Origin of the sequence: Mesorhizobium sp. M0514 (assembly GCF_040321145.1) — a bacterium.
GTDB lineage: Bacteria > Pseudomonadota > Alphaproteobacteria > Rhizobiales > Rhizobiaceae > Mesorhizobium.
In genome coordinates this window covers 54,674-166,936 of the sequence record NZ_JAMYQZ010000002.1, presented here as the reverse complement: position 1 = coordinate 166,936, position 112,263 = coordinate 54,674, and the positions used below count along the sequence as shown (strand labels likewise).

Sequence of the window (112,263 nt, the reverse complement as noted above, 5' to 3'; positions counted from 1 at the left end):
CTCGGCGCGAACCTCGATGCCGAGCTGTTTGCCGATCGCGGCAGCCGTGCGCTTGTTGTCGCCGGTCAGCATGACGGTCTTGATGCCGGAATCCGTCAGCGCCTTGAGACCAGCCAAGGCGTCCGGGCGCGGTTCATCACGCATCGCAATGGCGCCGGCCGCCTTGTTGTCGACGAGGACGACCGAGACGGTTTTGCCCTCGTCATTGAGCGCTGCGATTTGAGATTTTTGATCCTCAGTGAGCTTCGCCGTATCCTCGGCAGCCTGTGGCGATGCAAGGAAAACTTCGGTGCCTTCCACGTTCGCCTTGACCCCCTTGCCACCTAGAGCCTGCGCTTTGGACGCGGCCGGAGCCTGAACCTTGTCTGCAGACGCCTTTGCGAGGATGGCGATGGCAAGCGGATGGCTTGAGCCGGTCTCTAAGGCGGCAGCAAGACGCAGCACTTCGGCCTCCGATTTTCCGAAAGAAACCACGTCGGTGACCTGGGGCTTGCCGAGCGTGAGCGTGCCGGTCTTGTCAAGCGCCACGGCGGTGACCTTGCCGAGAGCCTCGAGGACCGCCCCGCCCTTCATCAGCAGGCCGCGCTTGGCGCCAGCCGAGAGCGACGCGGCGATTGCCGCCGGGACCGAGATGACCAGGGCACAGGGGCAGCCGATGAGCAACAGGGCGAGGCCTTTGTAGATCCATTCGTTCCAGTTGCAGCCGAAAACGAGAGGTGGAACCACGGCCACCATCGCGGCCACGCCGACCACAGCAGGCGTGTACCAGCGCGAGAAGCGGTCGACGAACCGCTCAGTTGGCGCCTTGCTCTCCTGGGCTTCCTCGACCAGCTTGACGACGCGCGCGATGGTGTTATCGGAGGCAACGGCGGTGACCTTGATGCGCAAAACAGCGTCGCCATTGATGGTGCCGGCGAAAACCTTGTCGCCGACGCATTTGCGCACCGGCACGCTCTCGCCTGACACCGGGGATTCGTCGATCGCGCTCTCACCCTCGGTGATCTCGCCATCGGCGGGAATCCGGTCACCCGGCCGCACCATGATCATGGCGCCGACTTCAAGGCTTTCGGCCGGCACCTCGCGCGTCTTGCCGCCCTTTTCAATGAAGGCCGTTTTCGGGACCAGCGTGGTCAGCGCTTGAATGCTCGAGCGCGCCTTTCCGGCGGCAACGCCCTCGAGAAGCTCACCGACAAGGAACAGGAAGACCACAGTGGCAGCTTCCTGGCCGGCGCCGATAATGACCGCACCGACGGCCGCTATGGTCATGAGCATTTCGATGGTGAAGGGAATGCCTGCGACGGCGGCCATGACGGCCCGTTTGGCGATAGGCACCAGGCCAACCAGCATGGCCGCGATAAAGACCCACACCCCGGACGCCGGCCACACATAGTGAATGGCAAACGCAAGGACCAGCGCCGCGCCGCTGGCGATCGTCAGGCGACCCTTGGGACTCTTCCACCACGGCCCCGAGGTTGGCGCGCGGTCGTGCCCGTGAAGGCCCTCTATTCCCTCCTCGCGGTCATCTTGACTTTCGCTGACCTGATCGTGGCTGGCGTGAGCATGGCCCGCATGGTAGTCGCCCGCATCGTCGTGGTCATTGTGATGGTGCTCTGCCCCGTCCAGCCCGACCTTTCCCTTTACCTTGAGTTCGGCAACCGTGTAGCCGAGGCCAGTCACCTTCTTTTCAAGTTCGGCGAGGTCACTCTCGGGCGTGTGCCTGACCGTCATGGTGCCGGCGGTGACGGACACGCTGACATCTTCGACGCCAGGGATGCGACGTACCGCTTTATCGATTTTGGTGGCGCAACCGGCACAGTCCATGCCTTCGACGCGATAACGTGTTTGTGCCTGGGACGCGGTCATAACATTCCTCTTGTATGGTTTGACAGCGACGCTACATCCTCTAGTGACTAGAGGAGCAAGCGAAAAATGTTAGACGGCGTGACCATTGGCGAAGCGGCCCGGCAAAGCGGCGTCAAAGTACCGACCATCCGCTATTATGAGCAGATCGGACTTCTGCCTGCCCCATCCCGGAGCGAGGCCAATCGCCGCCACTATGAGGCTGCGGACCTGCGTCGGTTGACGTTCATTCGTCATGCCAGAGAGCTGGGCTTTGAAATCGACGCTATTCGGGCGCTTCTGACGCTGCAGGACGACCCAGGCCAGCCCTGCGCCACGGCCGACGCCATCGCCCGGATTCGACTAGGCGAGGTCAAACAGCGAATTCAGAGCCTGAACGCGCTCAAAGCCGAACTGGAACTGATGGTCGAAGGCTGCCGTCATGGTAAAGTCGGCGAATGCCGGGTGATCGAGGTTCTGGCCGACTATGATCAATGCCGAAACGATCACTGATGTCTTCGTATTTACGGCCACGTTCTAGGCAGCCGGTATGAGCGCAATTTTTCCTGCGACATCGATGCCAGATCGGGACTGGTGGACCGTATTGTGGCCGGATCCAGCAGGCCTCCTGCTGTCTTTGGGCGTGGCACCGGGTATGACAGTGCTCGATCTGTGCTGCGGCGATGGATATTTCACAGCTCCCCTAGCAAAGATCGTCGATGGCCGCGTTTACGCGCTCGATCTCGACCCTGCAATGATCGAGATGGCTCGTGCGGAAGCAGAGCAGGAGGGCGTTTCGGTTCTAAAATGGATCATAGCCGACGCCGGCGAGATCTCGCGATTGATCCCGGAAAAGCTGGATCTCGTTTTGATCGCAAATACACTCCATGGTGTTCCCGACCAGCCTGGCCTTGTCCAGGCCGTTGCCAAAACGCTCAGGCCTGGCGGCGTGTTCGCTGTCGTCAACTGGCACCCGGTGCCGCGCGAACAGACGACGGTACTCGGTCACCCGCGCGGGCCAAAGACGGACATGCGGATGCCTCCCGAGGCGGTGAGAGCCGTCGTCGAGCCGGCCGGCTTTCACCTGATAACGCTGATCGATCTGCCGCCCTATCACTACGGCATGACTTTTGAGCGCGCGTGACGGCAGCTCGGGACGATCGTCTATCTACTACTCTAGGCGCCGGCGCACGCATGTAGCCACCTAGGTCTCCATTTCCAACGATGGGCGGACAGGTTTGCCATCTTCCGAGATTGCGACTGGCGCAATCTCAGGAATTCCGCCGTTGAGTAGGCTGCCAGCAAGGTTTCTGCCTGGTCCGCTATTTGACCTGAGCGCCCACAAGCCTTTCGGGTTAAGGTTCCTCTCGGAATTAGGGGGCAGGCCCATACGGAATTTGCCAATTCTGTTTCAAACAGTAACTTCTGCTTTGTGCCGCTTTTGGGAGGCGTCTAGGTGTTCATTGACATTTTACTGGTTGCCCCGACCGATCTCCATCGGGTCCGGGACCTAGCCCTGGTCATCTGGCAGGCCCACTATACACCCCTGATCGGCGCAGACCTGGCGGCGGGCATCGTAGCCGATATCTATTCCATGCCCAGTCTCTACGCGGACATGCACGAGCGACGGCAAAGCTATTGGATCATTACGACAGACGGGAAGGACGCAGGTTATGCCTCCGCGTATGTCCAAGGCGGAACCCTGTGGATCAAGAAGCTGTATCTGCTGCCCGAAACCCGAGGGCTGGGATTGGGCAAACTCCTGATCGAGACAGTTCGCAACTACTTCGGCGTAGGGTATCCGCAAGCGCTCTTTGTCGCTGAAAAAAACCAATCCGCGATCGATTTCTACCGTTCCCAGGGGTTTTCGATCGAGCGTCTGGAGCCTGTAATGATGGGTCCACACCAATTCCATGACTACTTGATGACCAGAGCGGGTTCACCGGACGCAGCAGGAAAATAATGGCGCGTGACCCGGCTGGCGGCTATCGGCTCATTAATCCAATATATCTGTGGGCAGGCTCGTGTCCTCCCCTGCCTTGTCCCAAGCCTGCGCCGCAATCTTCCAGTTGCCCTGATCCTTCACCAAAAGCATCATTCAACCACTCGCTCCAAGTTGATGTCGTTTTCGACATTCTCACAGGCTATAACTGCCACTGCTACATTGCCAAACACCTGTATCTTGCTGCCGAGAACCCTTTCATCAAGCGACAACAGGTCGCTTTCTGCGAGAGAACTCATTCGCTTGATGAACGCGGGGACGGATTGGGGCCGGGCCGGCCGCGATGAAGGAAACATTTGCGCATCCGGGAAAAAATCGGATCGGAATTTCTTCCAGTCGGGCTCGCCCGCCGCCTTCCAACTCATGCTTGCAAACTGGCGCGAGATCAGAGCCCGTATGGCGTTACAGTCGCTCTCAACGGTTGTGTCCATTGCAGAAACCTCCTCAGATCATACTCAGGGGTTAGCAGAGGATTCCCGGGCCGATTGGAACGCTGTACCCTTTGCGATAGCTGCTCCAAAACCTGGTCCAATAATGTGCTTTCCGCAACATCATTGGCATGCCATCCGAAACAGAACCGCTTCCTCCTGTTCTAGAACAAAGGTTGCATTACAACTGATGCCGGTGGGGACAAACGCATCCGTGATTGGATCCCCGCAGGAGGGCAGCTTCGATCTGCCGCCAGCTAACAGTGGACGTTCAGCTCTCGGCCCAAAACCGACATCTTGACTGAATGTCTGAAAAAAATCGTTTCAGACCTACCTCGAATATCAACGTCGCTTCAGGACCCTTTTCCCCGTCCAGTGAGACTGTCTCTTCAGGCCGCCTCCGGCTCGGCCACGGCAAATCCGTGCGCCTTGAGCTCTGCACCGATCCACTTGCGAGCCGTACTCATGCTCTGGCGATAGTCATCGGCTGCAAGGGACAGGGACTCTGGAGAGGTTGCCCGATCGAGATCTTCGAGCGACCAACCCTCGACCAAGCGTTTGCTGATCGCGTAGCAGGTGGCTTTACCCACGCGGAACGCCATAGACCGCTGTGCCGCCCTTAAGATGATACTACGAAGCGCCTCTCCCTCCGCCTGCCCTGCGAAATGCAACTCGAGTTCCGCAGTCATCCTGTCGACCGCGGAGTAGAGGCCATTGATGAAAAGCGTTTGCGCGTCCTTGTAGAAACGACCCGCACGCCCTTTCATTTGTTTCTCATCGATCTCCACGGGATCGTCCAATATCTCGATCGTCGGAGCGCGCTCAAGTGACTGCGCCTCCTTGGAGAGCTTTGCACCCTCTGGCGCTTTGCGGCTCTTCTTGTCCGTCGCCCGCAATCCGGAGTTCCGTTCACCACGAAGGAAGCGATCTTCTTCGTCGTCGATTCCATCGACATCGGCCGAGCGAGCTTCGTCAAGACCGACATCACTATCCTGCGTGCGCTCTGGCCGCTCAAGCGATTTCACATAGGTTGAGGTTGGCAGGCGAAACTCGTCGAGGACCTTTTGCAAGTCTTTCTGCAAATCGTCCAGGTTTTCATCCCTTGGGGGATGCGCGTCTCTGATCACGACTTTCACCCACTCGGGCATCAGCTCACGGACCTTCGAAGCGTAGTCATCAGTCGTAATCGGATTGCGCTCGTCGACGGTCGTGAGGGCGTCGCGATATTGGTTCGGAAGACCTGCGCTGTCCGGGATGTATATCTCGACTGTGAGGACGGTGGAACCGAAAGGTATCCCGTAGTTTGGGGCGACTGCGGACCATTTCTTCCCGGTGCGGAAGTCGTATCGCTCGCCCTTGTGGACCAGTGCACAGAACGATGTCGACGATGTCGCAGGGTTGCTAAGCGCGCTGATGGAGTGACTGTAGTTGGCGTGCTTCGGGTCGTGCACGTATTGGATCTGCACGCCCGTCTCGGGGCAGGTGACGGTCTCAGCGTTCGGCAGTTGCGAGATTACGTCTTGCAGCGTTTTTAGCGTGCGAGTCCTTCCGGTCTCATCGCGTCCTCCGCCTTTTGTCAGGGAGACATCCAAGATTACTTTGACGCCCGTACGAAATTCGGCGAAACGCCGAAAGATCTGTGTTGCGACATAGCTACGGTCGACGCGAATTCCCCTGCCGATCGGCTCCGACACCGTGTCATGAAAGTCGTCCTCGCCCATGAGAACGACCTCCGTCCAGTCGTGGGAAAGATCGGCCGTCTTTCGCACCGATTCGGTGACATCGAATACCGAGTCCTGCCGTCCTCCAACCTCGTAGGCGAAGCGCACAAACGTGTCCGCTTCATCGTCGAATCCAATCGTTACTTCGTGGACCAATCCGTCCTTGCAAGAACGATAGCGAATGCCCGCGGGCGAGACGGTCAGCCCGGATACTTTGGCGCCGATACCGAAGTTTCCGTTGAGCGACATTTCCTTGTTGATAGAGGCAGAGATGTTAGTCGCAGTCCGAAGGTCCCACGAACCCATTCCCGGCCCCGTGTTCCAGAACGTCAACTTCCGGACGCCTTCAATCAGCGTGGGGTAGATGTGCACGGTTCGATAGCCTTCAGGTGCCAGTTCCGCACTTTCCTGCGCATTCATGAAGAACTCACGGACAAGTGTGTGTCGCGGGGCCTGTCCGATAAGGCGATTGATTAGAAACCGGTCGTCCTGGATTGTCAGGCGTTCAAAACTCATCGCACAGATCCTAAAGTTTGAAGACGTCCTTGTCGGCTGAGGCCGTGGATCCGAACTTCCGTTCGAGATCTGACACTGCATCACGCAGCGCCTTGCTGATTTTCTTCACGTCCCCCTCATCAAATTCGTAAGCTCTGCGGTTCGAAAGATTGCCAATTTTTCGGATAGCCTCCAAAGCGGCCTGCGTCCTTCCTTCGGCAAGCTTGACGAATTTCTCCCTCTTTGCAGACATAAACTCTCTCTCAATCTCCGAAAATTTATAAAACCTTAATGCACGAGCGATGTCAAATATATGCGCAAAAATGCCACGAAATTCGCTGTGAAATTCGGAGCCATTCGGTGAAGATGCGACAGCTGCCGTTACAGACAAGGGGTCGCCCCGATAGCCGGGGGCCGACACTGGACACAAGCAACCGCAGGCGCCGGCGTAGGTTGAGTTTGGCTCAACGCAACTCAACATTCGATATGGCTGCTGGATCAGTTCGCAGCCCGCGTCGCTCCATCTTTAGCGCCGCAATCAATGGCCCACGTTGCCCCTGACAAATGGGATCGGCGCCGCTTTAGCCGGTGCCGTCGCGGCGGCTCGACCTGATCTCACCGAGATCTTTAAGTAGACGGATCAGGCGCAGAGCGTCCACGCTCGTGCGATCCCAAAGCGCTATCACTTCCGTCGCCAGCATGCGCTCGTAGGCAACACCGTGCGCATCTCCTTCCATTGGTATCACATCCAGGGCGCTGCAAATTTGCAGTACATTACTGGAGAGGGAACGAAAACGCCCTTCACAGATTTTTTGGGCCTGGCTTTGTTCCACGCGAGACCTACGGGCCAATTCCGCGTAGCTCCAACCCTTCTGTCGGCGGGCGGTCTGCATTTCTGCAGACAGTCCTTGGACCATTTCAGGATTGAGTTTCATGCAAATTTGCATATTATTCTGAAACGAAGAAATCAAGGAGCTGATTTGCCATGACAGTCGTTGCCGAGATCAGGTTCTACCGCGCGAGCGAGAAACCATATGGTATCTTCAGCAACTTGTTCCGGCGGCCGATTGAATTTGAAGGCGATGTTTTCCCAACATCGGAGCACGCCTACCAGGCCGGCAAGGCGAGGAAGCCGGAGGTTCGGAAATGGCTGATGCAAGCTCCGTCACCAGCTCTGCTCGCGATGGCCGCCCACGGTCTTTACTATTGGGACGTTGCACCCGGATGGTCTAAGACAAAATTCGACCGCATGCGCCGGGTACTGGAAGCCAAGTTTACTCAGCACCCAGACTTGCGTGATCGACTGCTTTCCACCGGCGACTTGCGTCTTGTCGAGGCTGCTACCGTTGATAACGAGGTTAATCGGCTGTGGGGCGAAGTTAACGGCGTGGGCCAAAACATGCTTGGGACGTTGTTAATGGAGTTGCGGGCGAAACTTCGGAGCCGATCCGGTCGCAACTGGCTTGCTATGGAAGCCGCGGAGTAGCCGTCTTGGTATCTACTCCGCTTCGACCAAGGCACGCCGTGCAGCAGCAGGGCCGAGGTTCCTGAAAATTCCTCGGGCGCCAACGAACGAACAATTGGCGGAGGCTAAGCGCTGACCAGCTCTTGCACCCACCACGACGTCATCGAAATCGAGATCGTTCGCGCGGAATCCGCACGTAAGAAGTCGGTTGATGAGGCCGACGCTGACCATATCGCCTGACCCGCATGTGTCGAGCACGAGATCAACTGGAATGGCCTCGCAGCGAACGCGACGTTCTCCGTAACAGACGTCGAGTCCGGCAGCGCCGCCTGTCACTATCGCGAAAATCCCACGGTTGACGACTTCCGGGATCAACTCTTCGCCCAACCTGTCGCTCGCGAATTTCAAGATCGACGTGACATCCAGAGCTCGCGCAAAAAGGCTGAGGTCGCCAATGGCTGAAGGCTCGAAGAAAACAATCCCGCCGGCATTCGCGGTGGCTTCCATCGCCTCCACAATCGCTTCCGTTATTCGATCGGCATAGAATACAGCGCAGGACTGCACTACCGTCAGTGCCTCGTCAACGTCTCGTCTCTCGATGGGGCTGTAATGCGGGAAACGCTCGCTGGTATCAGGGCAAAACGAGCTGAATGAATGGTCACCGGTCGCGGTGTCGAGATGCTGCGCAAGGACCGGCGAAAGTCGGCCAGATCGGCGGGCGATGTAGCGGGTTTCCGCGCCAGCCGCACGAAACTCTTCGACAAGATTCTCACCGATTACATCTGCTCCAAGCGTCAAGATCGGTACGACGTGACGGTCGAGCATCGCAAGCGACCACAGGACGTTCGCACATGATCCCCCTAGGCCTTCGTCGGTCATTGTGCCTGACTGATAAACCCGGTCAAGGACAGCGAAGCCGGTCCCAGCGACATCGACAGCTCCTTCCCAGCTCATCTTCCGCTCTCCAGCCTGATACGGAATCATTGGCGAATTGGACCCGTCAATTGGGCGATGTCCAAGCGAAAAGTTCCGTTGGACACCACTCTTATTGCTTGCAATATCTTAAATAACGCCTTGGGTCCCCTCAAGCCCGCCCCGAATAGCGACCAACACACATTCGCCCGGTGACATACCTGATCCACACTCAATCCATACTGCTGGCCTAACAGCTCGAAATCATTACCCACTGCATGGCCGCTATCGCCGACGCAAAGCGGCTCTACATCTTTTTCGCCGAGAAGGTGGGCAATGTGACTTATTACATTCCGCTTGTTGTTGCTTCGGAGGCCTATATCAATCGAATGCTTCGACTGGACGAGCCGAATTTCGCCGGATTGCACCAATGGTGCACGGCGTAAATTGGCTAGGAACTGGCCGGGATCAACTAGGCTGTCCAGGTCGATTGACAACTGAACATTATTGACGCGAGCGCTAGCGGGAACCCCACAACTTTCCTCGAGCCATGCCCGCATGGTGACCATCGTCGGCGACGTCGGCGCTGGATAGTCGCGAATGTCAACATTGAGCGGTTGAACGTAGCCACCGTTGTAGTAACCCATGATGACCATTGGCTGATGCTCCGAAGGGATTGCTTGTCGAAGCATTTCTGCAGCTGAGCCACCTCGGCCGCTTGCAATCCCGACCGGGACGCCAGCGGCAAGCAATCTCACAAGTTCTTCGGTGATCTTGGGTGCCGGCGGAGCGAACCGATTTTCGGTCGCAACAATAGTTCCGTCATAGTCCAGGACGAGGGCACGAAAATCGGCGGCCCTCATGCGGGCTAGCATTCTGCCGTAGGCTTCCATAAAATCTTCATCGGCTGCGCGTTCAAGGTTTCTTCGTCGCCTTGCATCCAACTTATGTCTCACTGATGGATTGAGACGCGCACTCAAGTCTGCCAGAGCTCGTCCCTCGTAAATGGGTTTCGCGAACGCCCCAGGTCCGGGTTTACCAGGATCGATGTCCCTCACTGCGCCGATCGCCTCCACGATCAAAAGCGCATCCATGATCGCCAGCGCAGCCTCTCGGCGACCGCCTGCGCTATAGTCGAAGGAGGCCACGCGGATGTCGCCAGGAATGAATGACCCAATCTCCGTCCAGATGTCGAAGGAAAGCTCCGCTGTCATCGCCAGTATGAACGTCTGCGGCCCACGCTGGGAAAGCCAGACATGCCGCCCGTGCGCGAAATTACGGAAGTCAGTACGCTGGAGGGTACACAAAGCGGCCTCCCATACTGAAGTCTCGATCGTCACGGCGGCCGCGGCCAAGGTCGGATCTGCAAGAAGGATGATGGTGTCATTGCCTTTTATATCTTGGAACCTGCGCGCGAACTCCAAACGGGAAGATTTTTCGAGGCGTCGCCTGAGATCCGAAGACAGTGCGGCTCCTCGTTCGGCAAGGTCATCGGCCTCCACCGCCGCGTCAGTGGCAAGAAGCAAGCAGGTTACCGCCGCAACGAGCGAATGCGTCGACAAGAACCCATCCTTCTCGTCGGCTACCGGGAGCACGTATCCTTTAGTGTGGGGAAGCGACGAAATCTCGGTCAAAACGGGTGATGCAAGGTTGCTGGTTACAACCCGTACCTCCCGGGCGTTGCGGGCCTTCGCTGCCCCCAATGCCGCAAGTATGTCGGCGTTTTCTCCCCGACCGGTGAAGAGCCACACTTCGGTGTCGGCAAGATCCTCGTGCCCAAGCACGAATTCCATCGGCGTGAAGATCGTTGTTGGTCGCGACGAAACGTCCCGCCGGCAGGTAGCAAAATAGGATGCTGCTGCGAGCGATCCACCCGACCCGATCGCCATCGCAGCAAGCGCGGCGCCCGCGACCATCGCAGCCGCCACGTCTCGGATTACCGCGTCGTCCCGAATCTCGATCGTCCGTGGCAGTCCATCAAGCTTCTGGGAAAAAATATCAGTCACGTGCCTTGGATCTCAACGGTGTCTTCTGGGGCCGAGACTACTTGCGAGCCATAGCTATCATAAATCGGTCCGTCCAGCCAAACATGAACCAGATGCATCGGCGTCTCTCCGCGGTCCGCGGCCGGATCAATATCGTACCTGAGCGCCTCGACATAGTGCACAGGCAGATCGTGGCGGATAGCGGCCATCATCGCGCCAGCTGCCATCACCTTACTACCAATCGGTGACAAAATGAGCTGGGGCTCGAATACCCCCAAAACTGTCTTGTCATAGCGGAGCTTCAATGTGTCAATCGTGCGGTAGGAGTCGAGCGGATTTCTTTCCGAGACATACATGTAGTCTCGATCATCTACGGCCCAATCGCCGCGAATTTCCTCCCCGTACTCTTCGATCAAGGCATCGGCGCGGCGAGGATCTCCCGCTGGGAAGGGCAGAATCGGACATACCTTGTAGAGATCGTCGAGCGTGACCTTGATTTTTTCAAGCGCTGCTCTGCGACCGGGGGCAAGATGCGGCAGCCATATCTTGGCTCGCCGAAGATCGCGCTCGCCGGCTACCGGTCCGCTAAAGCCGCGAACGGCCTGCGAGCGTGCCGCGGGCTCTCCTACAATGCGAGCGTCCAACTCGGGATTAGATGTCACCATGAGGTGGAAACTCATGTCCAACTGGTTCTTTGACCGACCTAGGAGGATGCGTGCGGTGGGAAAGGCGACGCCAAGCGACAGCGCACTCATGTCAAGCACGATGTCGGTTACGTTTTCCGCGATGATCATGTGATTAAGCCGATCGCTGACCCGATTGCCACCCACCGGAGCATTGTCATCACTGTGAAAAATCTCGATCGGCCAAACCTCGGAATTTGGCACAAGCTCCCGCAAAGCGGTCATATTTTCGTCCGCTGCGTCGCGCAGGCTTGCAGCCGCTTGACCGCGCTCCTCGCGAATGAAAACGGCACGCAGTCTGTCACCCATCGCGGTGCTCAAAGCTCGGGCGACAGTCCGTGATCGCGGATCGAATCCAGCACCCGCGACAAGCAGGCAAACGCGGCCGGGGTCGGCGAAGTAATCGGCGATGAAGGTCTCAACCTTTTCGTCAAAATGGGTGACGCTGTTCCCCCAATGCTCGTACATCACTCGACCTCCAAGATGATGTCAGCGAGATCGGAAACCTTTCGCTCGAGGAAGTTCCCGCGGCTGAGGTCGAGGCCATACTTGATACAGAGTGGACCGCCCAGTTCCAGCAAGCACCACTCCTTGCCTCCTTGACCATAGTCGCGAACAGCCGACACCGCGCCATAAGCAATGGCGTACTTCAACACCATCGGGAGCTCGCCCTCACTCCTCAAAAGATCCTGCATCTCTGTTTCCAAGATGCCGATGGAGTTCGCTCCGCCGCCGAGCGGAGCGTTCGGGAGCATTGCGTTCTCGACACACTGTTTGGCCAGCGCGTCGGTGAGCGCCAGAACCTTTCGCGCATACGGAAAGGACCAGCGTTCGATAATCTCGGTCGCGCGGTTTTCCAGGACTTCCTGCTGCTGGGGCGGAGCCAACGTGGCGTCCTGACCGCGAATTACCTTAGTCTCCATCCTACTAACGAGTGAACCGGCAAGCTGGAGAAACAGTTCGGCGTTATCACCGGAGGCGTCACACAGGTCATCCAATCCAAAATGCAAGGGACGGTCGAAGAGGTGATGTAGATGGATGCGCGCGGCGTCGACGATCTGGGCCTTGGCTTTCACCGGCGCCGCCGGTTCAGGGTCATCAAATAACGACATGGTTTGCCCCTGCACACGGCCTGCATAGCGGTGCATTAGGACCCTAGTCATGGCGAGTTCAATATCGTCGTTCCAGTCGACGGACCTCGTCCCCTTGGCATACCGAGCAACTATTTCTCCGAGGCGATCTCTGCGGTTCGATGAGATGCTCAGCTTGCGCTGGTCACGGTCAAGGAGTTGAACCAATTCGGCGTGCCTGCCCTTCGGTAGGCTAGGTGGCTGCGTGCTCAGCAAACCTCGGAAGTTTTGGTGCCCCCTCTCCCTCAAGGGATCGACTAATTGAAGATAACGGTTGGCCATGTCGGTAGCCATCTTCCTGAACTGGCGTCGATCGCCTCCGCGGTTGGCCGAGCTCTCCATTACGATATCTATATAGTCCCGGTCATGCTTCAGGCCTGGTAGAGCGTCTTCATCGACAGACCGGAACACCGCGCTAGGACTAAGTGCGTCCATACGCATCATCATCCACCGACCAATTCGTATTTCGCGTCGAGCCAAGGCCCTAAGTAGCGCCGCATACTGATCAGGATGGAGGCTGTGGGCATCGTCAAGGATTACCAAGGGCCGAAGCCGAAGACGCTCGCCCTTCCAGTCGATTTCAAGTTCGCGGATGGCTTCAAATGGTTGATAGGGAGCCTGAACCTCTGCGGGGATTTCCGATAGCGGAGGTGGGACGAGGCTGGCTCCAATCGCATATACTAACTGCTCAACTTGCCTCGCGCGATCGCGCATCGCGGTACTATCCCGTCCACCAATTTGTACGACTTGGGCTTCTGCCTCCTGTCGCGTCAGCACGGTGATATCTTCCAGGTCTCGATAGCGATTGGCAGTTAGCGTTCGAAACAGACCAAGCACCGCCCGCGCCTGTATCAACGCAAGCATGAGTTTGGTCTTGACTGCTGGATCGTACGGTAACTCCCAGAACTCCCGGTACTCCGATTCCATGGGAATTCGAATTGCAGCCACCTTAGGTCGGTCGCCATCGGCAAACTGGGCGTTTGTCAAGGCGGCGGCCAATGCTCGGTTGCCGGAGGTCGTCTGGTCCATAAGAATTGCTTCGACCAAGCGGAACTCGACAAGCGAAGCCATCATGGTCTTGCCGGTACCGGGGCTGCCTATGATGCGCACCGGCACATCCAGCAGATCGTGGACTCGCTTGTGGCCAGCGATGAAGGAGTTGAGGGGTTCCGGACTTGTAATCTGCAGAAACGAGGCGGTGTCCCGGAGGTATTCCGTGGCGCGGCGAAGGAAAGGGTTCATCAACGATTATCCATGGCGATCGCGGCGGCGAAAGAGCGGCTCCATCGGGTGCGAACCCGATCCCCCGGGCGTCTCAGCCCATAGAAGTGGTATGCTGTTGTTGGGCGTATTATGATCAAGAATGAGAGGCAAGGCACAGGCAGCAAAGCCGTACTTCACCGAATCGATGCCCGACTGCGTAAGATGCTTTTCGAGCCGCTTGTCCAACCCAGGGTCGTGGTACTTGTCGCAGAGGTTCAAGATGCCATCATCCCGCGGTCGCGTAAGCTTGAGACTCGCGGGCAGCTTCAATCCCTCGGTGACATATACCGACCCGAAGCTCCGTTCGGTCCAGCCTCGCTGGGCGTCCGCAAGTAGGTTGTCGAGGTTGTCCCTCGCCTGATGGCTCGAAATGTAATGGTGGATATGGAGCGAGTAGCCCTCGGCGAGCGGGAACTTCTCTTTGAGAGTCTTTCGCGCGTCCTGGACCCGGTGTTCGAACTTCGCGAGTTTACCTTTCCACTCCCCTGCGACTCGTCTAATGAAGGTGGTCCCGGACGCGGTAAAATCTTCCACAAGATAGACACGTTCGAATTTTGCGTCAGGACCCTCGGCCTTCCCCAACTCTTCTCCTAAATCTTCCCACTTGTCATCATCGATAATCAGCGTGGCTACGACCTGTTCAGTGGAGATTCGGCCCGAATTGGCCCTTCGCAGAATATCGGTGCGGCTGCCGTCGCTCATGCCCACGAACAGCGTACGACGAAGCTCACTCTTGAACCGATCCGCTCCTTGCTTGGTTCGCCAAACTTCATAGGGTCGAATGGCTATAGCCTTCGCCACTGCCTCTCGAAGACCCGGGGTGACGACCTCAGGGAAGAACAGGTCGATCAGGCACTGCAGTTCGGCAGGAGATATGTAAACGAGACGGCGCTTGAAAAATTCGTAGGCAATCGCTCTGTCTTCGAATTCGAACTGCTTCAACCAAACCGCCAAACTCTCTATAAAGCGAACGCCAGCTCTAAAGTCGGCGTAGCCATCGTATTTGATTGACGACATCATCCGAAGCCATGCGTATTCAGCAGTCGCCGGGCTTCCGCGTTCCTCATCCCAACCCATCACTTCTGCGATGAGATCAAGCGCCATATTTCCGGCCAAGGGTATTCCTCGATTCGCGTGGTTTATTAACGGTTGTTGGCAGGCTGCAGTCATTTGAGAGTAATATCAATGCTCATGCAGGGACCTAGATCGTTCTTCCCAAGTCAATTTCAAAAATAACCGCAGCGTCACCGTCACCTAGGCATGAGGCGTCCAATCTCGACACCGTCGAGGTGATATTCTGGTGGACTTCAACCGCAAAGGAAGCATGGTATAGGCGGCCACGACGCCATCCCTAGCTTTCAACCGAAGCAGTTTTCCAGCCCGCATTGCGGGCTCATGTCAGTACAGACGCCGAATTTGTCGGCCTCTGCAAACTGATGGAGACAACGATGGCAAATCTAATCACCAGCCCAGACACGGAAGCTGACCAGGGTGGCAATGGCACAGTCCTTGTACCTTCTGGAATCAACCGGGAGGATACCCCGCGAGCCAAGACGAGAGGGAAAACGCTAAAGAGCCCCGACGCGCGACGACATGCCGTCCCTGCGCCAGCCTCGGTTTCTGATACCTTTACCGGCAAGGCTGGTGTATCCTCTCGCTCCACTAGCACCACTCCGAACAAGAGCGAGCAGGTGTTGAAGCGACTTCGCTCGGCGAAGGGCGCCACTATCTCCATGCTGATGGAAGCAACCGGCTGGCAGGCCCACTCGGTACGCGGCTTCCTGTCAGGAACAGTGAAGAAGAAGCTCGGGTTGAGCCTGACCAGCGAAGTCAGCAAGGACGGCGCACGGCGGTATCGCGTCGCCGACGCCAAAGTTGGCGAGTGACCCGATGCGGCAACGATCTGATCTGGAAACGGAGATCGCCGCCATCGGCGATCTCACCCGTGATGAGCTTGCTGTCGCCTGGACAAGGGCCTTTGGCTGCGCGCCACCCAAGGGCATCAAGCGCGGACTGCTTGAACGTTCCGCTGCCTGGCATCTTCAAGCAAGGCGACTGGGAGGATTGCCCTTGGCAGTGAGAAAGACGCTGCGGACAGGCAATACTCGTCGCCTCTCAAAAGCCAGTGCCAACGATACGGGTCCGGAGGCACTATCTAATGGCGCGGGATCAACGGCTGTGACGACACGACCCGTCCAATCAGCAAAGGCACTGGCGATAGCAAACCCGCCAAGACCCGGTTCTCGTCTTATGCGTGAATGGAATGGCCGCATGCACATTGTTGAGGTGATCGATGGCGGCTTCTCGCTCGACGGCAAGACGTACCGATCGCTATCGGCAGTCGCTCGCCGCATTACCGGCGCCCAATGGTCTGGCCCGAGGTTCTTTGGGCTATGACGGAGACGCCTCGCCTCAACTGTGCGATCTACACGCGCAAGTCGACCGAAGAAGGATTGGAACAAGAATTCAACTCGCTCGATGCCCAACGCGAAGCCTGTGCAGCCTTCATCGCATCGCAGGTAGGTCTAGGGTGGAAGTTGGTGCCGAACCACTATGACGATGGTGGCATCTCGGGCGGCACGATGGAACGCCCTGCCCTGCAGCGTCTCCTGCAAGACATCCGGGACAAAAAAATCGATGTGGTGGTGGTCTATAAGATCGATCGCCTCACCCGATCGCTGATGGACTTTTCCAAGATCGTCGAGATCTTCGATGCCAGCTCCGTGTCCTTTGTTTCGGTCACTCAGCAGTTCAACACCACGACCTCAATGGGCAGGCTCACCCTCAACGTGCTTTTGTCCTTCGCCCAGTTCGAGCGGGAGGTCACGGCTGAGCGTATCCGTGACAAGATCGCCGCGTCGAAGAAGAAAGGCATGTGGATGGGCGGCGTGGTGCCCCTGGGCTATCGCGTCGAGTACCGCAAGCTGGTGATTGACGAAACCGAGGCACAAACAGTCAGACACCTGTTCGCCCGCTATCTCACCCTGAAGTCGGTCCGGGATCTTGTCGAAGAGGCTGCGAGTGTCGGGCTTTCAACGCGGTCGCGGCAATGCAAAGACGGATCAGTTGCAGTTACTATGCCGTTTGGTCGCGGCAACCTTTATCACCTTCTTTCGAACCCGATCTACATCGGCAAGATCAGGCACAAGGATCAGGTCTACGATGGAGAGCACGAGCCGATCGTCACGTCCGCCACGTTCGAGGAGGCCCGGGCACTTCTCGCCTCGCAGGCACCGCGGCGACGAAGCCAGTCGAATGTCACGCAAGCGCATTTGCTCACCGGTTTGCTCTTCGATGAAGCCGGCGAGAAACTGCGATCGGTTCATGCCAACAAGCAAGGTGTTCGCTACCGCTACTATGTCTCGAAGCAGTTCGTTGATGAGCGCCGAAACGGGTCCGATGGCTGGCGTCTTCCAGCGCCAGCACTTGAATCAGTTGTGCATCATCGCCTGAATCGGATTCTCAGTGATCAAGCTCAACTGTCTGATTGGATTCGGCAATGGGCCGAGGCTGGCGAAATCCACTCGGCAATGCGGCGAGCGGAAGAGATGCAACGGTGCTGGGCATCAGCTGCGGCGGACGCGAAGCGATCTCTGCTCCAAAAGATCGTTCGCAGGATCACCCTCAAGCCCGGATCATTGACCATTGAACTGGATTGCCGCTCGCTATCGGAATTGCTTCTCGATCGGAGTCTGCCACCCAACGATGGCGCGCAAGTAGCGTCCATCGAGTGTCCCATCGGTATGAAGCGGCGCGGCGTCGAAACGCGGATCGTGCTTACAGACGGATCCATCAGCAACCGAGAGCCCGATAGCGCTTTGATCGACCTTCTGCGTCGAGCCCACTTGTACCTAGCCCAACTTACGGACGGAGCCAACCGCAGCCTCACCGAGGTTGCCATGCTCAACGGCACCGATACCTCTGAGGTAAGCCGCCTCCTGCCCTTCGCTTTCCTCGCCCCCAAAATCACCTCCAGCATCGTTGCAGGTGATCAACCAGTCGAACTAACGACGCACCGACTCTCACGGGTCTCGGAGCTGCCGCACACCTGGGGTAGCCAGGTCACTCTTCTCGGCTTCTGACAGCATCAACAGTGCATCTAACCCGCATCACCGACCATCGCTTTGCCAAACACTTGGCTACGAAATTCACTCGACAGAGACGGACGCCCAAAAGTCAGGTGTTTTCGGCGCTCCCTGCGGTGTCTCAGCCAAGTGTTGCCAACTACTCGGCGCTAACCCACGGAAATGTCGGCGCTATTCTGAGACGGTCGAAAAACCCGGAAATCGGGCGGACTGGATGGTGGGCCCGGAGGGACTCGAACCCCCAACCAAGCGGTTATGAGCCGCCGGCTCTAACCATTGAGCTACAGGCCCCACGCGCGCTGGATTAGTGTTTTTCCTTGCGCGGCACAAGGCTTTCCGGACGGGCTGGCCGAGATCGCCCAAATCAGCCCATATTCGCGCCCTAGTCGACAGGCGCGACTGGATCGCACACCGAGGAGATTTTCATGACCAGACATATTTTGCCGCTCGCACTTGCCGCCGCGATCGCTTTTCCGGCGATGGCAAGCGCTGCCGATTCGCTGCCCCCGCCCCGCATCATCGTGTCGGGTGAAGGCCAGTCGACCGTGGCGCCTGACCTGGCGCTGCTGACGCTCAGCGTCATGCGTGAGGCCAAGACCGCACGCGCGGCACTCGACGCCAACAACGACGCCATGGCCGCCGTGATCGCGGCAATGAAGTCGGCAGGGATCAAGGACCGCGACCTGCAGACCGCCGGCATCCAGATTAACCCGCGTTACAACTACACCAACAAGCCCGACGGCAGCCAGGAAGCCGAGCTTGTCGCCTACCAGGTGACCAACACACTCTCGGTGCGCATCCGCGACATCGACAAAACAGGTGAGATTCTCGACAAGGCTGTGTCGCTGGGCGTCAACCAGGGCGGCGGCATTTCGTTCTCCAACGAGGATCCGAAAGCTGCCGTCACCGAAGCCCGCAAGAAGGCGGTCGCCGATGCCATGGCCAAGGCCAAGACGCTGGCTGTAGCCGCCGGCGTCAGCATTGGCCGGGTGCTGGAAATCACCGACCAGAACGTTGCGCCGGCGCCGATGCCGATCAATGCCAAGGCCTTCGATGCGGCAGGCGCCGCGGTTCCCGTGCAGGCCGGCGAGAATGCCTACGCCGTGCAGGTAACAGTGACATTCGAGCTTAAGTAGCAGGCCGCCGGGCCGGGCGCGGTTCTGCTGAACCCGTCGGCCGGAACCGCAGATTTCCGACATGAAAAACCCCGAAGGACTGGCCTCCGGGGTTTTTTCGAGCCGCACCTTTCCGCGGAGGGAAAGGGGCTCCTGGCTAACCCTAGAAGGGTCATGCCGCTACTCCAGGCTGATCCTGGCAGAGGAACATGCCTCCGGATCGACCTTCGCAGAAGGTCGTATCCCAGACTGATCTTCGCAGAAGATCAGTCTGGTTCTCTTAGCGATAGATAACCGGGCAGCCGCGCTCATTGGCGAACACGACCACTACGCGATCGCCATACTGGCGGCCGGCGACCTTCACCACGCGGCGATTGAGATCGACGATGCGGACGCGGTGCAGGCCCATGCGCTCGGCCTTGTCGAGGGCGCGATCCGGCGAGCAGCGGCGCCAATTGCGGTCACGGCGAAAGCCGTCCTCATCGTCGCCGGTGTAGACGCCGACGCGGCGGTCATGGTTGTTGCCGAAGCCGAGATAGATCGAGTCCGCCTGGGCGGGCACTGCGGCAAGGGTGCCGAGAGCTACGAGACCCGAAAGGGCTGCCGTCTTGAACGAGTTGAACATTGTCTTCTCTCCTTGTTGAGGGCTTGCGCCCGTCTTGGTCGAACCGATGGGGGGAGAATGCTCCTTGCAATCTGAACTCTTCGCGAACCGGCCGTTCATTTTCGGTTAATCTGCCCGACAGGTTGAAAGCAACCGCCCCTTCCACCGCTGCAAACGATCCTCACCGTCAAAAACGTCCAATGGCGCAGAACGCCCTATGGCAGCGTCCGTTCCAGAATGCTCAGGGCTCGTCATCGAGCATATAGTCGAAATAGTCGTCCGGCTCGGCCAGATCGGTCTCACTGGCGCGGACGCGGCCGCGCATGGAGATGCCGGCATCATGAACGGTCTCGGCACTTCCCGACACCAGCCTGTGCCACCAATAGAGGTCGTGCCCCTCGGCAACCAGCCGGTAGGCACAGGTTTTCGGCAGCCACGTGATGGTGCGCACATTCTGCGGCGTCAACCCGACACAGTCCGGCACGCGCGCCAGCCGGTTGGCATAGTCCGAACAGCGGCAGCTTTGCCCATCGAACAGCCGGCAGCCGACTGATGTCCAGTAGATCTCGCCGGTATCCTCGTCCTCGAGTTTAGACAGGCAGCATTTTCCGCAGCCGTCGCACAGCGATTCCCACTCGGTGGGCGTCATCGCTTCCAGCGTCTTGGTCTTCCAGAACGGCGTTTCCATTATGGGTCGAGATGTGGCCTCCGCATGCGGCAAGGTCAAGCTGTTGTGTGACTTCAAGTTCCGGCCGCACCATAGGAAAAACATGAAGTTGCCTTCAAAACGCCGGTCAATCGTCCTTGGGTGCGGGTAATGCCTGCAAACCGGAACCAATCCGGTCAAGGACAGTTTGGGCAGGGATGGGACCCCACAAGGAGAATTTAAGATGAAACGCCAACCACGGGTACTGGCAGGTACGGCACTTGGCCTGCTTATGGCATCCGCGCCGTTGGGCGCATCCCCGTTGCAGGGCAACGCCGTTTTCGGCCCCTTGCAGCACACGGCCGCGCCACTGATCCTGGTCCAGGACGACCCTGCTGCAGATGGTCAGCAGACCGACCAGGAACTGCCGCGCAAAAAGAAACGCCAGCAGGCCGAACAGGCAGCGCCGGCCGCCGAGCAGCCTGCACCGGCTGCAGAGCAACCCGCCCCTGCCGCCGAGGAACAACAGCCGCGCAGGAAGAAGCGGGATCAGCAGCAGACCGAGCAGGCCCCGGCCGAACAGGCCGCACCTGCCGCCGAGGAACAGCAGCCGCGCAAAAAGAAGCGCAATCAACAGCAGCAGATCGAGGCGGCGCCTGCGGATGAGGGCGGCGCCCAGGCAGCGCCGGCGACCGATGAGCAGCCGCTCAAGCCACGCAAGAAGAAGCGTGACCAGCAGCAGATCGAGGCAGCACCGGCTGAACAACCGGCCGAACAGGTAGCTCCGGCAAATGAAGAACAGCCGCTAAAGCCACGCAAGAAGAAGCGCGACCAACAGCAGATCGAACCGGCGCCCGCTGAACAGCCGGCCCAGCAGCCTGCCGAGCAGGCAGCGCCCACCGAACAGGTGGCGCCGGCAAACGACAACAAGTCGGGCAAGAAAAAGCGCAAGCAGGATCAGCAGATTGAGGCCGCGCCTGCCGACAAAGCGCCAGACGTCAAAGTTGCGCCTGCCGGAGAGCCCGCGCCGCAGGCCGAGCCGATTCAGCCCCCGGCCGATCAGCAAGCGGCTCCCGCCGAAGGTGAACAGCCGAAGGATCAGGCGAAAAAGCACGGCAAAAAAACTGTCGGCGAACAGCCAGTGACGGGCGAACAGCAGCCTGCGACCGGTGAACCACAGCCTGCGGAGCAACCGGCCAATGCCGAGCAGCCCGCGCAACGTGAGACGCCGGCGCAAGGCGAAGCCACGGCCAACCCCGACGAAGCACCCATCCTGGACAGCCAGAAGGATGCCAGGCGCAAGCACCGCAAGGACCAGGGCGGCAACAGCCAGAATGGCGACGGCCAAAATGGGAACGGCCAAAATGGGAACGGCCAGAATGCTGGCGGCCAGACGGGCGAGCAGCCCGCGCAGGGCGGCACCGAGGCGCAAGCCCCGAAGCCGGCTCCGGTCGACCAGGGACCGCCGCCCACCGACGACAAGTCGGCTCAGCAGGCAATTCAGCCAGAAAAGATCGCCCCGGTGACGGAGGAAAAAGGCAAACGCGTCGAGCGTGCACCCGATGAGAACGTCCGCGACCGCCGGCGTCCGAAAGGCGTCGACGTCGTCAAGGAACTCGGCGACCGCGTCATCCTGCAGTTCAACAACCAGACGATTGTGGAAAGCAATGACGCTCCGCGCATGCACCGCGGCGCCAGGAATGTTTACTATGAGGAACTGTCGGGCGATCGCTCTCGGGAAATCGTCGAGCGCGACAATGGCATCCAGATCGTCACCATCCGCAACCGCAATGGCGACGTCATCAGGCGATCGCGCATCACGCCGGATGGGCACGAATATGTGCTGAGCTATGTCGACGAGCGCAGCTATGACGACGACAATGACTGGCGCGATCCCGGTGACGACCTGCCGCCGATGCGGCTCACCATCCCGCGCCGCGAGTACATCCTCGATTCGGAAGATGTCCAAAGCCCGGACGACTATTACGAGTTCCTCGAACAACCGCCGGTGGAGAAGGTCCAGCGCCTCTATTCCATCGACGAAGTGAAGCGTTCGGCGCGCGTGCGCGACATTGCCCGTCGCGTCGACCTCGACACATTGAACTTCGAGTTCGGCTCGGCCTCGATATCCGACACCGAAGTGCAGAAACTGGAAGGCGTCGCCACGGCCATGGAGAAACTGTTGAAGAAGAACCCGGCCGAAACCTTCCTGATCGAAGGCCACACCGATGCGGTTGGCACGCCGGAGGCAAACCTTGCTCTGTCCGACCGGCGCGCTGAGTCTGTCGCCGAAGCGCTGACCAATGCCTTCGGGATCCCGCCGGAAAACCTGACCACTCAGGGCTATGGCGAGGAATACCTGAAGGTCAACACCACGGCGCCCAACCGCGAGAACCGCCGTGTCGGCATCCGTCGCATCACCTCGCTGGTGGCACCGGTGGCGAGTAACAATTGATCTGCTTTCTAATGGCTTGAGCAGCTTTCTGGAATCAGATCGACAACAAGGACCCATCCCGGCAGATCGGGATGGGTCGAGCTGCGGACAGCAACCCCGGTTCAGCAAGAATTGTACTGGTATTAGAACCGGCTCATTGAATAGAGCGACCGCCCTCCCCAGATTCAAGGCTGGGCGTTCCCTGCCCCGTCCCGACTCCAGCGGGATGCATTGGACCCCGCCGGCCCTCCCGGCGGGGTTTTTTTGCGTCGCAATTTGCCTTGCAAACCGCGGCAAGCTGACCGAAATACCCCATCGACCTCAGAAAGCTGACCGGAACCGCTGCATGAAACGTCTCGAACTCGCCATCGAATCGATCATCCTCGCCTCACGCTGGCTGCTGGTGGTTTTCTACATCGGGCTCGCCCTGGCGCTCGCCGTCTATGCGCTGTCCTTCGGCAAAAAACTCTACGAGTTCGTCATGGTCGCCTTCACACTCGACGACACCGACACCATCCTGAAGATGCTCGGCCTCATCGACGCCGCGCTTGTCGCCTCGCTGGTGGTGATGGTGATCATCTCCGGCTACGAGAATTTCGTCAGCCGCTTCGACGACCAGGATGGCGGCGTGCACTGGCTGGGTACGATCGATGTCGGTTCGCTGAAGGTCAAGGTCGCCTCGACCATTGTCGCTATTTCCTCGATCCACCTGCTGCAGGTGTTCCTGAATTCGTCTTCCTATACGATCGACCAGCTGACGTGGCTGACCATCATCCACCTCGCATTCGTCGTCTCGGCGCTGATGCTGGCCTATATCGACCGGCTGATGGGACTGAGCAAAGGCAAGAAGGGCGAGGAGGGATGAGCCCCTTTCTCCCCTTGCTGGGGAGGTGAGGCTGGTCCGCACAGCGGAGAAAAGCCAATTGCTTGGTTTTTCGAACGACCAACGCCGCCGGGCGGATGAGGGGCAGCGCCGGCGGCCCGTGATTTCCGTCAGTAGATGCTTTTAACGTTCGTCGGCGAATTGGCGAACACCTCGTCCGGCACGAAAAAGTCGCCGGCCAGCGGACCGGTCGCGCCGGGCGCGTAGGCCGCGAAATCGGTCACGCCCTCGGCCCGCAGCACCTCTTCATCGATGTAGAAATTGCCTGATGTCTCGCGCGATGGCCGCAGGAAGATGGCGTGTGCGGCATCGGCCATGATGTCGGGCAAGCGGCTCATCGCCGCGACCGTCGCGCCACCGAGCAGATTGCGCACCGCCGCCGTGTCGATGGTCGAGATCGGCCACAGCGAATTGACCGCGATGCCGTCCTTGGCAAACTCGGCGCTCATCCCCAGCGTGCACATCGACATGCCGAACTTGGCCATGGTGTAGGCGACGTGGTTCTTGAACCATTTGGCCTTCATATCGAGCGGCGGTGCCAGATTCAGAATGTGAGGATTCTCAGCCAACTTCAGGTGGGGAATGCACATTTTCGACACCAGGAAAGTGCCGCGCGTGTTGATCTGGTGCATCAGATCGTAGCGCTTCATGTCGGTCTCCAGCGTGCCGGTGAGCTGGATGGCGCTGGCATTGTTGACGCAGATATCGATGCCGCCGAACTTTTCGACGGTCTTGGCAACCGCCTCAGCCACCTGCGCCTCCTCGCGGATGTCGCACAAAACAGGCAGCGCCTTGCCGCCGGCCTGCTCGATCTCCTCAGCTGCCGAGTAGATCGTGCCCGGCAGCTTCGGATGCGGCTCGGCGGTCTTGGCCGCGATCGTCACATTGGCGCCGTCGCGCGCAGCTCGCAGCGCGATCGAAAGACCGATGCCGCGCGACCCGCCGGAGATGAACAGCGTCTTTCCCTTGAGCGACATGTCTTGGCACCTCCCTTGCTACATCACTGACGCGAACCATTGCGCGGCGGCAATGCACTGCGCAAGGCCTCGGCAGCCTGCAACGGGTTACGCAACGTTGGCTCAAATGGATAAGGGGATTAGACCAGCACCAGGCCCTGCCGCATCGCGATCGCGATGGCATCCGTGCGGTTCGCAGCACCCAGCTTGATCAGGATCGCGGCGACGTGGAACTTTGCCGTGTGCACGGAGATGTTCAGCCGCCGCGCGATCACCTTGTTGGGCGCGCCTTCGGCCAGCAGCGCCAGCACTTCGGCCTCGCGCGGCGACAGCGCCGGACGGGCGGTAGCGCCATCGTCCAACGGCTCCTCGCCGAACAGCCCGCTATGGCTTCCGCCGTTGGCGGCGCCATCGAAATCGTCGTGGCGAGCGGGCGTCGAACGCCCATCCCTGGACACCCGGTAGCCGGCCGCCGCCAGTCTGACGGCAGCCGCGATCAGATTCGCATCCGACGCCAAAGGCAGCACGGCAAGCACCCGGTTTTCCGGCCGGCCAGCGCTCGCGGATAGCAGCACCCGTGGGATTGCGCTGTTGCCACCATCGGCCCGATCGAGCCAGGCCGCACTGTTCGCAACAGCGTCATCGACGACAGCGACGTCGGCAATCCCGCTGCCGGCCACGACCGGAAGCAGATCGTCCGCCATGGCAAGCGAAGCTGACAGGCGCTCGGCACGCGCGGCATCGTGCAGCGCGATCAGCACCACGAGCCGGCGTCCGCCGCCCGCCACCTCCGGCCCACCCACCTCCGGCCCACCCGCCTCCGGCCTTGTCAGCGTGTCGCTTTCCATCGGCCCTCTCAGCTCAGCGGTTTTTCACCGACGGTCAGCGCGACGTCGCGCTGCTCGCCGCCGCGCACCACGCCGAGCGTCACCGCGGCGCCCGCGCTATCCGGCCCAAGCTTTCGGATCAGTTCGCGCGGGCCGTGCACGGCCTCGCCATTCCACGCCACGATGATGTCGCCCAGCGCAAGGCCGGCGGCCTTGGCCGGACCATTGTCGTCGAGGCTCATGACCATGGCGCCGCGCGCCGCGCCGTCACGGATCGGGTGCAGGCCGGCGCCGAGATAGCCGCGCGCGACATGGCCCTTTTCACGCAGCGTCGCCACGGCCCGCTCGATCGTCTCATAAGGCATGACCAGCGCACGACCACGTGGCCCAAACAGCAGCATGCCGATCAGCGCGCCCTTGGCGTCAAGCACCGGCCCGCCCTCGAAACGGCTGCCGGCATTGACGGCGAGATTGATGCGCCGATCGATGGTGCCGCCGCGCATCGAGCGCCAGGCGGGGCCGACCTCGCCGACCGAGCCCGAGACAGCCAGCGCCGAGCCCTGACTGCTGCCGACAGCGATGGGGACGTTGCCCGGCCGCACCCCATCCGCCTTGGCGAGCGCAGACGCCGCGGCCGCGCCGGCCGGCTTCAGAAGCGCTACGCCGGTCGACGGATCGCGACCGACCAGTTCGGCCTTCACCGCTTCGCCCGAAGCCAATGTCAATTCGATCTCCTCACCGGCCTCGACAGCTTCCTCGGCGGTGACGAAATAGCCGTCACGCCAGTGGAAGGCGCTGGCGGTGCGATGGTGATGGGTGGTGAAACTTGCCGTTACCGGCGCAGCCTTGGCGGCGAGATCGGCGATGGCCTCGGAAACTGCATTAAGGTTGAAGTCACTCATGATGATCTCCTGGGTTTTCTCATGCCCCAGATATCGCTCGGCAGTGCGCCCGGAGGTACTCGTCTGACGGCTAGTACTGGTGTGACTGGCCATCTGGTCAGGTCGCGGCAGTTCGAGCCGCTCCGCACATATAGTCATCATCGCGCCTGAAAACACGGAGCCCCGCCAATGGCCCTCGCCGCCCACAAATTCGAAACCGACGACACACTGCTCGACGCCTATTCGACGACAGTCGCCGACGCCGTCGACCGCATCGGCCCAGCCGTCTGCCGCATCGAGCGCGTCGGTGGCCAAGGTGGCCATGGCTCCGGCTTCGTCATCGCGCCGGACGGGCTGGTCGTTACCAATTTCCATGTCGTTGGCGATGCCAAAACGGTGCGCGTCTCTATGCCCGACGGCGCCTCCAGCGAAGGCCGCGTGCTAGGCCGCGACCCTGACACCGACATCGCGCTGGTGCGCGCCGATGGCAGCTTCACCGAAGTCGCGCCGCTCGGCGATTCCAAGCGGCTGCGGCGCGGCCAGATCGCCATTGCCATCGGCAATCCGCTCGGCTTCGAATGGACCGTAACGTCAGGCGTGGTCTCCGCACTTGGCCGTTCGATGCGCGCCTCGACCGGGCGGCTGATCGACGATGTCGTCCAGACCGATGCCGCGCTCAATCCCGGCAATTCCGGCGGACCGCTGGTGTCGTCGGCAGGCGAAGTCATCGGCGTCAACACCGCCATGATCCACGGCGCGCAAGGCATCGCCTTCGCGGTCGCTTCCAACACCGCCAACTTCGTCATTTCGGAGATCATCCGCTTCGGCCGCGTGCGGCGCGCCTTCATCGGCATCTCGGCCGACACCACCAGTTTGCCGCGCCGCGCAGCGCTCCTGTCGCAGGTGACCACCAGTACTGCGGTGCGGCTGCGCAGCGTCGAGAAAGACGGACCCGCGGCGAAGGCCGGCCTCAGGGAAGGCGACATCATCGCGGCGATAGACGGTCGCCCGGTCACCGGCGTCGACGACCTCGTGCGCATGCTCGACGCCGAACGCATCGGCCGCGAGACGCTTTGCACAGTGGTGCGCCGCACCGGCGTCAGCCAGGTGAGGGTGACGCCGGTAGCAAGGGCGAGCTGAGCCCTTATCGAGGCTTGAGCACCCGCCCGAGCAGCGACACCAGCAGTCGCGCAAGGTCACCGGTCGGGTCGAGGTCGGGATCGTAGATCGTCATGTCCAAGCCGGTGCAGCGCTGGTCCGCTGCCAGCGCTGACAGAATGGCAACGAGTTCATCGGGGTCGATGCCGGGGCTGCCGGGCGAATCCACCGCCGGCATCACCGTCTGGTCGAGCACATCGACATCGAGATGCAGCCAGTAGGGACAGCCGGCGCGCGCCAGCGTCGCTCTTGTCTTTTGCAACACTCCAGCCGCGCCGAGTTCCTGCGCGGCAAAGACGTCGATGCGCGTCACGGCGGTCGCATTGATGTCGGGCCAGGCAAAATCGGCATCGCGGCTCTCGCGTTCGCCGATCTGAACCACCGCCTCGTCGGCGACGAGCGGACCGACAACACCTGGCCATTGCGCCAGCAAAGCCTCGCCGCGTCCGGTGGCAAGTGCCAGATCCATGCCGGCAACCGAGCCGAGTGAGGCATTGACATCGTAGTTGCCGGGATGGCGGAAATCGCTGTGGCCATCGACATGGACCAGGGCGACTGCGCCCGAGCGCCGCGCGGCGACCAGTGCGCCAAGCAGGATCGAGCAGTCGCCGCCGATGATCAGCGGGAACTCGCCTTGCCCAAGCGCACGGGTGACGATCTCGGCAAGATCGAGGTTGAAGCGGCGGATCGCCGGACCATTACGCAGCCTAGTGCCCGGTTGCGGTTCGGTACTGTAGGCGGGTCTGTCGAGATCGACCACCCGCCCCGGCGCCAGCGACTCGATCAAACCAGCTTGGCTCAGCGCCTGCGGCGCACGCCAGGTGCCGGGCACATGGCCCGGCTCCAAGGGCCGAAGGCCGAGATTGGATGGCGCCCGAACAAGGCAGATGTCACGCATGCGGCAGGCCCAGCTTCAACGTCACCAACATAGACCGCATGGTGCGGATCCGGCCACAGCGGCCGGAGCCGCTGCCGACATTTGCTGCCATTGTTCAGGCGCCCGCCGCGCCCGCCGCGAATTGCGCCTGAAATTCCGGGCTGAGCGGGATCGGCTTGATGACGTCGATCAGCACGCCATTGGGATCCCTGGTGATGAAATGGCGCTGGCCGAAGGGTTCGTCGCGCAGCGGGCACAGGATCGGCAGGCCGGCCGCAACGATCCGTTCATAGACAGCATCAGGATCCCTCACCTCGAAATTGATCAGCAGCCCCGATGTGCGGCCGCGCCCCCCTCGGGGATCGTCTCGTGGTCGCCCTGGACGATACCGAGATTGACCCGGCGATCCTCGGCAGACTGCAGATGCACATACCAGTCGCTCGCAAACAGCGGCTTGAAGCGGAAGTGATTGATATAGAAGGCTTTTGTGCCGGCTACGTCGCCCGTCATCAGCACCGGATAATAGCTCGTCGTCTTCATCTTTCTTTCTCCCGTCAGCCAACATACAGTTTGCATGTAATTCGAAATAACATACAGGCTGCATGTATGCAACGAGAAACCCCGCGCCGCTCCAACCGCGACCGCACCGAAGCGACGCGCGCCGACCTGATCGCTGCGGCGCGCAAACTGTTCATCGAAAAGTCCTATGCCGAGACCGGCACGCCGGAGATCGTTGCGGCCGCCGGCGTCACCCGCGGCGCGCTCTATCACCACTTTGCCGACAAGCAGGCGCTGTTTGCCGCCGTGGTCGAGCAGGAGGCGGCGGCGGTGGCGCAAGAGATCGAGCGCGCCTCGCCGCCTTCTTTGTTTGCCCGCAATGCGCTGATTGCCGGCTCGGACGCCTATCTCGCCGCCATGCGCGCGCCCGGCCGCACGCGGCTTTTGCTGCTCGACGGGCCGGCCGTGCTTGGCCGCGCCGCCATGGATGCGATCGACAATCGCCACGGCAACCGGTCGCTGCGCGAAGGCCTGGTTGCGGCAATGCGCGAACAGTCGATGACCAGACTGCCGGCCGATGCGCTGACCGCTTTGCTCGCCGCTGCCTTCGACCGCGCAGCACTTGCCGTCGAGGCCGGCGCCTCGGCCGAAGACTATCGCGCCGTGCTCATGGCTCTGATCGATGGGCTGTCTCCGGCTCATCTTCAGGCAGGTCGTCCGGGTCGAACTCGTTGAAGCAGCCGAGCTGGCGTTTGAACTGGTCGATCAGCCAGGCCGCCGCCGGTTTCGGGCTACGGTCGGCGCGGTGCATGGCATAGAGCGATGAGCGCACCTCGCTAAAAGGTTCAAGGTCGAGTTCGACCAGCCTGCCGCTGGCCAAATCGTCCGCGATCAGCCAGCGCGGCAACCCGCCCCAGCCCAGCCCCTCGCGCATCAACGTATGCTTGATACGCACATCTGTCAGCCGCCATGTACGATAGGCAAAGACGCCGAAGTCGCGTCCCTTGGTGCGTTCCGACTGGTCACTGACAACCAGCTGGGTGTGCTCTCGCGCATCCTCGAGCGCCACCGGTTTCGGCAGCAGTGCCAGAGGGTGGGTGGGGGCGGCAGCCAGCACGATCGACATGAAGCCGATGCGCACGAGATGCACGTCGACCTCGCCCAGCAAGCCACCGATGCCAAGATCCGACTGTCCGCTGACGACATGGTCGGGGATCAGACCGAGCGTGCCGATATGCAGTCGCATCATCACGGTCGGGAACTGCGCCTCGAACGCCTTCAGCACCCGCACCAGCACCGGCGAGGGCAGCGCCGCGTCAACCGATAGCGCAACTTCAGCCTCCAGCCCCTGATGGTGACCGTCGGCACGCGAACGGATGCGCTGCAGCACGCCGACCATGCGCCGGGCGTCCTCCAGCATCGCCCGGCCGATTTCGGTCAGCTGCGGCTCGCGCGTGCCCTCGCGCTCGAACAGTTTCAGGCCAAGCTGCGCTTCAAGATTGGCGATGCCGTAGCTGATGACGGACTGCGCGCGGTTAAGCTTGCGGCCGGCGGCTGAGAAGCTGCCGGTGTCGGCGACCGCAACCAGGATCTGCAATTGGTCGAGCGTCGGATTGGGCTGCACGGCATACCTACTTTATGGATGGATCGTATAGAAAATATACCAGTTTTTTGAATGGGTCGGTAGGCCCATATCAGGCGGGAGAAATCAATTCCCACTGGAGAGAACCGCTATGTCTATCCTGCTTGTAACCTCGAGCCCGCGCGGCGCTGCCTCGCACTCGACCCGTATCGCTACCGAATTCGCTGAAAAGCTCGTCGCCGCCGACCCGTCGAATACGCTCGTCGTACGCGACCTCGTGGCCAACCCGCTGCCGCATATCGACACCGATTATGCGACCGGCATCTACACCCCCGTTGAAGCCCGCACGCCGCGCCAGGCCGAAGTCGTCGGCGTCTCCGACATCGTGCTTGACGAACTGTTCGCAGCCGACACCGTGATCCTGGCCACCGGCTTCATCAACTTCAACATCTCCTCGACCCTGAAGTCCTGGGTCGATCACATCTCCCGCTCCGGCAAGAGCTTCTCTTATGGCGAGGGTGGTCCCAAGGGCCTCGTCACCGGCAAGAAGGTCTATATCGTACTCGCCTCGGGCGGCATCTATTCCGAAGGTGCGGCCGTGCAGTTCGATCACGCCATCCCCTATCTGCGCGGCGTGCTCGGCTTTCTCGGCATGACCGACGTCGACGTCATCCGCATCGAAGGCGTCGGCATGGGCCCTGATGCCGTCACCGCCGCACTTGCCAATGCGACGGCCAAGGTCGATGCCGTGGTGGCTGCGAGCCAGCAGGTTGCTGCAGCGGCGTAAGCGCAGGCCCTTCCCACCTGCATTAAAAAAGGCAGGCGCTCCGCGCCTGCCTCTTTTGTTGTTGCACGAATGTCGACCGGAACGGAGTGGCGCATGTAGTGAAACGCGCCGCGAGATCGCCACGTAACCGTGTACGCGTTGTCGGGTGAATTTTCTTCACACGGGTTTTATCATTCAGATAAGTTCCATTTTGAGTTTTATGCCAAGTACAGTATGCGCAAGTCACATACGTCTTAATGACAAGCCACCTCGAAACCGCTCATGGAGACTTGTTTGTCTGAGTTCCCAATTCTCGGCATTGACCTTGGCACGACCAATTCGTTGGTAGCTCATTTTACCGAAGAAGGCCCCATATTGATCCCCAATGCTATCGGCGCTTTTCTGACGCCTTCTGCCGTGGGGCTTAGCGACAATGGTGACTTGCTGGTCGGCCAGGCAGCCAAGGACAGGCTCGTGTCCAATCCCGATATAAGCACGGCACGATTCAAGCGTTATATGGGCACGGATCACATGGTTCGTCTCGGCCGCAAGGCATTTCGACCGGAAGAGTTGTCCGCGTTCATTCTGCGCTCCTTGAAAGCGGACGCCGAGGCGCATTTCCAGCACCCTATTGACGATGCGGTTATTTCCGTGCCGGCCTACTTCAACGATGTGCAACGCAAGGCAACGATAGCTGCCGCACAACTCGCGGGTCTTAAGGTAAGCCGGCTGCTCAATGAACCGACCGCGGCTGCCTTGGCTTATGGCCTGCATCGCAAGGACGATGAAAGCACCTTTCTTGTCGTGGATCTTGGCGGCGGCACATTCGACGTTTCAATTCTGGAGATGTTTTCTGGCGTCATGGAGGTGCGAGCGTCGGCCGGGGACGCATTTCTGGGCGGAGAAGACTTCACGGATATCCTTGTGGCGTTGTTGGGCAAGGATCTTGGCCGTGAAGATTTGGGAAAGGGAGATCTGTCACGGCTGCGTGCGCTGGCTGACGAAGCAAAGCACAAGCTTTCAACCAGCAAAGACGCCGATATCCGATATGTCCTGGACAGCGAACAGAAGCATCTTCCCGTCTCTGCAGATCGTTTTGAGGAGGCAACGACGCAGTTAGTCAACCGGATGAAGGCCCCTTTACAGCGCGCGATGCGCGACGCAAACCTAAGCAACGACCAGATCGACCGGATCATTCTCGTTGGCGGTGCAACGAGAATGCCAATCATCAAGTCTACAATAACCAAGCTTTTCAAGGGTTTTCCGGAACATGATCTCGACCCTGATCATGTCGTGGCCTTGGGCGCGGCGGTACAGGCCGGGCTTGCTTCCCGGCATCAGGCGCTCGACGACATCGTCATGACCGATGTTTCACCCTTCACCTTGGGTATCGAGACAAATCATCAAGTCGGACCGAATAGCCAAACCCTGCCCGGATATTTTGCTCCAATCATCGAGCGCAACACGGTTATTCCAGCGAGCCGGGTTGAGCGTTTCAATACTGTAGTTCCTGGTCAGCAGAAAGTGGAACTCAATGTCTTTCAGGGCGAGGCGCCGCTGGTACGCGACAATGTGAAGATAGGTACATTGAGCGTTCCTGTTCCCGTCAACCGCAACGCAAATGAAGCGGTCGATGTTCGCTTTACCTACGATACGTCCGGAGTGCTTGAAGTCATCGCAACGGTCGTCACCAATGGCAAGGCTCATCGACTTGTCATAGAAGGCAATCCGGGCGCTCTTTCGCAAAAAGACATTCTGCAACGCCTGGCAGAACTTGAACGGATCAAAATCCATCCACGCGAAGAAGCGGTTAACGCGGCGCTCGTCGCGCGCATCACGAAAGCTTTTGAAAATGCCTTGGGGCCGCAACGCAAGATGTTGTCGGCATGGCTTGGGGAATTCGAGGCAATCCTTGCCCGGCAACATCCCAAGGAAATCGCCGCAGTGCGATCCCAAATCACGGGAAAACTCGAAGCGTTAGAGAAGTACGATGTTTATTGATGCGTTTTCCATGCTCGGAATATCCGACCGGGAAGACGTCACCGAACGCGAGATCAAGCGCGCCTACGCTACAAAGCTCAAACTAATCAACGTCGATGAGGATCGCGACAGCTTCATTGCATTGCGTCACGCATTCGAGCAGGCGCGCGATCAGGTCAACCGGCGGGAGTATTTCAAGAAAATTACTTCCCCTGACGAGACACAAATTGCCGAAGACACCGACACGCCCGCGTTGAAGAACGTGCCACTGTCCAACGAGAGTCCGCTTCCCGCTATCCTCGAAGCACGCGCTTTGCGGGCCATGGAAGATGATATCGAGACGCTCCTTATCGAAAATATCGAACCAGATCCACCGAAAGAAGCGGCTCCAGCCCGCACGGCTTCAATTGCCATCGAAGCGCCTGCCCTTCGCGCCATGAAAGCTGTCGAGTCGCTTATCACCGAACCAAGAAAATGGCAGAGAATAGACAGCTGGCTGGCAATTCTGGATGGCGAGCTCCTACAGACGATTGATGACATTCAAGAGTTTGAAACCCGCATGCGGACCTATGTTTGCGAACAATCAGGCTTCGGCGAGCGGCAGCGTCCGTCGGCCAAGCCCTGGATGATGCAGCGCTTGCTTGACTTGCTTGACGAACGCTTTGGCTGGACACGCAATCGCGGATCAAACTATTGGGAGCGTCAACAGCTTGACTGGTTGCACGCGCTAATCGATCCTGAGACGGCACCCCAATATCGTATGGCGTCCGCGCCGCAACAGGACCCTGAGCCCGAAACGATCGCACCATCGAGCAAAACCACCGGTTCGGCGCGTCAATCACCTATTTCCGGGTGGGTATGGGTTATGATCATCTTTGTGCTTGTTAAACTTGCTGCCGCGCTTTCTGGCTCAAATGAGCCCGCGAAAACATTCTCACGGCCCGATGCCACACAACAAGTGCCCGCAGGCGTTCTTCGCGACGTCTGTCGTAATCTGTCGTTTGACGAATGTTTCAAAAAGATGAGTGGGATGCCGGAGCCATAGGCCGAAAAATTATCGAGCGGAAATCGGGGGAAAAGATAAACAACCGGTGCAAATGTTGGCCACCGCAGGCCCTACCCAAAGATCCTCTCGCCTTGCTCGTCGACCAACTGCATGCCCTTCTTGATCGAGATGTCGACGGCGTCGTCCAGTCCGGCAAAGCGATCGGCGCGGATGAATTTGTGTTCCTTCATCACGCCGTCGACTTCCTTCGAAACCACGCCGCAAGTTTGGTACTGGCCGCCCTCCGCCTTGTAGGGCGTGGCGCTGATCAAAAATCCCTTGTGCTCAACCTGCTTTGCCGGTGCTGCGCTCTTGGGCTCGCCCCCCTCACCGCCACCACCGAAAAGACGCTTCAGAAAAGACATGGGGCTTCCTCCAACGGCAATCATCCTGCACCACATCTCGCGGTACAGGATGATTTTCAGTACCGTTCCTAAGTAGAACGGGCAAGCGTTCTCGCCAGGGGTCAACCGCGCGATAGCGCTTCCAGGGCTTCAGCGGCGGCTTCCAGGACTGCAATCGCCTCGGCCTGCTTTTCAGCCGGCGCGTCGACGAGATCGCCGAGCGCGGCACGCAGCCGGTGGCGCACGGCGCGGAACTCGTCGCGGGCTTCCGAGCGACCACCACGCCGTCCGCCTTCCTCGCCGTCGTCGTTCCAGCCGAACCAGTCCCGCGCTTTCGCCATCTTGCGGCCGAAGCGCTCAAGATGCTCGAGCACGCCGTCGATCATCTCGCGGTTCTCGGCGAGATGCGCCTGGCCCGCCTCGGTGATCGAAAACACCTTCTTGTTGCCGTCGGCGGCTGAAGCCGCATAGCCGGCCTCTTCCAGGAAGGTCAGCGTCGGATAGACGACGCCCGGGCTCGGGCTGTAGATGCCGCTGGTGCGCTCTTCCAGCGCCTTGATGATATCGTAGCCGTGGCGAGGCGCCTCGGCCAGCAGCGACAGCGTGATCAGCTTGAGATCGCCGTCGGCCAGCATGCGCCCGGCGCGAAACATGTCGCCCGGGCCGCCGCGTCCACCGCCACGTCCGCCGTGGCCGAACGGACCAAAGCCGCCGCCCCCTCTTCCACCAAATTTGCCTGCCATGTGCAGGAATGCGCGCTCGGCGCGCTCGCCAAAGGGATGATGTCTGTGCATGAATTGCTCCTTGAGTTATATCTTACGATACATGTTAATTAGGCTTACCCCGCCGACGAATCAAGATATATCTTACGATGTATCTAAAGGCGGCGCCAGAAGGTTGATTTCGCCGCCGCCGGCAGCTAGAAAGCGCGTGAGGGCCAAAACCTCTCCGTAAGCGTCTGACGTCAAGCAACGCATCCACCCCGGTCTTTCGGGGCAGTTCCGCCGGAAACCCGGCGCAATGGATGCCAAATGCGACGGACCGGATGTTTCAGGAAAATCCAAAAATGACCACGACCCGTAAGCGCGGCAAGCTGCCGGCGCGCTATGCCGCAATCGTCAGCCCGCTGGTGCTGTCGCTGCTGATGACCTTCATCGTCTCGTTCATATCGACGCTGAAAAGCCTTGGACTGCAACCTGATTTGCCGGCTGTCTGGCTCACTGCCTGGGGCCTGTCCTGGCTGGTAGCGTTCCCAACGTTGCTCATGGTGCTGCCGGCGGTGCGCCGCATTGTCGGCTGGCTTTGCGAGCCGGCGTCCCGGTAACGCCCATGACGGTAAGGCCCGCAGATATCTTCGGGCCTTGCCTCGCTACCAGCGGCCCTTGCGCCGGTTCCTGGCATAGAGAAGATCGGCGAAACGATCATAGCCCAAGCGCGTCAGCGGCAGCGCGACCGGATTACCGAAGAGCGTCGCCAGCCAGCCCTCGCCCGGCGTCGCCCGCCAGACGGCAACCGCGACATCGGCGCCGACCAGCAGCCTGCCTTCGGCATCGGTGGCATGCAGCCGGCGGCGTATGTCCTCCAGCGAGGCGCTGTAGCAAGAGAGCGCCGCCGGTTCGAGGTTGATGTCGCGGAATTCGATCCGCCCGGCCTTGATCGCCTCGATCAGCCGCCGTTTCTGCCGGGTGATGCCGCCATCGCAAACCGGGCAGCGTGTGTTGTACCAGACGGTCAGCGCAGGCTTGGACATGGCGCGACTATCACCCTGACGGCACGGCCCCGCAACATGACGCCGAGCCGCACGGACCCGCGCCCAGCGCTATCCAAGCGAAGTGACGATCTCGCGATAGGCAAATTCCGGGAAAGCCTTGAGCGTTCGCGTCTTGACGCTGCCACCCGTTGCCAGCATCAGGGCGAAACGAGCAAGCACAGCATCGTCGGGCGCCTCGATAATCGCCACCATGTCATATTCGCCCATAGTCAGGTAAAACGCCTTGAACGAGCCGCCCATGTCGGCCAGTTGCTTCTTGGCGGCATCGAGCCGCTTCGGCGACTCTCGGATATTTCTGGCGCCCTGTTCCGTCCAGTTCATCAGCAGGATGTAGGTTGTCATCACACACCTCCCTCCGGCGCCACGGAGCACGGCTGAGGACATCAGCCGGGGCGGACATCCGGTTTTTCGCCCAGAACATGCATCCGACCAGGCAAGTATCCTCCCGACGGAGATGGGCGCCAAGAGCCTTCACCCGGCAACAAAAAGGGCGCCATCGGCGCCCTTTTCGAATGCTGGTCTGTTGCCGGTATCAGCTGTCGAGGAAGCTCCTCAGCTTGCGGCTCCGGCTCGGGTGCTTGAGCTTGCGCAGCGCCTTGGCTTCGATCTGGCGGATACGCTCGCGCGTCACCGAGAACTGCTGGCCGACTTCTTCCAGCGTGTGGTCGGTGTTCATGCCGATGCCGAAGCGCATGCGCAGCACCCGCTCCTCGCGCGGCGTCAGCGAGGCGAGCACCCGCGTGGTGGTCTCGCGCAGATTGGCTTGGATCGCCGCATCGATCGGCAGGATCGCCATCTTGTCCTCGATGAAATCGCCCAGATGCGAATCCTCTTCGTCACCCACAGGGGTTTCGAGCGAGATCGGCTCCTTGGCGATCTTCAAGACCTTGCGCACTTTTTCGAGCGGCATTGCGAGCTTTTCTGCCAGTTCCTCCGGCGTCGGCTCGCGGCCGATTTCATGCAGCATCTGGCGCGACGTGCGCACGATCTTGTTGATCGTTTCGATCATGTGCACCGGGATGCGGATGGTGCGCGCCTGGTCTGCGATCGAACGCGTGATCGCCTGCCGGATCCACCATGTCGCATAGGTCGAGAACTTGTAGCCGCGGCGGTATTCGAATTTGTCGACCGCCTTCATCAAGCCGATATTGCCTTCCTGGATCAGGTCGAGGAACTGCAGGCCGCGATTGGTATACTTCTTGGCGATGGAGATGACGAGGCGCAGATTGGCCTCGACCATTTCCTTCTTGGCGATCGCGGCTTCCCGCTCGCCCTTCTGCACCTGGTTGACGATCTTGCGGAATTCCAGGATCGAGATCGCCGTCTCGGTGGCGAGGTTCTGGATTTCCGAACGCAGATCCTTGATCGCGTCCTTCTCGTTCTTGGTGAATTCCTTCCAGCCGCGCGAGGTCAGGTTGCCGATCGAGCGCGTCCAGTTCGGGTCGAGCTCGGAGCCCTGATATTCCTTGAGGAACTCCTCGCGGCGCACGCCATAGCTTTCGGCCAGGCGCAGCAGCTTGCCTTCGTTCTGCACCAGGCGCTTGTTGATGTCGTAAAGCTGCTCGACCAGCGCCTCGATGCGCGCCGTGTTGAGCGACAGCGACTTCACCGCCTTGATCAGCTGGTCCTTCAGCTCCTTCAGGCGGCGGTCCTGGCTTGGCGACAGCGTGCCGGTCGCGGCCAGACGGTTCTCGACCTGCTGGTCCTGCAGCTTGCGCAGCTTCTTGTAGGTGTCGGCGATGACGTCGAGCGTCTCCATCACCTGCGGGCGCAGTTCCGCTTCCATCGCGGCCAGCGACAGGCTCGCCTCGTCCTCGTCTTCCTCGTCGTCATCGACCAGGCCGCGCGTGTCGGCGCCGACATTGGTGATGTCGTCTTCCTCGTCGCGTCCACGCCTCGGCTTGTCCTCGGCCTTGGGCGCCTCCTCGATGCGCTCGACCACCGGCGCCTGCTTGGCTTCGGGGCCGGCATAGGTGGCTTCGAGGTCGATGATCTCGCGCAGCAGTATCTTGGATTCGTTGAGCTCGTCACGCCAGATGATGATGGCCTGGAAGGTCAGCGGGCTTTCGCAGAGGCCCGCAATCATCGTCTCGCGGCCGGCCTCGATGCGCTTGGCGATCGCGATTTCGCCCTCGCGCGACAGGAGCTCGACCGAGCCCATCTCGCGCAGATACATGCGCACCGGGTCGTCGGTGCGGTCGGTCGGCTCTTTCTTGGTGGTCGTGGCGGCGACGGCGGTGCCGGTCTGCTCGGCCAGCTCGTTGGCGTCTTCCTCGGCGTCGGCATTGCTGTCGGCGGCCTCGGGCTCCTCGCTCTGATCGTCGTCCTCGACCACGTTGATGCCCATGTCGGACAGCATCGCATTGATGTCTTCGATGCGATCCGGATCGGTCTCTTCCGACGGCAGCACCGCGTTCAGTTCGTCGAGAGTCACATAGCCGCGCTTCTTGGCGGCCTTGATCATCTTCTTGACAGCATCATCGGAAAGGTCGAGCAGAGGCCCATCGGTGGCGCCTTCACGTTCGGTCTCGACCTCTTCCTTTTCCTTTGTCGCCATAGTCTTTATCTTCTCCTAGCGGCCGAGCATCGAAGCCGCGTAGCTGCCGCACCGGTCAAACTACATGCGCTGGTGGCGCTTAACCGGGCCGGTAACCGAATCAACTCTTTTGTTTGTTCATATCGTGCCCCCAAAACCGGTTTTCACTTTTGGGCGATATGCATTAAGTCCAGATTAACCCTGATATCTGTGGCAGGCTGACAGCCTGTCCAGTGATCAGCACCTCGCGTCAGTGCATTTCCATCGACGCCGGCGCGGGTTAAAGTTTCGAATCGTCCTGATTCCGTCATTCTGCCAGAAGGTCAAGCGCCTCTCGCATGATTCGCATCAAAAAAGCGAATCAATTACCCGACTTAGAGGCGTCGATTCGACGCGCAGCACGTACAACATTCATTCTTGCGCAGGTTTCGACCTAGACGCGCCCACCCCTGCCTGAGGATACACCGAACCCTTCGATCAGCGCTTCCGTTGCTTGTACATCACGGAATTGCGCCTGAATGTCGATGAGGTGCCGGTAGTTTTCGTCAGTGGGATCGCTGGCGAGCGCTGCTTCCGCCTGTTTCAGCTCCTTATGTAAGGTGCGCGCGCTGCGCTGCAAGTGCAGCGCCTGGTTGAAGGCGTCGCGGGCATCGTCAAGCGCTGCGGTTTCCAGCGCGGGCCATTGCCTGGCCCGTTGGATGAGCGCCACGGCGCGCCCCCAGATATCGCTGCAGCCGGCACGTTCGATGGTGGCGATCACCGCGCTACGGTCATTGGCCATGTCGTGCGCCATCGCATCGAGGATGGCGGCGTGCAGCCGCTGCAGATCGGTGTTGGCGAGATCGAGGAACTCGACATGGGCGAAGTTCTCGTCGATCAGCGCCGGATGGTTGACGAGAGCTACGATGATCGTCGCCTCGCGCACCGACATCATCTCGCCACCGCGCTTGACCATGGCGGAGCGGCCGAGGCTTTCTGTGATCGCGGCGCGCGCGCCTGCCCCGCTGCCTTTGGCGAACTGTCCGCCGGGTGCGGGCGTTTTGCCCTGCCCCGGTTTCCAGTCCTGGCGACCTTGCCGCACTTCGCGCTGGGCGCTGAAGAAGGTCAGCTCCCGCTCGCGCATCCACTGCTGGTAGTGGTAGCGCTGGCTCTCATCGCGGATGCGGCTGGTCAGTTCGCGCAGCGTCTTTGTCAGCCCCGCCCGCCGCTCCGGCGTGTCGAAGACGCCACCGGATGTCTCACGCATCCACAACAAATCAGCGAGAGGCCGCGCTTCCGCCAGCACGGCACGAAACGCGTCCGGCCCTTCTGCCTTGACCAGATCGTCGGGATCCTTGCCCTCCGGCAACAGCGCAAAGCGCACCGACCGCCCGGCCTGCACCGACGGCAGCGCGAGATCCGCGGCCCGCCACGCCGCCTTCAGCCCGGCCTGGTCGCCGTCGAAGCACAGCATCGGCTCAGGCGCCATGCGCCACAGAAGTTCGAGCTGGTTTTCGGTGAGCGCGGTGCCGAGCGGCGCCACGGCATTCTCGAAGCCGGCCTGCGCCAGCGCGATCACGTCCATATAGCCTTCGACGGCAATCACCGTGCCGCCTTTCGCCAGCGCTTTGCGGGCGCGGGCGAAATTGTAGAGCACGTTGCCCTTGTGGAAGAGCTCTGTGTCGGGCGAATTCATGTATTTGGCCAGCGCATCGGGTGCCAGTGCGCGGCCGCCGAAGGCGATGATCTTGCCGCGAGAATCCGGGATCGGGAACATGATGCGATCGCGGAACCAGTCATAGGAGACCGGGATGTCGTCGCCATGACGCACCAGCCCGCAGGCCTCGATGTCGGCCTTGGGCACACCCTTGGCGGCAAGATGTTCCTTCAGCGCATTGCGGCTGTCGGGCGCAAAGCCCAGCCGGAACGATTGCTGCGTCGCCGGCGTCAGCCCGCGATCCCTGAGATAGGCGCGGGCTTTTGCACCCTCCGGTCCTTGCAGCCGCTCCTGGAAGAAGGCAGTCGCCATCTCCATGACGTCGGTCAGACTGGCGCGTTCCTTCTCACGCTGTTCTTCCCGCTCGTCGCGCACCGGCATCGGCACGCCGGCCATGTCGGCGATCTTCTCGACCGCTTCGGGAAAGCTTAATCCGTCGAGCTCGGTCAGGAACTTGAAATGATCGCCCGACACCGAACAGCCGAAACAGTGATAGCGGCCCTTCTTGTCCTCGCAGTGGAAGGAGGGGCTCTTTTCGCCATGGAACGGACAACAGGCCCAATAGTCGCCGCGCGAGGCGTTGGTCTTCTTCCTGTCCCATGCGACGCGCTGGCCGATGACCGATGAAATCGGCACACGGTCGCGTATCTCATCGAGAAAGGCGGGCGGAAAGCGCATGGGGGAACTCGTTTGTCCCTCATATAATCATGCTCGCGGAATCCGACGACCCTTATTGCGGACCATACCCGGTTTCCACAGCCAAAAAGCCCGATTTCTACAGCCAAAAGAAAGGCGGCCGTTTCGGGCCGCCTCCTTTCAAGTCTCTGCATTGCGCCGGCGAGGCCGGGCTTAATGCGCGGCAATGGCGCCGAAGATGATGCCGGACAGGACGCTGACCAGCACATAGTCGTTGCCGACGCGGATCCATTCCTGGCCGCGGCCGGGGCGATGCAGGCCATAGCGGCCATAATCGCGGATCGGCTGGTGCCGCTTCCAGCTGGAATATTTCTGGCCATTGCGCCAATGGCTGCGCTTGACGACCACCGTCTTCTTCACGACGCGCTTCCTGATATCGACATGCTTGCCGGGCCTCTGCCAGTCGACCTGCGTGTAATTCGACTACGGTGCGACCGGTGCGTTCACCGGTGCGGCCTGGCCGGTAAGCGAAGTGGCGGCCAGCATCGAGAAAGCGAGGGCGGAAAGAACAATACGTTTCATAGCGGGGCTCCTTGGTTGTCGATGCCTAGGGAATAGCGCCCGAAGGATGAACCGAAACTGAACACTAGCATTACATTTACGTAATGAAATCCTGTGCTTATTCTGGATATTTGAACATCATCGCAAAGGCGATTGCCGGGAGTCCGGCAAACCGGGACGATCCGCTGCCATCACCAGGGATCCGGCATGCAACCATTTGCGCATCCGTCCATTTTTCGACACGCCCTGTCGCGCCGCGACGGCTCTTGAAATCGACAAGATTTTATTACCCGGCTAAAATATTCCGGATATTGTTCAAGACTGTCATGACCATGATTCGCTGCCCCGTTTTCCTCCCTGCACTGCGCGCCCTCCGCGTCGCGGTCCTTGTCTGCGTGCGGGTTTCGAAATGAGCGGCTCCGTCGTCCTGCTGCATCTGGCGGGCGCGGTGGCGCTGATGCTATTTGCCACCCGCATGGTCAAGACAGGCGTCGAGCGCGCCTATGGCGACGTGCTGCGTCACCGGTTGCGCTCCACCATGCGCAATCCGATCATGGCGGTGCTGGCTGGCTGCGGCCTGTCGATCGCACTGCAGAGCTCAACCGCCGTCACGCTTCTCGTCGGCTCCTTCGCCGGCGCCGGCATCGTCTCGGGCATGTCGGGCCAATTGGCGGTGCGCGGCGCCGAGATCGGCTCGGCGCTGGTGGTCAAGCTCTTGACCTTCGATCTGACGCTGCTGGTGCCGATCTGCCTCGTCGCCGGCACGGTCATGTTCATGGCCACTGAGCGGCGCGACTGGCGCCAGTTCGGCCGCATCCTGGTCGGCATCGGCCTTCTGGTACTGTCGCTGGAGATGATCGGCCAGGCCTCGGAGCCGCTGCGGCAGAGCACGCTGATGCCGCTCATCATCGAATATTTCTCCAGCGACTACGTCACCGCCTATCTGCTCGCCGCGCTCGTTACCTGGCTCTTCCACTCCTCGATCGCCGCCGTGCTTTTGATGGTGACGCTGGCCGGCCGCGGCTTCATCCCGCCCGAACTCGGCGTCGTGCTTGTGCTCGGCGTCAATCTCGGCTCGTCGATCATTGCGCCGCTGCTCACCCGAAGTGCTGAACCTGGCGTGCGCGTCGTGCCGATCGGCAATCTGTTGATGCGCGGCATGGGCTCGCTGGTGATGCTGATCCTGTTCATGACGCTGAAGCCGCCGGTCGCCTTCCTCGGCGCCACCGTGCCCGACCAGATCGTCAACGCCCACATACTGTTCAATGTGCTGATCCTGCTCGCCGGCCTGCCGCTTGCCAGCCTGATCTATCGTGCCTCTGAGAAGATCGTCGCAATGGGCACCAAGCCGGCGCTGGCTACAGAGCTCGATGTGGTCGAACTGTCCGCCCTCAACGACGGCGCGCTCGACGTTCCGAGCCAGGCGCTGGCCAACGCCACCCGCGAGGTGGTGCGCGTCTGCGAGACGGTCGAGATCATGCTCAAGCGCATCATCGAGCTGTATGAAAGCGCCGACGGCGACAAGATCCAGGCGCTGGCCGCCCTTGACGACCGCGTCGACAGGAAGCACGCGGCGATCAAGCTCTATCTGGCCAAATTGACCAGGAACTCGCTCACAGAGGGCGAGGCGCTGCGCTGCCAGGAGCTGATAGGCGCCTGCGTCAAGCTCGAGCAGGTCGGCGACATCATCGTGCGCAACATGCTGGTGCATGTGAAGAAGAAGTTCGAGCGCGGGCTGGAGTTCACGCCCGAGGGCTGGAGCGAGCTGCTCGCCTTTCACACCTCGGTGCTGGCCAATGCCAGGCTTGCTTTCAACGTGCTGGTGTCGCGCGACCCTGAGACCGCCCGCCAGTTGGTGCTGGAAAAGGACCGGCTGCGCGACCGCGAAAAGGAAACCAGCGCCAGCCATTTCGTGCGCCTGCGCGACGGCACCGCCAAGAGCGTCGAGACAAGTTCCATCCACCTCGACACCATCCGCGACCTGAAGCAGATCAACTCGCTGCTCGCGTCGATGGCCTACCCGGTGCTGGAAGAGCGCGGCCTGCTCGGCGGCTCCAGGTTGAAGGCGAGCTGAGCCCGAACAAGCGCCTGCTGCGGCAAAATTAGCCTTTGCGCCTTCAGCCTTCCGTCAGCTAAGCATCGGCCAGGCCACCGGGAGGAAAATCGATGGACACTCATTCGCGCAGCTTCGCCAAGGCGCTTTCTTGGCGCGCCACAGGCACCATCGACACGATGATCATCTCGCTCGTCATCACCGGCAGCATCAAGCTTGCCGCCGCCATCGGCGCCACGGAGGTCGTCACCAAATCTTTGCTGTATTACGTTCATGAGCGGGCGTGGCTGAAAATCCCCTACGGCAGAAAGAACACCGCGTACGCGCAGCGGCTGCCCGGTCGGAATGAACCCTCTCAAGAAAAGCTAAAGCGGCGTCGACAATTTCTGCATTGCCGGCAAGCGCCATCCATGATTTGAGGCCAACTCATCCAAGGATCGCTTCCGCGCCATGCTTCCGCTCATTGCCCTGTTCATTGCCGCCTTCGCTTTCGGCACCACCGAATTCGTCATCGCCGGTGTATTGCCGCAGGTGGCCGACGGCCTCGGCGTCTCGATCCCGACCTCCGGCTATCTCGTCTCCGGCTATGCCGGCGGCATTGCCGTCGGCGGGCCATTGCTGGCGCTCGCCACCAAGGGCATTTCCCGAAAAACCCTGCTGCTTGGCCTAACCGTCGCCTTCACCATCGGCCAGGCAGCCTGCGCGCTGGCGCCCGATTTCACTTCAATGCTGCTTCTGCGCATCGCTGTGGCCATTGCCCATGGCGCCTATTTCGGCGTCGCCATGGTGGTTGCCGTCGGCCTTGTGCCCGAGGACAAGCGCGGCATGGCTGTCGCAGTCATTCTCTCCGGCCTCACCGTCTCCAATGTCATCGGCGTGCCGGCGGGTACCGCGATCGGCAATCTCTGGGGCTGGCGCGCCACCTTCTGGGTGATGTGCGCGCTTGGCGTGGTGGCTTTTGCCGCCATGGCCGCCCTCCTGCCGCGCAAAACGGGCGCATCGAGCCCGCCAGCTAACCTTGGCCATGAGGTGCGCGTGCTGGCGCGCCAGCAGGTCTGGACCTCGCTCATCCTGATGCTGATGCTGATGATCGGCCAGTTCGGCCTGTTCACCTACATCACCCCGACACTGCTTGAGGTGACCCACCTCGATGAGAGCCTGATCCCCTGGGTGCTGCTGCTCAACGGCGTCGGCGCCACGATCGGCGTCTTCCTCGGCGGCAAGCTCTCCGACTGGAAGCTGATGCCGTCGCTGATCACCATGCTTGCCCTGCAGGCAGCGATGCTCGGCGTGATCTATGTAGTCAGCCCCTACCCGCTACCGATGGTCGTTGCGATTTTCCTCTGGGGCGGCCTCAACTTCGCCATCGGCACGCCGATCCAGACCCGTATCCTGGCCTGGACGGCCGACGCCTCCAACCTCGCCTCCTCACTCATCCCGTCCGGCTTCAATGTCGGCATCGCGCTCGCCGCATCGCTGGGCGCTGCCATGCTCAATGCCGGCTATGGCTATCGCAGCCTGCCGGTTGTGGGCGCTGCCGCCATGCTGGTCGCGGTGGTGGTGGCAATTGCGTCCTATGTCTGGGAGGGGCGCAGCCGTGCAGCGCCGCCGCTGCCGGCGGCAGCGGAATAGCGTCAGTCTAAAGATCGATCCGGAACAGCAAGCTCTCGGCGCCGCCATACGCGGCGTCCTTGATGAACGGACCGACCACACGGCCGCCATTGGCCAGCACCACCTTCTGCGAGGCCGGATTGTCGAGGTCGGTGGTGAGCTCGACATAGGGCAAGCCGACCGCCCTCGCCTCATCCAGCATCAGCCGCAGCGCTTCCGTCGCATAGCCGCGTCGCCGCTTCCAGGGCACCACCGCATAACCGATATGGCCGAGCACATGCGACGGCAGCGCCGACGTTCCGGGCTGCCAGCGAAAGCCGATCGAGCCGGCGGCCTCGCCGTCCCAGATCCAGCGCCGGAAGCCGGGCAGGCGCGGCACTGTCGTGCCGTCCGGCAAAGTGATCGGCGGCCCCTTGCCTTCGGGATCGTCGAGGCCGGCGAGAAACCCCGCCGGATCTTCCTCGATCGCCGCAAGCTGCTCGCGCGTTGCCTCTTCAAGCCGCACATTGTCCGGCGACCAGCCACGCTCGAGCGCAGCCTTGTAGGACGGCAGATGTTCAAGCGCGGGTTTGACGATTTCGATCATGACGACAGACGACTTGGTGTCCGGCCCGCCAGCCGGAGGTAGCGACGGACAGCCCTACTGCAGCAGGCCCTACTGCAACAGTCCCTTGACGATGCCGCTCGCCTTGCCGAAATCCATCTGGCCGGCATATTTCTGCTTCAGCACAGCGATCACCTTGCCCATGTCCTTCTGGCTGGTCGCACCGGTCGCGGCGATCGCTTCACGCGCCGCCGCAGTCACCGCCGCCTCGTCCAGCTGCGTCGGCAGGAAGCCGCGGATGATCTCCATCTCGCCGCGCTCCTGCGCGGCCAGTTCCGGCCGCTTGCCATCTTCGAAGGCCTTGGCCGATTCCTCGCGCTGCTTCACCATCTTGGCCAGGATCTGCAGGATTTCCTCATCGCTGGCGGGTTCCTTGGCCGAACCGCGATTGGCAATGTCGCGGTCGTGGATGGCGGCCTGGATCAGCCTGAGCGTCGGCAGCCGGTGCTTGTCCTGCGCCTTCATCGCGCTTTTCAGGGATTCGGCGATTTTTGCGCGCATGATGCTTTCTCCTTCGAACGGCGCGGACAATAACCGCGGCCCATCCGCAAAGCAAACGCGCCAAAGCCCTGATATCGTTCGACGAAACAAATGCTCGCCGTTTTGGCACGGCATCATTGACCGCTCTGGCGCCTTCCCCTATGTACTCGGCCTTGCATAAGACAAAGAATTGATGCGCGCAGGCTCGAGAGATCGGCCGCGCCGTTTGCTGCGCAGATGGCCCGCCATCGAAGCGCGCAGCGTGACAGGAGCGTCGCCATGGCCGAGATGACCCCCGAACTGACCCCGCCTTGGGCAACCGAAAAGCCGACCGCCGTCCTGGTGCTGGCCGACGGCACCGTCATCGAGGGTCGCGGCCTCGGCGCCACCGGTTCCGCCGTTGCCGAAGTCTGCTTCAACACCGCGCTCACCGGCTACCAGGAAATTCTCACCGACCCGTCCTATGCCGGCCAGATCGTCACCTTCACCTTCCCGCATATCGGCAACATCGGCACCAATGACGAGGACATCGAGGACTTGAACCCGGTCGCCCGTGCAGGCGCCGTTGGCGCGGTGTTCAAGGCCGATGTCACCAACCCGTCCAACTACCGCGCCGACACCGGGCTGGACCAGTGGCTCAAGAAGCGCGGCATCGTCTCGCTGTCGGGCATCGACACCCGGGCGCTGACCGCGCTGATCCGCGAAAAGGGCATGCCCAATGCCGTCATTGCGCACGCGCCCGACGGCATCTTCGACATCGACGATTTGAAGCGGCGCGCCGCCGCCTGGTCGGGCCTGATCGGGCTTGACCTCGCCAAGGAAGTCACCTCGGGCCAGTCCTCGGTCTGGCGTGAAACGCCCTGGGTATGGAACGAAGGCTTTGGCGAACAGGCCGAGCCGTCGATGCACGTCGTCGCCATCGACTACGGCGTCAAGCGTAACATCCTTCGCCTGCTTTCCGGCCTCGGCGCCAAGGTTACCGTGGTTCCGGCCGGCACCGGCTCGGAAGAGATCCTGGCCATGCAGCCCGACGGCATCTTCCTCTCCAACGGCCCCGGCGACCCGGAAGCCACCGGCGACTACGCCGTGCCGGTCATCCAGGACCTGCTCAAGACCGACATCCCGGTATTCGGCATCTGCCTCGGCCACCAGATGCTGGCCCTGGCGCTCGGCGGCAAGACCGCCAAGATGCACCAGGGCCATCACGGCGCCAACCACCCGGTCAAGGATCATACCACCGGCAAGGTCGAGATCGTCTCGATGAACCACGGCTTTGCCGTCGATGCCGACTCGTTGCCCGAGGGCGTCGAGGAAACCCATGTCTCGCTGTTCGATGGCTCCAACTGCGGTATTGCGCTCACGGGCCGTCCGGTGTTCTCGGTCCAGCATCACCCCGAGGCCTCGCCCGGTCCGCAGGACTCGCACTATCTGTTCCGTCGTTTCGTCAATCTGATCCGCGAAAAGCGCGGCGAGGAACTGCTGGCCGAACGGGTTTGATTTTACAGGTCTTCGCCTAGCCGTTGCCCAGATCGTGATGCTCCGAATAGCCGGAGTTACAAACGCGGCGCGATTGCCCTTGTCTTGGGTCAATGGAATAAACCGGTCAACCGGTCTGTTTGTGACGGCGCGAAGCGACGAAGGCTTCGAGAGCGCCGACGGCATCCCCTGAGCCCAAGCCCCCCTCATCGCTTCGCTTGCGCGCCGCATTAACGGACGAAGCACACACCTATGGCGGGTTCGAAGTTCGCGCCTGGGTAACCTTATGCCACCGGCCGGCCTTCGCTGGCCTCCAGTATGGCGAACCATTGCTGGCGGTCGAGGTCGATCTCCAGCGCCTTGACCATGGGGGCCAGCCGCTCGGGCTTCATTGTGCCCAGCACCGGCGCCAGCCGCGCCGGATGACGCAGCAGCCAGGCGATCGCGACGGCGGCGAGATCGCCGGCGCCGATCTCGGCAGCCACCGCCGCGATTGCCGCCCTGACCCGCGCCTCGCGCCCTTCCTTGCCGGTGAACAGCAAGCCGCCGCCGAGCGGCGACCAGATCATCGGCGCATAGCCGAGGCGTTGCGCGTGATCGAGGCTGCCATCCACCAGCGCATTGGTTTTCAGCACCGACATCTCGATCTGGTTGGTGGCCAAGGCAAACGGCAGCCGCGAAGCCAGAAGGTCGAACTGCGACGGCGTGAAATTGGAGACCCCGACCGCTCTCACCTCGCCCGACTTGACCAGCCCGGCAAGGGCCGCCGCCGTCTCGTCGGCATCCATCAGCGGATCCGGCCGGTGCAGCAGCAACAGGTCGAGATAGTCGGTGCCGAGATTGGCGAGCGAACGGTCGACCGAGGCCGCAATATGGGCGGCACTGGTGTCGTAATGCTTCAGCCGGTTCTGAGGCCGGTTGGCCGATGCCAGCATGATGTCGCATTTCGAGATCAGCTCGATGCTGTCGCGCTTGCCCTTCCAGCGCGACAAGCCGGCGCCAAAGGCAGCTTCCACCTGGTAATGCCCGTAAATGTCGGCATGGTCGAAGCTGGTCAGGCCGAGATCGACCGCGGTGCCGATCAGCCGCGCGACCTGATCGGCGTCCGGGCGCGCGGCGTTGTCGAGCAGGCGCCAGGCGCCGAACACCAGCCGCGACAGCGACACTCCGTCCTTGGTCAGCTCTATGCGGCTGTCATGGCTCATATCTGGGCTCCATCTTCCGCAGCGCTGTTGGCAACGCTTTTCACCGCCGTCGGCCTCGCAACTTTCGTTACAAAGACAATGACGGCAAGCGTCAGGAAGCACGCGCCAACCAGATAGGGCGCGCCGCCAAACACCACGGGCGCATTAGGCCCGGTGAACCAGGAAAAGATCGCGGTGTACAGCAGCGGCGTGATGATCGAGGTGATCGAGAAGATCGACGTCATCGCGCCCTGCAATTCGCCTTGCGCCGATGGCGGCACCTTGGCGGCGGCGAGGCTTCTCAGCGGCGGATCGGCCAGTGCTTCCAGGCAGCCGACGACGATCACCGCATAGATCATCCAGCCTTGCGAGGCGAAGGCGTAGCCGAAGGCGCTGGCCGCCGTAAATGTCAGGCCGATCACCGCCGTCTTCCACTCGCCAAGTTTGGGGATCACGCGCGGCAGCACCGTCGCCATGACGATCGCCCCACACAGGCCGAAGGCGCCGAGCGAGAAGCCGATCTGCTGCTCGCTCCAGCCATAACGATAATTGGACACGAACGACCACACCGCCGGATACATCATGTGGCCGAGCGTCATCAGGAAGAAGGCGAGCCCGATCCAGCCGATGCCCTGATATTGGCGCATCTGCAGCAGCGTGCCGACCGGGTTGGCGCGTTTCCACTCGAAGCGGCGGCGGTGCTTTTCATCGAGCGTTTCAGGCAGGAAGAACATGGCGATGAGGAAGTTCACGAAGGCAAGCCCGGCGGCAAAGTAAAACGGCACTCGCGGCCCGAACGTGCCGAGCAGCCCGCCCAGCACCGGCCCAATGACGAAGCCGACGCCGAAGGCGATGCCGAGCAGACCGAAATTCTTCGCCCGGTTGTCGTCGTTCGAGATGTCGGCAATGAAGGCCGACGTCGTCGAGTAGCTGGCGCCCGAAATGCCGGCCAGCACGCGGCCGATGAACAGCATCGGATAGGACCAGGCGATGGCGCAGATCAGATTGTCGATCGAGAATGTAAGCACCGAGGCAAGCAGGATCGGCCGCCGCCCGAAGCGGTCGCTCAACCCGCCCATGATCGGCGCAAAGAAGAACTGCATCGCGGCATAGACGAAGAACAGCCAGCCGCCCTCGATTGCCGCTTCGCTGATGCCGACGCCGGAAAGCTCCCTGAGAAAGGCCGGCAACACCGGCATGATCATGCCGAAGCCGATAATGTCGAGCAGCAGCGTGGTGAAGACGAGCGCAAGGCCCCGCCTGGCGGTTTTGGGGTCGATCATGATGGCGTCTGCTCCCTCGGACCGCCCTTGGGCGGGCGCCCGTTATAGGCGAGGCGTCACTTTGGAACAATAGGAGAACGCCTCAGGCGTTCTCCTCCTGACATCTGTTGCCGGTGGTGAATCGGCCCGCCGACGGATGCGCTTTGAACCGCGGTCGGCTGGAACTTGCGAGCGCCTCAAACCGGACCGGTCAGCGTGTTGCAATCCGACAGCTTGCCGCTCTTGTAGCCGCGCGCCAGCCAGGTCTGCCTTTGCTGCGACGTCCCGTGGTTGAAGCTTTCCGGAACGACATAGCCCTGCATCTTCTTCTGCAGCGTATCGTCGCCGATCTGCTTGGCGGCGTTGAGCGCCTCTTCGATGTCGCCCTGTTCCAGAATGCCCTTCTGCGCGGTGAAATGCGCCCAAACGCCGGCGAAGCAGTCGGCCTGCAGCTCGATGCGCACCGACATCTGGTTGGCTTCCGCCTCACCCATCGACTGCCGCATCTGGTTGAACTTGGGCAGGATGCCGGTGAGGTTCTGCACATGGTGACCGACTTCATGGGCGATCACATATGCCTGGGCGAAATCCCCCGAGGCGCCGAACTGCTGGTCGAGCTGCTGGAAGAAGGTGGTGTCGAGGTAGACCTTGTGGTCGCCGGGACAATAGAACGGTCCGGCTGCCGTCGAGGCGGAGCCGCAGGCCGAGCGGATCTGGCCGCTGAACAGCACAAGCTTCGGGTCCTCGTATTTCAGGCCCTGCGACTGGAAGATGCCGGTCCAGGTCTCTTCGGTCTCGGCCAGCACGGTCGCCACGAACTGCTTCATCTCGTCGGAAGCAGGCGTGCCGGCGCCGTCGTCCTGGCCGCCGCTGTTGTCGGTAATCTGGCCACCGCCACCCGGCAGCACGCCGCCGCCGTCGCCGCTGCCCAGGATCTGCGACGGGTCGAAGCCGAAATACCATCCGGCCAGCACCACGAGGACGACCAGCAGGATGCTGCCGCCGCCGCCGGTGCGGCCGCCGATCGGGATGCGGAACTGGCCAGGGCTGCCGCCGCCGAAACCACCACCGCCGCCGCTGTCGCTGCGCTCGTCCTCGACATTGTCACTCTGACGGCGGCCCTTCCAGAGCATGGCAACTCCCCGTATGCAAATTTTCGGCTGGCCTGGCCGATTGTCGTGGCCCAGTCCGACCCAACAGACAATTATCGCAATGGTTGCGCCAAGTCACAGTATTTTTCGTGGCGGCGGCATCGCGTTCGCACTCTGGTCGAGGCGGCATGCGCGCTGTAGCATCCGGTTCGAACGGGGTGTCGGGGACTTGCGGACGATCGGTCGATTTCTGCTGCTGGCCGTGGTGCTATGCCTCGGCCCGTCGCCGGCGCGCGCCGTGACGCTCGATTCCAGCGTCGCCGTGACCGACCCCGAGACATTGCAAGCGCTTGAGCGTGGCGGCCTGTCGATCAGCCGCCTGCTCGGCCCGGCGCTGGGTCTCACGCGCGAGGTCGACAATCGCGGCCTGTTTTCGGTGCGCGCGCTGACCCCTGTGCGCAACGCCGTCAAGCAGGAGATCGCCGACGAGCCTGCCAATAGCCCCGATCCTTACGTCGCGGCCATGGCCAAGTCGAAGGACACCAGCCAGAAATTCAACCCGAAATACATCGACGATGACGGCTCGACGCTCGACCTGACCGGCGTCGTCAACCGCATGGACCGCGGCTATCTCGGCCACACCGAATGCGGCGAGATCAGGCTGATCTACCGCTTCCACTATTCGGTGGCGGAGAAGCCCACGAAGGGAAAGACAGCGCAACGCATCTCGTCGCGGCTGCCGCTGACCATGAGTCTGGTCTTCAACGCCAGGCCCGGCGAGGCTCGCCCCCGCGCTTCGAGAGACCGTCCAAGCGCCACCGCCGTTTCCTGTGCCGAAATCGCCAAGCGCTGGCTCGCCGCCGGCCAGAAGAACCTTGCGCCCGAGCAACTGGCAGCCTGGCTGCGCTCCGACGAAGGGCCGCTCTCCAACGCCATGCTGAATTCGTCGCAGATCATGCGGCTTGAGCTGAACATGCAGGTTCTCCGGCTGTCGGCCTCGAGCCGCCGCGACTTCGGTGGCCACGCCGAATATCTCCTCAAGATTTTCAAATGGGACCCAACGACGTCCACCTTCCAGGAATCGAAGATGGAGAACCAGATCGACCGGAAAGTGGTTCTGGCCGACCGGCCGGCCTTCGCCAAATGGCTGCTCACCGACCGCAACATCTACGATCTCGACCGCGGCCGGCTGGTCATCGACGACAAATTCCTGGCGACCAGCGCCGTCTCGGTCGCACCCGGCGGCATGGCCAGATCGCAAAACAACATCGCCTATGGGCTGCTCGATGATGCTGACATCGACAGGGCGTTGCAGGATTATGTCGCCAGGGGCAACACGCTGCGCAGCGTGAAATCGGTGGCCGGGTTCAATCTGCGTCTCAACGAAATGACCTGCACCGGCTGCCACCAGACGCACGGCATTGCCGGCTTCCACTATACAGGCGCCGATCCGGCCAACGAGCCGCGCCGCAACGCCGTCTTCGTCCCCGGCTCGGCGGTGTTCTTCGCCGACCTGCCGCGCCGCCGCGCGATCGTCGAGGACTTCGCCACAGGCGGCCATCCGGATTTCTCCCGCGGCTTCGCCGCCCGTCCGGACGCCAAACTCGCCGAAGCGCTGAAAAGCACCGATCTCTACAATGGCTGGGGCTCGATCTGCTACAGCGGCGAGGATGCCAGCTTCAAGGACTGGAGCTGCGGCGAAAGCCTGCGCTGCGCCGGCGTCCATGAAAGCGACATCCATCCGGGCTTCGGCACCTGCGTCAGCGAGGCGGCCACCGCAGTCGGCGACCCCGTCGAGTTCGGCGAGATCAAGATGTCGAGCTGGGGCAGCGACAAATATTGCCGCCTGTCGCCGGCCACCGCAAAAGCCTGCGCCATCGATCCGGCGCGCGACAAGAAACCGGTAATCAAGCTCGCCGGCTATGGCGCGGCGCGCCAACGCTACGACAACCCCGAGCAGAAGACCGGTGGCTTTCCCGGGGGCATGCTGCGCAAGGCAAGCTGCGACAAGCTTCCCGACGAGGCGACTTGCGGCCGCCTCGCCAAGACCGGTTTCAACGACTGCATCGCGTCGGGCAAGGACCACAAATTCTGCACCAAGGAATTCACCAAGACCGCCGGCCTGCGCGCCTGCGACAAGGCGCATCCCTGCCGCGAGGACTATATCTGCACCGCCGGCTACGACGATCTGGCCGCAGCCAAGCCTGGCAAGGGCTCCTGCATTCCGCCCTATTTCATCTTCCAGTTCCGCGTGGACGGCCATCCGCGCAGCTGGGTGCAGGACACCGAGGAATGAGCGGCAGGTTGCCGCTTGCGAACAGAACTCAGATCTTCTGCTTGGTGCCGGCGCTTTTGCCGTCCGAGCTTTTGGAGCGTTCCTCGAAACGCGCGGCGCCCTTTTTCAGCGCATGGCCGGTTTCGACCTCGGTCTTGCGTTCGTCCTTTGCCGCTGCCTGCCTCAAACCCTCGGCCGCCTGCTTGCCCTTCGCGGTCGGTGCCTGTTCGACGCCCATGTTTTCCTCCTTGGCGCGCAACAATCACGCGCAACGTCAGGAGCAACGAGCCTGACGTGCGGAGGTTCCAGTGGTGCGGCCCCGGCACCCCTCAGCCCGGCGCGATCATCGCCTTGCGAAAGGCTTCCAGCGTCTCGGCGCTGACATGATGCTCGATGCCCTCGGCATCGATGCGCGCCGTCTCGGCGCTGACACCGAGCGAACGCAAAAACGCTTCTACCGTCTGGTGGCGGATGCGGCTCTCTTCCGCCACCTTGCGCCCGGCGTCGGTCAGGAACACACCGCGATAGGGTTTTCTGGAAACGAGCCCGTCGGCGCACAGCCTGGTCAGCATCTTGGCCACCGTCGGCTGGGCGACACCCAGCCGCGCAGCAATATCGACCTGACGCGCCTCATTGCCGTCCTCGATCAGGTCGGCGATCAGCTCGACATAATCCTCGACCAGCGCGCCGCTTCGCGCTGCTGCCGGAACCCTTTCGAATGAATCTCGGCGTCAGGCAGCGGCTCCTCGCGTCCAACCGGTCTGTGCTTCAGCGCCAACACGCGCTCCTTCCTATCTTTTGACAAGAATCGGCTTTGGGCAAAGCAATCGCCCTTTGCCATTCATAGCACGGGCTTAACTGTTCCAGCCGTTTATTTCCATTCCATGGCAGGCGCAACCGGCGTTTGCGATCCCCTGCCGGCCTGCCGGTCGGCGCAACAGGAAGCACATACAATGAAATATAGCCTATTGCATAATGTTGAGCCCTGGCATAGATAGGATGACGTCAACCGATCCACCCAGTGGAAAGCCCTCCATGTCCGAAGCTGACGCTACCTTGGGATCATCCTGGCGATTTGACAGGCCGGAGGACAATCCTCCCAGCCTGCGCGAGGTGAACTCCACGATCGCGGTGCCGCAGTCCGGCGTCTGGTTCCGTCGCCTGTTCGCCTTCATGGGACCGGGCTACATGGTCTCGGTCGGCTATATGGATCCGGGCAACTGGGCCACCGACCTCGCCGGCGGCGCCCAGTTCGGCTACACGCTATTGTTCATCATCATGCTGTCCAACCTGATGGCGATCCTGCTGCAGGCGCTTGCCGCCCGGCTTGGCATCGCCACCGGCCGCGACCTCGCCCAGGCCTGCCGCGCCTATTATCCGCGTCCCGTCAGTTTCGTGCTGTGGATCGCCTGCGAACTCGCCATCATCGCCTGCGACCTCGCCGAGGTGATCGGCACGGCGATCGCGCTGCAGCTTCTGTTCGGCATTCCGCTGATCGGCGGCGCGTTGCTGACGGCGCTCGACGCCTTCATCGTGCTGCTCTTGATGAACAAGGGTTTCCGCTATCTCGAAGCCTTCGTCATCGCGCTTCTGATCATCATCTTCGGCTGTTTCGCCATCCAGATCTTTGCCGCTGCCCCTCCGGTCGGCTCGATCCTGCATTCGATGTTCGTGCCGTCGACGGAGATCGTCACCAATCCGGCGATGCTCTACATCGCCATCGGCATCATCGGCGCCACGGTGATGCCGCACAATCTCTACCTGCACTCCTCGATCGTACAGACACGCGCCTATGAACGGACCGAAAAAGGCAAGCGCGACGCCATTAAATGGGCGACGACGGACTCGACCATCGCGCTCGTCCTGGCGCTGTTCGTCAACGCCTCGATCCTGATCGTCTCGGCGGTGGCCTTCCATGGCACCGGCCATCAGGATGTCGCCGAGATCGGCCAGGCCTTCGAGCTCTTGTCACCGCTGCTTGGCCTCGGCATCGCCTCGATCCTGTTTGCGGTGGCGCTGCTGGCCTCCGGCCTCAACTCGACGGTTACGGCAACGCTTGCCGGCCAGATCGTCATGGAAGGCTTTTTGCGCCTGCGCATTCCGCAATGGGCGCGCCGGCTGCTGACGCGCGGCATCGCCATCGTCCCGGTGGTGGTCGTCACCGCGCTCTATGGCGAAAAGGGCACCGGCCAGTTGCTGGTCTTCAGCCAGGTGGTACTGTCGATGCAGCTGCCCTTCGCAGTCATCCCGCTGGTGCAGTTCGTCTCCGACAAGAAGAAGATGGGCAACCTTGCCATTCCCCGCGGCGTGGCGGTCCTCGCCTGGGTCGTCGCGGCGGTCATCCTGGTGCTCAACTTCAAGCTGCTCTACGACACCGTCTTCGGCGTCGGCTGAGTTTCTTCTTGAACTGCTCTATCTCTTGTTTGACGCAATTCCGGGCGGAAAGCCGCCTCACACTTTTCCTGGAATTGCTCAAGACGGCGACAAACCGGCGGCTTGCGCTATCTTACCGGCCATCATGACAAGTGTCGAAGACGCCAGGAAATTTTACGCGCAGCTGATGGCGGCCAATGCCGGCTCGGCCGATCCGCGCCTCGAAGAGGCGTTCGCCACCGTTCCGCGCGAGGCCTTTCTCGGTCCCGGACCCTGGGCGGTAGTCGCCGGCAGGGCGCTCACCACCGGCAACGGCAAGATCATGACGCCGAGCGCCGATCCTGTTCACATCTATCAGGACGTGCTGGTGGCGCTCGATGCCGACAAGGGCATCAACAATGGCGAACCCTCCTTGCACGCGATGTGGATCGGCAGGATCGCCCCCAGACCGGACGAGGCCGTCACCCATATCGGCGCCGGCACAGGCTACTACACCGCCTTGCTGGCGCGGCTGGTTGCGCCCGGCCCGGTGACCGCCTTCGAAATAGAGGCAGATCTTGCTGCCAGAGCAACAAAGAATCTCGAAACCTACGGCAATGTAAGCGTCGTCCACGGCGATGCCGTCACCGGCGATCTGCCGCCGTCCGACATCATCTATGTCAATGCCGGTGTCGTCGCACCGCCGGCTCCTTGGCTTCGGGCGCTGAAAGCGGGCGGCCGCATGATCTTTCCCTGGCGTCCGTCCCAGGGCGTCGGCCTGGCCGTGATGGTAACCCGCAACGACAAGGGCTTTGCCTGCGACCCCTTCATGCGCTCGTGGTTCATCCCCTGCGTCGGCGCCTCGGCGGCCGGTTCGGCGGCCAAAATCCCCGACCTCCAGAAGGCGGCGCGCAGCCGTTCGATCTGGCTGACGTCAGACAGGGCGCCGGACCGGACCGCCACCGCCATCATCGGCGACGTCTGGTTTTCGTCGCAGGCGCTTGGCGGCGGGCGACGGCGGTAGGTACCCTTGTCGGCCGGCAGCGTTTTTTTGCCAACGCCTGTCGGGCGGCCGCCGGCCTGTCCGTCCTTAGTTTAGATCGAAATCCGGCCCTGACGGCGCGGATCCTGGAAAAGGAAAATCCAATGCGAAAGATCATCGCTTCCACCTTCGTCAGCCTCGACGGCGTCATGCAGGCGCCAGGCGGCCCGGAAGAAGACCCGGTTGGCGGCTTCGAGTTCGGCGGCTGGACGTTCCACTACTTCGACGAGGTGGCGGGGGTGGCCATGGAGGAATTGTTCTCCAAACCCTTCGCCCTGCTGCTCGGCCGCAGAACCTACGACATCTTCGCCGCTTACTGGCCGTATCAGAAAGATGCCATCGGAGATGCCTTCAACCCTGCGACTAAATATGTGGCGACGCATCGGCCGGATTCGCTCACCTGGGAAAATACGCAATGGCTTGGAGAAGATATCGTCGCGGCGTTGCGCCGCCTCAAGAAGGAAGATGGGCCTGACCTGCTCATCCAGGGTTCGAGCGAGCTGATCCAGACTTTGCTCGCCAACGGGCTGATCGACGAGATCCGGTTGATGATCTTCCCGCTGCTGCTGGGCAAGGGCAAGCGGCTGTTCGATGGTGGTGCGATGCCCGCCGCTTTCAAGCTGGTCAAGTCGCAGGCCACTACCACAGGCGTCATCATGGCGACCTACGAACGCGGGGGTGAGGTCAAGGTCGGGTCGTTCGCTACGCAGAAGCCGTCAGAGGCCGAGCTCGAGCGGCGTAAGAACTGGAAGTAACAGGGACAGGCTTGGCACCTTTCCTCTCCCCCGATCGACGGGGGAGAGGAAATGCAAGTTCTGTCAAGCCGCCACAGCCCGCCGTGCCAACCCACCCCGGATATACCGCGCGAACTCCTGCGCTGCCGGCGCCGTGCCGTACTTCGGCAAATGCAGATTGATGGAAAAATTCGGCAGCGGCGGCAGCCCGGCATCAAAAGCCAGGATGTCAAGATCGGCAGGCACGGTGGAGGCCAGCCAGGCGGTGACGGCAAGGTCGGAGCGCACTGTCGCGGTCGTCGCGTCGATGTTGCCGTTCTCGAACACGGTGCGCCATTCCAGCCCGTGCTCGTTCAGCGCCGACAGCACCACCGGTCGGAAGGCGCAGGTGTCGGCGACGATCGACACCGGCAGCGGCCGCTTGGCACGGGCGACTCCGCCCTTGGCCCCGACCCAGACCAGCCGGTCAATGGCCAGGCATTCGCCGGCGGACGGGCCGACCCGTTCCTCGATGACGGCAAGATCGATAGTGCCGGCCGTAAGAGCCGCGGCAAGGTCCGGCGAAGCGGCGCAGAGTAGGGATATCTCGACCTGCGGATAGGTCTCGGCATAGGCCTTCAGCACCGGCGCCAGCAAGGTGCCGACAAGGTCATAGGGAACACCGAGCCGTACCTGGCCGGCGACCTCGGTGCCCGCCATCTCGGCCCAGATCTCGTCATTGAGGCCAAGCAACCGTTTGCCCTTGCCGAACAGCCGCTCGCCGGGCCGCGTCAGCCGCAAGCCACGCCGGTCGCGCTCGAACAGGCTGCAGCCCAGCGCCTCCTCCAGCCTTTTGATCTGCTGGCTGACGGCGCCTTGCGTCAGATGCAGCGCGTTCGCCGCCGCCGTCATGCTGGCCTTGTCGGCGACAGTGACGAAGGTGCGGATCAGCGCTGTGTCGAGGTTGCGGATCATGGTTGGCATTATATCTGCTAATGCCAACCATCGCAAACATTGCATTTACTGAAGTATGCAGAAGTCTACCGTAGGGCCTTCGATGGAGGACGCCTCATGTTGCAGCCCATCTTTCCGCTCATCCTGTTTGCCTTCGTGGCCACCGTCACGCCGGGCATCGCCACCACCCTGTCGACTGCTTCAGGTGCGCAGTTCGGCTTTCGCCGTTCCGTTCCCCTATTGATCGGCAGCGCTGCCGGCCTCGCCACCGTGACCGCTGCTGCCGCCGCCGGGCTCGCCGGTCTGCTGCTGGCTATGCCTTCGCTGCAACTGGCGATGAAAATCATCGGCTCGCTCTATCTCATCTGGCTGGCAATCAAGATCGGCCGCGCCGGGCCGCCTAATCTCGATGTGGCGATGGCAAAACCCAACAGCTTCTTCGGCGGCGCCGGCATTCAATGGATGAACCCGAAGGGCTGGGCGATGGGACTGGGGGCGGCGGCCTCGTTCGCAGCCCTTGCCGACGGGCCGGGACAACTCGCGCTGCTGCTCGGCTCGACCTTCGGCCTCACTGCAGCCGTCTCGCTGTCGATCTGGTGCGTGGCGGGCATGGTGCTGGCACGGCTGCTCGAGACCGAATGGCAATGGCGCGCGCTCAACATCGTGCTGGCGCTGGTGCTGGCTGCATCGATCATACCGATGTGGCGGGGAGCGTAAACGCAGAGGTCGGCGCCAGTACCCCCACCCGGACCTGCGGTCCGACCTCCCCACAAGGGGGAGGTAGGGGAGCGCGCACTTTACCCTCCCCCTTGTGGGGAGGGTCGCGAACGAAGTGAGCGGGGTGGGGTCCTGGTTCGCGAACCAGCTACTCTCAAGCCGCGTAGCGGGCAGCCGGCTTGTCGGCGTGCAGGCTGCCATAGAAGACTTGCCTTGCGCCGAGGAAGGTGTCGAGCTTAGCTGCGTCGGCCAGCGCCGGCACGGTGACGGCTTCGCCCCTGGATAGGCCCACAAGCGCGGCATCGACCATATCGTCGGCGGTCATGATGATCTCCTTCGGCAGATTGTCGATATCACCGCCGGCAAGCTCCCAGAAATCGGTGCGGGTCGCGCCCGGCAGCACCGCCTGCACCTTCACATTGGTGCCGGCGACTTCGCGGTGCAGGGCCTCGGTGAAGTTGACGACATAGGCCTTGGTGCCGCTGTAGATGCCGCCGAACGAGGTATCATAGGCGAGCACAGAGGCGATGTTGACGATGGCGCCGCGGTTGCGCGCAAGAAGCCCCGGCAGAACGGCGCGGGTCAGGCGGGTCAAGGCGATGACGTTGACCTTGATCATGCGCTCGGCCTCGTCGGCGTCGGCCGTTGCCACCACGGCCTGGCCACCAATGCCGGCATTGTTGACCAGCAGCGTGACGCTATCGTCGGCTGCGATCGCTTGCTCGACGCCGCGCACATCATTGTCGTCGGCGAGGTCGGCGGCAATCACGCTGACCTTGCGCTTGTAAGCATATCGCAGCTTTTCAGCCAGTTCCTCCAGCCGGTCGGCGCGCCGCGCTACCAGCACCAGATCGTAGCCTTGCCCGGCCAGCCGGTCGGCATAGACCGCGCCGATGCCGGCAGATGCGCCGGTGACGACTGCGGTACCCTTGTTGTCCTGTCCACTCATTGTCCTGTTCCTTTTTTCTGCCCGGCGAGACAGGTCGATGAACCCTCGTCCCGCCCTGATCTCCAGTTAGTGGCATATACCACTTTTCGGGAAGTAGGCATATACCACCATCTTGTCAACGGAGGCGGCAGAAACTATTTCTGCGGCAGGCCGGCAGCGGTTTTGCCGGCAAGGAGTCGTGATGAGCAAGACCGCGCTGCCGGGATTTAGCCTTTGCAACAACGCCACGCTGCGGCGGGCCGCGCGCAAGCTCGGCCGCTTCTATGACGATGTAATCTCGCCTTCGGGTCTGAAGGGCACGCAGTACGGCCTGCTCTACCAGATCCATGTCAGCAACGAGCCGGCGATGGGCACGATTGCAGAAGAGATGGTCATGGACCTGTCGGCCCTCGGCCATACGCTGAAGCCGCTGATCCGCGACGGCTATGTCGACACCTTCGCTGACAAAGACGATCGCCGCGTCAAGCGGGTGCGGCTGACGCCGCAAGGCCAGACCAAGCTCGAGGAGACGACGCAATTGTGGAGCACTGCTCAGCAGCGCTTCGAGGCGCTGTTCGGCCCGCAACGAGCGGCAGATCTGCGCGCTATGCTGGATGAAGTCGCGGCGCTGGAATACGACGTGCCGGCGGCCGCCCCTTCAAGCTGAAAGAGCGGCCGCCGGTCCTTTGCAAAGATCTATTCGGCCGGCATGGCGACCGGCCGGGCCGCCCAGCGGCCGGCCAGCACCACCCCAAGCCCGATCAGCGGGAAGATGGCGGCGACCAGGCCGAGATCGGCCGGCACGCCGTAGCGCAGCACGGCGCCGCCGACCACAGCACCCAGCGCCACGCCGAGATAGAGCGCCGAAGCGTTGAGCGACAGCACGATCGGGGCGGCGTCGGGCGCCAGCTTGATGATGCGGCTGGCCTGCGCCGGCGGAAATGCCCAGCCAACCATGCCCCACGGCACCATCATGGCCATCAATGCCGGCCCGGCGAGATGCTGCGGCAGGAAGGTCGGGATGACCGAGAGCATCACCAGCATGACGGCGCTCAGCGCCAGCGACCAGCCGACGGTGCGCGTCGCACCAAAACGGTCGGCCGCCTGGCCGCCGGCCATGTTGCCGATGACGGCGCCGACACCGAAGGCGAGCAGCATGCCGGGCAGCGCAATCGGGCTGAGGCCGCCGCTCTGGATGGCCAGCGGCGCGATATAGGAAAACACCGAGAAGGCGCCGATCAGGGCAAGAGCGGTGGTCAGCAGGATCGGCATGACGCCGGGGCGCAGCGCCGCAGCCAGCCGCCGCCTGAGCGGCAGCTTGGTACCGACAATGCCGCGCGGCAGCCGGTACCACAGGATGGCGCCGACCAGCGCGCCGAGCCCGGCAATGGCAAAGAAGGTCCCGCGCCAGCCGGCTATCGTGGCAACCAGCGCGCCGAGCGGTGCACCGAGCGCAACCGCCACCGTGGTTCCGCCGACGACGACGGCAATGGCCCGCGCCCGGTGGTGGTCATCGACCAGCGCCACCGCCGTGCCTTGAGCGGTCGCGGCAAACAAGCCTGACGACAGCGCCATGATGATGCGGGCAATGAGCAGCAGTTCGAAGGACGAGCTCAGCGCCGCCACCACATTGCCGATGACGAAGAACGCCAGCGTCCACAAGATGACGCGGCGCCGGTCCCATTCGCCGGTCAGCGTTGCCAGGATCGGCGTGCCGATGGCGTAAGCCAGCGCGAAGGCGGTGATCAGCGTGCCGGCGAGCGGAATGGAAATGCGGGCGTCGGTGGCGATGTCAGGCAGCAGGCTGGAGATGACGAAGCCTTCGGTCGAGATCGTGAACGATCCGAGCGCAAGCCAAAAGAGGCGCTTGTCCATAGGGCGTGTCCTTAGTTCAAAACTTATTGAACAATTGGACATAACAGGACATGATGTCAATGAAGCCAGGTGAAAATAGCTGAAGCCTGCTGACATCCCTGTGTCAGGACAGCCGTTGGGCCAATCGCGAAACGGACTGTGCATGCCCGCGAAAGATCGACGCGTTGAAATCGCCACCGACTGTGCTTAGTTTCGGGCCATGACTTTGCCGCACCCCAATACAGACCAGATCAGCCTGCCGGTTGTGCTCGGCGTCCTTGGCGACCCGACCCGGCTCGCCATCGTGCGCTATCTCGCCAGCAAGGAAGGCGTGCCGCTGAACTGCAGCCGGTTCCTCGACCTCGGCTCCAAGACCAATCTCAGCTATCACCTGGCCAAACTGCGCGAGGCCGGCGTCACCCGCGCCGAAGTGGCCGGCACCAACCGGATGATCACGCTGCGCCGCGCCGACCTCGACGCCCGCTTCCCCGGCCTGCTCGACAGCGTGATTGCGGCGGCCGGAGATGACCCGGCTCTACCCATCGTCGGCGGCCACGACATCGAAATGCCGGCGTAGCTGGTGCCGAAGTCAGGCCGCTCCTAGCGCTGCCAAAAACCGATATGCGGGGCGAGGAGTTCCTCGTCCATCTCGGGGAAAGGGCCGTGGACCTCGACCGGCTTCTGCCCGGAGCCGAGGACTGTGCGCGACGAGAGGTTCATCGTCGGGTTCTCTGCGTGATTGCCGGTCAGCGCGAGAAGCTTGGTTTCCTCGAAGCCGTAGACCAGCCGGCCGATATTGGCCCAGTACAGCGTTCCCGTGCACATCGCACAGGGCTCGCCGGTTGTGACCAGCGTGCAAGACCAGAGGAAATCCGGCGGATAGGTGTCGGCGGCACGCCGGGAGAGCTCGGTTTCGGCGTGGCGCACGGTGTTGATGTTGCCTTGCCGCATCAGGATGCGATCGTCGGGGCCGACGAGCACGCAGCCGAAAGGATGGTGCCCGTGCGCGGCAGTCTCGCGCGCGACGTCATTGGCGGCGCGAAGGTGGGCAACCATCTGGTCGCGGGTCATCGCCTGTCCTCCCCCGGATGAACTCTGGAGCGGCGTGGACGCTAGCAGATGGAGTGCTTCCGCGATAGGCGGGGCTCCCGGCTGTCTCGAACGATCTCAAGGGCTTGATAATGAAGGCAGGGGCTTGATAACGAAGACGGGCCGCAAGCCTCAACGGGCTGCACCAAGGAGCCCGCCGCATGCGCATTGCCGTTCTCGCCGACATCCATGGCAATGTGCTGGCGCTGGATGCCGTGCTCGCCGATCTAGCGCGGCGCGGCGGCGCCGATCTCACCGTCAACCTTGGCGACTGTGTCTCCGGCCCGCTCTGGCCGCGCGAGACGTTCGAGCGGCTCGAAGCGCTCGACCTGCCGACGGTGCGCGGCAACCATGACCGCCGCGTCGCGGTCGATCCGGCCGACGATATGATGTGGGCTTCAGACCGCTATGCGCAGGAACGGCTGACATCAGCGCAGCGCGAAGCCCTGCTCGCCCTGCCCTTCACGCTGGAGATTGTTCCCGGCGTGGTCGCTTTCCATGCGCGGCCCGACCATGACGAGAAATACCTGCTCGACGCGATCGTCGATGGCCAACTGGTGCGCGCGCCGCTTGCCGCTATTCAGCGGCGGTTGCAGGCGCTGGACGCGGCCTGCCGCATCGTGCTGTGCGGCCACAGCCACCGCGCGGAACTGGTCCGTATCCCCGGCGGCCCCTTGCTCTTCAATCCCGGCAGCGTCGGCGCCCCCGCCTATGAAGATGACACGCCCCCGGCGCATGTTTCGGAGCAAGGCAGCCCGCATGCGCGCTACGGCATCCTCACCTTGGATGGCGATGGTCCAGACCGTTTTGAGACCATCGCCGTCGACTACGACCACGAAGCGGCGGCGAGACAGGCCGCACAGGCGGGCCGACCGGAATGGGCGCATGCGCTGAGGACCGGCTTCATGCCCAAACCCTCTTGGCAAGGCTCCGCTTGACCGCACGGCTGCGCCCTGCTTCCGCCTCGCGGCACCAAACATCGGACGCATTTTCAGACTTACATGGCCGCGTATCGTCCCTTATAAAACCGCCTTGGCATACGGCAGGACTGCTGCCGCAAGGGTAATCGGCGCACGGCCAAATGATGAGGCGCACAATCCGAACCATTTTGCATCGAGTGACTGGCGCTCCGCTCCTGCGGGCAGCCCGGTTGTTGGCGGGTCCGTTGGTGGTGGGCCCGTTGTTGGTGAGCTTGCCGGCCAATGCCGAGGACGCGCCTGCCGACATCGTTTCCATAGTGACCGAGCTCGGCCCAGGCGATCTCCTCAACATCCGCGCCACGCCGTCGCCGGTCGGCAGAACCCAAGCGCGTCTGCCGATCGGCTCGAGCGTCAGGAATTTCGGCTGCAACGAAGTGGACGGCCACCGCTGGTGCAAGGTCGAGGAGATTGACAATCCACTGGTCAAAGGCTGGGCGCCCGCGCGCTATCTTATCCCCGACAATCCGACCGTGGTCGAAGTTGAGGCCGCGCCGCCCCAGGTGACCGCCAGCGCTGAAGCCGGCGGCCCGACGCTCGCGCCCGACATGCCGACGCAGCCGGCCGACGTGGCCGCAGCGCCCCGGACGACTGCACCTGCCGCCTCTGCCGCTCCGGCTGCACCCACTCAGGCTCCACCCACCCCGGCTGCACCCGCGCCGGCTCCACTCGACCTGACGGAGCGCCTTGGCGGCACGAATCCGGGCGCGCCGAAGTCCGCCGCCGAGATCGGCAGGACCGCCATGCAGGATGCTTACGGCCTTGCCTTCGCAGCGAATGAAAGTCCGCCGACGGATGAAATCCCTGCGACGGAGGCTCCGGCAACGGAGGCCACAGGGACGCCGGAACTCGCCGCCGCCGCGTCTGCGGGAGCAGCGCCGGATACAGCGTCCGCGCCGGGGGTACTATCCCCGACGCCACGGCCAGACCAGGCCAAAGCTGCGACCGCTACGCAAACCGTTGCACGGCTGGAACCCCCGCCCGCCCTCGGCGCCACCGCCGAGATCCCCTGCGCCCGCTATGTCGGACAACCGATGACCCGCTGCGCCGTCAACATCGTCCACAATGGCGCCGACAAGGCAGACATCACCGTGACCTGGCCCGACGGCGGCACCCGCGTCATCTCCTTCTCTGCCGGCATGCCGGCCAACTCGGATTTGGGCAAGGACTTCCGCTTCACAAGGGAAGGCAGCCTCAACATGATCCGCGTCGGGGTATCCGAGCGGTTTGAGATTACGGATCAGCTCGCGCTGGGGGATTAGGTGTCAGGCAGTAGGGAATGGGCAATAGGCGCCTTAACCTCGCTCCTGCCTAATCCCCACTGCCTGATCCCTACTGCCTAATCCCTACTGCCTAGCCTCATTTTCGGGGTTACATCTCCCAAAACTCTTCCCTATAAGGCCCTCCTAGCCTGATACCAGAATCGCAAGCACAACCGGCCGGGTCTTCCCGTCCCGGTTTTTCGTGCAAGCCGCTCGCCGAACGGAACTCACAACGATGCCAAGACGCACCGACATCAAGTCGATCCTGATCATCGGGGCCGGCCCCATCGTCATCGGCCAGGCCTGTGAGTTCGATTATTCCGGCACACAGGCCTGCAAGGCGCTGAAGGAAGAGGGCTTTCGCGTCATCCTGGTCAATTCCAACCCGGCCACCATAATGACCGACCCGGAACTGGCCGACGCCACCTATATCGAGCCGATCACGCCTGAAGTCGTCGCCAAGATCATCGCCAAGGAGCGGCCCGACGCGCTGCTGCCGACCATGGGCGGCCAGACCGCGCTCAATACCGCTCTGTCGCTGCGCCGCATGGGCGTGCTCGAGCGCTACAATGTCGAGATGATCGGCGCCGACGCCACGGCGATCGACAAGGCTGAGGACCGGGCGCTGTTTCGCGAGGCGATGAAGAAGATCGGCCTGGAAACGCCGAAGTCGATGCTGGCCAATGCCACCGACGTCAAGAACGCCGACCGCAAGACCCATGAGGCCGAGCGCGCCGCCGTCAAGGCCGAGGCGCCTGCCGACCTCGATGCCGCGCTCGACGCGCTGGAAACCCGCTGGAACCTCGGCGAAGGCGACCGCAAGCAGCGCTACATCAGCCATGGCATGGCGATTGCCGCCCAGGCGCTCGACCATGTCGGCCTGCCCGCCATCATCCGCCCGTCCTTCACCATGGGCGGCACCGGCGGCGGCATCGCCTACAACCGCGCCGAATTCTACGACATCGTCCAGTCCGGGCTCGACGCCTCGCCGACCACCGAAGTGCTGATCGAGGAAAGCGTGCTCGGCTGGAAGGAGTATGAGATGGAGGTCGTCCGCGACAAGGCGGACAATTGCATCATCGTCTGCTCGATCGAGAACATCGACCCGATGGGCGTACACACCGGTGACTCGATCACCGTTGCCCCCGCGCTGACCTTGACCGACAAGGAATACCAGATGATGCGCAACGCCTCGATCGCGGTGCTGCGCGAGATCGGCGTCGAGACCGGCGGCTCCAACGTGCAGTTCGCCGTCAACCCGGCCGATGGTCGGCTGGTCGTCATCGAGATGAACCCGCGCGTCTCGCGCAGTTCCGCTTTGGCTTCGAAGGCGACCGGCTTCCCGATCGCCAAGATCGCGGCCAAGCTCGCCGTCGGCTACACGCTGGACGAGCTGGAGAACGACATCACCGGCGGCGCCACGCCCGCCTCCTTCGAGCCAAGCATCGATTACGTCGTCACAAAAATCCCGCGCTTTGCCTTCGAGAAATTCCCCGGCGCGGAGCCGGTGCTGACCACCGCCATGAAGTCGGTCGGTGAAGTCATGGCCATCGGCCGCACGTTCCAGGAGTCCTTGCAAAAGGCGCTGCGTGGGCTGGAAACCGGCCTGACTGGTCTCGACGAAATCGAGATCCCCGGCCTCGGCCACGGCGCCGTAGCTGCCAACCACGCCGACGACCGCAACGCCATTCGCGCCGCACTCGGCACGCCGACGCCCGACCGGCTGCGCATGGTGGCGCAGGCGATCCGCATGGGCACCTCGCTGGAAGACGTGCACGCAATGTGCAAGATCGACCCGTGGTTCCTCGAACAGATCGCCGGCATCGTATCCATGGAAGCCCGCATCCGCGAGCACGGCATCCCGCAGGACGCCGTCAATCTGCGCATGCTGAAGGCGATGGGCTTCTCCGATGCCCGCCTCGCCTCGCTGACGAAGAACGACGCCGAAGTGATTGCGAAGATTCGTGAAAAGCTCGACGTTCATCCGGTTTATAAGCGCATCGACACGTGCGCCGCCGAGTTCGCCTCGCCCACCGCCTACATGTACTCGACCTATGAAGTGCCCTTCGCCGGCGCGCTGGCCAATGAAGCGCAAGTGTCGTCGCGAAAAAAAGTCGTCATCCTCGGAGGCGGTCCGAACCGCATCGGGCAGGGCATCGAGTTCGACTATTGCTGCTGCCATGCCGCCTTCGCCCTGCGCGACGCCGGCTATGAAGCGATCATGATCAACTGCAACCCGGAGACGGTTTCGACCGACTACGACACCTCCGACCGGCTGTACTTCGAACCGCTGACGGCGGAGGACGTGCTGGAGATCCTGCGCGCCGAACAGGCCTCGGGCGAACTGGTCGGCGTCATCGTCCAGTTCGGCGGCCAGACGCCGCTGAAGCTGGCCGACGCGCTGGAGAAGGCCGGCATCCCGATCCTCGGCACGTCACCCGACATGATCGATCTCGCCGAAGACCGCGACCGCTTCCAGAAGCTGCTGCACAAGCTCAACCTCAGCCAGCCGAAGAACGGCATCGCCTATTCTGTCGAGCAGGCCCGCCTTGTGGCCGGCGAACTCGGCTTCCCGCTGGTGGTGCGCCCCTCCTATGTGCTCGGCGGCCGCGCCATGCAGATCATCCATGACGAGGGCATGCTGCAGAGCTACCTGCTCGACACCGTGCCCGGCCTGGTGCCGGAGGACATCAAGCAGAAATACCCCAACGACAAGACCGGCCAGATCAACACGCTGCTGGGCAAGAACCCGCTGCTGTTCGACACCTATCTCTCGGGCGCTATCGAGGTCGATGTCGATTGCCTGTGCGACGGCAAGTCGACCTTCGTCTCCGGCATTCTCGAGCACATCGAGGAGGCAGGCATTCATTCGGGCGACAGCGCCTGTTCGCTGCCGGTGCACTCGTTGCCCTCGGAGCTTGTCGACGAATTGGAGCGCCAGACAGCGGCGCTCGCCCGCGCGCTCAATGTCGGCGGGCTGATGAACGTGCAGTATGCGATCAAGGACGGCACGGTCTATGTGCTGGAGGTCAACCCGCGGGCATCGCGCACCGTGCCCTTCGTCGCCAAGACCATCGGCCGGCCGATCGCCAAGATCGCCGCCCGCATCATGGCCGGCGAAAAGCTGGAAGACGCCTTCGCCCATTACGGCGCGATGCCCGACCCGAGAAACCCCGGCCACATCGCGGTCAAGGAAGCCGTCTTCCCCTTCGCCCGCTTCCCCGGCGTCGACATATTGCTCGGCCCGGAAATGCGCTCGACCGGCGAGGTCATGGGCCTCGACCGCGACTTTGCGCTGGCCTTCGCCAAGAGCCAGCTCGGCGCCGGCGTCGACCTGCCGCGCTCCGGCACACTGTTCGTCTCGGTGCGCGACGAAGACAAGAAAGGCATATTGCCGGCGGTGAAGCGCCTCGCCGGCCTCGGCTTCAAGGTGCTGGCGACCTCGGGCACGCAGCGCTTCCTCGCCGAAAACGGCGTCGACGCGCAGAAGATCAACAAGGTGCTGGAAGGCCGCCCCCACATCGAAGACGCCATCCGCAACCGCCAGGTCCAGATCGTCTTCAACACCACGGACGGCCAGAAGGCGGTGTCGGATTCGAAATCGCTGCGCCGCGCCACGCTGATGCAGAAGGTGCCGTATTACACGACGCTGTCGGGTGCTGCGGCGGTGGCCGAGGCGATTGCGGCGCTGAAGGCGGGGAGCCTGGAGGTCAGGCCGCTGCAGGAGTATTTTGCTTAGGTGATTGGCTGATCTCCCTCCTTGTGGGGGAGATGGCCGGCAGGCCAGAGGGGGGCGCTGTCCCGCAAACGCTCCCACCAACGAAGCGCCGTGCCCCTCTACCACGCATAGCCGCCCCGTTCGAAAATGATGCCTGCGCTGGCAGGTCATAATAAGTTACACTAGGAATTTGTAGGATGGTTTTCTCTCCTTTCGAAGAGGGACCCACTGCGTATTGAATTCTCTGAAACAATACGGCATCCTAAATTAGGGTAGAGGGAACTTGTCTTAGATGCCATTTCAATCCGCAAGTTGCATAGGCGCGCTAAGCGCGAGCTGAATCAGCATGAAATGTCTGTTTGATTCGAGAAAAGCGGGATTATCAATATGATTTTTACTGACGAAAATATTGAGAAGATTTTTGGAGCTGAAGATGCCGAGAATGAGGAAAGGGGTCGCCTTAAGGAATACTTCTTTCGAAACAAAGCTTTTGAAAGCTTAAAAGCCAACCTCTCTTTGCGTGTTTTGGTGGGTCACAAAGGTGTGGGCAAAAGCGCTCTTTTAAAGATGGCGGGCATTGAAGACGACGAAGCCAAGATCGTCGCAATTTTTGTGAAACCAAATGACGTTAGAGGCATCTGGGATACCCAAGAGGCGAATCTAAACGAGCTAATTGAGAAATGGAGAACGGGCCTACTGCGCATAATTCAATCAAAGGTTATAGAAAGATTGGGGGTGAAGGAGGACGGTAGCTCCGGTACGATATTTTCCAAAAGCATAACCGGTTTACTTGAAGCAGTTAGTTCAGTTATAAGAGATAAAGGCGGCTCTATTGCTGACGCTACTGTCAACGCTCTAATTTCCTCTTACATTTCTACAGGAACAATCAAGGTATACATGGATGATTTGGACCGAGGCTGGGAAGCCAGGCCGAGCGACATAAGAAATTTGTCGGCAATGCTGAACTCCATAAGAGATCTTTGCGGAGATCAGAAGAAAGTTCAGTTTAAAATAGCGCTTAGAACCGACGTGTATAGACTTCTACGAACTTCCGATGAATCGACAGATAAGATTGAACGAAATATCGTTCCTCTAAAATGGGACAATCATGAAATTTTGATTCTAATGGCGAAGCGTGTTGCTACCTATTTGGGAACCAAAATCCCTGAAAATATGGGGAGCATGAACCAAGTCGATATATCTAGATTTCTTTACCCAATCATCGACGAACGGTTTCATCATGTAGGAAAATGGGAGAATGCTCCGATACATCGTGTTCTTCTATCTCTAACTAGACGGCGTCCTCGCGATCTTGTCAAAATATTCTATGGCGGAGCCAAAGAATCGCACAGAAATGGCACAGCAAAGATAACAACACAGGATCTACGCAATACTTTTCAAAATTATTCAAATGAACGACTTCAGGACATAATAAACGAGTTTAAATTCGAATTTACTGGACTAAAAGACCTGCTATATGGAATGAGGCCGAATAAGAAGGAGAGGCTTGCATCTTCTGGGTTTCAATTTTCCCGCGACGAGCTTTCGGTAAAAATCGGATAGCTTATGAACCAGAATAATTTTGCGATAAGTGGAAAACCTTACTTCTCAGCGATCGACGTGATTGAATTTATGTACAAAATTGACTTCATTACCGCGCGCCGCGATGAAACCCTTGGGAAGAAAATAGTTCGGCTTCATTTTGACGACAGCCCGCACATTATAAGCTCTTCCGGTGATTTCGGATTTCATTGGGAGATTCATCCGGCTTATCGATGGGCACTCACTCCCGGTGATGTACCATTTGTAATTTCGTCAACTGACCTAGAGACCGTCGAATAGCTACCTTTGGCTTTAGTCTAGGTTGCCCTTCACGCCACCGCCACACACTCGATCTCGATATCGAACTCCATCGGCCATGACGCCACCGGCACGAAACTCCGCGCCGGAGGGTTCACGCTGAAATACCTGGAATAGACCCGGTTAATGGCGTTGTAGAAACCGGAATTGACGGCGTAGATGCGCACCATCACCACGTTTTCCAGCGAGGTGCCGGCCGCTTCCAGGCAGTGCTTCAACGCCTTCAGCGACGCCTCGGTCTGCGTTTCGATGTCGCCGCGTACCATCTCGCCGGTCACCATGTCCACCGGCGGTGTCGCCGAGATGAACACGAAGCCATTGGCCCTCACCGCCGTCGAGCACGGCAGCCCGAGCGCCCGCACCTTGGCCGACATGACGGGCACTTCGATGACTTCTTTTTTCATGGTGATCTTCCCCTTGTTTGCCAAGCTGGCGCCAAGGCCCCCTCACCCAGCCTCCGCTTCGCTCGGCTGACCTCTCCCCGAGGGGAGAGGAGCCGGTCAGCGCCAGCGCTTCCCTCTTCTCCCCAGTGGGGAGAAGGTGGCCGCGAAGCGGTCGGATGAGGGGGCCTGCGCCACCGTTGATTGTGAGGAGCTTATCCCCCCGCCCAGCGAACACCAGCGCCGGACCATGGTCCAGCCGTCACCCCTGCCCCGGATAGGGCATGCCGTCCTTGTGCAGGAACCTGCCATCGGAACTCGGGCTCATCATGTCGATGTCCGAGCAAGTGATGAGATCATCCGGATTGCGCGAGCCGACCTCAAGATAGCGCGCCGTTGTGGACGAGCGGTTGATCATGTGGTGGCCGTTGCCGCTGTTCTTGGCAAAGGTCGCGCAGTCGCCGGCCTTGAGCAGCGTCTCGCCGCCATCCTCCACCAGCACCAGTTCGCCTTCCAGCACATAGACGAGCTCGTCCTCATGGCTGTGCCAGTGGCGCTGGCTGGACCAGCCGCCTGATGGCAATGCCATCAGGTTGACGCCGAAATCGGTGAGGCCGCCGGCATCGCCGAGGCGCTTGCGCGTACGCTCGGCGCAAGGGGCGTCGAAGGGTGCGGGGTAGCCGGAGCCCTTGCGGACAGGCACGGTGGACAGGTCGATCTTGGGCATGGAAGCTCCATTGAATTGGTGGCGGCAGTGTATGTCACTGCCGCCGCAGCCACAGAGCCACTTTGCCGCAATGCCTTGCCAACGGCAGGCATCGGCCGTCGCACTCTACGGCGCCCCCCTCTGTCCTGCCGGACATCTCCCCCACAAGGAGGGAGATTGGCTGTCGCCTCAGCCTTCGCCAATTTTCACCGTCGCTAGAAAAGCACGGCGCCGACGCTGCTGATCTCCCCACTCGTGGGGGAGATGTCCGGCAGGACAGAGGGGGGCGCCGTAGAATGCTATTGCTGGCCAGTCACCAACCCTCAACCCTGATGCGCGGCCGCGAGTTCCTTCACGTGCTTCTCGTGCATCTGCAGCGTCGGCAGCGTCTTCTTGGCGAATTCCTTCATCGCCGGGTCGTCGCCCGAGTTGGCATAGCTGCTGAAAAGGGCTACGGCCTCCTTGTGCGCGTCCGTCTGCATCTGGATGTACTTGGCGTCAAAATCCTTGCCGCTTGCGCTCTTCAACTCGTCGAGCATTGCCTGCTCCTTCGGCTGCAGGGCCGGCCCCGCGGCTTTGGTCGAACCGGTGGTCTGGCCCTGGCTCAGCGCCGCCTTGAACTCCTTGCCGGCTTTGGTGTGGTCCTTGACCATCTGCTTGGCGAATTTCCTGACGTCAGCCGCCTTGGATTTCTCCTCGGCGAGCTTGCTCGACTGGATTTCGAATTCGTTGGAGCTAGGCACCGTCTTGACGAAGGTTGGGGTATCGACCTTGCTGGCGGCCATGGCAGGCGCGACCGCGGTCGAGTTGGCCGCAAGGGCGGCAGGGGCACCGGCGAACAAGGCGACGGCGGCAATGGTGAGAAGCGTTTTCATCTGAGGTCTCCGATTTTGAAAATTTCCCTCGGCTAGTCAAACGCGGCATTGGCGGCAGGGTTGCGTCCGGAGAACTATTCGTCAGCGATCATCTGCCGAAGGGCCGTCCCGCGCCCCTGGCGGACAGCACGCCTCGCCATATGCAGCTGTTCGTTCCAGTTCGGCCGACCCTCAGACGTGAAATCCATAAGGTTCCACAGGATCTCGCAGATGCCGATGGCGCGCGGATCCTGGTCCCGATGGACGGCGCGGCATGTGGAGCCAGTTGCACTTCCCTGTATTGCGTCTGCAGGTTAGGTTTCCGGTGCTGGGGAGACACATGCAAGAGGATGAAGAGATCGATCTGCGCTGCCCGCAAGTGGTAGCCGACAATGCCGCCAGGGGGTTGAGGCTGCGAAGAGAATTCGGCCGGGGCGGCACCGAGATCGGCGTGGCGCGGGCGACGGAACTCAAGAACCGCGAAAAGCTGGCGCCATCCACCATCCGCCGCATGGTCAGCTATTTCGCCCGCCACGAGGTCGACAAGCGCGGCAAGAACTACGGCAATGAAGACAATCCATCGGCCGGCCATATCGCCTGGCTGCTGTGGGGCGGCGACGAGGGCCGCGCCTGGGCGCTTGAGCTCAAAAACAAGATCGGCAATGCGCCCGATATCTGAGGGCTGCCGTAAAACGACTGGCGGGCCCCAAACCCCCGCCTGGGACCCGCCAAGGAGTGGCTGAACACATGCCGGTGCAGCCCCTCCACATCTGCCAGTCGTCGATCCGCCATCGGTCGAAAGGCATGGATGGTGAGTTAGCATCCGGTTGCAGCGGCCAATGTGAAGCAGTTCACAATCCGAAGGATTTCAACAGCGCTCGAGCAATTCCAGGAAAGGTGGGAACCGGTTTTCCCGTGAAAGCGCGTAGCGTTTTCCCCAGGGAATTGCGGCAAGAAAAAAGCCCTTACCCTTCCCATGCGACAGGCATCATTCCCAGCCGCTCGTAGAGCCGGAGCGCGGCGGCGTTCTCGACCGTGTTGGTCTTGAGGTCGACATGGGCCGCGCCTCGATCGCGAAAGGCGTTGAAAGCCTGCCACATCAGCGCTTCGCCAATTCCTTTGCCGCGCGCTTCGGGATGGACCGCGAGGTCCTTGACGAAAGCCCTCGTCCAGCACAGCGCTGCCGCCGCCAGCCGTCCCTTGGCGTCGATGACCAGGAAACACAGCGCCGGGTCGAATTCGGCATCGCTGGATATGCGCGGCCACCATTCGTCGAATGGGCCGTCGGTGCCGTCGTCGAACACCTCGCTCAAAAGCGCATGCAAGGGCTGCGCGTCACCATGTTCGAAGCAGCGCATGGTAAAGCCGTCCGGCCAGTGCGGTGCAACGAGCGTCTCGTCGAGGATCTTGCGCAGCCGGATGTCGTTTGGAGCCGGCGGGCGCGGTTCAGGCATCGTGCTCAGGCGTCGGGCTGCAGCCGGCGGCGCTTGCGGTCGACACCGAGGCCGGTCGCCTCGAGCAGGCCTTTGCGCTTGGCGTCGAAATAATAGCCGGTCTGGTAGAGCCAATCGGCCTTCTTGGCGTTGCCACCCGCCACCAGCCAGGCGCCACGCAGATATTTGACAGCGTATTTCAGATTGGTTTCGGCGTCGAACAAGCCCTTGGCCGGCCCGTCAAAGCCCATGCCGCGCGCCGTCGCGTGCTTGATCTGCATCAGGCCCCAATGGCCGTTATTGTAAGCCTTGGGATTGTAGGTGCTTTCGCGATTGACGACGTGGCGCACCAGATCGACCGGCACCTCGTAGAGAGCAGCGTATTTCTGGATCAGCCGGTCGACATCGCCGCGCATGCCGGTCGCATGCTCTTCTTCCGGGAGACCGAGCGGCGCGGCGGGGAACTGGCCCAAGGAAGCCGGGTTCTGCGGCACGACATAGGCTACCTGCTGCACGCCGGGCATGGCGTTCTGGCCGCCCTTGGCGGTCGCCGGCATGACAAGGCCGGCGGTCTTATATTGCGCCGCGACCGGCTGTCCAGCGTTGGCGGGCGCAGGCGCCTGCCAAGCATTGGCGGCCAAGACCGCGGGCACGGCCGGGGCCGTGGGCGTCGCGCCGGCAAAGGCCGCCGTCGCGGCAACCGGCTGCGCAGCGGCATCGAGCGCTGGCGTGGCCGGCGTCGCTTCGGCCGACTGAACGGGTGTTAGGCCCGAGGATTGCGGTAGCACCGAAACCGTATCGGGCAGCGGCAAGGTGAAGCCGGCATCGCTGCCGGCGGCGGTCGCGGTTTCGGTCAGCGCAGGCGTGGCCTTCATCTGCGAGGTCGATTGGCAGCCGCTGAGGGCAGCTGCGCCGACGATCACAGAGATCGCGATAAGGTTGAACTTTGCTGGCAAGCCGCGCGGGTCCGATTTGTCGGTTGTTAAGAAGTCCTTACACCAGCGATTCCTGGTGGGCAATCGGGACCATCTGGTGGTTTTCGGGTGGCGAGAGCCGGGCTCAGATGCCATATTGTTCTGCATATGTACCGGTCGGCATCCCGGTTTTCGCCACTTTGCGGAAAGGAGCGCATCATGGAAACGGCATCTTCGATCACAGCCGGCCACGCAGTGTTAGAAACAGTGATCGGCTTCATGGGCATCGCCTGGAGCGAAAAGGGCCTGATCCGGCTCTGCCTGCCCGAAAGGAGCCGCGAAGCAGTGGAACGCCGGCTGATGCGGCATGCCGGTGTTGCCGCCAATACGACTGCGAACATTGGGCAGCCGCAATGGGTGGTCGAGCTCACCGCCTCGATCAAGGCCTATGCCTCAGGCGAGGACGTCGATTTCTCCGGTGTGCCGGTCGATCTCGACGGCGTCGACGACTTCCGTCTCGCCATCTACGACGCGGCGCGAAAACTGCATTACGGCGAAACCACCACCTATGGCGAACTGGCCAAGCGCGCCGGCCAAGCCGGCCTGCCGCGCGAAACCGGGGCAGCGCTGGGCGCCAACCCGGTGCCGCTGGTCATCCCCTGCCATCGGATACTAGCCGCGGGCGGCAAGATCGGCGGCTTCTCGGCGCCCGGCGGCTCGGCCACCAAGGAAAAGATGCTGGCCATGGAAGGCGTGCGCGTCGGCCCGCCGCCGGCGGCGCAGGTCTCGTTCGGGTTCTAAGAGCTTGAATGGTATGCCGGCTGGGTATGTTGAGATTCAGGTCAGGCCGCACCGAGAACTATGGTCTTCGAGAACCGGAGCGGAGCGTACTTAATGTACGTGGGCACCGGACGCGCAGAAGACCGGCCTCACTTGAATATCAATATGCCTAATGACGGCGCAGGAAGCGGCGGTGAAAATGGTCGTTCTCGATCCGCTTGCAGAGATAGACCGGGCAGGATTCGGTATCGGCGCTCGGCACATAGGCGCGCTTTCTGACCTCGCCGACATTGCAGAATTGCTGGCTCTGAACATAGCGGTCGAAGAGCGGCAGCCCCGGCACACGCCTGGACTGATAGCGCAGGATGACCGCGCCCTGGCGCGCGATCGTGCCTTGCACCCTGTCGCAGCTCATACGAGTGGGGTCGTAGCGCGAGATCGCCTGCGCCTCGGCGGCCGCCAGCGTCAGGCAGGCGGCAAGCAGAATGGTTTTCACAACCGTTTTCATGACAGTCTCCCAAAACCGGACTAACGCCGTCGGGCGTCCCGATCTTCCCGATTGCTCGACGCTTTCATGCGATTGGGGCGGCCTTTGGGCGGCGCCACCGCAACGCCATTTTTCGAGCCATCTTGTTTTTGGTGCGAAACCCGCCTATATCAGCTCCATTGATATTTCGGCCGATCGATCCGGGCCTCGCGATCTTCGCGTTTGCTGACGTCTATCTCCAAAATCTCGATACAAACCGGCTGAACCTCGGTTCGGTCAAACCAAAGCAAATGCGAGGACTATTCATATGGCAACTGGTACGGTCAAGTGGTTCAATGCCACCAAGGGCTTCGGCTTCATTCAGCCTGATTCGGGCGGTGCGGACGTTTTCGTTCACATCTCCGCTGTCGAGCGCGCTGGACTGTCGACCCTGGTCGAAGGCCAGAAAATCAACTTCGAGATCGAGCAGGACCGCCGCACAGGCAAGTCGTCCGCTGGTTCTCTGAGCAAGGCAGCCTGATTTTGCGATAGCGCGCGCCGGACGAGAGTTCGGGGCGCGCGGCAAGTCACGGATGTACTGACGGTCGCGCGAGAAGCGCGCTGGAGCAGAAAGACCCGACAAGCTGGATCAGCAGATAGCTGCCGGCCCGGACTTAAAGCTCCGATCAGGCTACCGAAAATGGGAAGGCGGGATTTATCCCGCCTTTTTGTTTGTCTGGAATTGGACGATGGCCATGCTAGTTTCGCCCCATGACCAAGCTCGAACAGATTGAAAGATCCATCGCAGCCCTGAACACCAAAGAACCAAAGGCCTTTACCAAATGGTTCGCAGCGTATCAGGCAGAGGTGTGGGATATGCAGATCCAGGCGGACGCCAAGGCTGGCCGGCTGGATAAGTTTGCCGAGCAGGCTTTGGCTGAACTTCACGCGGGCCGAGTTCGCCCTCTTTGAATGCGCGCTACGGCCGAAGGCCGCAAGCCCAACCGGGCATCGCGCCCGTTGGCGTCCGGTCCGGAACGAGCCGCGAAGCGGCGGCAAGCGCGAGCACAAATCAGCGCCGCAGATGCAGCGGCACCACCTTGTTGTCGGCGCCAAGCAGCGCCTCGATCGACAGCGGCTCCCGGTTGAAGATCGTGCCGGCCAGCGCCGGGCGGCCGAGATGGAACCCCTGTAGCAGGTCGACGCCGCCATCCAGCGCGACGCGCAGATGCACGGATTGCTCGATGCCTTCCACCAGCACCTTGGCGCCGCGATCGTGCAGCGACGAGACGAGCGGCCGGAAGAAGCGCTCGGCGGCAGCGTGGCGGCAGAATTCGGCGAACCAGCCGCCGTCGATCTTCACGATATCCGGCTGGAGTAGGCTCATCCGCTCCGCGGTCGAGTGGCCGGTGCCGAAATCGTCGATGGCGATGCGGATGCCGTGGCGCCGCATCTCTCGCACCAGCGGGGCCAGCACATTATCGTCGGCCGCCTGTTCGGTGATCTCGCAGACCAGCATGGCGGCATGCAGGTCGAGATCGCCGAGATGCCGCGTCATCAGCCGGATCTCGGCCAGCGCCCGCCCGAGATGATCGTTGATCATCGGGTTGTAATTGAAGAACAGGTCGAGCCCGTCGACGCCGATGTTGCGGAAGTTTTTCAGATGCAGCATCCGGCACATCGTCTCGACAAACAGGCGGTCGCCCGGCGCAACACTGTCGAAGAACATGGCCGGTGCAACCGGCATGGAAGCGCGCTGCGGTTCGATCAGCGCCTCGACGGCAACCGCGGCCAACGCGCCACCGCGTGGCGCAAAGATCGGCTGGTAGGCGCTCTTCAGCCGGAACGCGCCGTAGACGCCGTATTCGATGCCGACCTCGTCGGCAAAGATCGCTTCGCCGATATCGCGACGCCTCTCGCGCTGCCCGGTCATGGCCCGGTCCTGCGCCCGAACACCCTGCCCGGCCGCGCCGGAGGCGCTGCAGTCGGGCCGGCAGGCGTCTTGCCAGGCTCGGCCGCCGCGACAGATGGCTGCCCATCCTTGCCGAAAGCGCGAAAGCTGGTCGGCGCCAGTTCCGGCTTCGCCAGCACGAAGCCCTGCACCATCGATGCGCCGGATTTCTCGGCCAATTCAAGCTGCCAGCCTTCCTCGATGCCTTCAAACACCGTGCGGATGCCCTGTAGTTCGAAGTTCGTCACCATGGCAGTCAAGAGGGCAAAGCCGGCGCCGGATTCCATGAGCTGCGTGATCCAGTGCGCATCGAATTTGACGATGTCGGGCTTGAGCTCCTTGATGCGGTTGATGTCGGATTCATCGGCGCCGTAATCGTCGACGGCAATGCGAAAGCCATTGGCCCGCAGCGCCTCGACAAAGCTGTAGAGCGTTTCCTGCGACGCCGACTTCTGCTCGGTCACCTCGCACACGATGCGGCGCGGATCGATCCCGGCGTCGTGCAGCACCAGCCGCATGTCGCGCAACGCGTTGTCGGCGATGGAGCGCTCGGTAAACACCGACGGATCGAAATTGACGAAGATCGAAGCCTCTTGCGGCAGGCAGGCGCCGGCATTGAGCAAATGCAGCGTGCGCGTCAGCGCCTCGATATGCAGGCGGTCGCCGGCCGGACAGGTGCGGAAGAAGTTCATCGGCGATTGCGGCTCGCCGTCACGAAACGGCCGGATCAGCCCCTCGAACGCTGCGATCGAGAGCTTGCCGTCCTTGAAGGCGAAGATCGGCTGAAAGGCGCTCTGCAGCGTGTAGGGACCCCAGACACCTGAAGCGGTGCCGTCATCGTGACGGATGATGTGGGCAAGCCCGGTGCTGCGCGACAAGGGTCCCTCGCTCCGCGAGACAGGCGAAATGGCTGGCGATCCTGCCGTCAAAGGTTTTAGCGGCCGTTGATGAATTTAGTCTTGCCGGGGATAAGCCGTCGATTGCAGAGCCCGCAACGCAGAGTGAAACCGTCATGCACGCGCTGCAAAAAGGCATCTTCACAGGTCCTTGAGCCCTGGCTCATCCGACAATGCTTGCACTTGCCGGGTCGATGCGACATGAGAAGCGCCGCAGCTGTTTGCGGTTGCGCCGACCCCTCTGGAGATATCTGGTCATGGCCTTTCTTGCCGACGCCCTTGCCCGCGTAAAGCCTTCCGCCACCATCGCGGTGACGCAGAAAGCCCGCGAGCTGAAAAATGCCGGCCGTGACATTATCGGCCTCGGCGCTGGCGAACCGGATTTCGACACGCCCGACAACATCAAGAATGCGGCGATCGAGGCGATCCGCCGCGGCGAGACCAAATACCCGCCGGTTTCGGGCATCGCGCCGCTGCGTGAGGCGATCGCGAAAAAATTCAAGCGCGAGAACAATCTCGACTACAAGCCCGAGCAGACCATTGTCGGCACCGGCGGCAAGCAGATCCTGTTCAACGCCTTCATGGCGACGCTGAACCCAGGCGACGAGGTCATCATCCCCCGCCCCTATTGGGTCAGCTATCCCGAAATGGTGGCGATCTGCGGCGGCACCTCGGTGTTCGCCGATACTTCGATCGACAATGGTTTCAAGCTCACTCCCGCCGTGCTGGAAAAGGCGATCACGCCGAAGACCAAATGGCTGTTGATGAACTCGCCGTCGAACCCGTCCGGCGCCGCATACACGGAAGCCGAGCTGCGCGCGCTGGCCGACGTGCTCTTGAAGCATCCGCATGTCTGGACACTGACCGACGACATGTACGAACACCTGACCTATGGCGACTTCGTCTTCAGGACGATCGCCGAGGTCGAGCCGAAACTCTACGAGCGCACGCTGACCATGAACGGCGTCTCGAAAGCCTACGCCATGACCGGCTGGCGCATCGGCTATGCCGCGGGTCCCGTCCAGCTGATCAAGGCGATGGACATGATCCAGGGCCAGCAGACCTCGGGCGCCTGCACCATCGCGCAATGGGCCTCGGTCGAGGCGCTCAACGGCCCGCAGGATTTCGTCGCCAGGAACAAGGCGATCTTTCAGGGCCGTCGCGACCTCGTCGTGTCGATGCTCAACCAGGCGCGTGGCATAACCTGCCCGTCGCCGGAAGGCGCCTTCTATGTCTACCCGTCCTGCGCCCAGCTGATTGGCAAGAAGACCAAGGCCGGCAAGATAATCGACACTGACGAGACTTTCTGCTCCGAATTGCTCGAAGGCGAGGGTGTCGCGGTGGTGTTCGGCTCGGCCTTCGGCCTCGGCCCCAACTTCCGCATCTCCTACGCCACGTCGGAGACGCTGCTGGAGGAAGCCTGCACGCGCATCCAGCGGTTCACGGCATCGCTGACCTGAACTGGCCGCACCGAGACATGAAACCCGGCTTCGAGCCGGGTTTTTGTCAGGAGCAGACCTCAGCCGCCATACTGCTCGCTGGTGACCGCTTCCATCCAATCTGCGTGGACGCCGTCCAGCGCTTCCTGCATGGCGACGTGGGTCATTGTCGTCTTTGGACCCGCGCCGTGCCAGTGCTTCTCGCCCGGCTCGAACGAGATCACGTCGCCCGCCTTGATCTCCTGGATCGGCCCGCCCCATGTCTGCGCAAGGCCGGCGCCCGACGTGACATAGAGCGTTTGGCCGAGCGGATGCGTGTGCCAGTGGGTACGCGCGCCAGGCTCGAAGCTGACCAGCGTGGCCCGCAGCCGCGCCGGCGCTTCCTTCTCGATGATGGGCGTCTGCAGCACGCGGCCGGTGAAATACTTCTCCGGTGCGATGATGGTCGGCACGCTGCCGCAGGCAATGATCTTCATCTCTGGTGACCCCTGAGTTCAGTAGAACCTACCCTGCCCCGGTGCTCGCTACCACCCCAGCCGAGGCCAGAACAGGCCGGCACGTACGCGATAGTCCGCGTAGGCTCCGGCCAGCGGCGTGCGCGAAAATTTCTTCTCTTCGTCCAGCGCCGCAAACACATAGAGGATAGCGATCCCGGCGACCGGCACCAACGCCCAGACCGACCAGGTCGCGATCCCCCAGCCGATCCAGAAGACGATGTAGGACGTATAGAAGGGGTGGCGGACATGGCCGTAGGGGCCGTGGGTCAGCAGGCTGTGCGGATCGTCGGGTGCGAAGACGAAGCGCAGCCGCACCTTGCGCGACGTGACGATCGCCCACCAGAACAGGGCAGAGCTCGCCAGTTCGACGGCAAGTCCGGTGAGCTTTGCCGAACCCGGCTGCGATTGGATCCAAAGGGTGGCGAGAAAGAACAGCGCCGTGGCGATGACCGCCGCCGAAATCACCATGGCGCCTGGAGACATCGCCTGCGATTGGAAATGCGCCCGCATCGACCAGACATATTGGCCAAGCATCGCGATGCTGCAGATCGAGACAAGAAGATCGAGGACTGGTTCCATTGTCGGGATTCCGCGCGTGATTGCCATGGAGCCAGCGATCGTGCCGGCTATCTCTTTAGAAATCCTTTCTTAACCACATGTTTAAAGAACATATAGAGCCAGCGATGCGATGTTGGCGGTCAGGCAAATCTCAAGGTCTAATCCAGCATGAGCATCACTCACCGCACCATCCGCACGCCGCAGGCCGACTTGCGCCTCAGCCAGTCGTCTGGGTCCGGCATGCCCATCGTCATGATCCATGGGTCGGGCAGTTCGCGCGCCGTGTTTGCCCGTCAGTTCGATAGCCCGCTTGCCGACGGCCATCGGCTGATCGCCTTCGACCTTCCCGGCCACGGCGAGTCCTCCGATGCCCGCGACCCGGCGACCGCCTATACGATTACCGGCCTTGCCCAGACCACAGCCCGGCTTCTCGACGCTTTGGGCATCGGCCACGCCATCATCTTCGGCTGGTCGCTCGGCGGCCATGTGGCGGTCGAACTGGCCAGCTTTCACCATGCGGTCAGCGGCCTGGTGCTGACCGGAGCGCCGCCGGTGTCGCGGGGGCCGCTTGGCATGCTGCGCGGCTTTCACGCCAACTGGGACATGCTGCTGGCCTCCAAGAAGGTCTACTCCGAACGCGACATCGAGCGCTTCGAGGCGCTTTGCTTCGGCGATACCGCCAGTCCGTCTTTCCGCGAAGCCATAAGGCGCACCGACGGCAGGCTTCGCGCCGGCGTGGCGCGCAGCATGTTTGCCGGCAAGGGCGCCGACCAGAAACAGGTGGTCGAGCACGCCCCGTTCCCGGTTGCGGTGATCAATGGAGAGCATGATCCGCTGGTGCGGCTGAGTTACTTCGAGACGGTGGCCTATGGCTTGCTGTGGGAACAATGCCATGTCATATCAGGCGCCGGCCATGCACCGTTCTGGGAACGCCCAGACCTGTTCAACCCGTTGCTGTCGCGCTACGCCGAGATGGTGGTGAAGCAGAGTGCAGCCGCCACGCCCACGCGCCGCACCCAGGCAAGCTGAAATCGCCGGACGGTTCTGATCCCGGGGTCTTGCCTCGGCCGCCTGACGGCGCACCGGATTCCTATTTTCCTTGCCCTGCCGGCTAACCCGTGGGACGATGGGCTTGGGCAGGTGGCTAAGAGAAACAACCCCGCCCCGCGACGGTCGAACAGGCCGGCCGCCGCTCACGACAGGGTGCGATCGGCGCAAAACCGTTTCCACTTTTGCTGATCGCACTCCAAGGGCCAAGCCTGAGTGGAGGTCAGCCATGGGTACTCGCGCCGGAGGACGACGCACGGGACCGAAATGCATTGCCATAGTCGGTCCCTTTGCAAGCGGTAAGACGACACTTCTCGAAGCCATCCTCGCCCGTACGGGCGCCATCCCCCGCCAAAATCCCGTTTCATCGGGAAGCACCGTTTCCGATCATTCGCCCGAGGCGCGGGCGCACGCCATGAGCGTCGAGGCGACCTTTGCCACCACCGAATTCATGGGCGAGCAGATCACCTTCGTCGACTGTCCCGGATCGATCGAATTCTCCTTCGAGGCCGAGCCGGTGCTGGCAGCCTGCGATCTCGCGGTGGTCGTCGCCGAGGCCGACGAGAAGAAGATCCCAGCCTTGCAGCTCATCATGCGCAAGCTCGACGATCTCGGCGTGCCGCGCATCCTGTTCCTCAACAAGGTCGACAAGGCAATCGCCGGCGTACGCGATACGCTGAAGATGCTGCAGCCGACGAGCGCGGCGCCGCTGTTGCTGCGCCAGATTCCGCTGCGCAAGGACAATGTGGTGATCGGTTCCATCGACCTGGCGCTAGAGCGCGCCTACATCTACCGCGAATATGCCGAAAGCCAGGTTGCCGAAATTCCAACTGACGACAAGGCGCGCGAACTGGAGGCTCGCTTCTCCATGCTGGAGACGCTTGCCGACCATGACGACCAGTTGATGGAGCAGTTGCTGGAGGAGATCGAGCCGCCGAAAGACGCGGTCTTCGACGATCTGTCCGCCGACCTGCGCGCCGGCGCCATAACGCCGGTGCTTATCGGCACGGCCGAAAAAGGCAACGGCGTGCTGCGCCTTTTGAAGGCGATCCGCCATGACGCACCGGATGTCGAGGCGACGCGCAAACGGCTCGGCGTCCCCGACGGCAATCACACCGTGGTCCAGGTGATGAAGACCATCCACACCGCGCATGGCGGCAAGCTGTCCGTGTCGCGCGTACTCTCCGGCCAGATCGCCGATGCAGCCGAACTCTATTTGTCGAATGGCGAGACGGCGAAGGTCTCCGGCATCTACAAGATGCTCGGCAAGGACCAGTCCAAGCTCACCGCTGCCAAGGCCGGCGACACGGTGGCGTTGGGCAAGCTGGACGAGGTCAAGACCGGCCAGACGTTGAGTTCCACGAAGGGCGGTATCAAGCCGCTGGTCACGCTTACGCCGCCGCAGCCGGTCTTTGCCTTTGCGCTACGGCCGAAGGAGCGCAAGGACGAGGTCAAAATGTCGGCGGCCATCCAGCGCCTGGCCGAGGAAGATCCCTCGCTCACCTTGCGCCACAACCAGGACTCGGCCGAGACCGTGCTGTCCGGCCATGGCGAGATGCATCTGCGGGTCGTGCGCGAGCGGCTGGAAGGCAAGAATCAGATTCCGGTCGAAGGCCATGCGCCTGCCGTCCCCTATCGCGAGACGATCCGAAAGACGGTGCAGCAGCGCGGCCGCCACAAGAAGCAGTCCGGCGGCCATGGCCAGTTCGGCGATGTGGTGATCGAGATCAAGCCGCTGCCGCGCGGCTCCGGCTTTCAGTTCTCGGACACCATCACCGGCGGCGTCGTGCCCAAGACCTACATCCAGTCGGTCGAAACCGGCGTGCGCGATTATCTGAAATCCGGCCCGCTCGGCTTCCCTGTCGTCGATGTCGCCGTCAACCTCTCCGACGGCTCCTACCACGCCGTCGATTCCTCCGACATGGCTTTCCAGATGGCGGCCAAGCTGGCCATGAAGGAAGGCATGGCGGCCTGCTCGCCGGTGCTGCTCGAGCCGGTCATGAAGGTCGAGATCGTCACGCCGTCCGAAGCCACTTCGAAGATCATCGCGCTGATCCCGCAACGGCGCGGCCAGATCCTTGGCTACGACGCGCGGCCTGACTGGCCGGGATGGGATGTCGTGGAGGCGACCATGCCGCAGGCCGAGATCGGCGACCTGATCATCGAACTGCGCTCGGCGACCTCCGGCGTCGCCAGCTATCGTTGCGCCTTCGATCACATGGCCGAGCTGACCGGTCGGTTGGCCGACGAGGCGATGAACGCCAACGGCAAGGCTGCCTGACAGGCCGAAGGATGATCCGCACAAAAAACGGCGCCCGGATGACCCGGACGCCGCTCTTATTGCGGACCGTCTTCTTGGGAGGAAAACGGCAGGTCCGCCGCACGTATCCGCCGCGCCATGCGGCACTGACAGACGAATAGGTTCGGACGCGGTAGCCGCCTGAGCCCGGATCTTCCGAGTGATGCCCCCATCTCCCGGTCGAACCACACCGCGTCCTATGATCTGCTTAAACGATGAATCGCGCCTGCGGCATGTTACCTGAGGTTACATGTCACTGTTACGCGGCGATTTTGCTCGATTTTTCGCTGGCTACGGCAGGCCCGGAAACAAAAAAGCCGGATCAATGAAGATCCGGCTGAGTTTGATTGGAAGTGCCTGTTAAGGCTAACCTCCAGAGGGGAACACTCGAGGGCGCTAATGGGAGGAGAACGCGCCCAGGAGATGATCTATATATGTGCTGTTCATGCCCAAGAAACAAGCATCTATTTTGCAACACACGCATGCAAAAAGGTACAGGCTGTGGTCTAACCCATGTCTAGGGGCCATAGGACCACGAAAAGTTGCCAAATGAATGGCGCGACCGTGCGGTTGCCTTCGCAGAACCGCAAGTCGGGCTGATTCTCGCGCTCGCGGGCAAAAAGCCGAATGACGTTGAATCGGGCAGCAGGCGTTTATTTTTGCGGCAGCGGGATGGGAAGGGTCGGCCGGAAGAAGGGAGACCTGACATGCGGACACCCCAGGCGATCGCCGGCAGCGCGGTCTTCTTCATCGCCGCACCTTGTGTCGTGGCCGGGCTGGTGCCCTGGCTGCTGACGGACCGCTACCGTCTGCCGCTGTCGACGGTGCCCGGCTTCGTGCCGGCTGGCTCCATCCTAATCGTCGCGGCCATCGCCCTGCTCGTCCATTCCTTTGCCCGCTTCGCGCTCGAAGGCATGGGCACGCCGGCGCCTGTAGCACCCACCGAGAGACTGGTGATCGGCGGCGTCTACCGCCATGTCCGCAACCCGATGTACGTCGCCGTGCTGTCGATCATCCTCGGCCAGGCGTTGCTGTTTTCAAGCTGGAGCGTCGCTGCCTATGCCGCCATCGGCGCGATCGTCATGGGCTCTTTCGTCAGGTTCTATGAGGAGCCGACTCTCGCCCGCCGCTACGGTGGCGAATACGAGACCTACCGCCGCAATGTTCCCGGCTGGCTGCCACGGCTGACGCCTTGGCGGGGGTGACCAGCACCTCCCAAGGGCATGTTTAAAATGACCAGCTGCGCGCTTTGGCGATGATGAAGTCGCGGAAGACGTGCAGCTTGGCCTGGTTCTTCATTGCATCGGGATAGGCGAAATAGGTGTCGAAGGACGGCACCTCGGTCTCCGGCAAAAGCTGCACCAAATCCGATTCCTTGGAGATCACGTAGTCGGGCAGCATGGCGATGCCGGCGCCGCCCTGCACGGCGCGCTTGATCGACAAGATGTCGTTGATCTGCAGCGTCGGCACCCTTTGCCCACCGTCGAAATCGCCGATCGTTTCCAGCCAGTTCAGCTCCGACAGATGCGACGGCACCGGCACACCGAAAGTGACGATGCGATGGTTCTTCAGATCGGCGACCGAGGTCGGCTTGCCGTGCTTGCCGACATAGGACGGCGAGGCATAGAGGTGGAAATGCACGGTGAACAGGCGGCGCTGGATAAGGTCGGGCTGCTGCGGCTGGCGCAGCCGTATCGCGCAGTCGGCCTGGCGCATGGTGAGGTCGAGTTCCTCATTGGCCAGGATCAGCTGCAGGCTGATTTCCGGATAGAGCTCGATGAATTCCTGCACCCGCTCGGTCAGCCAGCCGGCGCCGAGCCCGACCGTGGTCGTTACCCTCAGCACGCCTGAGGGACGGTCCTTGGCCTCGGTCAGCTTCGACTTGATGGTCTCCAGCTTCATCAGCACGTCATGCGCCGTGCGGAACAGCATTTCGCCCTGCTCGGTCAGCACCAGGCCGCGGGCATGGCGATTGAACAGCGGCACCCCGACATCATGTTCGAGCGCGCTGACCTGGCGTGAAATCGCCGATTGCGACAGGTGCAAAGTCTCGGCGGCATGGGTAAACGACCCAGCCTCCGCCGCTGCGTGAAACACGCGAAGCTTGTCCCAGTCCAACGCCATTGAGTTCCCCTCGTTCTGTTTTTGGCGTCTGAATGAAAAATCAGGCTTTTGAACGGCTTGCGACGCCGTCTTGATAGATTTTATTCCGCCGCTTCGCGGTGCACCTCGATGCCGGCCAGGTATTTTTCCGCCTCGAGCGCGGCCATGCAGCCGAGCCCGGCGGCGGTCACCGCCTGACGGTAGATATCGTCGGTCACGTCACCGGCGGCGAACACGCCGGGCACATCGGTGCGGGTCGAATTCGGCGCCGTCCACAGATAGCCGTTCGGCTTCTGCTTCAGCTTGCCGACAAACAATTCCACCGCCGGCGCATGGCCGATCGCCACGAACACGCCGTCCACCTGGAGATGGCTGACCTCGCCGGTCATCGCATTTCTGAGCTTCAGCCCTTCGACCGAAGGCGGCAGCGGCGTCTTGCCGGGCCGGCCGGTGATCTCGTCGACGATCGTGTCCCAGATGACTCGGACATTGTCCTTTTTCAACAGCCGCTCACGCAGGATGCGCTCGGCGCGGAAATCGTTGCGCCGGTGGATGACGGTCACGCTCTTCGCCAGATTGGAGAGATAGAGCGCCTCCTCCACCGCCGAATTGCCGCCGCCGATGACAGCGACATCCTTGCCGCGATAGAAAAAACCATCGCAGGTGGCGCAGGCCGACACGCCGAAGCCCATGAAGGTTTGTTCGGTGGGGATGCCCAGCCACTTCGCCTGCGCACCGGTGGCGATGATCAGCGCATCGGCCGTGTAGGTGGTGCCGGAATCGCCCGTGGCGCGGAACGGCCGCACATTGAGGTCGACCTCGGTGATGATGTCGTTGACGATGTCAGTGCCGACATGCTCGGCCTGCTTCAGCATCTGCTCCATCAGCCACGGGCCCTGGATCGGATCGGCGAAGCCCGGATAGTTTTCGACATCGGTGGTGATCATCAGCTGGCCGCCCTGCTGCAGGCCGGCGACGAGCATCGGCTTCAGCATGGCGCGCGCGGCGTAGACCGCCGCCGTATAGCCGGCCGGGCCGGAACCGATGATAAGGACAGGCGCGTGCTTGGTGGTCATCTAAAGCCTCTGCGGGGCAGACAATCGAGTGTGCCTTGGAAAACGACGTGAAATGTTGCTGGTAATGTAAGGGTTGCCAACCACACCAGCAAGACGATCAGGCCGTCGTCCCCGGAAAGCTTCGGCCTACAGGCTTATTCGCGCAATGGCCGCTTTCGTTACGGTTGCGAAATCGCCCGACCAAAGGGCTGGCATCGACACAAAAGTCGTTTAAGGACGAGAGCGCGAAAGATTCTTGCGCTAAGCCGAGACCGCCATGCCCCTGAAAGCCGACCTCGATGCCATCGACTGGAAGATTCTGCGCGAGCTTCAGGCCGACGGGCGCATGACCAATGTCGAACTGTCGAGCCGTGTCGGCATTTCCGCCCCGCCCTGCCTGCGCCGTGTCCGGCGGCTGGAGGAAACCGGCATCATCAGAGGCTATCGCGCCTTGCTCAACGCGCCGGCGCTCGGCATGGATGTCGTCGCCTTCTGCCTGATCGGCCTGCATCACCAAGCCGACGCGGAGCTCAAAGCTTTCGCCGAGCGCACTCGCGGCTGGCCGATCGTGCGCGACGCCTGGATGGTCTCGGGCGAATCCGACTTCCTGCTGCATTGCGTGGCGAGTGATCTCGGCACCTTCCAGACCTTCGTCATCGAAGAACTGGCTTCGGCGCCGAATGTCGACACGGTGCGCACCGCGCTGACCATCCGCCGCGTCAAGGACGAAGGGCTGGTGGCGTTCAGCGCCTGATAAGCGAGATTAACTTCGAAAAAGCATGTGCGACGCCGACCAAGACATACCCCAACAGACACACTGCTACCTCTCCGACAACTGGCAAAAGAATGAAGCCGTCCCCAGGGCCGGGGCTCTCACCAGGGGACATCTCCGGCAAAGCTAAAAAGGCTAGCAAAATAGGTGAGCAAGCAAGCCAGACGAATGTGATGACATGCGGCAACCATTTGAGACGGAAAATGTTTTTTGACGCGAGAACGCCGCGCCGATCACAATCATGTTGACGACGAATATGAGCCAGAAAGCGAATTCTGGCGCCGAAATCGTAGGGTATTCCGGGTCAGATTGCGTGAACATGAGCGGCCAAGGTTGAATATGCCATCCGGTTTCAGCTACGGAATAGGGAGTACTTTGACCCACCCTGCCAAGGGCAGGATCTGCTACCTGCGGCTCCACCGTGAGAACAACAGGCAATCCCCAGGGCACATCTAGCGGTGCTTGAAGCAGTGAGACGTCGCCATCCGCGACCTGGGCTTCCCACTTGGCATAGTGTTTCAACCGGTAGTTCCCGGAGCGGACGCTGAGGCAGGCAACAGGCCCGCCATCGAGGTTTAGCGCCGTCTTGAGATCGAGGTCGGTCTGCAACAGGAAGTTTGCTAGCCGGTCCAGCGAGAAGAAAGCGTCCTTGGTCGAACCGACGATGATCCAGCCCTGACGATCTTCCGCGATAAAGGTGCGGTTGGCCAACCAGTTGCTCTTGGCGCGTACATTGTTGCGGCCGTCCTCACCGACAAGCAATGGATAGGAAACCATAGCGTTTTCGGCATTCTCCGTGACTGCGCGCCAGTCACGTGAATTGAGATCGACCACATGCGTGCCGGAGGCATTCACGAACCAGGCGCCGGCCTTCGCATCGTATTCATCCGGCCCGAGCCTCGCACCCATGCTGACAAAGGGCGTGTCGGCTTCGCCCTTCAGTCCGAAATAACTGCCATTGACGATCAGAACGGTGCCGCCTGCGCCTTGTGGATTGAGTGCCGCTTCCCACTGGTCGATGTCCTTGGCACCACTGGGCTCGTTACGGGCAACGAAACGGAATTTGGCTGGATCGAAACGGTTGAGATAGAGCCGGTCAATTTCACGGTCGCCCGCCATGACGGGGATTTCTCTGACCTGGAATCCAGGCTCGGTTTCATTCCATGAGCTGGCTCCAGCGGTCACATCAGGAATTTCCGATTTCAACGCAAGCTGCATGGCAGGCGAGAGACGCGCATCGTCGGGTGCAACGGCGATCCAGTAGCTTCCGCCGCGGCGAAGAAGTGCATTGAGCCCATACACGCCGTGTTTTTGCCAGACATACCCCACGGCTGAAAGCACAGCCAATATCAACAAGACAACGGCAACAGAGATTGCTTTCTTCAATGAATTCCCCTCGTTCTTCGATGGAATGACATCTGCAAATTTCTTGCTTGAATGATGTCTGATCTCTGCAGTTTTTCCGCAAAAGAGCATGGTGCTTTCCTGGGGAATAGCGTCAAAGCAAAGAAATGGATCGGCTCGCCGTTTCTGCGAAACGGTGAAACGCTCAAGCTAACCCATTGAGATTGCGTCGCAACAGATCCGGAAAGCTAAATCAGTCTCGATCCGAGCGACTCGACAGCTCTCAAAAGCCGTTCCAGATCATCGGGGTTGCGCAGCGGCAGAACCTCGAAGCCCGGCTCATTACTTCCCTCGCCATCCACCAGCCAGCCGCGCGGCAGGCCGGCACGTTGTCCGGCCTGCATATCCGCGGCCTTGTCGCCGACTATCAGCGAGCGCTTGAGATCGAGGCCGAGACGCTGCCGGGCCTGTAGCAGCATGCCCGGATTGGGCTTGCGCATTGGATGGTCGGCGACCGCCAGTGGCCCGCTGCCCGCCTCGTGGTAGGCGCAGGCCAGAACCATGTCGACGAAGGCATCGCCGGCGGCAAGCAGCTTGAGAACCCGGCCGTTGACCGCGGCAAATTCCTTCCAGCCGAAATAGCCGCGCGCGATGCCGGACTGGTTGGTGACGATGACCACCGGGATGTTGCCCCGGTTGGCCGCCGCGATGACCGGCACGATGCCGTCGCGCAGCGCCATTTTGGCTGGATCGTCGGGATAGCCGGTGTCGACATTGATGGTGCCGTCGCGGTCGAGGAACAGCGCCGGCGCGTTGGCTGGAAACACCCGCGAACCCACCCGCTCAACCCACAGGCCGGGCTCAGCCAGCGGGTATGGACCGTAGGCCCCGGTGTCAGCCATTCGACAGACGGTCTTCCACCACCTCGCAGAGATAGTGGTAGAGGCAGAGATGTCCCTGCTGGATGATCGGCGTCGAGGTCGAGGGCACGTTGAGCAGTATGTCGGTGAGCGGCTTGAGTTTGCCACCGCTGTCGCCGGTGAGGCTGACCACCGTCATGCCCATCATCCGAGCCTGTTCGGCGGCAGCCAGAATGCTCGGCGAATTGCCGCTGGTCGAGATGGCAAGCAGCACGCCGCCGGGCGCGCCATGCGCCTCGACCTGGCGCGAAAACACGGTGTCGAAGCCATAGTCATTGCCCCAGGCGGTCAGCATGCCCGCGTTGGCCGGCAGCGCAATCACATTGTAGGCCTTGCGCTCCTTAAGGAAGCGGCCGACCAGTTCGGTGGCAATGTGGATGGCGTCGCTGGCCGAGCCGCCATTGCCGCAGACCAGCAGCGCCTTGCCCGAGGAAAGCGCGGCGACGACCGCACTCACAGCACGTTCCATCTCGGCGGTCAGGTCACGCTCGACTGTCGCGGTGATCGCGGCCGCCGAGCGGACCAGATAGTCATTCAGTCCGGACATGAAATCCCTCAGTTGGTACCGCCGCCGGCGCGCAATTTGCCGATCGTGCCGGTGGTGCTCTTGCCGGCGACAAGGTCGACCAGGACGACGCGCCCGCCCGCCTTCTGCACCACATCGGCGCCGACAACGGTTTCGACCGTGTAGTCGGCGCCCTTGACCAGAATGTCGGGCAGAAGCGCCTCGATCAGCGCCAGCGGCGTATCCTCTTCGAACACCACGACCGCATCGACCGAGGCCAGGGCGGCGAGCACGCAGGCACGATCATGCTGATCGTTGACCGGGCGCCCTGCGCCTTTCAGCCGACGCACCGAGGCATCGCTGTTGAGGCCGAGCACCAGCCGGTCGCACTGGCTGCGCGCCGCGTGGAGAAGACTGACATGGCCGGCATGCAATATATCGAAGCAGCCATTGGTGAAGCCGACGCTCAGGCCCTCGTCCTTCCACGCCGCCACCATGCGCGCGGCCGATGCGGCATCGAGGATGGCGTCCTTATGGGCGGTGGGGCCGTGCGAGCGGAACAGCGCGCCGGTGAGTTCCTCCACGGTCAGCCGCGCGGTGCCGCGTTTGCCCACCACCACACCGCCGGCGGCATTGGCGATGGAGGCGGCCATGACGCGATCGGCGCCCGCGGCCAGAGCCAGCGCGAAGCTCGCGATTACCGTATCGCCGGCGCCCGAAACGTCGAACACTTCGCGCGCCTGGGTGGCGATGTGGCGCGCCTCATCCGCGCCGACGACGCTCATGCCCTTTTCGCTGCGGGTGGCGACGACGAAGTCGAAGCCATGTGCCGAAATCAGCTGGCGTGCCGCCGCGACGATCTCGTCGTCGGCGAAAACCGGGCGACCGACAGCTTCGCCAAGCTCCTTGCGGTTGGGCGTGATGGCGGTCGCGCCGGCATAGCGCGCATAGTCGCGGCCCTTGGGATCGACCAGCACCGGTTTTCCCGCCTCGCGGCAGATGGCGATCAGGTCGGCGGCGACGCCGTCGAGCAAGATGCCCTTGCCATAGTCGGACAGAATGACGATGTCGGCGCGCGTGAGTGCGGCGCGAAAATGCCGGACCAGGTCCGCCCGTTCCTTGTCGTCGAGCGGCTTGATCTCTTCCTCATCGAAGCGCAGCACCTGCTGATTGAGCGCGCTGAAGCGGCTCTTCGACGACGTCATGCGACCGCGCTCCTGCGCCATATCAGCCGTATCGGCGCCGAGTTCGCGCAGCATGCGCACCAGATTGTCGCCGGCCACATCGGTGCCGATCACCGATATGGGAATAGCGCTGGCACCCAGCGAGACGATGTTGGCGACAACGTTGCCTGCGCCGCCCATCGTCGAGGTCTCGCCGCGCCCGTGCAGCACCGGGATCGGCGCTTCCGGCGAGATGCGCTCGATGACGCCGTTGACGAAACGGTCGAGGATGAAGTCGCCGACCACCAGCACGGCAACGTCGCCAAAGCGGGCAATGGCGCGGTGCAAAGGTTCGGGCGAAGGCGGATTGTGCTTGATCATGTCACTGGCAATGCGAGGGAAAGGCCGACCTCAATCACGCTGAAAATTGTCAATTTACGGGCCGGATCGTTCATGGCGAAGCCGATATACCGCAAATCCGCGCAGCGCAACGTCAGGGCGGCCGTCAGCTCTTCTGCAACGCGACGTGGACGCCCAGTCCGACCAGCACCGCCCCGCCCGCCCTCTGCATGATGCGCTGCGCACGGCTGGAGCGCTTCAGCCGGGCGATCACCATGCCTGCCAGCAACACGCAGACAATATCTGCCGAAGAGAACATTAAATTGACGATGGTGCCCAGCACGACGAATTGCAGCCACACCGGGAAACCCGCCGAGGCATCGATGAACTGTGGCAGGAACGCCATGAAGAAGATCGCCGTCTTCGGATTGAGCACTTCGACGGTGATGCTCTCGAAAAATGCCCGGCGCGCCGATTTGCGCTCGATCGCCGGCAGCGCCGTGTCACCGTCCCCGCGCTTGCGGAACAAGGACACGCCAAGCCAGATCAGATAGAGCGCGCCGATGAGCTTGACCGCCATGTAGAGCGGCGGCACCGCATGGAAGAGCACCGACAGCCCGGCGGCAGCCGCAAAGACATGGAAATAACCGCCAAGATGGATGCCAAGTGCCGCCGTCAGCCCCGACCAGCGCCCGCGCGCCATGGTCTGCGCGGCGGCATAGAGCATCGCCGGTCCTGGAATATAGGCAAAGATCGCCGTGGTGGCGAAAAACGCAATGAGCAGTTCGGTCGACGGCATTTTTTGTCCCCTAGCTTGCGGGCCTCGAATAAAGCGGGCCGCTTCGCGGTCTCACTGTGGCGTCGTGGTGCTTCATCGACAGTACGCTTGGCCTCCCTTATAAGGACCGGAATCGCAAGCAACCAGAGGCCTTCATGATCATCGTCACGGGCGGGGCCGGCATGATCGGCTCCAACATCGTCGCCGCACTCAATGCCGAAGGCCATGATGACATCCTCGTCGTCGACGACCTCACCGACGGCCACAAGATCGCCAACCTGGCCGATTTGCAGATAGCCGACTATCTCGACAAGGACGAATTCTTGGCCACCTTGGAAGCCGGCGACCTAGGCCGCGTCGAGGCCGTCTTCCACCAGGGCGCCTGCTCGACCACCACGGAATGGAACGGCAAGTTCATGATGGACGTGAACTACGCCTTCTCAAAGCGCTTGCTGCATGGCTGTCTTTCGCTGCGCATACCGTTCCTCTATGCCTCCTCGGCTTCCGTCTACGGCGGCGGTTCGGAGTTTCGCGAGGATCCCGCACTTGAGCGGCCGCTCAACGTCTACGCCTATTCGAAGAAACTATTCGACGACTATGTCAGGCGCACCGTGTTCGACACCGATCATTCGCAGGTCGCGGGCCTGCGCTACTTCAACGTCTATGGCCCGCGCGAGGCGCACAAGGGCGCCATGGCCTCGGTCGCCTTCCATCTGTTCAATCAGGTCGGGCGCGGCGAAAACCCAAAGCTGTTCGGCGCCCATGACGGCTTCGGCCCCGGCGAACAAAGCCGCGACTTCATTCACGTCGGCGATGTCGCCGACGTCAATCTGTGGCTGTGGAAGCGCGGCTCGAGCGGCATCTTCAACTGCGGCACCGGCCGCGCCCAGCCGTTCCGCGCCATTGCCGAGACCGTGATCGATACGCTGGGCCAGGGCGAGATCGAGTTCATCGAATTCCCCGATCACCTCAAGGGCAGCTACCAGAGTTTTACCCAAGCTGATATGTCCCGCTTGCGCGCAGCCGGCTATAATGGGCAATTCCGCAGCGTGGAAACCGGCGTCAGAGACTATGTCGAATGGCTGAAAGCCCAACGATCCTCGTGATCGGCCCACGCTGGGTGGGCGATATGGTCATGGCGCAGTGCCTGTTTTCAGCGCTGAAGGACGTCCATCCCAACGCCGCCATCGACGTGCTGGCCCCGGCCTGGGCGGCCCCGCTGGTCAAGCGCATGCCCGAGATTCGCCAGCAGATCGATTTCCCGCTGCAACCGGGCGCGCTCGAATTCACCATTCGCCGCCGCTTCGGCCGCCTGCTGCGCGGCCGCTACGACATGGCCTACGTCCTGCCGGGCAGCTGGAAATCGGCGCTGATCCCGTTCTTTGCCCGCATCCCCCGCCGCTTCGGCAATCTCCGGGAAATGCGCTACGGCCTGCTGACCGACATCGTGCCGCTGCCCGATGCCGTCAAACGGCGCACCGCGCAGGCCTATTTTGGCCTCGCCCAAGGCGGACATTTCCGGGCGCCGCACCTGACCGTCGATGGCGGCAATCAGAAAGAGTTGCTCGCCCGCTTCGACCTGCAGCCGGGAAAATTCGTCGCCATGATGCCCGGCGCCGAATTCGGTCCGGCCAAACGCTGGCCTAGCGAAAGCTATGCCGGCCTCGCCGGAGAGATGATGGCGAAAGGATTCGAGGTCGCGTTGTTCGGCTCGAAGAACGATCGCGACGTCACCGCCGAGATCGCAGCACTCGCGCCCGGTGTCGTCGATCTGGCAGGAAAGACGCGGCTGGAGGACGCCATCGACCTGATCGCCGCGGCCAGGCTGGCGGTGTCCAACGACAGCGGGCTGATGCATGTCGCGGCCGCCGTCGGCACACCGGTCGTTGCCGTCTACGGTTCGACCTCGCCGGAAAACACGCCGCCGTTGGCTGAACAGCGCGAACTGATCTGGTTGCATCTGTCCTGTTCGCCCTGCCACCGGAAGATCTGCCCGCTCGGCCACTTCAACTGCCTGAAGACGCTGGACGTTGCCCAAGTGGCAGCGGCGGCGGACAGGTTGCTGGAACTCCCGGCCGCCGCATGAAGGTTTTGATCGTCAAGACCTCCTCGATGGGCGACGTCACCCACACCTTCCCCGCCGTCGAAGATGCACGCCGCAAGCGCCCCGATATCGCCTTCGACTGGTGCGTCGAAGAAGCCTTTGCCGCCATCGTCGCGCTGCATCCGGCGATAGCAAAGATCCATACCGTCGCCATCCGGCGCTGGCGCAAGCATCTGTTCAACGCCCGCACATGGCGGGAGGCGACAAGCTTGCGCCGCGCTCTGCAAGCAGGCGAGTACGACCTCGTCATCGATGCGCAGGGGCTGCTGAAATCGGCCCTGGTGGCGAAACAGGCAGCGGCACCAATCGCAGGTTTCGACCGCGCGAGCGCGCGGGAGCCCTCGGCAACGTTGTTTTACCAGCGCAAATACGCCGTGCCGCGCAACCTGCACGCCATCGAACGCACGCGCCGGCTGTTCGGGCTGGCGCTCGGCTACCAGCCCGACCTTTCGACCCTGGCATCCGGGATTGTGCCGCCTCCGGGCCGCCTGGCCGGCATCGACGGCAAGACGGCCTTCCTGCTGCACGGCACCAGCCGCGAAGACAAGAAATGGCCCGCCGAAGACTGGATCGAAACCGCTCGCCTGCTGGTTGGTACCGGAATGACGCCGGTCACCACCTGGTCGAACGAGCGTGAGAAGGCGGTCGCCGAGGCAATCGCGAAAGCCGTGCCGTTAACGATCGTGGTGCCGAGATCGCCGCTGGCAGACATTGCCGCGATCCTTGGCCGCTCGACGCTGGTTATCGGCGCCGACACCGGTCTGACCCACCTCGCCAGCGCCTTCGGCCTGCCGACGGTCGCGGTGTTCCTGGCGACCGAGCCGGGTTTGACCGGCCCGCGCGGGCAATATGCCTCAACGTTGCTGGCCGCAGCGGGGGAGCGCCTCATGCCGGCACAGGTGGTGCCGGAAGCAGAAAAGCTATTAGCCCTTAAGCTCCAAGCTTCGGCATAGGACCTTCCAGCAATTCTGAGGTGCTAGATAAATTGCACCTGGACGATCTCATAACCCCTGGCGCCGCCGGGGGCGTTGACCTCGATGGCGTCGCCGACTTCCTTGCCGATCAGCGCACGCGCGATCGGCGAGGAGATCGAAATACGGCCCGATTTCACATCCGCTTCCTGGTCGCCGACAATCTGGTAGGTCTTCTTTTCCTCGGTGTCCTCGTCGACCAGCACCACCGTGGCGCCGAACTTGACCTTGTCGCCGCTAAGCTTGGTGACGTCGATCACCTCGGCCCGAGCAATATAGTCTTCCAGTTCGTTGACACGGCCCTCATTGAGGCTCTGCGCCTCTTTGGCGGCATGATATTCGGCATTTTCGGACAGGTCGCCATGCGAGCGCGCTTCGGAGATCGCCTCGATGATACGCGGCCGCTCTTGCTGCTGGCGCCAGCGCAGTTCTTCCTTCAATGACGCGAACCCCTCGCCTGTCATCGGGACCTTGTTCATGATGCCTGACCTTTCCTGCCGCCACCCCCGCATTTCGGGGAAAGCCTTGTCGATGGGTATAAAAAGAAAACGGGTCCGGCAGCCTCGGGCTAACGGAACCGTTTCACCGCAATTTTCCCCAATATAGCGATCCTCGCGCGTTTTTCACGCTGAAAAAGCAGGCTTTTTGAAAAATCATGAGCCGACTTGCGCAATTGCCGTCACGGCATGTGCAGCGTGTTGCAGTTGCGACAACAAAAACCGGCTGCGATTGCTCGCAGCCGGCCCAGAGAAGCCGTTGGGGGGTGGGGTCAGCTTCTCATGAAATGGTAGATCTGTTCGGCCAGCATGCCGTATTCGCGCGAATCTTTGCCCGTCCGCTTCTCGATCTCGGCCAGCTGCGCCTGGGCGCCGGCCAGGTCGCCGATCTGCAGATGGGCCTCGCCGAGATATTCGCGCACCAGCGTGTAATCCGGGTTGATGCGCAGCGCTTCCTCGTAATAGCCGAGGCCGACGGTGACACGGCCGGAATGGCGATGCGAATAGCCGAGATAGTTGAGGATGCGCGGATCCTGCTTGTTGGCGGCAAGGCTGAGCACGGCGATCGCCTCGTCATAACGCCCGGCCATGGCCAGGTCGTGACCAGCATCGTAGATGTTGTCGTCGTCCAGCATGCCGTACTTCGGCGCGACGCATTTCTGCTTTTTCTTGTCCCAGACCTGCCCCTTCTTGCACTGGGTGGTGGTTTCGGTACCACCGCCACCGCCGCCGGCCGCAAACACCGGAACCGCAAAGAACTGCAGCGCGACAAGCGCCGCAGCCGCCTGGATCAACACTCTTTTATGCATCGGAGCCTCCTTGAGGGATAATGACAAGCTTGAGGGAAAATGACGATAATGAAAAGCTAACGCCGGGATGCAGACTTTTCATCCCGGAAACCCGCAGCCGCCGAAACTAGTGCGGCCGTGCCTGACCTGAATTCGGTCAAAGGCGGGAGTCAGGGATCAGAACATGACGTGACGCGCGCTGCAAATCCGCTATCATTCGGGAAACGATCAGCGGGGGTGCCCGAGAGTGCAACAGCGCCGTGAGCGGGAATGGGAGCTATCGATCGGCCCGGACACCGTGCGCCTGTTCATTCTCAAGGCAAAGGGACTGAGTGCTGCCGTCAACGAAGACTATGCCGACGGTGCCGAGCATGAGGTCGAGCTCGATGGTGAATCACATGCCAATCACCACCATGACGGTCTGGCGGAGGAAAGCGCGGAAGACCTCACCGAGGAAGAGCTGCGCGAGCTGATCAACGACCTCAACGTCGACGAAGCGGCCGAGTTGATCGCGCTGGCCTGGGTCGGCCGCGGCGACTATGACGCAGCGGAATGGTCCGATGCGGTTGCCGCCGCGCGCGACCGCGCCAACAAGCGCACGGCGAAATACCTGCTCGGCATGCCGCTTTTGGCCGACTGGCTGGAAGAAGGGCTGGAAGCGATTGGCGCGTAACGACGTCGTTACCGTTCGTGATGGGCCGCAGGCAACCTCCGGGCGTTCGCGCCGTTGAGGACGATGGGGTCTGTTGTACTTTCCCGAACATGCAGGGTTGCACTGGTCATGGTCGTCACGGCTCTGCTGCTGACGCAAGCCGACGCCAAACAGCGCAAGAAGCATTACACGCCGCTGTCACAGCGGTTGGAGCAGTTGTTTTCACCGCGGGTCGACTCGCATCCTAAGCCGCGCAGCAAACACCGCCAGAAGCCCAGGCCACAGCGGCACATCACGCCAAAGCAGGTGGAACAAAAGACCCCGGATAAAGAGCCCTCGCCCGCCGATGTTCCGGTGCAGCCCTCGCGCGTTGTCCCGCTGCCCGAGGCGCGTCCTTCAGAGGCGCCGAAGACCGGCGCGGCACCGATCGAAAAGCAAAAGGCCGAAGGTCCGAACCCCCTTGGCGCGCCCAACCGGTCCAATGACGATCGATTCAACGAAGAAAAGTCCCGTTTTAGAAAGCAGGCGCGGCCCGGACCGTCAGCCCCGAAGCCGTCGACCGATAAGCAAAGCGAGCCCGAGCCGCCGGCCGCGGTGCCGATTCCGACACAAAAGCCAGACACTCCGGAACCTGAAGCTCAGCGGCCGGCCGTTGCTCCGCAGCCACCTGAAAAACCCGATGCCGGCGACAAGAAGATGCTGCCTGATCCGCGCTCGGCCGATTTGCCCGATGCAAAAATGCCGGCGGCGGAAGTCGCCTGTCGCGAGCGGCTGACGGCCCTTGGTGTCGAATTCGAGGAGCATAAGGCGGAAAGCAATCCCGACATCGGCTGCTCGATCCCCTATCCCCTGCTGCTGAAGTCGCTCGGAAAATCCATCGCCATCGGCCCCGCGACCGAACTCAACTGCCCGATGGCCGAGGCGGCAGCCCGCTTTGCCGCCGAAATCATACAGCCGGCGGCGAAAGCCGAGTTCGGAGCCGACCTGAAATCGATCAACCAGGCATCGGCCTTTGTCTGCCGGCCGCGCAACGGCACGCGCCATCTGTCGGAACATGCCTTCGGCAATGCGCTCGATATTGCCAGCTTCACGTTGTCGGATGGCAGAAAGGTCGAAGTCGGTCCAACGCCGCCCGAGAAGGACGGCAAATTCCTCAATGCGGTGCGCAAGGCCGCCTGCGGACCGTTCAAGACCGTGCTTGGGCCGGGCGCGGACCCGGACCATTCCCTGCATTTCCATCTCGATCTCGAACCGCGCCGGAATGGTGGCACTTTCTGCCAGTAATGGCCCTCCAGTGATCGTCATGCCGGTGATGGTCTGGCTGCCGCATTTCGGCCGCAGGCATGAACGTGGACGCTGAGTTTTCCTTTACCCTTGATCGTTAAAATCCCATCGATCAAGGACAGGATTCCGCCCATGGCCGCAATATTTCGCGCCGCCGCGAAGGCAAAAAGCGCAGCGATACTGGCCACCGGTCTTGCGCTGGCCGCCGTTTCGGCTTGCAACACTGGCAGCGTGCTGTCGCTGCAGCCGGCCGTCGATGTCGGCTCGCAGACCGCGGCCGTGCCGCAATATGAAGGCATGCAGAAGCTCGTCCCGTCCAATCCCTATATGACTGCCGCCTATCCGCGCATGGACGAGCCGATGTCGGAGCCGCAGCAGATGCCGGCCAGCGAAACCGATTGCCGTGGCGAGCTGAAGCGCCTTCGCGTCGTCTACACCGATGTCCAGCCGATCCATGAGGGACAGTGCGGCATAGACTGGCCGGTCAAGGTCTCCGCCATCGGCGGCATCCAGATGAAGCCCGCCGCGACATTGACCTGCGACATGGCCGCAAGTTTCGCCGCCTGGACCAGCAACGAACTGGTTCCTTCCGCCCGCTGGCGCTATTTCTCGGGCGTCAAGACCATCCACCAGGGCTCAAGCTATTCCTGCCGCAACATCGCCGGCGAAGGAGTCCTGTCCGAGCACGGCAAGGGAAACGCCCTCGACGTCATGAGCATCGAGCTCAACAACGGCGACGACATCGACGTGCGCAAGCCCGGCCTGTTTGCCTTCCGCACCCGCGGTTTCCTCAACAATGTGCGTGCCGACGGCTGCCAGTATTTCACCACCGTGCTCGGTCCCGGCTACAATTACGATCACCGCAACCATTTCCATTTCGACATCAAGAACCGCAAAAGCGGCTACCGCGCCTGCCGCTAAGGCGTTTCACCGTTAAGAAATCAGTCGGGATTGGCGTTCCCTATGGAAGCGATGATTTGCTGGGCCACCAGATCTTGGATGCGCCAAAGGTTCCTGTCGCGGATACCGCTCTCTTCCAACTTGCTGACGGTTCGGAACAGGTATTGAGCCGACGAGCCCCAATGCCCGGCAGCCCGTGCCAGCGTGTCGGCAACCTGCTCCAATGGCAGCCGGCCGGCATAGGCCCTGCCGTCTGGCGCGGCGACGAAAGCCAAGGCCCGCAACGGCCCATCCTTGGTCTTGACCTTGATCCAGCATGGCACGTTGGTCGGCGGATTGGCATCGATCTCGCGGCGCATCAACTGGCCAAGTTGCCCGACATGGTCTTCCGCGGGCAGCCGATAGACGATGCCGTTGCAGCTGCCGCCTCGATCGAGCGCCAGCATCAGCGCCGGCAAATCACGGGTTCCGCGCCAACGGGTCAGCGTCAGGCAGAACGAGCGGTGCCATCCTGGCGCCGTGGCCGGGCGCTGCTCGACATGGGCAAATTCGGGGTTCCAGATCAGCGACCCGTAGGCAAAGACCCATAGCGCTTCAGGCCGATGCTCCGACAGAAGTTGCTCGACAAGACTATCGAACTCCGCGTCTGTATGCTCGGTTGTTCCGGGCTCGGGACCCGGATCCGGTTCGACACGCTCGACCCTTGCGACAAGGTCCGCGGTCAATGCCATCGAGCTGCGACCCACCGGCTTCTTATCCATTGCTGCTCACCCCCCGCAAAAACGATGGCCGACGATAGAACGGCTGCTCGCCGCTGGCCATTGATTTCCAGGGTCCGTCAGGCACAGATACCGCACGGATCGAGCCGCTTTCATGAGCCGACGAAGCCTGCAACGACGCGCATTGACCTGGCTCGCCGCTCTTCTGGCGGTCTGGCTGGCCCTCGCCTATGTCGCTGCGCCGGAATTCTGGACGGTTCGCGACCGCGGCTTTCGCACGCAGACTTTCGAGATGGTGACACACACGCCGCAAGGCATTCCGGGCGACCCGATCAATATCGGCCTTGTCGGTACCGAAAAAGAGATGGTCCATGCCTTCGCCATGGCCGGATGGGATACGGCCGATGGCGTGACGCTAAAGACCGCGATCGAAATCGGTGAGAGCGTGCTGTTCGACCATCCCTATCCTGACGCCCCGGTCAGCCGGCTGCTGTTCGAAGGCCGCGCCCAGGATCTCGCCTTCGAAAAGCCGGTCGGCGGCAGCGCCGACCGGCGCCATCATGTCCGCTTCTGGCGCAGCGATGCGACCGGCGACGACGGCCGAACGCTCTGGATGGGCTCGGCCAGCTTCGACCGCGGCGTTGGTCTCAGCCACGATACCGGCGCCATCACCCACCATATCGCCCCTGACATCGACGCCGAGCGCGATCTCGTGATCCACGACCTGTCGGCGGCCGGCATGGTGATCTCGGTGAGCGACATCCCGGGCATCGGCGCCACCAGGACCGGACGCAACGGCGGCGGCGATCCCTATTTCACCGACGGCAAGGCTGTTGTCGGGGTGCTCAGGCAATTCCCCTGAACCACTGTCATTTTCCAAAAATCATCGCGGACTATTTTCCTGCGGCCCGCCGCAATGCTATTGAGCCCTGATGCTATACGTCGAAATCGCCACCGTGGTCGTCCTCATCTGTGTGAACGGCCTTCTGTCGATGTCCGAGCTCGCCATCGTGTCGTCGCGCCCGGCGCGGCTCAAGGCGATGATCGACCGGGGCGTCAATGGCGCCGGGCGTGCGCTGACGCTCGGCTCCAATCCCGGCAAATTCCTGTCGTCGGTGCAGATCGGCATCACTCTGGTCGGCGTGCTGTCGGGCGCCTTCTCCGGCGCCACGCTGGGCGACAGGCTGTCGGTGTACCTGGCCTCGACCGGCATGCGCGAAAACATCGCCGATCCGCTCGGCGTCGGCATTGTCGTTGCGATCATCACCTATTTCTCGCTGATCGTCGGCGAACTGGTGCCCAAGCAGATCGCGCTGCGCGATCCCGAGCGTGTTGCGGCCCGCGCGGCGCCTGCGATGACCATCCTCGCCACCGTCTCGGCGCCGCTGGTGTTCCTGCTCGACATTTCCGGCCGCGCCATATTGTGGTTGCTCGGCCAGCGCGGCGAGAGCGAGGAAAAAGTCACCGACGAAGAGATCAAGATGCTGGTCGCCGAGGCCGAGCACCACGGCACCATCGAATCTGACGAGCGGCGCATGATCGCCGGCGTCATGCGGCTCGGCGATCGCGCCGTGCGCGCCGTGATGACGCCGCGCACCGAGGTCGACTGGATCAATTTGCAGTCCGATGAGGGTGCCATCCGCAAGCTCTTGATGGAGACCCAGCATTCGCGCCTGCCGGCCGGCGATGGCGGCGTCGACGTCATGGTTGGCGTTGTTCAGACGCGCGACGTGCTGGCCGCCCTGCTTGCCGGCCGCGCACTCGATCCGCGCAAGCATGTGCGCGCCGCCCCCATCGTCTACGACCAGGCCGACGCGCTGGATGTGCTGCAGAAGCTGAAGGAATCCGACGTGCCGATGGCGCTGGTGCATGACGAATACGGCCATTTCGAAGGGATCGTCACACCTGCCGACATCCTCGAGGCCATCACCGGCGTCTTCCGGGCCGATACCGACGCCGGCGACGAGGAAAACGCCGTCAAGCGCGAGGACGGCTCATGGCTGCTCGCGGGATACATGCAAGCCGACGAGATGGCTGACGTTCTCGGTATCGACCTGCCGGAAAACCGCGACTACGAGACCGTCGCCGGTTATGTGCTGTCGCACATGCACCATCTGCCGGCGACCGGCGAATGCGTCGACGCGCAAGGCTGGCGTTTCGAGGTCGTCGACCTCGATGGCCGCCGCATCGACAAGCTGATCGCCACCCGGCTGCCCAGCGGCCATCGCGAAGTGGTGCGTTGACGCTCTGCCGTCAAAGCGAATAGCGCCCTCAGACCGCGGCTTCGATCGGTTCGGCAAGCTTCGGATTGGAGCGCGAGGCGATCAGGCAACTGGCCACGATCAGGGCCGCTCCAGCCAGCGTGGTCCAGGTCGCCGCCTCGTCGAAGAACAGCCAGCCAAACACGATCGCCCAGATGAAGGCGGAATACTCCGTCGGGATTAGATATTGCGCTTCGGCCCGCGCGTAGGACCAGCTCATCAGGAACTGGCCGGAGAGCGACAGCGCCGTCACCCCGGCCAGTGGAAGCAAGAGATTGCCCGGCAGGGCAACCGCGAGCCAGGGAGCGGCGGGGAGAAGGACGGCGGCAACGCACAGGTTCTGGAACAGCATGATCTCGACTGGTTTGGCCACCAGCGCCTGCCGCCGCGAGAGGATCAGATTGTAGGCGTAGAACACCGTCGATGCGAGCACCGCCACCGTGCCAAGCAGGGCATCCCCGGTATAGTTCCCTTGCCCGAACTGTCCGGCCATGATGATGACGACGCCGGCGATGCCCGCCAGCGACGCCCAGATCGCCTGGCGCTGTATGCGTTCGCCCAAAAGCAGCGCCGCCAGCAGGAGAGCGAACAGCGGCGCGACGAAACTAAGCCCGATCCCATCCGCTAGCGGCAATCTGGCAAGGCCCCAGAAGAACGACAGCAGAACGATGCCCACGATCACGGCGCGCAGCGCGTGTAGCCGCAGCACGGAAGGCGTGGGAAGGGAACGCGGCCCCGCCGCCCAGGCCGTGCCCGCGACCACGCTCGCAAGCATGCTTCGCCACAGCACCGTGTTGTAGACACCGACGGCGATGACCAGGATTTTCATCGCCGCATCCATGGCGGACAGAAGGAAGATCGCAAGTGCACAGACCAGCACCGGGGTCATGGGGGAAACGACGCCTGACAGGCTGGGTGACTTCACGGGGCATGCTCATGTGATGGATCGCAGCCGGATATATCAGGGGAGGACGGACAGGCCAGATGGCAGGGCCGTGCATATGGCGGTCCAACCGATCTTCGCAGCCCCTCGATTTGAATTCGGTGCGTTGGCAGCGCCTTTCGCTATCGGCCCCAGCCTGCCCTCACCCATGATTGATCCGCTGGAAGAATGGCAAAAGCAGCCAAAGCCTCTATATCGATTGTCATGGATGCATCGAACGAACACGCGCTAAACGACGAGCTTCTCCAAGATATCCAGCGCCTGTCCTTCGAGTATTTTCTCAACGAGGCCAACCCTGCCAACGGCCTGGTCGCCGACCGCAACACGCCAACGTCGCCTGCCAGCATAGCCGCCGTCGGGCTCGCTTTGTCGTCCTATCCCGTCGGTGTCGAGCGCGGTTTCATGACGCGCGATGCCGCAATCGAGCGGACGCTCGCCACGCTTCGCTTCTTCTGGAACGCCCCGCACGGGCCGGAGCCCGATGCCACCGGCTACAGGGGTTTCTACTATCATTTCCTCGACATGAAGACCGGCCGCCGCGTCTGGAATTGCGAACTGTCCACGATCGATACCGCCCTTTTGCTTGCCGGTGTTCTGGCCGCCGGCGCTTATTTCGACGAGGACGATGAGCTCGAACTGGAAATCCGCCAGCTTGCCGATGCGCTCTACCGCCGTGCCGACTGGCGCTGGGCGCAGAACGGCGGCGCCACCGTCACCCATGGCTGGCGGCCTGGAAAAGGCTTTCTCCGCTACCGCTGGGAAGGATTTGACGAGGCGCTGATCCTGTACGTCCTGGGTCTCGGTTCGCCGACCCACTCGCTAACTCCCGAGAGCTACGCGGCCTGGCTGTCCACTTACAAATGGAAGACCATCTACGGCCGCGAGATGGTATATGCCGGCCCGCTTTTCATCCACCAGTTCTCGCATATCTGGATCGATTTTCGCGACATCCGCGATGCCTTCATGCGCGATCACGACCGGGACTATTTCGAAAACAGCCGCCAGGCGACGTATCTGCAGCGCGATTACGCAATCCGCAATCCGAGGGGGTTCGCGGGCTATGGCGAGAATTGCTGGGGCGTCACCGCCAGCGACGGCCCAGGTCCGATCGCGCGGCGAGCCGATGGACGCCGCTTCTTCGGTTATCTCGCCCGCGGCGCACCGTTTGGCCCCGATGACGGCACGCTGTCGCCATGGGCGGCAATCGCCTCCTTGCCTTTTGCGCCGGAAATCGTGCTGCCGGCGCTGCGCCATTTCCACGAGATGGACCTGCGCGACGGCAACCCTTACGGCTTCACCGCGAGCTTCAACCCGACGATCGCTGCCGACGACGGTCGCGCCTGCGGTTGGGTATCGCCGGACCATGTCGGCATCAACCAGGGGCCGATCGCCCTGATGATCGAGAACTACCGGTCCGACTTCCTGTGGCGATTGATGCGCCGCGTGCCGGCCATCACCACAGGACTGCGCCGGGCCGGGTTTTCCGGCGGTTGGCTGTGACAGGCGGCGATCCTTCGCGCGGGATCGTCAAGGCATCAGCGCGACCTTGCCGGTCCGACTCCACCATCCGGCCAAGGGAGCCGAGAGCGCCTCTTCACGTGAATGAAAAAGGGCGGCGCAAACGCCGCCCTTTGGAAAAATCATCGATCCTTGGGAGGATAAGGCTCAGGCCGCCTGGGCTTCGCCGGCAATCGCGTCGGCCTGACGCGCTGCCTTGAGCACGCGGGCCCACCAGGCAACGTCGTTGACCAGCGCCGTGGCAGCCTGGTTCAGATGCTCGATCTCCTCGAGCTTCTTCTCGCCCTGGCGCACCGCCAGGAAATCGCTCCAGGCAATGTGAACGGCGGATTTGACCGGCGCCATCTGCAATTCGACCGCGGCAAGACGCAAATGTTCGACAGCGCGCGAGCCGCCGACGCTGCCATAGCCGACGAAACCGGCCGGCTTCTTGTTCCATTCATTGGCGGCGTAATCGATGGCGTTCTTCAGCACGGCCGTCGGGCCATGATTGTATTCGGCGGCGGTGAAGATGAAGCCGTCGAATTCGGCGACCTTCTTTTGCCAGCGCTGGGCAACTTCGTTCTGCGACGGCGCCCAGGCGGACGAGGCGACCTCGTCGAAGAAGGGCAGCGGCCAGTCGCGCAGGTCGACGGTCTCGACGTCGATGTCGGCATGAGATTTCGCGATCTTGGCGATCCACTGGGCGGGCACATCGGCGAAACGCGCGGCGCGTGTCGAACCGACGACGATGGCGATTTTGGGCTTGGACATGGGGCTCTCCATATATGCAAAAGCTGGTATCGTTTGGATACCGGCGCTATATGAGATACTGACAAATGGCAGCGCAAGGAGGCACCGTTATGTTACTGAGGCACCCGCACAACACCGAAGACTGCCGCGCCGTCTCGGAAATCCTGCAGCGCGTCGGCGACAAATGGACCGTTCTGGTCGTCGGCAAGCTGGGCGGCGGACCGCTGCGTTTCAATGAGTTGCGCCGCTGTCGGCGGCATTTCGCAGAAGATGCTGACCACCACCTTGCGCGGTCTTGAGCGCGACGGCTTCGTCACCCGAACCGTGTTCCCGACCATCCCGCCACGCGTCGACTATGAGCTGACGGAGCTCGGCCATGAGCTGCTGGTGCCGGTCGGCGCGCTCGGCGAATGGGCGCGGAAGAACACCTCGCGGGTCCAGGCGGCGCGTGAAAGATTCGATGGCGTGCACGCCTGAAAACCGTTGCCCAGCAATAGTTTACGGATTTTGCCGTCGACGACGCGTACCCGGGTTTAACTGGATCCGCCCTTGCATCGTTGGTCACGCCATCGCGACATAGCTGCAGCGTTTCGTTCGCCGGCGCATCATCATTTTGAGGCTGACGAGGTCTTCCGCTGACGGGCCCTCAGGCCTTTGACGCAGGGTTGCTGCAACACACTGCGCCGCACGTCTCTACCCTTGCAGACCGCTGGGCAGTCCGCTCGTTGCCAACGGTCCGGTCGTGCGTGCAGGCAACGCCTGGAAGCTCTTTCCTGATCTCGGTATAAGCGGTCGTGCCAAGCAGGCAGATCACCGCGACAAGGGCCGCCACGAGCCAGACGTTCAGCATATGTTGACGCATTGTCTTCCCTCCGCCGCCCGCAGAATCGGATGTGAAGGCAACCGTTGGATGTCGCGTAGCGCGTCGCCCGCGCGGGGGATGTTACATAAGCGCAAGCTTGGCAGAATCGACGATGTCAACTTTCGGTTGGAATCGGCTTCGGCTTGCCGTCGCTATCCAGCGCCACCATGACGAAATCGGCGTGGGTGACCTTCTCCATCAGGTCGGAGAGGTAGCGCTGCGCCCACGCCTCGACCTTGAGCGTCATGGAGGTGCGGCCGACGCGCTCGACATGGGTGTAGATGCACAGCGTGTCGCCGATCTTCATCGCTTTGGCGAAGGACATTTCCTTGACAGCCGCCGTCACCACGCGGCCCTTGGCCCGCTCGGCCGCACGGATGCCGCAGGCAAGATCCATCTGCGCCATCACCCAACCGCCAAAGATGTCGCCGGCCGCATTTGCATCGGCCGGCATGGCGAGCGTACGCAAGGTCAGATCACCGATCGGCCGTCCGTCCGCGTAATGCACCATCCGAGATTCCCCTGAAGCGATAGCCCTTGATCCCGTAGCGTCATGGACCCAAGAGGTCAACGCGACGGGCGAGGCTCCCGGCGCAATGTCGGTTCCATGGTGGCTTTTCCGACCAGGCGTCTCACGGTCGCTTTTTCCACAAGCCATGCCGGAAGCCGCAGGGGCGCGGCCAAGCCGTCGCGGATAGGCTGCGCTCAGTTTTGCGGAGCCGCCAACACCAATCATGCAGACTTATGACTTCATCATCGTCGGCTCCGGCTCGGCCGGCTCGGTTCTGGCCGACAGGCTGTCGATTTCGGGCCGCTTCTCCGTGCTGGTGCTGGAGGCCGGCGGCAGCGACCGCCGCTTTTATGTCCAGATGCCGCTCGGCTACGGCAAGACTTTCTTCGATCCGGCGGTCAACTGGAACTACAAGCCCGAGCCGGACCCCGGCCTTGCCGGCAATGTCGACCATTGGCCGCGCGGCAAGCTGCTTGGCGGCTCCAGCTCGATCAACGCCATGGTCTGGATCCGTGGCGCGCGCGAGGACTTTGACGACTGGCGCGATGCCGGAAATCCCGGCTGGGGCTATGACGATCTGTTGCCGGGCTTCAAGGCGCTCGAGGACAATGAGGCCGGCGCCGACAAATGGCGCGGCACCGGCGGGCCGCTGCATATCACCGACACGACGAACGCCGTCCATCCGCTGACCAGGCGCTATCTCGCCGCCGGCCAGCAGGCAGGGCTGCCACTCAACCCCGACTTCAACGGCGCCGCCCAGGAAGGCGTCGGCACCTACCAGATCTCGACCAGGAATGGTCGCCGCATGTCGGCCGCGCGCGCATTCCTGCGCCCGGCGATGAAGCGCAAAAACGTCCGCGTCGAGACGAATGCGCTGGCGAGCAGGATCCTGTTCGAGGGCAAGCGCGCCGTCGGCATCGAATATCTGCAGAATGGCGAGACCAAGACGGCGCGGGCCGGCCGCGAAGTCATCCTGTCCGCCGGCTCGATCAACTCGCCGCAGCTCTTGCAACTGTCCGGCGTCGGTCCCTCCGCACTGCTCAAGGGGCTTGGCATCCCGGTCGTCCACGCCAACGAAAATGTCGGCGCGCATCTGCAGGACCATGTCGGCATCAACTATACCTTCAAGGGAAACGTGCCGACGCTCAACCAAATCTTGCGGCCCTGGTGGGGCAAGCTGCTGGTTGGCATGCAGTACATCCTCACCCGCTCCGGCCCGCTGTCGCTGTCGATGAACCATGGCGGCGGCTTCTTCCGAACCGACCCGGCGTTTTCGCGCCCCAACATGCAGCTTTATTTCCAGGCTTTCTCGACCGTCATTCCGAAGAGCGGCGAGCGGCCGATCCTGACGCCAGATCCGTGGCCGGGCTTTTCCATCGGCCTCTCCAACTGCCGCCCGTCCAGCCGCGGCGAGATCATGATCCGCTCCAGCAATCCGCTGGACTATCCCAGGATCGTCGCCAACGCCTATTCCACCAACGCCGATGTCGACGAGATGCTGGCGGCGGTGAAATTCGTGCGCAAGATCGCCTCGATGCCCGCCATGGCCGAAATCATCACTGAGGAGGTTTTGCCGGGCCCATCGATCCAGTCGGATGCTGACCTGATCCAGGATTTCAGGAAGCGCTCAGGCACCGTCTATCACCCGGTCTCGACCTGCCGCATGGGGCCGGACGCCGGGGCCGCCGTCGTCGACCCGCGCCTGAAAGTGCACGGGCTCGAAGGTCTGCGCGTCATAGACGCCTCGATATTTCCCGCCAACATCACCGGCAACACCAACGCCGCCTCGGTCATGACCGGATGGAAGGGCGCCGAACTGGTTCTGGAGGACCAAAAATGAAGATCACCGACGTCAAGACCTGGGTAGTCGGCAACCCGCCGCCCGGCATCGGCGGCAAGTATTTCATCTTCGTCAAGCTGACCACCGATGGCGGCGTCGTCGGTTACGGCGAGGCCTACAACGCCACCTTCTCGGCTCACATAACAGCGAAGCTGGTCGAGGACATGGCCGAGCGTTACCTGATCGGCCACGATCCGCATGACATCGAGACCTTCTTCCGCCGCGCCTATTCCTCAGGATTTACCCAGCGCCCCGACGTTACCGGCATGGGCTGTTTCTCGGCGCTGGAAATGGCCTGCTGGGACATTGTCGGCAAGGAAGCCAACAAGCCGGTCTACAAATTGCTCGGCGGCCAGGTGCATGAGACGCTGCGCTCCTACACCTATCTCTATCCGCACACCGGCAGCGTCCATTCGGAAGACGCGCCGGACGGCAGGAACGTCTACAATGACCCCGAATTGGCGGCCGCCTGCGCGCTCGAATATGTCGAGCAGGGGTTCAACGCCGTCAAGCTCGACCCGGCCGGACCTTATACCGCCTTCGACGGCCACCAGCCGCGCCTGATCGACATCGATGTCTCCACCCGCATGGTCAAGGCGATCCGCGAAGCCGTCGGCACCCGCGCCGATATTCTGTTCGGCACGCATGGCCAGTTCACCGCGTCGGGTGCGCTGCGCATGGCACGCGCCATCGAGCCCTACGATCCCTTGTGGTTCGAAGAGCCGGTGCCGCCGGACATGCCCGAAGTGATGGCTCAGGTGGCGCGAGGCACGTCGATCCCGATCGCCACCGGCGAGCGGTTGACGACCAAGTTCGAATTCGCCCGAATCATCGAGAACCGCGCCGCCACCATCCTGCAACCGGACCTTGGCCGTTCCGGCGGCATTCTCGAAACCAAGAAGATCGCCGCCATGGCCGAGGCATACCACATCCAAATCGCGCCGCACTGCTATTGTGGGCCGATCGTTGGCGCCGCCAACATCCAGCTGGCGGTGACGCTGCCCAATTTCCTCATCCTGGAATCGCTGAAGCAGTGGGACGGCTTCCACGCGACACTGCTCAAGAAGAAGATCGAATGGCAGGACGGCAATGTCATTCCATCGAAGGAGCCGGGCCTCGGCGTCGAGCTGGACGAAGCGGTCTGCGAGGCGCATCCCTACACCGGCAAGGACCTGC

Annotated in this window: 108 protein-coding genes, 1 tRNA gene and 4 pseudogenes (2 of these 113 only partly in view); 53 read left to right on the top strand and 60 right to left on the bottom strand. The window is 62.0% G+C overall.

Features of this window, described 5'->3' with window-relative positions; translation table 11 throughout:
* A protein-coding gene (locus tag NKI61_RS01710; RefSeq protein WP_352838731.1) for a heavy metal translocating P-type ATPase crosses the window boundary here: on the bottom strand, positions 1-1,863 show its 5' portion. Its footprint begins 399 nt before the window's first position; only the first 1,863 of its 2,262 coding nucleotides appear in the window; its start codon is at positions 1,861-1,863; its stop codon lies beyond the left edge, outside the window.
* A 66-nt stretch (positions 1,864-1,929) separates the two neighbouring features.
* On the opposite strand from NKI61_RS01710, the gene NKI61_RS01705 reads away from it, so the two are divergent.
* The 3 genes from NKI61_RS01705 (at position 1,930) to NKI61_RS01695 (ending at position 3,802) form a co-directional block, all read left to right on the top strand.
* Positions 1,930-2,352 carry a MerR family transcriptional regulator gene (locus NKI61_RS01705; protein WP_352514552.1) on the top strand — a complete coding sequence of 141 codons (423 nt, stop codon included), beginning with the start codon at positions 1,930-1,932 and terminating at the stop codon, positions 2,350-2,352.
* 37 nt (positions 2,353-2,389) lie between these two features.
* The gene (locus NKI61_RS01700) at positions 2,390-2,983 is read left to right on the top strand and encodes a class I SAM-dependent methyltransferase (protein ID WP_023740166.1); all 594 of its coding nucleotides are present in this window, start codon (positions 2,390-2,392) and stop codon (positions 2,981-2,983) included.
* Positions 2,984-3,295: 312 nt separating this feature from the next.
* Complete coding sequence (locus NKI61_RS01695; protein WP_352838730.1) at positions 3,296-3,802, top strand: GNAT family N-acetyltransferase; 507 nt, start codon at positions 3,296-3,298, stop codon at positions 3,800-3,802.
* Positions 3,803-3,933: 131 nt separating this feature from the next.
* Here the strand turns inward: NKI61_RS01695 and NKI61_RS01690 are convergent, their stop codons facing one another.
* The 4 genes from NKI61_RS01690 to NKI61_RS01675 form a co-directional block, all read right to left on the bottom strand.
* Complete coding sequence (locus NKI61_RS01690; protein ID WP_352838729.1) at positions 3,934-4,272, bottom strand: hypothetical protein; 339 nt, start codon at positions 4,270-4,272, stop codon at positions 3,934-3,936.
* A gap of 386 nt (positions 4,273-4,658) precedes the next feature.
* A complete protein-coding gene (locus NKI61_RS01685; protein ID WP_352838728.1) occupies positions 4,659-6,506 on the bottom strand; it encodes a hypothetical protein in 1,848 nt (615 codons plus the stop codon).
* Positions 6,507-6,516: 10 nt separating this feature from the next.
* On the bottom strand, positions 6,517-6,876 hold the full coding sequence (locus NKI61_RS01680; RefSeq protein WP_352838727.1) for a hypothetical protein: 360 nt from the start codon (positions 6,874-6,876) through the stop codon (positions 6,517-6,519).
* A gap of 190 nt (positions 6,877-7,066) precedes the next feature.
* Complete coding sequence (locus tag NKI61_RS01675; protein ID WP_352838726.1) at positions 7,067-7,420, bottom strand: helix-turn-helix domain-containing protein; 354 nt, start codon at positions 7,418-7,420, stop codon at positions 7,067-7,069.
* 50 nt (positions 7,421-7,470) lie between these two features.
* Here NKI61_RS01675 and ybiA point away from each other — a divergent pair, with 50 nt between their 5' ends.
* Positions 7,471-7,971: a riboflavin biosynthesis intermediates N-glycosidase gene (gene ybiA / locus NKI61_RS01670; RefSeq protein ID WP_352838725.1), complete on the top strand. Its 501-nt coding sequence runs from the start codon at positions 7,471-7,473 to the stop codon at positions 7,969-7,971.
* Between the two features lie 12 nt (positions 7,972-7,983).
* Here the strand turns inward: ybiA and NKI61_RS01665 are convergent, their stop codons facing one another.
* The 5 genes from NKI61_RS01665 to NKI61_RS01645 are packed head-to-tail and all read right to left on the bottom strand — an operon-like array spanning position 7,984 to position 15,039.
* Positions 7,984-8,904 carry a PfkB family carbohydrate kinase gene (locus NKI61_RS01665; RefSeq protein WP_352838724.1) on the bottom strand — a complete coding sequence of 307 codons (921 nt, stop codon included), beginning with the start codon at positions 8,902-8,904 and terminating at the stop codon, positions 7,984-7,986.
* 26 nt (positions 8,905-8,930) lie between these two features.
* Positions 8,931-10,868 (bottom strand): hypothetical protein, encoded by a 1,938-nt coding sequence (locus tag NKI61_RS01660; protein ID WP_352838723.1) that lies wholly within the window; start codon positions 10,866-10,868, stop codon positions 8,931-8,933.
* On the bottom strand, positions 10,865-11,998 hold the full coding sequence (locus NKI61_RS01655) for a hypothetical protein (protein WP_352838722.1): 1,134 nt from the start codon (positions 11,996-11,998) through the stop codon (positions 10,865-10,867). The genes NKI61_RS01660 and NKI61_RS01655 overlap by 4 nt, the downstream gene beginning before the upstream one ends.
* Positions 11,998-13,902: a hypothetical protein gene (locus NKI61_RS01650; protein WP_352838721.1), complete on the bottom strand. Its 1,905-nt coding sequence runs from the start codon at positions 13,900-13,902 to the stop codon at positions 11,998-12,000. The genes NKI61_RS01655 and NKI61_RS01650 overlap by 1 nt, the downstream gene beginning before the upstream one ends.
* Positions 13,903-13,908: 6 nt before the next feature.
* A complete protein-coding gene (locus tag NKI61_RS01645) occupies positions 13,909-15,039 on the bottom strand; it encodes a phosphoribosyltransferase-like protein (RefSeq protein ID WP_352838720.1) in 1,131 nt (376 codons plus the stop codon).
* A 332-nt stretch (positions 15,040-15,371) separates the two neighbouring features.
* Here NKI61_RS01645 and NKI61_RS01640 point away from each other — a divergent pair, with 332 nt between their 5' ends.
* Genes NKI61_RS01640 through NKI61_RS01630 form a run of 3 tightly spaced genes read left to right on the top strand, consistent with a single transcriptional unit; the run spans position 15,372 to position 18,005 of the window.
* Complete coding sequence (locus tag NKI61_RS01640; protein WP_352838719.1) at positions 15,372-15,809, top strand: DUF3489 domain-containing protein; 438 nt, start codon at positions 15,372-15,374, stop codon at positions 15,807-15,809.
* A gap of 4 nt (positions 15,810-15,813) precedes the next feature.
* Positions 15,814-16,320 (top strand): DUF2924 domain-containing protein, encoded by a 507-nt coding sequence (locus NKI61_RS01635; RefSeq protein ID WP_352838718.1) that lies wholly within the window; start codon positions 15,814-15,816, stop codon positions 16,318-16,320.
* Entirely contained in the window at positions 16,317-18,005 is a 1,689-nt protein-coding gene (locus tag NKI61_RS01630; protein WP_352838717.1) for a recombinase family protein, read from the top strand. The genes NKI61_RS01635 and NKI61_RS01630 overlap by 4 nt, the downstream gene beginning before the upstream one ends.
* 218 nt (positions 18,006-18,223) lie before the next feature.
* On the opposite strand, the gene NKI61_RS01625 is transcribed toward NKI61_RS01630, so the two are convergent.
* Positions 18,224-18,299: transfer RNA gene (locus NKI61_RS01625), tRNA-Ile, on the bottom strand.
* Between the two features lie 134 nt (positions 18,300-18,433).
* Here NKI61_RS01625 and NKI61_RS01620 point away from each other — a divergent pair.
* Positions 18,434-19,144, top strand: coding sequence for an SIMPL domain-containing protein (locus NKI61_RS01620; RefSeq protein WP_023741130.1), 711 nt, complete (start codon positions 18,434-18,436; stop codon positions 19,142-19,144).
* A gap of 259 nt (positions 19,145-19,403) precedes the next feature.
* Here NKI61_RS01620 and NKI61_RS01615 read toward each other — a convergent pair whose 3' ends face one another.
* Both NKI61_RS01615 and NKI61_RS01610 read right to left on the bottom strand, forming a co-directional pair.
* Positions 19,404-19,748: a hypothetical protein gene (locus NKI61_RS01615; protein ID WP_352838716.1), complete on the bottom strand. Its 345-nt coding sequence runs from the start codon at positions 19,746-19,748 to the stop codon at positions 19,404-19,406.
* A gap of 220 nt (positions 19,749-19,968) precedes the next feature.
* Entirely contained in the window at positions 19,969-20,415 is a 447-nt protein-coding gene (locus NKI61_RS01610) for a YcgN family cysteine cluster protein (protein WP_023672465.1), read from the bottom strand.
* Between the two features lie 202 nt (positions 20,416-20,617).
* Between NKI61_RS01610 and NKI61_RS01605 the strand changes: the two genes are divergently transcribed.
* Positions 20,618-22,828 carry an OmpA family protein gene (locus NKI61_RS01605; RefSeq protein ID WP_352838715.1) on the top strand — a complete coding sequence of 737 codons (2,211 nt, stop codon included), beginning with the start codon at positions 20,618-20,620 and terminating at the stop codon, positions 22,826-22,828.
* 325 nt (positions 22,829-23,153) lie between these two features.
* A complete protein-coding gene (locus NKI61_RS01600) occupies positions 23,154-23,672 on the top strand; it encodes a TIGR00645 family protein (protein WP_352838714.1) in 519 nt (172 codons plus the stop codon).
* Positions 23,673-23,800: 128 nt separating this feature from the next.
* Here NKI61_RS01600 and NKI61_RS01595 read toward each other — a convergent pair whose 3' ends face one another.
* From NKI61_RS01595 to NKI61_RS01585, 3 genes are all read right to left on the bottom strand, one after another.
* Positions 23,801-24,667 carry an SDR family oxidoreductase gene (locus NKI61_RS01595; RefSeq protein WP_352838713.1) on the bottom strand — a complete coding sequence of 289 codons (867 nt, stop codon included), beginning with the start codon at positions 24,665-24,667 and terminating at the stop codon, positions 23,801-23,803.
* A gap of 119 nt (positions 24,668-24,786) precedes the next feature.
* Positions 24,787-25,494, bottom strand: a complete 708-nt coding sequence (locus NKI61_RS01590) for a helix-turn-helix transcriptional regulator (protein WP_352838712.1) — start codon at positions 25,492-25,494, stop codon at positions 24,787-24,789.
* Positions 25,495-25,502: 8 nt separating this feature from the next.
* The gene (locus tag NKI61_RS01585; protein WP_352838711.1) at positions 25,503-26,375 is read right to left on the bottom strand and encodes a S1C family serine protease; all 873 of its coding nucleotides are present in this window, start codon (positions 26,373-26,375) and stop codon (positions 25,503-25,505) included.
* 168 nt (positions 26,376-26,543) lie between these two features.
* Between NKI61_RS01585 and NKI61_RS01580 the strand changes: the two genes are divergently transcribed.
* Positions 26,544-27,494 carry a S1C family serine protease gene (locus NKI61_RS01580; protein WP_352838710.1) on the top strand — a complete coding sequence of 317 codons (951 nt, stop codon included), beginning with the start codon at positions 26,544-26,546 and terminating at the stop codon, positions 27,492-27,494.
* Positions 27,495-27,498: 4 nt separating this feature from the next.
* Here the strand turns inward: NKI61_RS01580 and NKI61_RS01575 are convergent, their stop codons facing one another.
* Together NKI61_RS01575 and NKI61_RS01570 are read right to left on the bottom strand one after the other, a co-directional pair.
* Positions 27,499-28,410: an arginase family protein gene (locus NKI61_RS01575; protein WP_352459476.1), complete on the bottom strand. Its 912-nt coding sequence runs from the start codon at positions 28,408-28,410 to the stop codon at positions 27,499-27,501.
* A gap of 94 nt (positions 28,411-28,504) precedes the next feature.
* Positions 28,505-28,929 (bottom strand): annotated as a pseudogene (locus NKI61_RS01570) (VOC family protein).
* 66 nt (positions 28,930-28,995) lie between these two features.
* Here NKI61_RS01570 and NKI61_RS01565 point away from each other — a divergent pair.
* Complete coding sequence (locus NKI61_RS01565; protein WP_023740182.1) at positions 28,996-29,622, top strand: TetR/AcrR family transcriptional regulator; 627 nt, start codon at positions 28,996-28,998, stop codon at positions 29,620-29,622.
* Here NKI61_RS01565 and NKI61_RS01560 read toward each other — a convergent pair.
* Entirely contained in the window at positions 29,555-30,511 is a 957-nt protein-coding gene (locus NKI61_RS01560) for a LysR family transcriptional regulator (RefSeq protein ID WP_023683802.1), read from the bottom strand. The two genes, NKI61_RS01565 and NKI61_RS01560, sit on opposite strands and share 68 nt — an antisense overlap.
* A gap of 109 nt (positions 30,512-30,620) precedes the next feature.
* On the opposite strand from NKI61_RS01560, the gene NKI61_RS01555 reads away from it, so the two are divergent.
* From NKI61_RS01555 to NKI61_RS01545, 3 genes are all read left to right on the top strand, one after another.
* Positions 30,621-31,256 (top strand): FMN-dependent NADH-azoreductase, encoded by a 636-nt coding sequence (locus NKI61_RS01555; RefSeq protein ID WP_023740183.1) that lies wholly within the window; start codon positions 30,621-30,623, stop codon positions 31,254-31,256.
* A 273-nt stretch (positions 31,257-31,529) separates the two neighbouring features.
* Complete coding sequence (locus NKI61_RS01550; RefSeq protein WP_352838709.1) at positions 31,530-33,236, top strand: Hsp70 family protein; 1,707 nt, start codon at positions 31,530-31,532, stop codon at positions 33,234-33,236.
* Positions 33,226-34,260, top strand: coding sequence for a hypothetical protein (locus NKI61_RS01545; RefSeq protein ID WP_352838708.1), 1,035 nt, complete (start codon positions 33,226-33,228; stop codon positions 34,258-34,260). The genes NKI61_RS01550 and NKI61_RS01545 overlap by 11 nt, the downstream gene beginning before the upstream one ends.
* Positions 34,261-34,331: 71 nt before the next feature.
* Here NKI61_RS01545 and NKI61_RS01540 read toward each other — a convergent pair whose 3' ends face one another.
* Together NKI61_RS01540 and NKI61_RS01535 are read right to left on the bottom strand one after the other, a co-directional pair.
* On the bottom strand, positions 34,332-34,625 hold the full coding sequence (locus NKI61_RS01540) for an HlyU family transcriptional regulator (protein WP_352838707.1): 294 nt from the start codon (positions 34,623-34,625) through the stop codon (positions 34,332-34,334).
* 101 nt (positions 34,626-34,726) lie between these two features.
* Entirely contained in the window at positions 34,727-35,398 is a 672-nt protein-coding gene (locus NKI61_RS01535) for a PadR family transcriptional regulator (RefSeq protein WP_352838706.1), read from the bottom strand.
* A gap of 272 nt (positions 35,399-35,670) precedes the next feature.
* Between NKI61_RS01535 and NKI61_RS01530 the strand changes: the two genes are divergently transcribed.
* Complete coding sequence (locus tag NKI61_RS01530) at positions 35,671-35,928, top strand: DUF2798 domain-containing protein (protein WP_023672449.1); 258 nt, start codon at positions 35,671-35,673, stop codon at positions 35,926-35,928.
* Between the two features lie 45 nt (positions 35,929-35,973).
* Here NKI61_RS01530 and NKI61_RS01525 read toward each other — a convergent pair whose 3' ends face one another.
* The 5 genes and pseudogenes from NKI61_RS01525 to NKI61_RS01505 all read right to left on the bottom strand — a co-directional run bounded on the left by NKI61_RS01525 (position 35,974) and on the right by NKI61_RS01505 (position 41,825).
* Complete coding sequence (locus tag NKI61_RS01525) at positions 35,974-36,354, bottom strand: thiol-disulfide oxidoreductase DCC family protein (protein WP_352838705.1); 381 nt, start codon at positions 36,352-36,354, stop codon at positions 35,974-35,976.
* Between the two features lie 69 nt (positions 36,355-36,423).
* Positions 36,424-36,717, bottom strand: coding sequence for a GYD domain-containing protein (locus NKI61_RS01520; protein ID WP_023672447.1), 294 nt, complete (start codon positions 36,715-36,717; stop codon positions 36,424-36,426).
* Between the two features lie 190 nt (positions 36,718-36,907).
* A complete protein-coding gene (rpoD, locus tag NKI61_RS01515; RefSeq protein ID WP_023672446.1) occupies positions 36,908-38,932 on the bottom strand; it encodes an RNA polymerase sigma factor RpoD in 2,025 nt (674 codons plus the stop codon).
* Between the two features lie 412 nt (positions 38,933-39,344).
* Complete coding sequence (gene dnaG / locus NKI61_RS01510; RefSeq protein ID WP_352838704.1) at positions 39,345-41,285, bottom strand: DNA primase; 1,941 nt, start codon at positions 41,283-41,285, stop codon at positions 39,345-39,347.
* 171 nt (positions 41,286-41,456) lie between these two features.
* Positions 41,457-41,825, bottom strand: a pseudogene (locus NKI61_RS01505) (RcnB family protein).
* A 388-nt stretch (positions 41,826-42,213) separates the two neighbouring features.
* Here NKI61_RS01505 and NKI61_RS01500 point away from each other — a divergent pair.
* From NKI61_RS01500 to NKI61_RS01490, 3 genes are all read left to right on the top strand, one after another.
* Complete coding sequence (locus NKI61_RS01500) at positions 42,214-43,878, top strand: Na/Pi cotransporter family protein (protein ID WP_352838703.1); 1,665 nt, start codon at positions 42,214-42,216, stop codon at positions 43,876-43,878.
* Positions 43,879-43,970: 92 nt separating this feature from the next.
* Complete coding sequence (locus NKI61_RS01495; RefSeq protein ID WP_352838702.1) at positions 43,971-44,276, top strand: DUF2061 domain-containing protein; 306 nt, start codon at positions 43,971-43,973, stop codon at positions 44,274-44,276.
* A gap of 31 nt (positions 44,277-44,307) precedes the next feature.
* Positions 44,308-45,489, top strand: a complete 1,182-nt coding sequence (locus tag NKI61_RS01490; RefSeq protein ID WP_352838701.1) for an MFS transporter — start codon at positions 44,308-44,310, stop codon at positions 45,487-45,489.
* A 7-nt stretch (positions 45,490-45,496) separates the two neighbouring features.
* Here the strand turns inward: NKI61_RS01490 and NKI61_RS01485 are convergent, their stop codons facing one another.
* Both NKI61_RS01485 and NKI61_RS01480 read right to left on the bottom strand, forming a co-directional pair.
* Complete coding sequence (locus tag NKI61_RS01485) at positions 45,497-46,054, bottom strand: GNAT family N-acetyltransferase (protein WP_352838700.1); 558 nt, start codon at positions 46,052-46,054, stop codon at positions 45,497-45,499.
* A gap of 69 nt (positions 46,055-46,123) precedes the next feature.
* Positions 46,124-46,573 (bottom strand): GatB/YqeY domain-containing protein, encoded by a 450-nt coding sequence (locus NKI61_RS01480; RefSeq protein WP_352838699.1) that lies wholly within the window; start codon positions 46,571-46,573, stop codon positions 46,124-46,126.
* A gap of 258 nt (positions 46,574-46,831) precedes the next feature.
* Between NKI61_RS01480 and carA the strand changes: the two genes are divergently transcribed.
* Complete coding sequence (gene carA / locus NKI61_RS01475; protein WP_352838698.1) at positions 46,832-48,049, top strand: glutamine-hydrolyzing carbamoyl-phosphate synthase small subunit; 1,218 nt, start codon at positions 46,832-46,834, stop codon at positions 48,047-48,049.
* Positions 48,050-48,312: 263 nt separating this feature from the next.
* Here carA and NKI61_RS01470 read toward each other — a convergent pair whose 3' ends face one another.
* From NKI61_RS01470 to ypfJ, 3 genes are all read right to left on the bottom strand, one after another.
* A complete protein-coding gene (locus NKI61_RS01470; protein WP_352838697.1) occupies positions 48,313-49,233 on the bottom strand; it encodes an aldo/keto reductase in 921 nt (306 codons plus the stop codon).
* On the bottom strand, positions 49,230-50,495 hold the full coding sequence (locus NKI61_RS01465) for a TCR/Tet family MFS transporter (protein WP_023740196.1): 1,266 nt from the start codon (positions 50,493-50,495) through the stop codon (positions 49,230-49,232). Before NKI61_RS01465 ends, NKI61_RS01470 begins: the two co-directional genes overlap by 4 nt.
* 176 nt (positions 50,496-50,671) lie before the next feature.
* Positions 50,672-51,607, bottom strand: a complete 936-nt coding sequence (gene ypfJ / locus NKI61_RS01460) for a KPN_02809 family neutral zinc metallopeptidase (protein ID WP_023672436.1) — start codon at positions 51,605-51,607, stop codon at positions 50,672-50,674.
* Between the two features lie 187 nt (positions 51,608-51,794).
* Between ypfJ and NKI61_RS01455 the strand changes: the two genes are divergently transcribed.
* Positions 51,795-53,861 carry a hypothetical protein gene (locus tag NKI61_RS01455; protein ID WP_352838696.1) on the top strand — a complete coding sequence of 689 codons (2,067 nt, stop codon included), beginning with the start codon at positions 51,795-51,797 and terminating at the stop codon, positions 53,859-53,861.
* 28 nt (positions 53,862-53,889) lie between these two features.
* Here the strand turns inward: NKI61_RS01455 and NKI61_RS01450 are convergent, their stop codons facing one another.
* Together NKI61_RS01450 and mntR are read right to left on the bottom strand one after the other, a co-directional pair.
* Positions 53,890-54,078 carry a hypothetical protein gene (locus tag NKI61_RS01450; protein WP_023672434.1) on the bottom strand — a complete coding sequence of 63 codons (189 nt, stop codon included), beginning with the start codon at positions 54,076-54,078 and terminating at the stop codon, positions 53,890-53,892.
* 91 nt (positions 54,079-54,169) lie between these two features.
* Positions 54,170-54,618: pseudogene (gene mntR / locus NKI61_RS01445) on the bottom strand (manganese-binding transcriptional regulator MntR).
* Between the two features lie 257 nt (positions 54,619-54,875).
* Between mntR and NKI61_RS01440 the strand changes: the two are divergent.
* The 3 genes from NKI61_RS01440 (at position 54,876) to NKI61_RS01430 (ending at position 57,989) form a co-directional block, all read left to right on the top strand.
* Complete coding sequence (locus NKI61_RS01440; protein ID WP_023672432.1) at positions 54,876-56,234, top strand: Nramp family divalent metal transporter; 1,359 nt, start codon at positions 54,876-54,878, stop codon at positions 56,232-56,234.
* Between the two features lie 124 nt (positions 56,235-56,358).
* Positions 56,359-57,216, top strand: coding sequence for a protein-L-isoaspartate O-methyltransferase family protein (locus NKI61_RS01435; RefSeq protein ID WP_023733300.1), 858 nt, complete (start codon positions 56,359-56,361; stop codon positions 57,214-57,216).
* Between the two features lie 122 nt (positions 57,217-57,338).
* Entirely contained in the window at positions 57,339-57,989 is a 651-nt protein-coding gene (locus NKI61_RS01430; RefSeq protein WP_023727458.1) for a dihydrofolate reductase family protein, read from the top strand.
* Between the two features lie 63 nt (positions 57,990-58,052).
* On the opposite strand, the gene NKI61_RS01425 is transcribed toward NKI61_RS01430, so the two are convergent.
* Entirely contained in the window at positions 58,053-58,931 is an 879-nt protein-coding gene (locus NKI61_RS01425; protein WP_502899826.1) for a LysR family transcriptional regulator, read from the bottom strand.
* Positions 58,932-59,018: 87 nt separating this feature from the next.
* On the opposite strand from NKI61_RS01425, the gene NKI61_RS01420 reads away from it, so the two are divergent.
* Positions 59,019-59,618, top strand: coding sequence for a LysE family translocator (locus NKI61_RS01420; RefSeq protein WP_023672428.1), 600 nt, complete (start codon positions 59,019-59,021; stop codon positions 59,616-59,618).
* A gap of 154 nt (positions 59,619-59,772) precedes the next feature.
* On the opposite strand, the gene NKI61_RS01415 is transcribed toward NKI61_RS01420, so the two are convergent.
* On the bottom strand, positions 59,773-60,567 hold the full coding sequence (locus tag NKI61_RS01415) for an SDR family NAD(P)-dependent oxidoreductase (protein ID WP_023713907.1): 795 nt from the start codon (positions 60,565-60,567) through the stop codon (positions 59,773-59,775).
* Between the two features lie 181 nt (positions 60,568-60,748).
* Here NKI61_RS01415 and NKI61_RS01410 point away from each other — a divergent pair, with 181 nt between their 5' ends.
* The gene (locus NKI61_RS01410; RefSeq protein WP_023713908.1) at positions 60,749-61,213 is read left to right on the top strand and encodes a MarR family winged helix-turn-helix transcriptional regulator; all 465 of its coding nucleotides are present in this window, start codon (positions 60,749-60,751) and stop codon (positions 61,211-61,213) included.
* Positions 61,214-61,242: 29 nt separating this feature from the next.
* Here NKI61_RS01410 and NKI61_RS01405 read toward each other — a convergent pair whose 3' ends face one another.
* Complete coding sequence (locus NKI61_RS01405) at positions 61,243-62,421, bottom strand: MFS transporter (RefSeq protein WP_352838695.1); 1,179 nt, start codon at positions 62,419-62,421, stop codon at positions 61,243-61,245.
* A 199-nt stretch (positions 62,422-62,620) separates the two neighbouring features.
* Here NKI61_RS01405 and NKI61_RS01400 point away from each other — a divergent pair, with 199 nt between their 5' ends.
* The gene (locus tag NKI61_RS01400; protein ID WP_023683780.1) at positions 62,621-62,977 is read left to right on the top strand and encodes an ArsR/SmtB family transcription factor; all 357 of its coding nucleotides are present in this window, start codon (positions 62,621-62,623) and stop codon (positions 62,975-62,977) included.
* A gap of 23 nt (positions 62,978-63,000) precedes the next feature.
* Here the strand turns inward: NKI61_RS01400 and NKI61_RS01395 are convergent, their stop codons facing one another.
* Positions 63,001-63,471 (bottom strand): nucleoside deaminase, encoded by a 471-nt coding sequence (locus tag NKI61_RS01395; protein WP_023672423.1) that lies wholly within the window; start codon positions 63,469-63,471, stop codon positions 63,001-63,003.
* A gap of 179 nt (positions 63,472-63,650) precedes the next feature.
* Between NKI61_RS01395 and NKI61_RS01390 the strand changes: the two genes are divergently transcribed.
* From NKI61_RS01390 to NKI61_RS01370, 5 genes are all read left to right on the top strand, one after another.
* Positions 63,651-64,427 carry a metallophosphoesterase family protein gene (locus NKI61_RS01390; RefSeq protein WP_023697067.1) on the top strand — a complete coding sequence of 259 codons (777 nt, stop codon included), beginning with the start codon at positions 63,651-63,653 and terminating at the stop codon, positions 64,425-64,427.
* A gap of 248 nt (positions 64,428-64,675) precedes the next feature.
* Positions 64,676-65,728, top strand: coding sequence for an SH3 domain-containing protein (locus tag NKI61_RS01385; RefSeq protein ID WP_245260168.1), 1,053 nt, complete (start codon positions 64,676-64,678; stop codon positions 65,726-65,728).
* 235 nt (positions 65,729-65,963) lie between these two features.
* A complete protein-coding gene (gene carB / locus NKI61_RS01380) occupies positions 65,964-69,467 on the top strand; it encodes a carbamoyl-phosphate synthase large subunit (protein ID WP_023740203.1) in 3,504 nt (1,167 codons plus the stop codon).
* Between the two features lie 366 nt (positions 69,468-69,833).
* The gene (locus NKI61_RS01375; RefSeq protein WP_352838694.1) at positions 69,834-71,009 is read left to right on the top strand and encodes a P-loop ATPase, Sll1717 family; all 1,176 of its coding nucleotides are present in this window, start codon (positions 69,834-69,836) and stop codon (positions 71,007-71,009) included.
* Between the two features lie 3 nt (positions 71,010-71,012).
* Entirely contained in the window at positions 71,013-71,288 is a 276-nt protein-coding gene (locus NKI61_RS01370) for a hypothetical protein (protein ID WP_352838693.1), read from the top strand.
* A 29-nt stretch (positions 71,289-71,317) separates the two neighbouring features.
* Here the strand turns inward: NKI61_RS01370 and NKI61_RS01365 are convergent, their stop codons facing one another.
* The 3 genes from NKI61_RS01365 to NKI61_RS01355 form a co-directional block, all read right to left on the bottom strand.
* Positions 71,318-71,710 carry a RidA family protein gene (locus NKI61_RS01365; RefSeq protein WP_352810818.1) on the bottom strand — a complete coding sequence of 131 codons (393 nt, stop codon included), beginning with the start codon at positions 71,708-71,710 and terminating at the stop codon, positions 71,318-71,320.
* 238 nt (positions 71,711-71,948) lie between these two features.
* Positions 71,949-72,413 (bottom strand): cupin domain-containing protein, encoded by a 465-nt coding sequence (locus NKI61_RS01360; RefSeq protein WP_352838692.1) that lies wholly within the window; start codon positions 72,411-72,413, stop codon positions 71,949-71,951.
* 302 nt (positions 72,414-72,715) lie between these two features.
* Complete coding sequence (locus NKI61_RS01355; protein WP_023821931.1) at positions 72,716-73,267, bottom strand: DUF4142 domain-containing protein; 552 nt, start codon at positions 73,265-73,267, stop codon at positions 72,716-72,718.
* Positions 73,268-73,586: 319 nt separating this feature from the next.
* Between NKI61_RS01355 and NKI61_RS01350 the strand changes: the two genes are divergently transcribed.
* Complete coding sequence (locus NKI61_RS01350) at positions 73,587-73,925, top strand: hypothetical protein (RefSeq protein WP_352838691.1); 339 nt, start codon at positions 73,587-73,589, stop codon at positions 73,923-73,925.
* Between the two features lie 286 nt (positions 73,926-74,211).
* Here NKI61_RS01350 and NKI61_RS01345 read toward each other — a convergent pair whose 3' ends face one another.
* Together NKI61_RS01345 and NKI61_RS01340 are read right to left on the bottom strand one after the other, a co-directional pair.
* The gene (locus NKI61_RS01345) at positions 74,212-74,700 is read right to left on the bottom strand and encodes a GNAT family N-acetyltransferase (RefSeq protein ID WP_023741103.1); all 489 of its coding nucleotides are present in this window, start codon (positions 74,698-74,700) and stop codon (positions 74,212-74,214) included.
* 5 nt (positions 74,701-74,705) lie between these two features.
* Positions 74,706-75,635, bottom strand: coding sequence for a lytic transglycosylase domain-containing protein (locus tag NKI61_RS01340; RefSeq protein WP_023741102.1), 930 nt, complete (start codon positions 75,633-75,635; stop codon positions 74,706-74,708).
* Between the two features lie 177 nt (positions 75,636-75,812).
* On the opposite strand from NKI61_RS01340, the gene NKI61_RS01335 reads away from it, so the two are divergent.
* Complete coding sequence (locus NKI61_RS01335) at positions 75,813-76,394, top strand: methylated-DNA--[protein]-cysteine S-methyltransferase (protein WP_352838690.1); 582 nt, start codon at positions 75,813-75,815, stop codon at positions 76,392-76,394.
* Positions 76,395-76,542: 148 nt separating this feature from the next.
* On the opposite strand, the gene NKI61_RS01330 is transcribed toward NKI61_RS01335, so the two are convergent.
* Entirely contained in the window at positions 76,543-76,869 is a 327-nt protein-coding gene (locus tag NKI61_RS01330; protein ID WP_023689728.1) for a hypothetical protein, read from the bottom strand.
* A gap of 298 nt (positions 76,870-77,167) precedes the next feature.
* Between NKI61_RS01330 and NKI61_RS01325 the strand changes: the two genes are divergently transcribed.
* Both NKI61_RS01325 and NKI61_RS01320 read left to right on the top strand, forming a co-directional pair.
* A complete protein-coding gene (locus tag NKI61_RS01325) occupies positions 77,168-77,380 on the top strand; it encodes a cold-shock protein (protein WP_015316174.1) in 213 nt (70 codons plus the stop codon).
* Positions 77,381-77,610: 230 nt separating this feature from the next.
* Positions 77,611-77,811, top strand: a complete 201-nt coding sequence (locus NKI61_RS01320) for a hypothetical protein (RefSeq protein WP_352810813.1) — start codon at positions 77,611-77,613, stop codon at positions 77,809-77,811.
* A gap of 100 nt (positions 77,812-77,911) precedes the next feature.
* On the opposite strand, the gene NKI61_RS01315 is transcribed toward NKI61_RS01320, so the two are convergent.
* Positions 77,912-78,772 (bottom strand): EAL domain-containing protein, encoded by an 861-nt coding sequence (locus NKI61_RS01315; RefSeq protein WP_023689726.1) that lies wholly within the window; start codon positions 78,770-78,772, stop codon positions 77,912-77,914.
* Positions 78,769-79,668, bottom strand: coding sequence for an EAL domain-containing protein (locus NKI61_RS01310; RefSeq protein ID WP_352838689.1), 900 nt, complete (start codon positions 79,666-79,668; stop codon positions 78,769-78,771). Before NKI61_RS01310 ends, NKI61_RS01315 begins: the two co-directional genes overlap by 4 nt.
* 275 nt (positions 79,669-79,943) lie before the next feature.
* Here NKI61_RS01310 and NKI61_RS01305 point away from each other — a divergent pair, with 275 nt between their 5' ends.
* Positions 79,944-81,146: a pyridoxal phosphate-dependent aminotransferase gene (locus NKI61_RS01305; protein ID WP_023683765.1), complete on the top strand. Its 1,203-nt coding sequence runs from the start codon at positions 79,944-79,946 to the stop codon at positions 81,144-81,146.
* A 59-nt stretch (positions 81,147-81,205) separates the two neighbouring features.
* Here the strand turns inward: NKI61_RS01305 and NKI61_RS01300 are convergent, their stop codons facing one another.
* Both NKI61_RS01300 and NKI61_RS01295 read right to left on the bottom strand, forming a co-directional pair.
* Positions 81,206-81,601, bottom strand: coding sequence for a (R)-mandelonitrile lyase (locus NKI61_RS01300; protein ID WP_023683764.1), 396 nt, complete (start codon positions 81,599-81,601; stop codon positions 81,206-81,208).
* Between the two features lie 48 nt (positions 81,602-81,649).
* A complete protein-coding gene (locus tag NKI61_RS01295) occupies positions 81,650-82,201 on the bottom strand; it encodes a methyltransferase family protein (RefSeq protein ID WP_023683763.1) in 552 nt (183 codons plus the stop codon).
* 147 nt (positions 82,202-82,348) lie between these two features.
* On the opposite strand from NKI61_RS01295, the gene NKI61_RS01290 reads away from it, so the two are divergent.
* From NKI61_RS01290 to NKI61_RS01280, 3 genes are all read left to right on the top strand, one after another.
* Positions 82,349-83,209 carry an alpha/beta fold hydrolase gene (locus NKI61_RS01290; protein WP_023671967.1) on the top strand — a complete coding sequence of 287 codons (861 nt, stop codon included), beginning with the start codon at positions 82,349-82,351 and terminating at the stop codon, positions 83,207-83,209.
* 247 nt (positions 83,210-83,456) lie between these two features.
* Positions 83,457-85,508 (top strand): elongation factor G, encoded by a 2,052-nt coding sequence (locus NKI61_RS01285; RefSeq protein ID WP_023683761.1) that lies wholly within the window; start codon positions 83,457-83,459, stop codon positions 85,506-85,508.
* A 725-nt stretch (positions 85,509-86,233) separates the two neighbouring features.
* Positions 86,234-86,731 carry a methyltransferase family protein gene (locus tag NKI61_RS01280; protein WP_023671969.1) on the top strand — a complete coding sequence of 166 codons (498 nt, stop codon included), beginning with the start codon at positions 86,234-86,236 and terminating at the stop codon, positions 86,729-86,731.
* 22 nt (positions 86,732-86,753) lie between these two features.
* Here the strand turns inward: NKI61_RS01280 and NKI61_RS01275 are convergent, their stop codons facing one another.
* Entirely contained in the window at positions 86,754-87,650 is an 897-nt protein-coding gene (locus NKI61_RS01275) for a LysR family transcriptional regulator (RefSeq protein ID WP_023671970.1), read from the bottom strand.
* Positions 87,651-87,730: 80 nt separating this feature from the next.
* Positions 87,731-88,705 carry a thioredoxin-disulfide reductase gene (trxB, locus tag NKI61_RS01270; RefSeq protein ID WP_023671971.1) on the bottom strand — a complete coding sequence of 325 codons (975 nt, stop codon included), beginning with the start codon at positions 88,703-88,705 and terminating at the stop codon, positions 87,731-87,733.
* A gap of 256 nt (positions 88,706-88,961) precedes the next feature.
* Between trxB and NKI61_RS01265 the strand changes: the two genes are divergently transcribed.
* Complete coding sequence (locus NKI61_RS01265) at positions 88,962-89,438, top strand: Lrp/AsnC family transcriptional regulator (protein WP_023689719.1); 477 nt, start codon at positions 88,962-88,964, stop codon at positions 89,436-89,438.
* A 153-nt stretch (positions 89,439-89,591) separates the two neighbouring features.
* Here NKI61_RS01265 and NKI61_RS01260 read toward each other — a convergent pair whose 3' ends face one another.
* The 5 genes from NKI61_RS01260 to NKI61_RS01240 form a co-directional block, all read right to left on the bottom strand.
* Entirely contained in the window at positions 89,592-90,932 is a 1,341-nt protein-coding gene (locus tag NKI61_RS01260) for a phosphodiester glycosidase family protein (protein WP_352838688.1), read from the bottom strand.
* 116 nt (positions 90,933-91,048) lie between these two features.
* Entirely contained in the window at positions 91,049-91,702 is a 654-nt protein-coding gene (locus NKI61_RS01255) for a D-glycero-alpha-D-manno-heptose-1,7-bisphosphate 7-phosphatase (RefSeq protein WP_023671974.1), read from the bottom strand.
* The gene (locus NKI61_RS01250) at positions 91,695-92,267 is read right to left on the bottom strand and encodes a D-sedoheptulose-7-phosphate isomerase (RefSeq protein ID WP_023671975.1); all 573 of its coding nucleotides are present in this window, start codon (positions 92,265-92,267) and stop codon (positions 91,695-91,697) included. The genes NKI61_RS01255 and NKI61_RS01250 overlap by 8 nt, the downstream gene beginning before the upstream one ends.
* A gap of 8 nt (positions 92,268-92,275) precedes the next feature.
* Positions 92,276-93,769, bottom strand: a complete 1,494-nt coding sequence (gene rfaE1, locus NKI61_RS01245; RefSeq protein WP_023671976.1) for a D-glycero-beta-D-manno-heptose-7-phosphate kinase — start codon at positions 93,767-93,769, stop codon at positions 92,276-92,278.
* Positions 93,770-93,893: 124 nt separating this feature from the next.
* Complete coding sequence (locus NKI61_RS01240) at positions 93,894-94,526, bottom strand: LysE family translocator (RefSeq protein WP_023671977.1); 633 nt, start codon at positions 94,524-94,526, stop codon at positions 93,894-93,896.
* A gap of 134 nt (positions 94,527-94,660) precedes the next feature.
* Between NKI61_RS01240 and rfaD the strand changes: the two genes are divergently transcribed.
* Genes rfaD through waaC form a run of 3 tightly spaced genes read left to right on the top strand, consistent with a single transcriptional unit; the run spans position 94,661 to position 97,562 of the window.
* On the top strand, positions 94,661-95,611 hold the full coding sequence (gene rfaD / locus NKI61_RS01235; RefSeq protein ID WP_023683756.1) for an ADP-glyceromanno-heptose 6-epimerase: 951 nt from the start codon (positions 94,661-94,663) through the stop codon (positions 95,609-95,611).
* On the top strand, positions 95,584-96,591 hold the full coding sequence (waaF, locus tag NKI61_RS01230) for a lipopolysaccharide heptosyltransferase II (protein ID WP_352838687.1): 1,008 nt from the start codon (positions 95,584-95,586) through the stop codon (positions 96,589-96,591). Before rfaD ends, waaF begins: the two co-directional genes overlap by 28 nt.
* A complete protein-coding gene (waaC, locus tag NKI61_RS01225; protein WP_352838686.1) occupies positions 96,588-97,562 on the top strand; it encodes a lipopolysaccharide heptosyltransferase I in 975 nt (324 codons plus the stop codon). Before waaF ends, waaC begins: the two co-directional genes overlap by 4 nt.
* 23 nt (positions 97,563-97,585) lie before the next feature.
* Here the strand turns inward: waaC and greA are convergent, their stop codons facing one another.
* Both greA and NKI61_RS01215 read right to left on the bottom strand, forming a co-directional pair.
* Positions 97,586-98,059, bottom strand: a complete 474-nt coding sequence (gene greA, locus NKI61_RS01220; protein WP_023683753.1) for a transcription elongation factor GreA — start codon at positions 98,057-98,059, stop codon at positions 97,586-97,588.
* Between the two features lie 290 nt (positions 98,060-98,349).
* Positions 98,350-98,886, bottom strand: a complete 537-nt coding sequence (locus tag NKI61_RS01215) for a tetratricopeptide repeat protein (RefSeq protein ID WP_023683752.1) — start codon at positions 98,884-98,886, stop codon at positions 98,350-98,352.
* Between the two features lie 226 nt (positions 98,887-99,112).
* Between NKI61_RS01215 and NKI61_RS01210 the strand changes: the two genes are divergently transcribed.
* From NKI61_RS01210 to NKI61_RS01200, 3 genes are all read left to right on the top strand, one after another.
* Positions 99,113-99,538, top strand: a complete 426-nt coding sequence (locus NKI61_RS01210; RefSeq protein ID WP_023683751.1) for a DUF3775 domain-containing protein — start codon at positions 99,113-99,115, stop codon at positions 99,536-99,538.
* Between the two features lie 186 nt (positions 99,539-99,724).
* Entirely contained in the window at positions 99,725-100,801 is a 1,077-nt protein-coding gene (locus tag NKI61_RS01205) for an extensin-like domain-containing protein (protein ID WP_352838739.1), read from the top strand.
* A gap of 132 nt (positions 100,802-100,933) precedes the next feature.
* Positions 100,934-101,722 carry an extensin-like domain-containing protein gene (locus tag NKI61_RS01200; protein WP_023683749.1) on the top strand — a complete coding sequence of 263 codons (789 nt, stop codon included), beginning with the start codon at positions 100,934-100,936 and terminating at the stop codon, positions 101,720-101,722.
* Between the two features lie 20 nt (positions 101,723-101,742).
* On the opposite strand, the gene NKI61_RS01195 is transcribed toward NKI61_RS01200, so the two are convergent.
* A complete protein-coding gene (locus NKI61_RS01195; protein ID WP_023817614.1) occupies positions 101,743-102,462 on the bottom strand; it encodes a gamma-glutamylcyclotransferase in 720 nt (239 codons plus the stop codon).
* A 112-nt stretch (positions 102,463-102,574) separates the two neighbouring features.
* Here NKI61_RS01195 and NKI61_RS01190 point away from each other — a divergent pair, with 112 nt between their 5' ends.
* Positions 102,575-103,282: an LssY C-terminal domain-containing protein gene (locus tag NKI61_RS01190; protein WP_286440051.1), complete on the top strand. Its 708-nt coding sequence runs from the start codon at positions 102,575-102,577 to the stop codon at positions 103,280-103,282.
* Positions 103,283-103,352: 70 nt separating this feature from the next.
* A complete protein-coding gene (locus NKI61_RS01185) occupies positions 103,353-104,663 on the top strand; it encodes a hemolysin family protein (RefSeq protein WP_023683747.1) in 1,311 nt (436 codons plus the stop codon).
* A gap of 28 nt (positions 104,664-104,691) precedes the next feature.
* Here NKI61_RS01185 and NKI61_RS01180 read toward each other — a convergent pair whose 3' ends face one another.
* A complete protein-coding gene (locus NKI61_RS01180; RefSeq protein ID WP_050587011.1) occupies positions 104,692-105,570 on the bottom strand; it encodes a DMT family transporter in 879 nt (292 codons plus the stop codon).
* A 258-nt stretch (positions 105,571-105,828) separates the two neighbouring features.
* Between NKI61_RS01180 and NKI61_RS01175 the strand changes: the two genes are divergently transcribed.
* Positions 105,829-107,124, top strand: a complete 1,296-nt coding sequence (locus NKI61_RS01175; RefSeq protein ID WP_352838738.1) for a glucoamylase family protein — start codon at positions 105,829-105,831, stop codon at positions 107,122-107,124.
* Between the two features lie 165 nt (positions 107,125-107,289).
* Here NKI61_RS01175 and NKI61_RS01170 read toward each other — a convergent pair whose 3' ends face one another.
* Positions 107,290-107,895 carry an NADPH-dependent FMN reductase gene (locus NKI61_RS01170; protein ID WP_023671992.1) on the bottom strand — a complete coding sequence of 202 codons (606 nt, stop codon included), beginning with the start codon at positions 107,893-107,895 and terminating at the stop codon, positions 107,290-107,292.
* Positions 107,896-107,984: 89 nt separating this feature from the next.
* Between NKI61_RS01170 and NKI61_RS01165 the strand changes: the two are divergent.
* Positions 107,985-108,351, top strand: a pseudogene (locus NKI61_RS01165) (winged helix-turn-helix transcriptional regulator).
* Between the two features lie 500 nt (positions 108,352-108,851).
* Here the strand turns inward: NKI61_RS01165 and NKI61_RS01160 are convergent.
* Entirely contained in the window at positions 108,852-109,247 is a 396-nt protein-coding gene (locus NKI61_RS01160; protein WP_023671995.1) for an acyl-CoA thioesterase, read from the bottom strand.
* A 223-nt stretch (positions 109,248-109,470) separates the two neighbouring features.
* Here NKI61_RS01160 and NKI61_RS01155 point away from each other — a divergent pair, with 223 nt between their 5' ends.
* Both NKI61_RS01155 and NKI61_RS01150 read left to right on the top strand, forming a co-directional pair.
* Positions 109,471-111,087, top strand: coding sequence for a GMC family oxidoreductase (locus tag NKI61_RS01155; protein WP_023823427.1), 1,617 nt, complete (start codon positions 109,471-109,473; stop codon positions 111,085-111,087).
* Positions 111,084-112,263, top strand: partial view of a mandelate racemase/muconate lactonizing enzyme family protein gene (locus NKI61_RS01150; protein WP_352838685.1) — the 5' portion only. The gene runs 35 nt beyond the window's last position; 1,180 of the gene's 1,215 nt are visible here — the first part of the coding sequence; its start codon is at positions 111,084-111,086; its stop codon lies beyond the right edge, outside the window. Before NKI61_RS01155 ends, NKI61_RS01150 begins: the two co-directional genes overlap by 4 nt.

Excerpts from the sequence above, each read along its gene's own strand:
- NKI61_RS01655 (WP_352838722.1), bottom strand. The coding sequence starts at position 11,998 with ATGTACGAGCATTGGGGGAACAGCGTCACCCATTTTGACGAAAAGGTT.
- NKI61_RS01370 (WP_352838693.1), top strand. The coding sequence starts at position 71,013 with ATGAACCAGAATAATTTTGCGATAAGTGGAAAACCTTACTTCTCAGCG.
- ypfJ (WP_023672436.1), bottom strand. The coding sequence starts at position 51,607 with ATGCTCTGGAAGGGCCGCCGTCAGAGTGACAATGTCGAGGACGAGCGC.
- NKI61_RS01275 (WP_023671970.1), bottom strand. The coding sequence starts at position 87,650 with ATGGCGTTGGACTGGGACAAGCTTCGCGTGTTTCACGCAGCGGCGGAG.
- NKI61_RS01630 (WP_352838717.1), top strand. The coding sequence starts at position 16,317 with ATGACGGAGACGCCTCGCCTCAACTGTGCGATCTACACGCGCAAGTCG.
- NKI61_RS01200 (WP_023683749.1), top strand. The coding sequence starts at position 100,934 with ATGGCCGCAATATTTCGCGCCGCCGCGAAGGCAAAAAGCGCAGCGATA.
- NKI61_RS01315 (WP_023689726.1), bottom strand. The coding sequence starts at position 78,772 with ATGACCGGGCAGCGCGAGAGGCGTCGCGATATCGGCGAAGCGATCTTT.
- NKI61_RS01405 (WP_352838695.1), bottom strand. The coding sequence starts at position 62,421 with ATGGACAAGCGCCTCTTTTGGCTTGCGCTCGGATCGTTCACGATCTCG.
- NKI61_RS01415 (WP_023713907.1), bottom strand. The coding sequence starts at position 60,567 with ATGAGTGGACAGGACAACAAGGGTACCGCAGTCGTCACCGGCGCATCT.
- NKI61_RS01285 (WP_023683761.1), top strand. The coding sequence starts at position 83,457 with ATGGGTACTCGCGCCGGAGGACGACGCACGGGACCGAAATGCATTGCC.
- NKI61_RS01350 (WP_352838691.1), top strand. The coding sequence starts at position 73,587 with ATGCAAGAGGATGAAGAGATCGATCTGCGCTGCCCGCAAGTGGTAGCC.
- NKI61_RS01290 (WP_023671967.1), top strand. The coding sequence starts at position 82,349 with ATGAGCATCACTCACCGCACCATCCGCACGCCGCAGGCCGACTTGCGC.
- NKI61_RS01360 (WP_352838692.1), bottom strand. The coding sequence starts at position 72,413 with ATGCCCAAGATCGACCTGTCCACCGTGCCTGTCCGCAAGGGCTCCGGC.
- NKI61_RS01620 (WP_023741130.1), top strand. The coding sequence starts at position 18,434 with ATGACCAGACATATTTTGCCGCTCGCACTTGCCGCCGCGATCGCTTTT.
- NKI61_RS01260 (WP_352838688.1), bottom strand. The coding sequence starts at position 90,932 with ATGCTCTTTTGCGGAAAAACTGCAGAGATCAGACATCATTCAAGCAAG.
- NKI61_RS01520 (WP_023672447.1), bottom strand. The coding sequence starts at position 36,717 with ATGACAACCTACATCCTGCTGATGAACTGGACGGAACAGGGCGCCAGA.
- NKI61_RS01575 (WP_352459476.1), bottom strand. The coding sequence starts at position 28,410 with ATGCGTGACATCTGCCTTGTTCGGGCGCCATCCAATCTCGGCCTTCGG.
- NKI61_RS01530 (WP_023672449.1), top strand. The coding sequence starts at position 35,671 with ATGACCACGACCCGTAAGCGCGGCAAGCTGCCGGCGCGCTATGCCGCA.
- NKI61_RS01160 (WP_023671995.1), bottom strand. The coding sequence starts at position 109,247 with ATGGTGCATTACGCGGACGGACGGCCGATCGGTGATCTGACCTTGCGT.
- NKI61_RS01485 (WP_352838700.1), bottom strand. The coding sequence starts at position 46,054 with ATGATCGAAATCGTCAAACCCGCGCTTGAACATCTGCCGTCCTACAAG.
- NKI61_RS01180 (WP_050587011.1), bottom strand. The coding sequence starts at position 105,570 with ATGACCCCGGTGCTGGTCTGTGCACTTGCGATCTTCCTTCTGTCCGCC.
- NKI61_RS01535 (WP_352838706.1), bottom strand. The coding sequence starts at position 35,398 with ATGCACAGACATCATCCCTTTGGCGAGCGCGCCGAGCGCGCATTCCTG.
- NKI61_RS01650 (WP_352838721.1), bottom strand. The coding sequence starts at position 13,902 with ATGAACCCTTTCCTTCGCCGCGCCACGGAATACCTCCGGGACACCGCC.
- NKI61_RS01305 (WP_023683765.1), top strand. The coding sequence starts at position 79,944 with ATGGCCTTTCTTGCCGACGCCCTTGCCCGCGTAAAGCCTTCCGCCACC.
- carA (WP_352838698.1), top strand. The coding sequence starts at position 46,832 with ATGGCCGAGATGACCCCCGAACTGACCCCGCCTTGGGCAACCGAAAAG.
- NKI61_RS01590 (WP_352838712.1), bottom strand. The coding sequence starts at position 25,494 with ATGGAAAGCGACACGCTGACAAGGCCGGAGGCGGGTGGGCCGGAGGTG.
- NKI61_RS01240 (WP_023671977.1), bottom strand. The coding sequence starts at position 94,526 with ATGCCGTCGACCGAACTGCTCATTGCGTTTTTCGCCACCACGGCGATC.
- NKI61_RS01400 (WP_023683780.1), top strand. The coding sequence starts at position 62,621 with ATGACTTTGCCGCACCCCAATACAGACCAGATCAGCCTGCCGGTTGTG.
- NKI61_RS01335 (WP_352838690.1), top strand. The coding sequence starts at position 75,813 with ATGGAAACGGCATCTTCGATCACAGCCGGCCACGCAGTGTTAGAAACA.
- NKI61_RS01450 (WP_023672434.1), bottom strand. The coding sequence starts at position 54,078 with ATGGGCGTCGAACAGGCACCGACCGCGAAGGGCAAGCAGGCGGCCGAG.
- NKI61_RS01320 (WP_352810813.1), top strand. The coding sequence starts at position 77,611 with ATGACCAAGCTCGAACAGATTGAAAGATCCATCGCAGCCCTGAACACC.
- NKI61_RS01295 (WP_023683763.1), bottom strand. The coding sequence starts at position 82,201 with ATGGAACCAGTCCTCGATCTTCTTGTCTCGATCTGCAGCATCGCGATG.
- NKI61_RS01265 (WP_023689719.1), top strand. The coding sequence starts at position 88,962 with ATGCCCCTGAAAGCCGACCTCGATGCCATCGACTGGAAGATTCTGCGC.
- NKI61_RS01545 (WP_352838708.1), top strand. The coding sequence starts at position 33,226 with ATGTTTATTGATGCGTTTTCCATGCTCGGAATATCCGACCGGGAAGAC.
- NKI61_RS01325 (WP_015316174.1), top strand. The coding sequence starts at position 77,168 with ATGGCAACTGGTACGGTCAAGTGGTTCAATGCCACCAAGGGCTTCGGC.
- NKI61_RS01525 (WP_352838705.1), bottom strand. The coding sequence starts at position 36,354 with ATGTCCAAGCCTGCGCTGACCGTCTGGTACAACACACGCTGCCCGGTT.
- NKI61_RS01585 (WP_352838711.1), bottom strand. The coding sequence starts at position 26,375 with ATGAGTGACTTCAACCTTAATGCAGTTTCCGAGGCCATCGCCGATCTC.
- NKI61_RS01540 (WP_352838707.1), bottom strand. The coding sequence starts at position 34,625 with ATGTCTTTTCTGAAGCGTCTTTTCGGTGGTGGCGGTGAGGGGGGCGAG.
- NKI61_RS01635 (WP_352838718.1), top strand. The coding sequence starts at position 15,814 with ATGCGGCAACGATCTGATCTGGAAACGGAGATCGCCGCCATCGGCGAT.
- rpoD (WP_023672446.1), bottom strand. The coding sequence starts at position 38,932 with ATGGCGACAAAGGAAAAGGAAGAGGTCGAGACCGAACGTGAAGGCGCC.
- NKI61_RS01565 (WP_023740182.1), top strand. The coding sequence starts at position 28,996 with ATGCAACGAGAAACCCCGCGCCGCTCCAACCGCGACCGCACCGAAGCG.
- NKI61_RS01490 (WP_352838701.1), top strand. The coding sequence starts at position 44,308 with ATGCTTCCGCTCATTGCCCTGTTCATTGCCGCCTTCGCTTTCGGCACC.
- NKI61_RS01170 (WP_023671992.1), bottom strand. The coding sequence starts at position 107,895 with ATGTCCAAGCCCAAAATCGCCATCGTCGTCGGTTCGACACGCGCCGCG.
- NKI61_RS01665 (WP_352838724.1), bottom strand. The coding sequence starts at position 8,904 with ATGAGCTGGGAAGGAGCTGTCGATGTCGCTGGGACCGGCTTCGCTGTC.
- NKI61_RS01705 (WP_352514552.1), top strand. The coding sequence starts at position 1,930 with ATGTTAGACGGCGTGACCATTGGCGAAGCGGCCCGGCAAAGCGGCGTC.
- waaC (WP_352838686.1), top strand. The coding sequence starts at position 96,588 with ATGAAGGTTTTGATCGTCAAGACCTCCTCGATGGGCGACGTCACCCAC.
- NKI61_RS01375 (WP_352838694.1), top strand. The coding sequence starts at position 69,834 with ATGATTTTTACTGACGAAAATATTGAGAAGATTTTTGGAGCTGAAGAT.
- trxB (WP_023671971.1), bottom strand. The coding sequence starts at position 88,705 with ATGACCACCAAGCACGCGCCTGTCCTTATCATCGGTTCCGGCCCGGCC.
- NKI61_RS01685 (WP_352838728.1), bottom strand. The coding sequence starts at position 6,506 with ATGAGTTTTGAACGCCTGACAATCCAGGACGACCGGTTTCTAATCAAT.
- NKI61_RS01355 (WP_023821931.1), bottom strand. The coding sequence starts at position 73,267 with ATGAAAACGCTTCTCACCATTGCCGCCGTCGCCTTGTTCGCCGGTGCC.
- NKI61_RS01175 (WP_352838738.1), top strand. The coding sequence starts at position 105,829 with ATGGATGCATCGAACGAACACGCGCTAAACGACGAGCTTCTCCAAGAT.
- NKI61_RS01555 (WP_023740183.1), top strand. The coding sequence starts at position 30,621 with ATGTCTATCCTGCTTGTAACCTCGAGCCCGCGCGGCGCTGCCTCGCAC.
- NKI61_RS01605 (WP_352838715.1), top strand. The coding sequence starts at position 20,618 with ATGAAACGCCAACCACGGGTACTGGCAGGTACGGCACTTGGCCTGCTT.
- NKI61_RS01495 (WP_352838702.1), top strand. The coding sequence starts at position 43,971 with ATGGACACTCATTCGCGCAGCTTCGCCAAGGCGCTTTCTTGGCGCGCC.
- NKI61_RS01255 (WP_023671974.1), bottom strand. The coding sequence starts at position 91,702 with ATGGCTGACACCGGGGCCTACGGTCCATACCCGCTGGCTGAGCCCGGC.
- rfaE1 (WP_023671976.1), bottom strand. The coding sequence starts at position 93,769 with ATGATCAAGCACAATCCGCCTTCGCCCGAACCTTTGCACCGCGCCATT.
- NKI61_RS01595 (WP_352838713.1), bottom strand. The coding sequence starts at position 24,667 with ATGTCGCTCAAGGGAAAGACGCTGTTCATCTCCGGCGGGTCGCGCGGC.
- NKI61_RS01675 (WP_352838726.1), bottom strand. The coding sequence starts at position 7,420 with ATGAAACTCAATCCTGAAATGGTCCAAGGACTGTCTGCAGAAATGCAG.
- NKI61_RS01425 (WP_502899826.1), bottom strand. The coding sequence starts at position 58,931 with ATGCCAACCATGATCCGCAACCTCGACACAGCGCTGATCCGCACCTTC.
- NKI61_RS01345 (WP_023741103.1), bottom strand. The coding sequence starts at position 74,700 with ATGCCTGAACCGCGCCCGCCGGCTCCAAACGACATCCGGCTGCGCAAG.
- NKI61_RS01600 (WP_352838714.1), top strand. The coding sequence starts at position 23,154 with ATGAAACGTCTCGAACTCGCCATCGAATCGATCATCCTCGCCTCACGC.
- NKI61_RS01610 (WP_023672465.1), bottom strand. The coding sequence starts at position 20,415 with ATGGAAACGCCGTTCTGGAAGACCAAGACGCTGGAAGCGATGACGCCC.
- NKI61_RS01250 (WP_023671975.1), bottom strand. The coding sequence starts at position 92,267 with ATGTCCGGACTGAATGACTATCTGGTCCGCTCGGCGGCCGCGATCACC.
- NKI61_RS01640 (WP_352838719.1), top strand. The coding sequence starts at position 15,372 with ATGGCAAATCTAATCACCAGCCCAGACACGGAAGCTGACCAGGGTGGC.
- NKI61_RS01500 (WP_352838703.1), top strand. The coding sequence starts at position 42,214 with ATGAGCGGCTCCGTCGTCCTGCTGCATCTGGCGGGCGCGGTGGCGCTG.
- NKI61_RS01580 (WP_352838710.1), top strand. The coding sequence starts at position 26,544 with ATGGCCCTCGCCGCCCACAAATTCGAAACCGACGACACACTGCTCGAC.
- NKI61_RS01420 (WP_023672428.1), top strand. The coding sequence starts at position 59,019 with ATGTTGCAGCCCATCTTTCCGCTCATCCTGTTTGCCTTCGTGGCCACC.
- NKI61_RS01440 (WP_023672432.1), top strand. The coding sequence starts at position 54,876 with ATGTCCGAAGCTGACGCTACCTTGGGATCATCCTGGCGATTTGACAGG.
- waaF (WP_352838687.1), top strand. The coding sequence starts at position 95,584 with ATGGCTGAAAGCCCAACGATCCTCGTGATCGGCCCACGCTGGGTGGGC.
- NKI61_RS01395 (WP_023672423.1), bottom strand. The coding sequence starts at position 63,471 with ATGACCCGCGACCAGATGGTTGCCCACCTTCGCGCCGCCAATGACGTC.
- NKI61_RS01390 (WP_023697067.1), top strand. The coding sequence starts at position 63,651 with ATGCGCATTGCCGTTCTCGCCGACATCCATGGCAATGTGCTGGCGCTG.
- NKI61_RS01195 (WP_023817614.1), bottom strand. The coding sequence starts at position 102,462 with ATGGATAAGAAGCCGGTGGGTCGCAGCTCGATGGCATTGACCGCGGAC.
- NKI61_RS01430 (WP_023727458.1), top strand. The coding sequence starts at position 57,339 with ATGCGAAAGATCATCGCTTCCACCTTCGTCAGCCTCGACGGCGTCATG.
- NKI61_RS01155 (WP_023823427.1), top strand. The coding sequence starts at position 109,471 with ATGCAGACTTATGACTTCATCATCGTCGGCTCCGGCTCGGCCGGCTCG.
- ybiA (WP_352838725.1), top strand. The coding sequence starts at position 7,471 with ATGACAGTCGTTGCCGAGATCAGGTTCTACCGCGCGAGCGAGAAACCA.
- NKI61_RS01690 (WP_352838729.1), bottom strand. The coding sequence starts at position 4,272 with ATGGACACAACCGTTGAGAGCGACTGTAACGCCATACGGGCTCTGATC.
- NKI61_RS01215 (WP_023683752.1), bottom strand. The coding sequence starts at position 98,886 with ATGCATAAAAGAGTGTTGATCCAGGCGGCTGCGGCGCTTGTCGCGCTG.
- NKI61_RS01365 (WP_352810818.1), bottom strand. The coding sequence starts at position 71,710 with ATGAAAAAAGAAGTCATCGAAGTGCCCGTCATGTCGGCCAAGGTGCGG.
- NKI61_RS01470 (WP_352838697.1), bottom strand. The coding sequence starts at position 49,233 with ATGAGCCATGACAGCCGCATAGAGCTGACCAAGGACGGAGTGTCGCTG.
- NKI61_RS01700 (WP_023740166.1), top strand. The coding sequence starts at position 2,390 with ATGAGCGCAATTTTTCCTGCGACATCGATGCCAGATCGGGACTGGTGG.
- NKI61_RS01190 (WP_286440051.1), top strand. The coding sequence starts at position 102,575 with ATGAGCCGACGAAGCCTGCAACGACGCGCATTGACCTGGCTCGCCGCT.
- NKI61_RS01300 (WP_023683764.1), bottom strand. The coding sequence starts at position 81,601 with ATGAAGATCATTGCCTGCGGCAGCGTGCCGACCATCATCGCACCGGAG.
- NKI61_RS01280 (WP_023671969.1), top strand. The coding sequence starts at position 86,234 with ATGCGGACACCCCAGGCGATCGCCGGCAGCGCGGTCTTCTTCATCGCC.
- carB (WP_023740203.1), top strand. The coding sequence starts at position 65,964 with ATGCCAAGACGCACCGACATCAAGTCGATCCTGATCATCGGGGCCGGC.
- NKI61_RS01480 (WP_352838699.1), bottom strand. The coding sequence starts at position 46,573 with ATGCGCGCAAAAATCGCCGAATCCCTGAAAAGCGCGATGAAGGCGCAG.
- NKI61_RS01185 (WP_023683747.1), top strand. The coding sequence starts at position 103,353 with ATGCTATACGTCGAAATCGCCACCGTGGTCGTCCTCATCTGTGTGAAC.
- NKI61_RS01435 (WP_023733300.1), top strand. The coding sequence starts at position 56,359 with ATGACAAGTGTCGAAGACGCCAGGAAATTTTACGCGCAGCTGATGGCG.
- NKI61_RS01615 (WP_352838716.1), bottom strand. The coding sequence starts at position 19,748 with ATGTTCAACTCGTTCAAGACGGCAGCCCTTTCGGGTCTCGTAGCTCTC.
- greA (WP_023683753.1), bottom strand. The coding sequence starts at position 98,059 with ATGAACAAGGTCCCGATGACAGGCGAGGGGTTCGCGTCATTGAAGGAA.
- NKI61_RS01410 (WP_023713908.1), top strand. The coding sequence starts at position 60,749 with ATGAGCAAGACCGCGCTGCCGGGATTTAGCCTTTGCAACAACGCCACG.
- rfaD (WP_023683756.1), top strand. The coding sequence starts at position 94,661 with ATGATCATCGTCACGGGCGGGGCCGGCATGATCGGCTCCAACATCGTC.
- NKI61_RS01465 (WP_023740196.1), bottom strand. The coding sequence starts at position 50,495 with ATGATCGACCCCAAAACCGCCAGGCGGGGCCTTGCGCTCGTCTTCACC.
- dnaG (WP_352838704.1), bottom strand. The coding sequence starts at position 41,285 with ATGCGCTTTCCGCCCGCCTTTCTCGATGAGATACGCGACCGTGTGCCG.